This window comes from Nonomuraea sp. NPDC001699 (assembly GCF_053596455.1).
On record NZ_JBSFGF010000001.1, the window covers coordinates 275,964 to 385,979 of the forward strand.

Below are 110,016 nucleotides of genomic sequence, written 5' to 3' on the forward strand. Positions count from 1 at the left end.
GTTCGACGACGTGGCCGACGTGGTCGCCACCGGCGTGCGCGAGGGCAAGGGCAAGTGGTCGGCCGACCTGACCCGCGGGATGGGCGGCGGCGCGGCCTGCGGGCTGCTCGTCGCCGGCGCGGTGGCGCTGGCGTTCGGCGGGCTCACCCCCATGGTGACCGCGATCGTGGCCGGGGCGCTCGCGCTGCTGATCATCGGCGTGGGGATGGCGATCTCGCGGGCGGTCGGCGACTCGGGCTCGGGCGCGCTGATCGGGTACGCCGCGCTGCCGTACGCGTTCCTGGCCGGGCTGCTCGCCCCCGCCGCCGGCGGCGGATTGGCCACGGTCGGCGCGCCGCAGCTCCTCGGGGCGCTGGCCTGCACCGCGCTGGTGGCCACGCTCGGCGGCACCGCGATCGCCGACGGCGTGCCGGGCTTCCTCGGCACGGCCATCGCCTCGATGGCCGGCGCGATCTGCGCGGCCGTGATCATGGTGACCGGGGCGTCGCCCGCAGGTGTGGCGGCCGTCGGCGCGGCCGTCGTGATGGCGTTCAGCCCGCTGGTGCCCGTGCTGTCGTTCCGGCTGGCCCGCGTGCCGCTGCCGTCCATGCCCACCAACGCCGAGGAACTGCGCGGCGACAACCAGCGGCTCGACAGCGCCTCGGTGCTGGAGCGCACGGGCGCGGCGCGGCGGTACGCGACCGGCATGATCGTGGGCGTCGCGCTGGTCGGGGCCGGGGCGCACGCGCTGTTCGTCGCGGACGGCCGGTGGGTCTCGGTGGCCATGTCCCTGGTGCTGGCGTTCACGCAGATCATGCGGGCCCGGGTGTTCCAGGGCGTCGGGCAGCGGTTGTGGCTGCTGCTGGTCGGGCTGACCGCGCTCGGCGCGGTGGCCGTGTCCGTCGGGATCGGCATGGGCGGCGTGGCCTCCGTGGCCGTGGTGCTCGGGCTGCTGTGGGCCGCCATGGTGGTCGTCGGCATGGGCGTGTGGCTGCCCGGCGGCGGGCCCTCGCCGTTCTGGGGGAGGGCCGCCGACATCACGGAGTGGGCGCTGATCGTCGCGCTGGTGCCGCTGGCGCTCGGGGTGCTGGAGGTCTACGCCTGGATACGCGGCCTGGCCGGTTAGCCGTACCGGCCTGGGAGGGGGGCCGGGGCTCAGTCGTCCGACAGGACGCGGCGGCGGATGGCCTCCAGGGCGTCGAAGCGGTCGTTCAGCTCCCGTGAGAGGCCGTCCTGGAGGTCCTGGAACTGCCGGGTGACCGCCTCGGCCGACAGGCCGCCGAACGACGCGGGTGGGATCACGTCCCTGAGCCTGCGTGACTGGTCGTCCTGGGCGGCTCGGACGGCCTGGACGATCTCCTCGGTCAGTTCGTCCAGCTCCAGGCGGCTCGCCCTGGGCGCCAGCCTCAGGTCCTCCAGGCGGCCGTCGGCGTCCACGCGCGCGGTGACCGCGCCGCTGCGGCTCTCGCCCTGGCCGGTGACCAGGCTGAGCTCGTCCAGCATGCCGGCCAGGTTGCGGACCGAGCGTTCGCTCTCGCTGATCACGCGGTCGAGGTCGTCGGGGTTGAAGTCGATGGGGTCCATGGCCTGCACGCCACCGCCCGTAGGTTAACGAAAGGGGAGCGGTGGTTTTCCGTCCCCTGAAGTGATCACGAAAACCGCGCTATGGGTACTGAAATAGGGGCAAACCGCCGCAACAATCGGACGTCGTGGCAACGAATCGGGAAATCCATATCACCTCGACGACCATCGGCAAGACGCGCCAACGGGTGGAGTCCGAGCTGAAGACGGGGATCGTCGGTTTCGTCAAAGGCCTGATCCCGCTCACGGCCGTGGACGGCCTTGGCTTCGGCATCCTGGGCAACATGATCATCGGCAGCACGTACGAGGCCGTCATGGACCGTGCCGACGGCCTGATGGGGGAGGCCGAGGGCGCCCTGGACGGCTGGTCCGGCGCGCTGACCGTGTGCGAGCGCAACTGGCGGGCGGCAGAGGACGCCAGCATCATCCAGTACCGCGCATGAGCGACCCCTATCTCGACGCCATCAACAAGGGCAGGGGCGCCTCGCGCGGCGGCGGCGGTTCGTCCCTGCTGAAGGCGGTCAACAAGGGCGGCTCGGTCGGCCCGCCGCGCTCGCCGTCGATCCCGCTCAACCCCGCCACCGGCAAGCTCGGCCCGGTGGGCGCCGGCTCGGCGGAGTCGCTCAGCGCGCGGGTGCTGAACCTGCTGAAGCGCGCGGGCCGGTTCTCGCCGTACCTGGTGGCCGTGACCGCCATCGTGGCGGTGGGCGCGGCCGACGAGTTCGCCATGGCCGAGGCGGCCAACGTCTGGAAGTACGGCATCAGCGCCCGCCTCGACGACGGCGTGAAGAACCTCATGCCGCAGATCCTGGCCACGTCCAGGACCGGCTGGATCGCCGCCGACCAGACGGAGTTCGGCCGCGTGCAGGCGCTGTTCCACCAGGAGATCGGCGCGCTGCGCAACTCGTTCGGCGAGATCGGCGGCGTGCTGGACGAGGTGGCCGCCGGGGTGCGCAACTACTGGATGCAGATCGGCTCGACGGTCGTGACCGGGATCACGCTGCTGCTCACGGCCGTGCGGATGAAACTGGCGCCGGTCCCGCAGGTCGCGGCGGCCGGGATGATCCTGGAGCACCTCGTCGGCTCGGCGCTGATCAGCGCCGCCGCGATCATGACCGGGATGCTGGCGCAGCTGCTCAGAGGCGGCATGCAGGTGCTCGGGACGCTGATCAGGAAGCAGCACCAGTTCGGCTTCGTGCTGCCGGGGGGCGCGGCCGCCGTCGACTTCGGCCGGGCCACGATCGACGCCAAGAACCTGCCCTCCTTCCAGGAGCCCGCCGCGCCCGGGCAGTTGCCCGCCGGGTACCAGGGCTTCGACTGGGTCGTCCCTGAGGTGAGTACCACAAAGCCGTGATTGTGGTTAGATCGCCGGGATATGCCCTAGGGGAGGGATGGAGTCGATGGCGGATTTCGGGGACCTCGGTGACATCGACATGGACCGGCTCCTGAACAACATGGACGAGCAGCTCAGCAAGTCCGAGGAGCTGCAGAAGGCCATGTCCGCCCTGGTGGGCCGGGGCGAGGACGACGGACACCTGATCCTCGTCGAGTACGGCCAGGAGGGCCTGCGCACGCTGGACATCCAGCCGAAGGCGATGCGGCTGAGCGCGGTCGAGCTGTCGGAGAGGATCAAGGTGGCCGTCGATCTGGCGACCGTCGACCTCCAGCGGCAGGCCGACGCGCTCCTGACCCAGATGTTCGGCGAGAGCGGCAACCCGATGCGGATGCTGGAGAACCCCGACCAGGCGCTGCGTCAGATCCGCAAGGCGGAGGCCAGCTACGAACGGGCCTTCGAGAGCACCATGCAAGAGTTCGACAGAATCCGCCGCGAACTGGACCTGTGATTGACCAGGGCGTTTGCTGGCATGTCGAGAAGTTGTTACATCTAGGCCACTGAGTCCGCTGTTACTCATGGGGGCTTTGGTGCTTATATGGGTAAGCGACCGAAATGATCGTTATGGAGGTGACGAGTGTCCGAATTCTTTGGGGCAAGCCCGAGCCAGATCAAGGTGGCCTCTGGCCACGTGGTGGACACCGCCCAGTACATCGAGGGTCTGAGGACGGCGGTTGAGACGACCTCCAACGGTCTTCTCAACACCGGCTGGCTCGGCCCTGCGGCGGCCAGGTTCAAGAACGCCATGACCAACTGGGACAACTCCATGCGGGCCGTACGGACCGACCTGGAGGGCATCGCCGACAAGATGGGCGTCAACGCGGTCGTCTACTCCGCGGCCGACCAGGACGTCCAGGCCGGTATGGGCCGCGTCGAGTCCCTGATCAACGTCGACATCAAGTAGGGAGGGGACCGCGATGTCAGCTGAGCTGGACTTCACCAAAGTCAACTTCGGGCACATGGAGCTCGCCCAGGGCGACTTCATCAAGATCCTCGGGTCCTTCGAGAAGGCCACCGACGACCTGATGACCCGGCTGAAGAACGACCTGGCCGGTCACTGGGAGGGCCCGGACGGCGCCGAGACGTTCTTCCGGCAGCACGAGACGAAGTGGCAGGCCGCCGCCGCCCAGATGCGCGGGCAGCTGGACGAGCTGCAGAAGGCCGTCCAGATCGCGAACGAGAACTACCGCGCGGCCGAGAACCGCAACAAGTCCATCTGGTACGACGGCTGACGTTTTCGTGTCGGCCACCCCTGCGGTGGCCGAGCCTTGTGAGGGGAGGATCATGGCCGGGCTCGAACCCGAACCGTGGCCTGGGCTCGACGACACCGACGCCGAGCTCTACTACGACGTGGGCAGGATGCGCGCCATAGCCGACGACCTGGAGATCGCTCTGGCGCTCACCCAGGGCGCCGGCGGCAACAGGAACGGCGTCACCGGCTCCGTGGAGACCCTCACCAGGTACTTCACGCTGGGCGAGGAGCACATCGGGCGGTGGCCGGCGGCCAGCGCCCTCGCACACAGCGTGGGCAGCACCGGCGCGGACCCCGGCGGCCAGGTGTCGCTGGAGGGCCGCGGCGCGTTGCTCGCCGGTCTGTACCAGGACTACGTCGAGTGCTGCCAGAAACTGGTCAAGGCGATCAGGGACAGCGCCGACAGCTACGCCAAGACCAACCCGGGCCGAGAGTGAGCAGCAGCGTTGGCTGAGCGCAAGGTCGACATCCGTGACGAGTCCCGGCGTCCGACGACCGGGCCCGTCACCGCGTCGCGGGAACAGATCGAAGGATGGCTCAAGGCCACCTCCGCCATGGAGGTGCACGACCGGGGGCTGTCCTACAAGCAGGTGGCCAAGATCATCCGCGGGGTGGCCGAGGCGCTGCCCCAGATCGGCAAGGACCTGTCCGGCGCGTGGCGGTCGGACACGTCCGCACAGGCGCAGCGGGCGCTGCAGCTGCTCAACGCCTCCGGCCAGGAGATCGCCGAGGCCATGGACAAGATGTCCGAGGCGCTGATCCTGTACGGGCGTGACTACCTGCCGACGGCCATCGAGGAGGTCGAGGCCGCCAAGAACGCGCAGACGGCCACCCCGAAGCCCTCGGCGGGCCCGCCGCCGAAGGCTCCGACCTCGACGCCGTCGCCGTCGTACACGCCGCCGGTGCTCGGGCCCCAGACGTCGCACAACTACCCGGAGCCCAAGCCCGGCCTCACCAAGTCGCCCACCGAGATGCAGGCCGACGTGGCCCGGCGGGCGCTGGAGAAGCTCAACAACCACATCGTCGACCTGTACGACTTCCGCATCCCGGCCAGCGTCGTCGTCGAGCTGCCCGAGGTGAAGCCGGCCGAGACGCCGGCCCCCGAACGGGACATGCCGCTCGACCAGCACACGCCGTACACGAAGGGCACGTACTGGAACGGCGGCGGTTCCGGCGACTCCGGCGGCGGCTCGAACGGCTCCGGGAGCGGCGGCGGCGCCCACGGCGGAACCGGCGGTTCCGGTGGGTCGGGCGGATCGGGCGGATCGGGCAGCGGCGGTAACGGCGGCCAGGACGGCGGTAACGGCGGCACCGACCCCCGCCCCGGGGACCAGACCCCCGGCGGCGACACCCCCGGCACGGACCGTCCGGACACCCCCGGGACGGACACCCCGGGCACCGACCCCTCGGGCGGTCAGGGCACCGGATCCGGCACCGGCGGCTCGTCCTCGACCGGCGACGGCACCACACCCCCCGTGCTCGACAACAACACCACCGGCGACCGCGCCACCCAGCCGCAGGACGTGGACGCCCGCGACCCGCGCGCCACCGAGACGGCCGGTTACCACCCGACCATCACGCCCACCAACCCCACGCCCCCGAACCAGTCGTTCGTGACCCAGCCGACCTACCCCTCACCGGCCTCGGGGACGCCCGCGGTGATCGGCGGCCCCGGGTCGTACACCCAGGGGAGCGCGCCCGCGGCGGCGGCGGCACGGGCGGGCGCGGCGGGCGGCGGCATGCCGTTCATGCCCTTCGCCGGCGGCGGCGGGCAGGGCGCCGAGCAGGGACAGGTCGAGACCTCGACCCTCCTGAAGGAGGACAACGACGTGTGGAGCCACCACGAGGGCTCCATCTCACCGGTGATCGGTTAGGGAGGCGGCCATGGCGCTCGAACTGGACCCCAACTGGCCCGGGCTCGACGGGGACAAGGACAACTTGACCAACCGCACGGAGATCAAGCGCATCGCCGGCGAGGTGAACGAGCTGCTCAAGAAGCTCAAGACGCCCACGCGTCCACCGGTCACGGAGTTCCTGACCGCGCCTGGGGCCAAGGCCCCCGAGCCGCAGTTGCCCGAGGGGGCCGGCGCGCTGCCCGACCTCCAGCGGTACTGCGCGCTCAGTCAGAACCAGATGGGCGAGTGGCCCGCCGCCATGCACTTCGCGCTGGCGGTCAACTCGGCCTATTCCCAGCTGATCGGCGAGCAGGGTTCCGCCAGCGGCCTGTACGCCTCCATGGTCGAGCAGGCCGGCAGCACGGTCGAGGCGCTGCTCGACATCTCCAAGGCGTCGGACAGCGCCGAGCAGGCGACCGAGGAAGCCGCCGCGCGGCGGGAGGTCTGAGACAGCCATGGCCGAGCCCAGGAAGCAGACGTTCAAGCTCGTCTACAACACCGGCCCCGTCGACACCTCCACCCCGGACGTGTCGTTCATGGGCAGCATGTTCACCGACACGCTCTCGAAGGTCAGGGACTGGATCGACGCCACCGACCCGGGTTCGGTGAAGCTGGCCGGTCTCTACTACTCGCACGCCGAGGCGTTGCTGAACGGGTTCGCCGGCGATCTGAAGACCAAGGCGGCCGAGCTGGCCAAGAACTACACGGGCCCGGCCGCCGTCGAGACGCAGAAGCAGCTCCAGACGCTGCACGCCAGCGTGCGCGAGCTGGCCAGGAAGCTCGGCGAGATGGGCCGGCCCCTCCAGGGGTACGGCGAGACGCTGCACTGGGCGCAGGCCAACGTGGTCGAGTCGATGGACCACGACTCGCGCACGGACCGCGACGTGGACTGGGCCGGACGGGTGCCGTTCTACCGGCTCTACCGGGGGGACAAGCGGGCCGTCGAGCACCTCAAGAAGGTCAACGAGCGCATCGTCGAGCACTACAAGCAGCTGCCCGCCGAGATCCAGACCGCGCTGCCCGACCCGAGCGTCCCCGAGCTGCCGGACTTCAACAACGGCGGCGGTGGCGTGCCCGGTCCGGACCTGAACGGCGACGGCCTCCCGGACAAGTACCCCACGGCCTCGTTCGGCCCGAACGCGGTGCCCGGCGGGCCCGGGTACGTCGACGGCAAGCTGCCGGGCGACGGCGGAACGGGGACCTATCCGACGGTTCAGTACCCCGACGGCACCAGCGGCTCCGGCGCGAACGTCGGCGGCGTCCCGGGCTACGACGGCGGGGACAACCCGTACGGTGGCGCCGACTCCTCGGCTCTGAACGGCTCCTCGCTGGGCTCCGCGCCCAACGGGACGTCGCCCAACCTGTCCACCTCCCTGCCCCCGGGGTCGAACGACGGGACCACCAAGCTGGCCGGGTACGACCCGTCGTTGTCCGGCATGAACAACAGCGGCTACCCCACGTCCACGTCCACGACCGGCGGCTCGCCCTACGGCTCGGGAACGGGGTCCGGCGCGGGCGGCATGGGGACGGGGCAGGGAGGCGTCGCGGTCAACGCCGCCGCCATGCGCGGTGTGAACGGCGGTTCGGGCTTCGTCGCCCCGGGCATGATGGGCGGCGCGCCCGCTCGCGGCGGCGAGGGCGGCGAGAAGCACACCGACGAGAACACGACCTGGCTCGCCGAGGACGACGACGTGTGGGGCGGCCCGGAAGGCACCACGCCGAGCACCCTCGCCTGAGGCCCACCCTGCCCCCTCACCCGGCTCCACCCCCCGGAGCCACCGCACCACACCTCCGGCCCGCACCCGGCGACCGGCTTGCTCTGCGTGCGTGCCCGGCTCCGGCCCCCGGAGCCACCGCACCACGTTTCCGGCTCAGCCCTCGTGACCGGGCCGCCCGCGCTGATCGGGGTGGCGCCCGGAGGCGCCACCCCGATCACGGACGTGCGGTCGCGTCAGCCGCAGTGCTCGAAGGGGCTGTCGTACGCGGCCGAACCGACCGCGCCGCCCCACTTGACGCAGGTGCGCGACGCCTTGGCCCGGACCGGACCGGCGTAGTACTGGTAGCTGCCCGCGTCGGTGGTCCGGGCCTTGCCCTTGACCTCCAGGTAGGCCCGCACGGCCGCCTTGCCGGAGCCGCTGTTGCGCAGCGTGGTGACGCAGTTCTGGCCAGTGGAGGCCGAGTACAGCAGCACGACGCGACCCTGGCTGCCGAGCGGCGCGGAGTCGATCTGCTTGAAGCCGGCGCCGCAGACCTGCTCGGCCGAGTACGGGTTGCCGCTGCCGCCGCCGGTGGGCTTGCCCGGGTTGCCGGGGGCGGGCGTGCCGCCGCCGCCGCAGTTCTTCGACGTCAGCGTCTGGTGGCTGTAGCCGAAGGTGGAGCCGTTGAACTTGGCCGCCACGATCGAGCCGGACGACGTGCGCTGCTCGTAGTGCAGGTGGGCGATGATGCCCTTGTACTTGGCCGAGGTGTTGCCGACCTGGCCGATCTGCTGGCCCTGGGCGACGTTCGCGCCCGCGGAGACCGCCCGCGACTTCATGTGGGCGTACAACGAGACGCTGCCGTCGGCGTGCCGGATCTTGACCACGTTGCCGAAGCCGTCGGTGGTCCGGTACTCCGACATGATCACCTTGCCGGCCGCCGAGGCCACCACGGTACGGCCGAGGTCGGCGTTCCCGTCGTTGTACCTGCCGTTGAAGTCGATCTCGTAGCCGGCGGTGTGCGCGCTGCTGTCGTTGCTGTCGCCGGTCCAGGTCTCACCGCACGGGAAAGGAAGCTGGTGGACGACGGCAGCGCTGGCGCTGGCGGCGCTCGTGCCGGCGAAGGGCAGCGCGGCGATGCCGCACACGCCCACAATCAGGGTCTTGATCCGCATATGGGAAAGGCTGCCATCCTGATCGACGGCGAGTCTAGATCATTCGCAAAGTGTTCACGCTAAAAGTCGATATTTGTCGATATTGTAGCCAGGACTGTGCAAAACGCAGTTTTCGGACAGGGAGGGTCAGATGGGCGCAGGGGAGAACTCCGCCCCTAACCTGGGGCAATCCTCGGCGAGTGCCCTCGGCGGCGGCGTCACGATCCGGTTCACCGACAAGAAGATCAGCAAGCTGGGCAGCGACATCGCCGACCAGGAACCCAACATGGGCAAGATCGAGACGAACACGAAGGGGATCACCATCGAATCCCCCGGGTTCGGCATTGTCGGTCTCGGCCTCTCGTACGCCCACGAGCAGATCAAGGATGGCGCGAGCGGCACGGTCGCCATGGCGAGGACCGTCCTGAAGGACTACAAGACCGCGCTGGAGAAGCTCGAGAAGAACTACGAGAAGGCCGACAAGGACAACGACGGCCTGATCAACGAGATCGGCGACGACGGTCCCGGCGGCCCCGGCGGTCCGGGCGGTCCCGGCCCCATCGACACCAATCTGGGTGGCGGTGGCGGTATGCCGAAGATGGAAATGCCGGACAACAAGCTTCCGGACGACAAGTTGCCGGACAACAAGCTGCCCGACCAGAAGTTCCCCGACCAGAAGCTGCCGGACGACAAGTTCCCCGACCAGAAGCTCCCTGACCAGAAGCTGCCGGACAACAAGCTGCCCGACCAGAACCTCCCGAACTCCAACCTGCCCAACTCCAACCTGCCCGACCCCAACGCGGTGAACGCGAACCTCCCCAAGACGCCGTCCATCGAGGACCAGCTCAACCACAACACCGGCGTCCCGGACCTCAAGAACACCGTCCCGGACCCCTCGGCGACCAAGCTGTCCGGGTTCGACCCCACCGGTTTGAACTCCGCCATCCCCAGCACCGGCAACATGACCGGTATCCCGACCGACTACCCCACGTCCGGCGGCTACGGAAGCGGCTCCGCGGGCGGCGGGACCACGGCGGGGGCAGGCGCCGGCGCGGGCGGCCTGCGCGGCGCCGGCGCGGGCGCGGGCGGCATGTCGGGCATGCCCTTCATGCCCATGTCGGGCGGCGCGGCCGGCAACGAGCAGAACCGCGATCGGGACAAGGCGGAGTACGTACGCGGCGACGAGAACGACTGGCTCGACGACATGGACATCGCACCGCCGGTCCTCGGCGAGTGAGAAGGGAAACGACATGGCATACGAAGCGGATCGTTATCTCATCCTCGCCGCGGCCGGTGTGACGAGCGCGAACGCGGCGGTGCTCTTCGAGTATCCGGTGGCCAGGAACGTCGCGATGTTGGTCATCTCCCTCGTCTCGCACCCCGAAACCCTGATGAAGGCGGCCAAGGACTGGGCCTCGATGGACTTCGAGGCCGTGGCCAGGGATGTCGCCAAGCTCTCCGAGGAGATCGCCACCAAGGAGTACTGGACGGGGCCGGCCTGGGAGGTGTTCAAGGACTCCGCGCACGCCTTCGCCAAGCAGGTGGAGGCGTCGTCGACCTACTTCAAGAGCGTCTCCGGCGGCATGGACACGATCGGCACCCTCTACCACTACGCCGTCTACGTCGCCTGCCTGGCGGCCACCATCACGACGGCCCTCGCCGTGGCGAAGTGGATGACCTTCATCGTCCCCGTCTTCGCCGCGGTGGTGCTGCGGGGGCAGATCAACGGCATGCTGATCGCGCTCGGCCAGATCCTCAGAGGCGTCGTCGGCAAGAACGTCAAGTCCGCCGCGATGCTCGCCGGCATCCTGGCCACCGTGAACGGCATGTGCGCCATGATGACCCAGTCCATCGACAAGGGCCGTCCCAAGGCCGACTTCGCCCCCAGCGACCTGGAGTACGTCGACAGGGGGAGCGACAGTGTCGGCACTCTTCAGCGGAAGAACGGCGGAATGCCGAGCATGAACCTGGGCGGCGGCCTCATCTAGCCCCTGCTCACCCCGCCCGGCGGCCCATGCGCGCCGCCGGGCCGGGGTGTGCTTACTGGGCCGTCTTACTGGGCCGTCACCTGTACCGGCGAGCGCGCCGCCGTCGGGTCGAGCGCCGGGCCCTCCGGGATCAGGTGGACGAGGTTGTAGGGGACCGGCGCGACGTCCTCGGCGCCGTACCCCAGCTTGTTGATCTGGTCCCCGGACTGCAGCGGGAACTTCCTGCCCTGGTCGGTGAGCAGGAAGTAGGTCTGCACGAACGCCTTCTGGCCGTCACCCGGCAGCAGGCCGCCCAGCGCGGCCCCTCCGGCGGGCAGCAGCACCTGGTCGAAGTGCTCCTGGTCGCCCCGGGCGGTGGGCACGGGGATGGCCATCGTCGCGCCGACCGTGATCTTCGCCTGCGCCGAGCCGTTCTGGGTGTCGGCGTACACCGCGCACAGCGCCGCGGCGGAGGTGATCGTCTTCGGCAGGCTCGTCGGCAGGCCGCCGACCGTGAGGTTCTGGCGGGAGGTCCTGCCGTTCGCGGTGGCCGCGTCGATCTCGATCGGGACGGCGGCGCGCCTGCCGTACGCGGTCTTGGTCCTGGGGTCGGCGAGCAGCAGCGTGGCCTGGGTGAGGTTGACGGGGGCGAGCCCGTCGGCGAGCAGCACGTACCAGCGGTCGGGGGCCCCGCCCATGCCCTTCACGGTGTAGACCTGACCGACCGCGCCCTTCCCGCCTGCGGGGGCGACGGCGCGCCGGCCCAGGCCGGTGATCCCCGGCGGCATGAGGTCGGGGCCGGGGGGAATGGCGTTGATCCAGGTCGAGGGCACTTTTCTGGGATGCGCGTTGAGCGCGCGCACGCCGGTGTCGGACACCTTCATACGGTGGTCGTTCCAGATCACCCAGCCCTGCTGGCCGTCCGTGACGACCAGCGCGTCGCCGCCCACGGGTGTGCCGCCGACGTCCTGGCCGCCCACCAGCGTGACGTACGGTCCCCGCACCCCCGCCTGGGTCGGCTCGGTCACGCAGGCCGACCACGGCCCCTTGATCAGCTTCTCGCGGGCCGGGAGGCTGTCCGGCGCCCCCGCGATGCCCACCAGCGGCCCGCGTGGCAGCGTCGCCAGCGAGGCGGCGGAGACGTTGCGCACCTTGAAGTCGGTCGCGTCGAGCAGCAGCAGCGCCGAGACGTAGTTGGCGGTCGGCAGCAGCCGCGCCTGCTCCTGGCTGTAGACGTAGGTGGCGCCTGTCTCCTCCTCGACAAGGAGCTGCCCGGCCTCGGTCAGGTTCGTCGCCCCGCCCGGCTTGAGCAGCCCCCAGATCCCGAACACCGCCGCGATGAGCACGCCGACGAGCACGCCGCAGAACATCGCCACGTTGTGCCGCCGCATGGGCGTCTCCGGCACATCGGGCTCAGCCTGCAGCAACGCCATGCCCAGGCGCTGCTGCATCAGCCGATGAGCCTGGTAGAGGTCCTTCCGGGTCTGCATCTCACCTCTCCCGTATCGCAGGGATCAGCATAGAACGCTCTTGTGTCATGAACCCCTACGGAAGCAGCAAACCCCAATAGAACGCCCACGGAACGAAGGCCACGCCCGCCGCGACGAGCAGGCCCAGGCGTACCCGCTCGCCGGTCGCGCGCTCCTGCCGCCACCTGCGCGCGGCGAGCACCGTCGCCACGACGGTGGCCACCGCCAGGGCCTGGAGCGCCAGCCAGAGGAGCGGCCTGCCGAGGATCATCGGCCCCGGCGCGGCCAGTTTCCCGCCGGTCGAGATCAGGTAGAACAGGTACGCGAACCCGCCGAGCGCCACCGCCGGCCCACCGGCACTGACCACCCGAGCCGCCCCCAGACCCCTCCCAGGTGCGCCGTACCCCACGCCGCGTCTCTGCCCAGGTGTGCCGTGCGCCGGGTCGCCGCCGCGCCTCCGGATCCTGCGGACCACGGCGACCAGCGGATACCCGGCGAACCCCACGAGGAACAGCGCCAGCGCCACCGACTGCGTGAAGGCCGACTCCCACCACGCGGGAGGCGGCACCCCGACGGAGTCGCTCGCCTGGACGGGCGCCGGCCCCGACACCTCCGCGACCGGAGCCCGCCCCGAGACCGCCTTCGCCACCCAGCTCCCCACCAGCTCGGCGTAGCCGGGAGCGAGCTCGGGCGACCGCGTGACGCCGCCGTCCGGGGTCAGGTGCGCCGCGTGATCGGCCCCCTCGAAGAACCGGAACGTGTACCGCCTGTTGCCCCCCTTCTCCAACGCCGCGCGGAACACGGGCGGCGTCTCCCGGGGCGGGGTCAGCAGGTCGTGCACCCCCCAGATCGCCAGCACCGGCTGCCGCACCCGGGCCAGGACCGCCTCGGAGTCGTAGTAGGGCTCCGGGAACATGCCGCCGTCCGCGATCGCCCGGTACAGCTTCGGCTCGGCCTGATCGACGAGCGACCCGGCGACCCCCGCCTTGCGCAACCCGGCCGCCACGGCCCACGTCTGCTGCCGCAACGGCTGCAGCGCGTTGGCCCCGACCACCACCACGAACGCGATCTCCTTGGACTTCGAGGCGGCCAGCGGCGCGACCCACCCGCCCTCGCTGAGCCCCCAGATGCCGACCTTGCCGGGATCGACCCCCGGTTCCTGCCGCAGGGTCGCGACCGCGCCGAGCGCGTCCTCGGCGAGCTGCTCGTACGACCGCTGGAACAGCGAGTACCCCTCCGAGCGCTTGTCGTAGACCAGCACCGACAGGCCCTGCCGGGCGAAGGCGACGGCCTCGCCCAGCAGTTTCTCCCGGGGCGTGCCCGTCCCCGCGCCATGCACGAGCACGACCCCGGCCCGCCCGCCCGTGCCGTTGCCGCTCCGACCCGCCTGCCCGCCCGTGCCCTGGGCCGGGGACGTCGCGCCGCTGCCGGACGGGCTGATCACGCTGCCGCGCAGCTCCAGCCCACCGCTGCCGCGAAAGCTCACGTCGTGGACCGCCAGGTCACCGGGCACCGCCGGCCCCGCACGATCGACCAGGACCGATCCGGCTCCCACGGTCCGCCCGGCGACGGTCGTCCCGGCCTTGGGGACGAGGTCAACGGCGGCGGCCCGAGCCAGTCCGGGCGTGTTCAGCCATAACAGGACACCGGCGACGGCACTGAGGAAGACCGCGACGGCGGCCGTGAGAATTCTCCGCATACCGCCGACGTTAGTCTGCAGAGAGTTCTCGGCAAAGAGATGTCTGCAGATATCCTTCTCAAGGACTAGCCTGCTCCTCATGAAGGATGACGAGCCCCTGGTGCTCCGCGACCCCGACCGGCTCAAGGCCCTGGCCCATCCCATGCGCCGCCGCATGCTGACCCACCTGAACATCCACGGCCCCGCCACCTCCACCACCCTCGGCGAACTGCTCGGCGCGAAGACCGGCACCACCAGCTACCACCTGCGCCAACTGGAGAAGTACGGCTTCATCGAGGAGATCCCCGAACGCTCCTCCGGCCGCGAACGCTGGTGGCGCCGCGCCCAGCTCCCCAGGGACATCCGCCTCCCCGATCCGGGCGAACTCGGGCCGGAGGAGCAGGCCGTCCTGATCGAGTTCCATCGGATCGGGCTGGAGGAGGACCGCGCCCTGCTGGACCGCCTCCCCGCCGCCTTCCAGGCCGACCCCGACTGGGTCAAGGGCTCCCGAGGGCTTGCCCGTATGACCAAGGACGAGCTGAGGGAGTTCCACGACGCCTACGTGGCCCTGCTCCTGAAATACAGCCACCCGGCGGACGAAGCCCCACCCGACGCCCGCCCGCTGTACGTCCGCATGTACACCCTCCCGGCGGACGAGGACTGACCCCCGGCGCGGCCCGGAAGTGGGCAGTGGTCAGGAGGTGTCGGGGAGGGCCGTCTGGACAGGGGTGACGTTGCCGGTGGTGACCAGGAGGCCGCGCCCTGGAGGACCGCCGCCGGCCCCGCGGGGCAGCCGGATGCCGAACAGGTCGCCGTCGGTCGGGCCCTGGACCGACAGGAGCACCCCCGTACGGGACTTGCGCGTCTCGGCCACGAACCCGCGGTAGACGACCGCCAGATCACCGGTGGCACCGGCGATCAGCAGGCCGTGATCGCCGTCCCGGCCGGAGCGCAGCACCTCCTCCAAGGCGGTTCCCAGCGGTGAGTCCGGGTTGACCAGCTCGGCGTCGTCCACCACCACGACGTACTGGCTCAGGTCTGCGACCAGTTCGGGCAGGTTCGTGGCGTTCCCGTCGAGCACGGCCACGGCGTCCGCCAGCTCGCGCAGCGGGCTCCGCCTGGGCGCGACGGCGATGACCGGCGTGCCCGCGGCGACGAGCGACCGCGCGGCCGTCACCAGCACGGACGACCGCCCCGAACGCGACGGCCCCGCGACCACCGCGCCCGGTCCGTGGGCCAGCAGGTCGAAACCGAGCGGGGTGAGCGCGTCCCCACCCGCGCCGACCAGCGCCCACAGCGGTGACGGCGGCGTGAACGCGGGATCGAGGTCCATCGTCTGGGAGGCGGTGATCCGCATCGGGAGCGCGTCGACGCGCAGCGGCCGCTCGCCCTCCCGGCCTCGGCCGTCGAGCCCCGCGGACTGCGGGCTCGCGGAGCGGGCCAGGGCCTGGAGGGCGGCGACCTGGGCCGGGCCCGCGGGATCGGCGGACAGGAGGGCGATGTGGTGTTCGGTGATGCCGTGCTCGCCCAGCGACAGGGCGCGTCCCGGAGGCATGGACGCGGGCAGGCCCTTGAGCGGGAAACCGGCCAAGCCGTAGTCGGACGGGTCGGCCAGACGCAGGAGAAGGCGGTCGTCGAAGACCGTCGAGACCTGGCCGAGCAGGCCCGACCGGTCGCTGGTGACCACCGCCCGCAACCCCACCGCCGGGCCCTCGCGCAGGAGCTGGAGCAGGGCTTCGATCAGGCGCCCGTAGTCGTAGCTCTCGAACGCGGCGACGAAGCCCTCCCAGCGGTCGAGCATGAGCACCAGCCAGGGCAGGCGGTGCCCGGCCTGGCGGTATTCGGCCAGCGAGGCGTGGCCCGCCTCGGCCAGGAGCTGCTGGCGGCGGCCCACCTCGGCGCGCAGGCGGCCGAGCAGGCGCTCGACCCGTTCGATCTGGTCGCGGGTGACGACGGCCCCGCAGTGAGGCATCGCCATGACGGGCAGCAGCGCGCCCGAGCCGCAGTCGATGGCATGGACGTGCACGTCGGCGGGCGACGTCCGGGCCGCGATCGCGCCCGCGATCGTGCGCAACGCCGTCGAACGGCCGCTGCGGGGGGCGCCCGCGATCAGCAGATGGCCTCCGTTGGCCAGGTCGAGCGCCAGCGGGCACCGATCCTGCCGCCACGGACGATCGGTCACCCCGAACGCCAACGCCCCCACCTCGGGGAACCCCTCGGCCGCGCCTTCCGGTGACATGGGCTCGCCGAGCGGTGGCGGGCCGGTGGGGGGCAGGTCGAGGGCCAGCTGGGTGGGCAGAGGGTCCAGCCACGGGCTCGGCTGGGCCGGGACGCCCGCCAACCGGGCGGCCTCGATGAGCGCGTCGGCCACCAGCCCGAGGTCGGTGCCCGCCGACTCCTCCTCCGGCTCCGGAGGCGGCGGCAGGGCCCTGCCGAGCGAACGCCAGTCGACCTCCAGCACGCGCACGCGCCGGGCCGGGCCATCGGCGGACGGCGTGCGGGCGGGGCTGCGCCCGCCGACCCGGGCCGTCTGGACGGCGATCGCCGCCCCCGCCCCCGACCGCACGTAACACCGCCCAGGGGTGGACTTGGAGATCGCGGCCGCGTCGGGAAGGTCGATGACGTCGGTGGACTCGGCCGGCTCGGTCACCCGCAGCGCGATCCGCAGCGACGTGTTGGCCTGGATGTCGGCCGTGACCACGCCGGCCGGCCGCTGGGTGGCCAGGATCAGGTGGATGCCCAGCGAACGGCCGCGCCGCGCGATGTCCACCAGGCCGGCCACGAAGTCGGGCAGCTCGGCCACCAGCGCGGCGAACTCGTCGATGATCAGCACCAGGCGCGGCAGGGGCGCCTCGCCGGCGTAGTCGTCGATGTCCTTCGCGCCCGCCGCCAGCAGCAGGTGCTCCCTGCGCCGGATCTCGGCCGCCAGCGAGTCGAGAGCCCGCTGGGTCAGGTGCCCGTCGAGGTCGCTGACCATGCCGACCGTGTGCGGCAGGCGTACGCACTCCTTGAAGGCGGCCCCGCCCTTGTAGTCGATCAGCACGAACGTGAGCTGGTCGGGCCGGTTGGCCACCGCCAGCGAGCAGATCAGGGTCTGCAGCAGCTCGGACTTGCCCGCGCCGGTGGTGCCGGCGATCAGCCCGTGGGGGCCGTCGAACTTGAGGTCGACCGAGAACGGGCCGTCGGGGCCGACGCCGATCAGCGCCTGGGTCGTGCCGTGGGCCCGCCACCGGCTCGCCAGCTCCTTGCCGGCGGGCTCGGGCATGCCCATCAGGTCGAGCAGGCGCACGGCTCCGGGCAGGTTGCCCGCCGGATCGTCCCTGCTCACGTCGCGGATCGGGGACAGGGCCCTGGCCAGCCGGTCGCACCAGGCGGACGAGACCAGGTCGCCCAGCACCGGCCCGATCACGTCGAGACCTCCGCCGAGCAGGCGGACGAGGCCGTCGGAGCCGCACGCCGCCACCGTCTGGCACTCCTCGGGCAGCAGCCGCTGGTCGTCGTCGATGGCCAGGGCGAACACCCCGGTACGGGGGCCCTGCCGCAGGACCTGGGGCATGTTGGGCAGGCCGCGCAGGATCTGGGCGCCGTCGAGGATCACCAGCACGTCATGGGGACGCACGTCGTAGGAGGAGAAGCTGGGCTTCTCGGGACCGCCCAGATCGTCCCAGCCTGTTGGGATCTTGCCGAACTCGGGGATGGCGGTGTTCTGGCGTTCGTCGATGAGCGCGGCCAGCTCGGCGACGCGGCGGGCGGCCGACTCCGGGTCGGTGCCGACCAGGGCCACGCAGTCGTCGCCGGAACGCGGGGCGCAGTGCGGCAGCCAGCGTGTCCAGCCCCAGCGGCGTTCGCCGTCGGCGCGCGCGGACACGACCACGATGGCCAGGTCGCGCGGGCTGTGCAGGGTGGCGGCCTGGGCGATCAGCCAGCCGGCCAGGCTGGTCGCGGCCTCACGGGGGCCGGTGACGCCCGCGACGCCGAGCCGGCGCATGGCCAGCGCGACCGGCACGGCCCGGCAGAGCGGCGGGTCGATGGGGCCGCCCTGCTCCTCCGACAGGTCGAGGTTGGCGGGCAGGTCGGCGAGGCCGACGCGCAGCCGCAACGAGTCGGCGTCGTGGATCCTGCGCTCCCACAGCCGCCTGCGCGGCCCGGTGGCGGTGAGCAGGACCTGGGCCGGGTCGGGCGCGTCGGACCGGCGCGCGGCCTCGTCGGCGACCCTGGCCTGCTCGACCTCCTCGTCGTAGGCCCGGACCCGTTCGCCGAACTCCTTGAGCGCCTGCTTGTGCTTCTTCCTGCCGTGGCGGCGGTCGCTGACCCACTGGCCGATCATGATGATCGGCGTCATCAGGGCGACGAGCAGGTAGTAGGGGGCGCGCAGGGCGAAGGCCAGCGTCACGCCGAGCACGGCGGGCAGGAGGGCGGCCAGCAACTGCAGCCGCATGCCCTCGGCCCTGGTCGGCTCCTTGGGCCTGACGAACTTGCGCGCGGGCTCGGGACGGCGCAGCCTGGGCGGCCGGTTGTAGGCGAGGCCGCCCTCGCTCCTGGGGGCGAGGTGGGCGTCCTTCGGCTCGATCGAGGTCAGCACGAACACCGACGATCCGCAGGTCAGGACCGCCTGGTCGGGCCACTCGGCGGGCTCGGTGAGCGCCCTGCCGTCGAGCTCGGGAGTCTCGCCCTGTTCGGCGGCGAGCTCGGCCGCCTCCCGCTCGGCGACCCGCGCGGTCAGCTCGGCGACCTCCTCGGCCCACCGCCCCTTGAGCTTGAGCCTGGAGGTCTGCCCGGGGCCCTGTCGGTACGCCCGCTCGACGGTGATCGCGTCGGGCGTCACGCGCACGGCGACCGCCTCGGCGGCCAGGAGGGGGTCGGCGACCGCCATCGCGCACGTCGGGTCGGACCCGATGACGTGCACGCCCAGCCCCAGGCGGTGGACAGTGCCCGCCGCCGGGCCGCCGATCACGCGGACCTCGGCCACCCCGCCGGGCTCCTCGACGACGGTGGCGCGGGCCAGGCGCGGGTCGAGCGTGACCTTGTCACCGTCGCGCAGGACGGCCGCCGCCACGGCACGCGGATCAAGGGGACGCCCGTCGCGCCAGAGCAGGGCGCCGGAGTCACCGGGCACGCCGGCGGGGGCGTCGAGCCGGTCGGGGACGCGCGGACGGGGGATGCGCGCCTCGACCCGGCCCCGCACCTCGGCCTCGGCCTCGGCCTCGGCCTCGGGCGACAGGCCGTAGGGCGCGCGTGTCCTCGGCAGGTGGACGACCTTCGCCATGGACGTGCGCCCGCTCAGCGCCTCGGTCACCCCGGCCACCGTGGCGCCCTCGTCGCCGTCGATCACCACGTCACGGTCGCCCTGCTCGCCGAGCACGGTGAGCATGATCCGCATGTGCCGTCTCCTCGCTCGACCTCGGGCGCCAAGGTAGCGCCAGAAGCGAGAGTAGGCGTCCCGGTTGACGCCAACGGCATGAGAACGCGTTCCTGTGGATAACTCGCGGGCTCACTCTGGAACAATTCTGATAAACCTGTGACCAGCGTGACCGAAGATAAAATTGTGACTACCATGCCGATAAATCGGTATTCGTCAACTTGGTAGAGACAATAGGCATCGATTGTTCCGGGTTGACATCACGCCACCTGCGAAACAAGCATGGGTCCTCGCATTCCGCCCACGCCTCACCCGGGCGCCCCACATAATGGGCGTGAATTCCGCATTTCACAATGGGAGCCCCCCACCCATGAGGACCAGTGAAAAACCTGTCGCCGACAACGCGGCGGGGTTGTCCGGCCCGGCCTCGCGCAAGCTCCCCGTGCCCCCACGCGAACGCAAGCCGGCCCTCGCCGCGCTGGCCGTCCTGCTCATTCTCGGCGGCGCGCTGGCCACCACGCTGCTCGTCCTGCGCAGCGGCGACCGCGTCTCCGCCATCAGGATCACCCAGCAGGTCGGCGCAGGCCAGAAGTTCGTGGACGGCATGCTCGAAGAGGTGAAGATCGCCTCGGACACGGGCGTCGACTACGTCCCCTGGTCCCGTCGGGGCGAGGTGACCAAGAGCTTCGCGGCGGTCACGATCCTGCCGGGCACCCTGCTGACCAACCGGATGGGCAGCAAGGCCAGCGACGAGCTCGGCCCGGGGAAGGCCACCGTCGGCCTCGCCCTCAAACCCGGCCAAATGCCCGCCGGAATTGAACAGGGCGACCGCGTCCAGGTGGTGTACGTGCCGAACCGTACGGCTCAGGGGCAAAGCCGCGTGCTCGCCGAGAGCGCGCTCGTGTTCAGCACGGGCGACAAGAGCAGAACCGGCGGTAATTCCGGGCAGATCACCGTGATCGTTGATTCGTCCGACTCGCCACAAATACTCGCCTACGCCTCCAGCGGAGAGATCGCGGTGGCCGAGCTTCCGGGAGCGCGCTGACGTGGCGCTGATCGTTCTGGCCGCCGACAAGGGCGCGCCCGGCGTGACCACCGCGGCCACGGCCCTCGCGGCGGTGTGGCCGCGGCCCGTGCTGCTGGCCGAGTGCGACCCGGCCGGAGGCGACCTCGCCTACCGGCTGCCGGCCGCCGACGGCGGCGTGCTCAACCCGGGCAAGGGCCTGCTCACACTCGGCGCGACCGCCCGCAGGGGCCTCGAACCCGCCCAGATCCACCAGCACACGCAGAAGATCATCGGCGGGCTCGACGTGCTGGCCGGGCTGACGCACGGCGAGCAGGCGGCCGGGCTCACCTGGCTCTGGGGCCCGCTGGGCAGGTCGCTGGCCGCCATCCCCGACGCCGACGTGATCGCCGACTGCGGCCGGCTGGGCTCCCACCCCCAGATCGCCGACCTCCTGGCCGAGGCCGAGCAGGTGCTCCTGCTCACCAGAGCCACCCTCGACCACGTCGCCCACCTGCGCGAACGCCTCCAGATCACCAAGGCGCACGGCGTCGTCGTGATCGCCGACCCGCGCAACTACCGGGCCTCCATCGAGGACGTGCGCCGGATCGTCGGCCCCATCGTCCAGTTCGTCCACGGGCTGGCCCACGATCCCAAGGGCGCGGAGCTGCTGCGCGGCCAGTGGGGCGGCCGGCTCGACCGGTCCCTGCTGATCCGTACGGCCCGCGACCTGGCCGCGAGGCTGGTGAGCCACCGGTGATCGACCACACGCTCGTCAAACGCTTCCGCCAGGAGGTCGGCGACCGGCTGGCCCACCAGCGCCGGATCGACCAGGCGAGCGGCGTCCCGCCGATGTCCGGCGAGGACGAGCGGCAGTTCGCCAGGGCGCTGATCTCGCAGGTGCTGGAGGAGCACGCGCGCAACGAGATCGGCCTCGGCCGCACGCCGCCCACCATCGAGGAGGAGGAGGGCCTGGCGGCCGGCATCCACGCCGCGCTGTTCGGCGTCGGCCGCCTCCAGCCGCTGCTCGACGACCCCGAGGTCGAGAACATCGACATCAACGGCTGCGACCGCGTGTTCGTCAGCTACGCCGACGGCCAGGAGATCATGCACGACCCGGTCGCCGAGTCCGACGACGAGCTGGTCGAGCTGATCCAGATCCTGGCGGCGTACTCGGGGCTGTCCAGCAGGCCGTTCGACACCGCCAATCCCCAGCTCGACCTGCGGCTGCCCGACGGCTCCCGGCTGAGCGCGGTGATGGACGTCACCGTGCGCCCGGCCGTGTCGATCCGCCGGTCCCGCCTCGGCAAGGTCTTCCTGTCCGACCTGACCGGCAACGGCACGATCAGCCCGGAGGTCGGGAGGTTCCTGACGGCGGCCGTCGCCGCCCGCAAGAACCTCATGATCGCCGGGTCCACCAACGCCGGCAAGACCACCCTGCTGCGGGCGCTGGCCAACGAGATCCCGGCCACCGAGCGCCTGATCACCGTCGAACGCGCCCTGGAGCTTGGCCTCGACCAGTTCTCCGAGCTCCACCCCAACGTGGTCGCCTTCGAGCAGCGCCTGCCCAACTCCGAGGGCCAGGGCGAGATCTCCATGGCCGAGCTGGTCAGGCGCTCGCTGCGGATGAACCCCAGCCGCGTCATCGTCGGCGAGGTGCTGGGCGACGAGATCGTCACCATGCTCAACGCGATGACCCAGGGCAACGACGGCTCGCTGTCGACGATCCACGCCAACTCCAGCATGGAGGTCTTCAACCGCATCGCCACCTACGCCCTCCAGGCCGGCGAGCGCCTCCCCATCGACGCCACCCACATGCTCATCGCGGGCGCGATCGACTTCGTCGTCTTCATCGAGAAGCGCAACGACTACCACGTCGGCGGCACCCTGCGCCGCTACGTCTCCAGCATCCGCGAGGTCAACGGCTGCGACGGCCGCGTGCTGTCGAGCGAGGTGTTCGCGCCGGGCCCCGACGGCACGGCCGTGCCGCACGCGCCGGTCTCGTGCCTGGAGGAGCTCATCGCCCACGGCTACAACCCGGGAGGCTGGTGAGGATGGCCTTCGACCTCGACCCGTTCGCGATGCTGGCCGGAGCGGCCGCCGGCGGCGGCCTCTTCCTGTTCTTCCTGGCCCTGTACGGCCTGCGCCGCCGCCCGTCCCAGCCGAAACGTCCGCTCGTCAAGATGCTCACCACCCGCACCGCCGTCGCCGTGGTGGCCGCCGGCCTGGTCCTGGTGATCACAGGCTGGCCGGTCCTGGCGGTGGGCGCGGTGCTGCTCGTGTTCGCCTGGCGCGGGCTGTCCGGCGGCGCGGCCGAGGAACGCGCCGCCATGCGCCGCCTGGAGGGGCTGGCCGCCTGGACCGAGTCGCTGCGTGACACCATCGCCGGGGCGGCCGGGCTGGAGCAGGCGATCCCGTCCTCCATCAGGGCCGCCGCGCCCTCGCTCCGGCCCCACCTGCGGGCCATGGTCGACCGCCTGCACACCAGGATGGCGCTGCCGGAGGCGCTGTCCCGCTTCGCCGACGAGCTCGACGACCCCTCGGCCGACCTGGTGATCGCCGCGCTCATCCTCAACTCCCGGCTGCGCGGCCCCGGTCTGCGCGACGTGCTCGGCGCGCTCGCCGTCTCGGCCCGCGAAGAGCTCGACATGCGCCGCCGCGTCGAGGCCGAACGCCGCTCGACCAGGCGCAGCGTGCAGATCGTGGTGATCACCGCGCTGGTCTTCGCCGGGCTGCTCATCCTGTTCAACCCCGCCTACGTCAGCGAGTACGGCTCCACCCTCGGCCAGGCCGTGCTCGTGGTCGTCGGCGGCCTGTTCGGCGCCGGGTTCGCGTGGATGCGGCGGCTGGCCAGGTTCGACAAGCCGACCCGGCTGCTCATGGGAGGAGGCGGCCATGGTTGAGGGCGTGCTGGCCGGAGCGGTGCTCGGCCTCGGCCTGTTCGTCCTGCTGCGCGCGCTGTTCCCGGCCCGTCCAGGGCTGGTGGCGCGGCTGCTGGCGCTCGACGCCGTGCGCGAGGACGCCGACGCCCCGCGCATCCAGCTCCTGCTGCCCGAGGAGGAGGTCAGCGCCTTCCGCCGCGGTCTCGGCGCCCGCCTGGCCCGCCTCTACGGCGCCCGCGGCTGGGAGGCCCGCTCGGTCAAGTCCGACCTGGCCCTGCTCGGACGCTCGTTCGAGGCGTTCCTGGCCACCAAGGTGCTGCTCGCCGCGAGCGGCCTGCTGGCCTTCCCGATCCTGCTCGGCTGGCTGGCGCTCATGGGGTGGGGCGTGTCGTTCACGGTCCCGTTCTGGTCGGCCGTGCTCGTGGCGCTGCTCTTCTTCTTCCTGCCCGACCTGCAGATCCGCAAGGAGGCCGCGGCCATGCGACGCGACTTCCGGCACGTCGTGGGCGCCTTCCTCGACCTGGTCTCGATGAACCTGGCGGGCGGGCGCGGCGTGCCCGAGGCGCTGATGATGGCCGTCTCGGTCAGCGGCGAGCAGCCCAACTGGGCGATGGGCCGCATCCGCGACGCGCTGGGCGGCGCCCGGATCGTCGGCATCACCCCGTGGCAGGCGCTCGGCCAGCTCGGCGAGGAGATCAACGTCGACGAGCTGCGCGACCTGTCGGCCGCGCTCGGCCTGGTGGCCGACGACGGCGCCAAGGTACGCGCCTCGCTCACCGCCAGGGCCGCCACCCTGCGCCGGCGCGAACTGGCCGAGATCGAGGGACGGGCGGGCGAACGTTCGCAGTCGATGCTCGTGGCCCAGCTCCTCCTGTGCGCCGGTTTCGTGATCTTCCTCAGTTTTCCCGCCGCAATGAAGATGTTGGGGGCCTGATGAACCATCCCTGGATCGTCTATCTCACCGCCTACCTCGGGGTGCGGATCCAGCGTGCCCGCACCGCGCCCAGCAGGGGCGCCTCCGCCGTCGAGTGGGTGATCATCACGGCCATCATCGCGGGCGTCGCGCTCGGGCTGGCCACGCTGATCAAGACCCTGGTCGAGCAGAAGTCCAGCGAGATCGAGGGCACGTTCGGCGGCGGCGGCGGTGGTGGCGGAAACTCGTGAGCGGGGCGCGACCGTGATCGAGCTGGCGCTGCTGATGCCGGTCGTCCTCGCGGTCGCGCTCCTCGTCGTGCAGGTCGCGCTCTGGTTCCACGGTCGTGAGATCGCCGAGGCGGCGGCCAGGGAAGGCGCGCGGGTGGCCCGGGCGGCGCCGTTCGACTCGGGCGACTGGCAGGGCGCGGCCACGGCGAAGGCCACCGACATCGTCAAGGCCGTCGGCCCGCGTCTGCTGGAGAACGCCGCGGCCACCACCTCCGAGCAGGACCCCGACCAGCGCTTCGTCACGGTGACGGGCAGCGCCGTGCAGGTCGTGCCGCTGCTGCCGCCGCTCACGTTCACGATCACGGCGACCGCGGGCGGGCCGATCGAGTGCTTCCGCCCCGACAACGGCGGTGATGACTGCCGATGAAGCCGGGCGAGCGCGGTTCGATGGCCGTGGAGACGGTGATGCTCGCCCCCGTCTTCCTGCTGTTCCTCATGTTCCTGGTCGGGGCGGGGGTGCTGGTGGAGACGCAGGGGCGGGTCAACGGGGCGGCCAGGGACGCCGCGCGGGCCGCGTCCGTGCAGCGCGGCTTCGACGACGCGGGCGCCGCGGCGGAGAGCACCGCGAAGAGCGCGCTGGAGGGCAAGTGCGGCGGCACCACCGTGAACCTGGACGGGTCCACCTGGGAGGCGGGCGGTCAGGTGCAGGCGCAAGTGGCCTGCGAACTCGACCTCGGGTTCCTGGGGTTCGGCGGCACCAAGCGGTTGACGGGCACCGCCGTGGTGCCCCTTGAGCAGCTCGTCAGGCGGGAGCCGTGAAGGAGGGGGAGCGGGGGTCCATGTCGGTGTTCACCGTGCTCTTCTCCGTCGTGGTGTTCCTCCTGGCCGGGCTGCTGGTCGACGGCGGCGCGGCGATCAACGCCCGCCTGCGCGCCGCCGACGTCGCCGAGCAGGCCGCGCGGGCGGGCGCGGACCAGATCGACGTCGACCGGCTGCGCACCGACGGGCAGGTCACCCTGCTGGGCGAGGGCCAGGTCTGCGCCAGGGCCGACGAGATCGTCGCGGCCCAGGGCGGCGACGGCGTGGCGCGCGGCTCCTGCTCGGTCGAGCAGGAGCGGGTGACGGTCAGCGTCTCGGTGCGGTGGGAGGCGTTCTTCCTCGGAGCCCTCGGGTTCCCGGGGGCGGAGATGAACGGCGAGGCCACGGCCGCCCCTGAAGCCAGGTAGACCGATTCCCGCCACTCGGTGGCCGGGGCAACGCACGAGGCAGGACGCTGGACGGAAGAAGGGAGCGGCGATGCCGACGCGAGAGCCGACGCGAGAGCCGACGCGTCCCCCGGGGCGGCACCAGCCCAGGCGGCCGCCTGCGCGTGTCCCGGCCAGGCGGACGTTCGGCGACGTGGTCGCCGGGCTCGCGGCGCTGGTGGCGCTGGTGGCGCTGGTGGGCGGGGTGCCGTACGCGCTGCTCATGTTCGCCGGGCCGCCGGTCACGGCCGAGATGCTCGACCTGCGCTTCTTCACCGCCGAGGTCGGGCCGAGCACGATCCAGGCCGTGCTGGTGCTGCTGGTCTGGCTGGCCTGGTTCCAGCTTTTCGTGTGCGTGCTGGTCGAGGTGTACGCCGGTGTGCGGAGAGTCGGGATACCCGCCCGCGTACCGCTGTCGGGCGGCACGCAGGCGCTGGCCAATAAGCTCGTCGGCGCGGTGCTGCTGCTGTTCACCGCCGGGGCGATGATCGCGCCCATCGCGCGGATGGCCGCCCCGCCCGCCGCGCCGCCGGTGACCGCGGTCGCCTACTCCGCGCCGATCGTCGAGCGGACGCTGGACACCCACAAGACCAAGAAGGTGTACGTGGTGCAGCCCCCGCACGGGCGTCACCACGAGAGCCTGTGGGAGATCGCGGAGAAGTGCCTGGGAGACGGCCGCCGATATCCCGAAATTTACCGACTCAACCAGGCCAAGGAGCAACCGGACGGCACCCGCCTGCGCATGGCCGACCTGATCCGGCCCGGCTGGGTGCTCGACATGCCGGACGACGCCAGGAACGCCCACATCGTCCCCGCCGGCCAGTCCCGCGAGCAGACGCTGCGCGAGCACCCCGGCGTGGCCCACACGCGCGCCCAGCCCGACGCCCGGCACGACGTCGGGAAGAAGACCGCCGACAAGGCCGACAAGACCGAGAAGGACCAGGCCAGGCACCGCAAGCCCGACGTCCGGCAGGACCAGCCCGAGATCACCATCAGGGAGGCCCAGAGCCTCGACCTGATCGACTACCTGGCCGGGGCGTCGCTGGCCGCCGCCGGGCTGCTGGCCCTGCTGGCCAGGAGGCGGCGGGAGCAGTTGTGGCGCAGGGTGTTCGGGCGCAGGATCGTCCGGCCGCGCGACGACGCCGCCCAGGCCGAGGTCGCGCTCAGGCTGGGCGGCGACGCGCCCGGCGCGCGCATCCTCGACATCGGGCTGCGGCTGCTCGGCGCCGAGCTGGCCGCCCAGCACCGCACCCCGCCCACCGTCTACGGCGCCCACCTGTCCCCGCGCACGCTCGACCTGTGGATCCACCCGCCGGACGACGACCCGCCCGAGCCGTGGACGGCCCAGGACGGCGGCCAGGTGTGGCGCCTGCCCGCCCACGAAGGCCGCCTGCTGGAGGAGCAGGCGGGCGGCGCGCCGTACCCGGGGCTGGTCTCGATCGGCACGGACACGGGCGGCCGGGTGCTGATCGACCTGGAGGCCGCGCAGGGCCTGATCAACGTACGCGGCCCGCAGACCACCGCGGCGCTGGCCGCGCTCGCCGTCGAGCTGGCCACCAACCGCTGGTCCGACCGTATGCGCATCACGCTCGTCGGGTTCGGCGAGGAGCTGACCGCGATCGCCCCCGACCGGATCAGGGCCGTCGGCAGCCTGGCCGAGGTGCTGCCCGAGCTGGAGGCGACCGCCGCGCCGCGCAGGGAGGTGCTCACCGGACGGGTCTCCGGCAGCCCGCGCGACGCCCACTACCTGCTGTCGGCCGTGGCCCCCACGCACGAGGAGGCCCGCCGCCTGGCGCTGCTGGCCCGCCGGGACACCGCCGGGTACGTCCTGGCCGGCGACGTCCCACACGCCACCTGGACGCTGGAGATCGGCGACGACGGCAAGGCGCGCATCGCCGAGCTGGGCTTCGAGGTCGAGGCCCAGCTCCTGCCGCGCCGCCACTACAAGGCGCTGGTCGACCTCTTCCACACCGCCGGACGGCTCGACGGCGAGGCGTATCCCGAGGCGGAGCCGCTGGAGGGCCTGCACCCGCCCGCCGTCGAGATCAAGATGCTCGGGCCCGTCCAGATCGTGGGGCTCGCGCCGCTCGAAGAGGGCCGCATGGCGCTGGCCACCGAGCTGCTGGTCTACCTGGCCACGCATCCCGGCGGCGTGCATCCCGTCGTCCTCGGCGGCGTGCTGTGGCCGCGCGGCGTGCAGACCATGGTCAGGGACGCCACGATCGCCCGCGTCGCCGACTGGCTCGGCCCCGAGCACCTGCACGTCGACGAGGCCGGACGGCTCAGGCTCGGCCCGGAAGTCCGTACGGACTGGGCCCTGTTCCGCGAGCTGGTCCGCCGTTCCCAGCACGACGCGACGGCCCGGACCGTCCTGCTGGAGAAGGCGCTCGGCCTGGTACGCGGCCCGCTCCTGGCCAATCGCCCGTCCGGCCGGTACGCCTGGCTGGCGGCCGACGACCTGGAGTACGACGTGGCGGCCGGCGTGGCCGACGCGGCCCACCGGCTGTGCGAGCTGCGGCTGGCCCAGGACGAGCCGGACGCGGCGGTGGCGGCCGTACGCGCGGCGTTGCTGCTGGCGACCGACGACGAGGGGCTCTGGCGCGACCTGCTGCGGGCCACGCACGCCACCGGCGACGCCGTCCGCATGCGGGCCGTGGTCGAGGTCCTGACCCGCCGGGCCGCCTCCCACCCGTACGGCGGCGGGATGGCCCCGGAGACCGAGGCGTTGATCGAGGAACTGCTGCCCTCGTGGCGCATCCACGTGGTGAGGGAGTCGTCCGCATGAGACGTATGTCGGTGATCGCGCTCGTCCTGGTCGTGGCGGGCTGCGGGCAGGCGGCGCGGCCGTACACGCCGCAGCCGGGTCCGTCGGGGAGCGTCCCGGCGCCCGCGACCGCGACGGAGGGCTCGGCGCGACCCTCCGCGGGCGCGCCCGGGGTCGAGACGATCGAGGTCGGCGGCGGGAAGTTGCGGGTGGACATCGACTGGCCGGACCGGCGCGATCCGCTCATGACCGTCATCACCGACTGGTACCTCGCCTCCCGCAAGGTGATGGTCTCGGGAAGCGATCGATACCTGAAGGATCTGGATCTCGAACTCCAGGCGGTGCGCCAGGCGTATGACGGAGTACGTCGGTACACCGAGGAGGACAGAAGAGTGAAGGGCGTCGCCCGGCTGTACGACCTGCGCGTCACGAAGGTCCTGGACAAGGGCGCGCAGGTCGACACCTGCGTGGATGAGTCGAAGGTACGCGTGGTCAGCGCGAGCAGCGGCGAGGCCGTCTCACCCCAGCCCTCCATCATGCGCGCCCCCTACCTGCAGAGGGCCCTCGCGCACCGCGGCGACGACGGCGTGTGGCGGATCCGGGAACTCTTCTACGACCAGGAAGGATGCGCGCGATGAACCGCGTGATCTCGCTGGCCACCGCGGCCCTGATGCTGCTGGGGCACCTCGACGCCCCGGGCGACCCGGGTGACACGGCCGGCAGCCCCATCGAGCACGGCAGGACCAGAGGGATCGAGCTGCGCAACTCCCGGATCGTCGTCTCCGGCAACGGCGCCAAGGGCGGCAACACCGACGGATACGTTCTCAAACGCCCCTGCTGGTACGAGCCCGGCATGACCGGGGCCGAGATGCTGAAGTCGCAGGAGTCCGTGCGCGACTACTGGTTCCGGTACACCAAGGACGCGTCCGAGGAGAAGTTCCAGGAGTTCCTCAAACAGTTCAAGGACAAGGTCGGCAAGGACGGTCGCTGGTGGGGCCCGGCCTACGACGCCTCCGACCCGAAGGGCCAGGTCTGCTTCGCGGCGCTCGACCCGTTCGTGTTCGTGCCGCCGGGCACGACGCCGCCCGCCGGGATCACGATCCGGGAGCTGGCCGAGATCGCCAGGGCGTCCCTGACCGTGCCCGAGCCCACGATCAAGCTGAGCCCCGACGCCAAGAGCTTCGTCAACCTGCCCACCTGGGTCTGGGTGGAGGGCCTCGGCGAGCGGCGCAGGTCGGTGACCGCGGAGATCCCGGGCGTCATGAGCGTCACCGTCGTGGCCACGCTGAAGAGCATCAAGATCGACCCGGGCACCACGAAGGACCGGGCCGAGGTGCACGAGGAGGGCTGCGGGGCCGCCGGACGCGCGTACGCCAAGGGGGCCTCCTTCACCTGCGGCGTACGTTACCTGCGGGCCTCGATCGACCAGCCGCGCGAGGCGTACCGGCTCACCGTGACCACGTCGTGGCCGGTGGAGACGACCGGTGACGCCGTGCCGTTCCAGTTCGCGCCCGTCGAGGTGGGCGCGACCCGGGACGTGCCGGTCGGCGAGATCCAGAGCAACGTGAAGCCCTAGGCGATCACCGCGGCCAACGGGGCCAGCTCGGGCTGCTCGGCCGCCTCGGCGAGCACCTCCTTCAGCACCGTGTCGTGCGTCGGGCCGGCCCGGGTCAGCAGGTCGCGGCCGTCGGGGGTGACCTCGGAGTAGATGCCGCGCCGGTCGTCCTCGCACAGGTAGCGCTTGAGCAGGCCGCGCTTCTCCAGGCGGGTGACCAGCCGCGTCGTGGCGCTCTGGCTGAGGACGACGGCACGGGCGAGCTGCTGCATGCGCATGTGCCAGCCGTCCTGGCGGGCGAGCACGTCGAGCACGGTGTACTCGCTCACGCTCAGGCCGTGCTCCTTCTCCAGCGCCTTCTCCAGCCTGTCCTCGATCTTCGCGTGCAGCGCGGCGAGGGTACGCCACCCCTGGGCGCGCGCCTCCACGGCGTCGTCGGCTAGAGGCATGTGACACCCTCCTCCTCATACGAGCGTCCGACAGATAGTCGGCGTGCACAAATAATGCCTACGCCTACTAACGTCGTATGAGATGTATTCTATGCCTCCAGCCCTACGGCATCGGGGCCACCGAGCGACGCGCTCAGCTCGGGTCGAACAGCTCCTCGGCGGCCTCGACGGTGAGAGCCCTGTCGATCCAGGATTCGAGAACGTCGAGGTCGGTGCACCTGAAGACCCGCTCGGCCTCCTCCTCCCGCACTGCGATGCCGCGAGCCGCCAGAATGCGCAGGATCGCCTTGGCCTCCCCCTTGGCTTCTCCTCTTGCCTGGCCCATGGCCTCACCTCGGGCCTCGCCTTCGGCTATGCCCTCAGCCATGCCCTCGGCCCGGCTCTCGGCGACCCACTGGCGGACCCACTTGCTCTTAGGCTCGCGTGTTCCCATAGCCATAGTGAACTCCCGCGTCGGCTCGGAACTCGGGGCGTTGCCGGACGAGTTCGAGGAGGAACTCATGTTCCAGGGTCGGCGACATGCGAACACATTACCGAACGCTGTCGAGCGATTACTCTCAGTTGGGCTTTTGTCCGCTTTCGTGGGCGAGGAGCCACTCCTTCACCGGGACGCCGTAGTAGTACCCGCCGTAGCCGCCCGTGCTGGGCAGGACGCGATGGCAGGGGACGAACGGGGCGATCAGGTTCTGGGCGCAGGCGGAGCCGGCGGCGCGGGCGGCGGTGCGCGGAAGGCCGGCGGCCTGGGCCAGTTCGGCGTACGAGACCGTCGTCCCCGCGCGGACCTCGCGCAACGCCTCGTGCAGGCGCTTGCGGGTGGGGGAGCCGGGCTGGGAGACCGGGACGGCGTCCAGGGCGTCGAGGTCGCCGTCGAAGTAGGCCCGGACGGCTTCGGCGGGGGCGCCGAGGTCGTCCACCACGTCCAGGCCCTCCGCCTGTAGGGCGGGGGTGAGGCGGACGAACATCTCCGCCGGGTCGGCCGTGAAGCCGCCTGCGACGAGGACGCCCTCGCGGGTGAGCAGCGACAGCGAGCCGATCGGCGTCGGCAGGACCTGAGCGGTGATCATGAGGAGCTCCAGAGGTGCAGGGCGGCGTAGGCCCGCCAGGGCCGCCACCGTTCGATGTGGTCGTGCGGGATGCCCAGGGCGGCCATGCGCTTGTTCAGCACGAGGTCGCCCGTGGGCCAGGCGTCGGGGTCGCGCAGGGCGCGCAGGGCGATGTAGCTGGCGGTCCACGGGCCGATGCCGGGAACCTTCAGCAGCTCGGCCACGGCCTCGGCCGGGTCCTGGCCGCCGTCGAGGTCGATGTCGCCGTCGGCTACCCGGCCCGCCAGGTCGGAAAGGGTCGCGATCCTGCGGTTGGTCAGGCCGAGGCCTGTCAGGTCGGCCTCGCGCAGTTCGGCCGCGGTGGGGAAGAGGGGGCCGCCGGTCCTGGCGACGATGCGGCCGAGCAGCGTACGCGCTCCGGCCACCGAGATCTGCTGGCCGACCACCGCGCGTACGGCCAGCTCGAACCCGTCGAACGTGCCCGGGACCCGCAGCCCCGGCCGCGCCCGGACGAGCGGGGCCAGCGAGGTCTGGCCGAGCGCCTCGGCGATGGCGTCGGGGTCGGCGTCCAGGTCGAGCAGGCGGCGGCAGCGGGCGACGACGCGGGCGAGCTGCCGGGTGTCGGCCACGGCCACGTCGAGGGCGATGTGGTCGGGACGGGGGGTGAGGCTGATCGTCCCGCCCGGCACGACCCTGGAGTACGACGCCGGGCCCGCGACCTCAAGGCCGGGGATGGCCCGCGAGGTCAGGAACCCGAACACGCCCGCCACGTCGTACGGCTCGCGCCGGTGCAGCCGCAACCTCAGCGTCACCGGCCCGGCGACCTCGGGCTCGGGCGGCGCGGCCGGACGTCCGGCGGTGGCGCGCAGCTCGCTGGGCGTGAAGCCGTACGTCTCCCGCATCGTGGCGTTGAACTGCCGCACGCTTCCGAACCCGGCCGCGAACGCCACCTCGGTGACCGGCAGCCCGGTCTCCGTCAGAAGCTGCTTGGCCAGCAGGAGCCGCTTCGTCCGGGCCACGGCCAGCGGTCCGACGCCCAGCTCGGCCACGAACAGCCGGTGCAGGTGGCGTTCGGTGATGTGCAGCCGCCGGGCCAGCCCTGCCACGCCCCGCTCGTCGGCGGCGCCGTCGTCGATCAGCCGCAGGGCCCGGCCGACGAGGTCGCCGCGCAGGTCCCAGCCGGGGTCGCCGGGCGACAGCTCGGGCCGGCAGCGCTTGCACGGCCGGAACCCGGCCGCCTCCGCCGAGGCCGCGTGCCGGTAGAAGCGCACGTTCCTGGAGGAGGGGGTACGCGCCGGGCAGATCGGCCGGCAGTAGATGCGCGTCGTCGTCACCGCGGTGTAGAAGCGCCCGTCGAACCGGGAGTCCCTGGCGGAGACCGCCCGGTAACAGGAGTCGAAGTCGAGCTCTAGGGGTGACATGCCTCCGAGACTATGCGCGCGCCGCGGGTGCCGACCGGCGGAAATCGGACCTGACCATGAAAACGCAGGTCACCAGCTCAGAGCGCCTGACCAGCGGTATTCGGACCTGACCGGCGGAGGGCTGAGAAGTGGATCGGCAGCCAGCTCACGGCCATGATCACCGCGCCCGTCCAGAGCGACGCGCGCACCCCCCACAGCTCGCCGATCAACCCGGCCAGCAGCCCGCCGAGGCCGACCGCCCCCGTCAGCAGCAGCCGCATCGTGGCCGTCATCCGCCCGAGCAGGTGGTCCGGCGTGACCCGCTGCCGCAGGCTCACCAGCAGCACGTTGTTCACCCCGGTACGGAACGTCACCACGAACCACGCCGCAGCCGCGGCCCACAGCCACGCCCCGGGCCCCAGGAACGGGATCACCAGCGCGGGCGGGGCGGTGACCAGGCTGACCAGCCACACCGCGCGGCCGGTGCCGAAGCGCCGGCCGAGCAGATGGGCCGACGACGACCCGGCGAGCACGCCGAGCCCGCTCACCGCCAGATACGCTCCAAGCACCCACTCCGGATAGCCGAGCTGCCCCACGATGAGCACCGGCAGCAGGACCGAGCAGAGCGGGAACGCCAGGTTCGCCATCGCGCCCTGGACCAGCGCCGCGACCAGCACCCGGTTGCCGAGGATGAACCGTACGCCCTCCGCGATCCGGGCCCGCAGGGACTCCGCGTCGCCCGCCGGGCCGTCCTGTGCGAGGGCCGGTTCGGGGACGCCGCGCAGCCAGGCCGCCGACCACAGGTAGCTCAGCGCGTCCAGCAGCACGGCCACCGGCGCGCCGGCGACCTGGACGAGCACCCCGGCGACGCTGCGCCCGGCGACGTCCATGCCCGCCGCCGTGCCCACGAGCAGCGAGTTGGCCGACGTCAGCCGCTCGCGTCCGATCAGCCCCGGCACGATGCTCATGGACGCCACGTCGAACAGCAGCGTCCCCGCCCCGACGAGCGTCGTCACCACGTAGAGCTGCGCCATGGACAGCACGCCGGCCCACCACGCCACCGGCACCGACAGCAGCGCCGCGGCCCGCGCGGCGTCCATCGCGATCATCAGGCGGCGCCGCCGGACGCGGTCCACCCATGCCCCGGCGGGCAGCCCGAGCACGAGGGCCGTGAGCGTGGCGAGGGCCGAGAGCAGCCCGACCTCGCCCGCGCCCGCCCCGAGGGCGGTCACGGCGAGCAGCGGGAGTGCGACGTAGCCGATCTGGGTGCCGAGCTGGCTGACCGTGCCGGCGACGTACAGGTTGCGGAACGCGTGAAGCCGCAGAAGTGGAGCTTCCACCAAGGTTGCTGACATGTCGGCAGAATGCTGAAATGTCGCTCAAGGCCGCTATCGATTAAGTGACAAGCAAATCCAATGACCCTGGACCTGACGTTCACCGCCCACGACATCGCCAACACGCGCTTCGCCGTCTCGCCGCTCGGCGAGGTCGTGACCAGCGTGCGCGTGGTGAAGAACCCCGCGGCGCACCCGCTCCTGCGCCCCTGGGCCGACCAGGTGCGCCGCCGCCTCCAGGACGTGGACTGGGGGCTGCTGTCCGACCTGGTCCCGATTCCCACGGTCTCGATCGCGGGCTTCACCTGCACGCCGCCCTCGACGTCCATGCCGGACCTGGAGCTGGAACTCGCCACGATGCGGGGCGCGGTCGCACGGGTCCGCACGGACCTGGACAAGATCGGCGGCCCCTGGACGAAACGCGTGCAGGCCCTCTACGACGACCCGGAACAGGGCCTCGAACGCCTGGCCGTGGAGGTGGCCGACTACTGGGAGGCGGCGATGGCGCCGTACTGGCCGCGGATCCGATCGCTGCTGGAGGGCGAGATCCTGTACCGCGCTCGGTTGCTGGCCGAGGGCGGCGCCCAGCGCATGCTGGCCGACCTCGACGACGCCGTCACCTGGGACGGTGGCACCCTGCGGCTGGAACACCTGTACGTCACCGGCCGGCGGTCACTGAGGGGGCTCGGGCTGCTGCTGGTGCCGTGCGTGTTCGCCTGGCCGCGGGTCCTGTCGGTCACGACGCCGCCGTACCAGCCGACCGTGCGCTACGCGCCGCGCGGCATCGCGACGCTCTGGGAGCGCCGCGAGGTGGACCCGCCCGAGGCGCTCGCCGCCGTGCTCGGCAGGACGCGCGCCCGGCTGCTGGCCGAGCTCGACCAGCCGGCCTCCACGCGCGACCTGGCCCAGCGCGCCGGGCTCTCCGAGCCCGGCGTCAACCAGCACCTGACGGCGCTGCGCAAGGCCGGCCTGTGCACCGCGCACCGCACCGGCCGGTACGTGCTCTACGCCCGTTCGGCCGTCGCCGAGACGCTGCTCTACTTGGAGGAGACCCCCACTCCCAGGTCGAACTCCCGGTAGACGCGCGCCCAGAACCCGTCGCGCAGCCAGACCCGGGCCTCCGGGTAGGGCCGCAGCGAGTGGCCGAGCTCCTTCTCCGCCTCGATCAGCAGCTCGGTGTCGATCACGGTCGGCAGGATCGGGCCGGGCAGCAGGTCGCGGATGTTGTCGCGGCCGCGGGTGAGTATCCACTTCTGGGCGACGTGCTCGCCGACGTCCTCCACGCGCGGACGGCTGGGCCCCAGCTTGGCGACCTGGCCGGGCTTGGCGTGCGGCTTGACCGGCGCGCGCCCGGCGAACACCTGGGCGGGCGAGGGAGCCGCGGCGGGCGGGGTGACCGCAACCGGCTGCGGAGCGCGACTGAAAAAGGGTCTCAGGAAATCGGCGGAGATCACTTCCACCGTGTCGGACTCCCACACCAGGCGCTCGGCCTGGTTGGTGCCGTAAGGGGGCTCGACGCCCCACAGGTGGATGCGCACGCCGTACGCCTGCGCCGCCTCGACCGCCGGGACCATGTCCTCATCGCCGGCCAGCAGGATCGTGTCGGTCACCGCGTGATGCCGGGCGAGTGCCTCCAGGTCGCTCCTGATCTGCGCGTCGACGCCCTTCTGCTGGCCGCGGGCGTTGAGGTTGCCAAGGCGGACCTTGACCCACGGGAGCTGGGCGATGACCCGCTGATCGACGGTCGGCACACGGTCGCGGGCTGCGTCATACCAATAGATCCGCAGAAGTTCGCCGGAAATACGTTCCTCTGCATGTTTCTGTAGACTCTGGATGAGCTCATCGGCGGCCACCCGATATTCCTTGCGTTCCTTCGCGCCGAGCAGCACCTCACCTGCCGCAGCGTACAGATAACCGACATCCACTAGGACGGCGTACTTGGCTGCCACAGGATGCGGCATGAGGTCTGGGATGGCCATGTCGTCCTCCAGGCCGCGGTGTTAGTTGATCGGCTGACTATATACGCCTACTTTCTCTAGATAGTCCCAACTCCCGGGGAACTTGACACCCGATTCCCGGGATCTATCTAGGGTAGTGCGCTCATCCGCCAAGCCGCCTTCCCCGGCAGGCCAGGGTTACGCATACCTCTGGCGGGGTTTCGCCATGTTTGTCTACGAGGTCTCTCAGGTTCCGCGTACGCGCTCCTGCGCGTGGCGAGCACGGCCACCACGGCCGCGATCTCCTCAGGCGTGGCCTCGCCTCGGACTATACGCAGGTGGTCGCTCATAGAGGAATGTTCCCATGCTTCTTCGGCGGCAGCGAGGCCCTCTTGTTACGCAGGGCGCGAAGTGCCCGGACAACTTGGGGTCGAGTTTCGGACGGCCGAATCACCGAGTCCACATAGCCGCGTTCGGCCGCGATGTACGGATTGGCCAATGTGTCCTCGTACTCGGTGACGAGCCGGGCGCGCTCGGCGTCGGGGTCGTCGGAGGCGGCCAGTTCGCGCCGGTAGAGGATGTTGACCGCGCCCTGCGCGCCCATGACCGCGATCTGGGCCGTGGGCCAGGCGAGGTTGACGTCCGCGCCGAGGTGCTTGGAGCCCATGACGTCGTAGGCGCCGCCGTACGCCTTGCGGGTGATGACCGTGACCAGCGGGACCGTGGCCTCGGCGTAGGCGTACAGGAGCTTGGCGCCGCGGCGGATGATTCCGTTCCATTCCTGATCGGTCCCGGGAAGGAATCCCGGTACATCAACAAAAGTCAGGATCGGAATATTAAAGGCATCACAAGTTCGAATAAATCTGGCGGCCTTCTCGGAGGCGTCGATATCCAGACATCCGGCGAAATGCATGGGTTGGTTGGCGACGACGCCCACCGGCTGGCCGTCCACGCGGCCGTAACCGACCACGATGTTCGGCGCGAACAGCGCGTGGACCTCCAGGAACTCCCCGTCGTCGAGCACGTGTTCGATCACCTGGTGCATGTCGTACGGCTGATTGGGGGAGTCGGGGATGATCAGGTCGAGCTCGGGCTCGGGCTCCAGGTCGTCGGCCGCGGCGAAGGCGGGGGCCTCGTCCAGGTTGTTGGAGGGCAGGTAGGACAGCAGCGCCTTGACGTAGTCGAGGGCGTCGTCCTCGTCGGCGGCCTGGTAGTGGGCCACGCCCGACTTGGTGTTGTGCGCGCGGGCCCCGCCCAGCTCCTCGAACGTGACCTCCTCGCCGGTCACCGTCTTGATCACGTCGGGACCCGTGATGAACATGTGGGACGTCTGGTCCACCATCACGACGAAGTCGGTCAGGGCGGGCGAGTAGACGTGGCCGCCCGCGGCGGCGCCCATGATGAGCGAGATCTGCGGGATCACGCCGGAGGCGTGCACGTTCCGCTTGAAGATCTCCGCGTAGAGGCCGAGCGCGACCACGCCCTCCTGGATGCGCGCGCCGCCGCCCTCGTTGATGCCGATGATCGGGCAGCCGGTCTTCAGCGCCAGGTCGAGGACCTTGACGATCTTCTCGCCGTACACCTCGCCGAGTGAACCGCCGAAGACCGTGACGTCCTGGGAGAACACGCAGACCTGCCGGCCGTCGATCGTGCCGTGGCCGGTGATGACGCCGTCGCCGTACGGCCGCCGCTTCTCCAGCCCGAACATCGTGGACCGGTGGCGGGCGAACTCGTCGAACTCCACGAACGAGCCCTCGTCGAGCAGCGCGAGCACCCGCTCGCGCGCGGTCATCTTGCCCTTGGCGTGCTGTTTGTCCACCGCCGACGACGAGCCGGCGTGCACGGCCTCGTCGAGCCTTCGCTCCAGGTCGGCGATCTTGCCTGCGGTGGTGTGGATGTCCGGCATCTCCGGCATGGGATCGGCGGCAGCGCTCATGCGCGTTAGGCTAGCCCGTCCTCCTAGAGTGGATCCATGACGGATGCGGTTCGCTCCCACGGCCTCTACAAGCGCTACGGCGCCCAGGTCGCGGTGGCCGGGGTCGACCTCGTGGTGCCGGCGGGCAGCTTCGCGGGCCTGGTCGGTCCCAACGGGGCAGGCAAGACGACCACGCTGAGCATGATCACCGGGCTGCTGCGGCCCGACGGCGGCCAGGCGGCGATCGACGGGCTCGACGTCTGGCGCGACCCCGTCGCCGTCAAGGCGCGCATCGGCGTGCTGCCCGAGGGGCTGCGGCTGTTCGAGCGGCTGTCGGGCCGCGAGCTGCTGCTCTACAACGGCCGGCTGCGCGGCATCCCCAAGGCCGACGTCGAGCAGCGCGCGGGCGAGCTGCTCGACGTGATGGACCTGACCGGGGCCGCCGACAAGCTCGTCGTCGACTACTCCACCGGCATGCGCAAGAAGATCGGGCTGGCCGCGGCGCTGCTGCACAACCCGTCCGTGCTGTTCCTCGACGAGCCGTTCGAGGGGGTCGACCCGGTCAGCTCCAACACCCTCACCGAGGTGCTGCGGCGCTTCACGGCCTCCGGCTCGACCGTCATCTTCTCCAGCCACGTCATGGACCTGGTCGAGCGGCTGTGCGACTGGGTGTCGGTGATGAGCGGCGGCCACATCGTCGCGCAGGGTCCGCTCGACCAGGTGCGCGGCGGCTCCAGCCTCAACGAGGCGTTCATGCGGCTGGTCGGCGGCTCCCGCGCCCACGGCGAGGCGGGCCTGAGCTGGCTCGGCGCCAAGCCCGGCGAGCAGCGCCCGGCCGCGCCCGCCCCCCAGGACACCCCGTGAGCGCCCCCGGGCCGTCCGCGGCGACCTCCGGCGGGCAGTCCGCCGCCGTCACCGGCTCGCCGATGGCCACGGCCGCGCTCTTCGCCCGGCTCAAGCTGCGCCTGCTCGCCGGCAACCTGCGCGGCGACGTCCAGCGCAAGCTCGGCTTCGTCTTCACCCTGCTCGCCGCGGCCGGCCTGGCCGTGGTCGGGTTCCTGCTGATGAGCCTGCTCAGGCTGGCGCCCTCCGACGTCGCCGCCGAGCTGGTGATCGTCGCGTTCGCGGTCTTCCTGGTGAGCTGGATGATCGTGCCGCTGCTGGCGTTCGGGCTGGACGACACGCTCGACCCGGCGCGGTTGTCGCTGTTCCCGCTGCGTACGCGCGAGCTGGCCGTCGGGCTGTTCACCGCGTCCGCGACGGGCGCGTGGCCGCTGGCCATGCTGGTCATCACAGCCGGCGCGCTGGTCGCGCTGCCCACGGGCGTCGGGGGCGTGCTGCTGGGCGTGCCCGCGGTGCTGTTGCAGTTCGCGTTCTGCGTGGTGACGTCGCGGCTGATCACCACCTCGCTGTCCGGCGCCCTGCGCAGCCGGCGCGGTCGTGACGTGCTGGCCGTGGCCGCCCTGTTCGTGGTGCTGCTGGCGCAGCTGCCCAACCTGCTGATGAACCGCGGCATCGGCGACCCCGCCGCGATGCTCCACCGGCTGGCCGGCGTCCTGCGGTGGACGCCGCCGGGCATGGCCGCGCACGCCATGGCCGACGGCGGCCTGGTCGGCGTGGCGGAGCTGGCCGCCGTCGCGGTGCTCGTGGTCGTGCTGGCCTGGTTGTGGATCAAGGCGCTGGGCCGGGCCCTGGTGTCGCCGGACGCCTCCACGCAGGCGGCCTCCGTACGCCGGCGGCGGGGGCTCGCCGACCGGTTCCTGCCCGACGGGCCGCTGGCGGCCGTGGTGACCAAGGAGCTGAAGTACATCAGGCGGGAGCCCAGGTTCCGCGTGGGCTGGTTCTCCTCGGTCGTGGTGACCGTCATCCTGGCGTTCTCGCTGAACAACGGCACGCAAGGGCAGGCGGGGCCGGTGCTGCCGGTGCTGATCACCGGCATGGGCGCGCTGATGATCTCGCTGCAGTCGGGCAACGCGTTCGGCATCGACGGGCGTTCCCTGTGGATGAACGCCGTGGCCTTCGGCTCCGAGGAGGACCTGCGCCGCGACCTGGCGGGCCGCCATCTGGCCAACTGCCTGGTCGCCGCGCCGCTGCTGCTGCTCGTGGCGGTCGCCGCGGCGCTGTTCACCGGCAGTCCGCAGGCCGTCGTGCCGGCGTTCCTGACGGGGCTGGGCGCGCTCGGCGTCGGGCTCGGGGTCGGCTCGGTGACCAGCGTGACGATCCCGTACACGCTGCCCGAGCGGATGAACGCCTTCAGCGGCGCCGCGCCCGGCCAGGGCGGTCAGGCGTTCGCGTCGTCGATCGGGGCGATGCTCGGGATCGTGCTGATGTCGCTGCCGATCGTGGTGCCGCTGCTGTTCGGGTTGTTGTGGGTGTCGGCGCTCGCGCCCTTCTACGGCCTGCTGATCGAGGTGCTGGGCCGGCGGCTCGCCGGCAAGATCGGATTCCCCCGGCTCCCCGAGTTGCTGGCGGCGGTGTCCAAGCCCAGCTAGTGAGTGGTCTAGTCCAATGGGCGAGACCGCCATGCGGTCGCCGAAAGCGACTCGCTACCCTTCGAAGCATGATTGACCAGGGGCTCGAGCGTCGTAGTGCCGCCGTGACCGAGATGCCTGACGAGCTGCGCCATGACGTGCGCATGCTCGGCAAGCTGCTCGGTGAGGTGATCGCCGAACAGGGTGGCGAAGACCTGCTGGCAGACGTCGAACGGTTGCGCAAAGCCGTCATCGCGGCGCGCAGAGGCGAGATATCCGCTGACGAGATCACCGACATGGTCGCCGGATGGGAGATCGAGCGGGCGGTGGCCGTCGCCCGCGCGTTCACCTGCTACTTCCACCTGGCGAACCTGGCCGAGGAGCACTACCGCATCCGTACGCTGCGCGAACGCGACGCCGAGGGGAGGGTGCAGCGGGAGTCGCTGGCGCAGGCCGTCCACGAGCTCGGCAACGAGCGCGTGCGCGAGCTGCTTCAGGGCCTGGAGTTGCACCCGGTGCTGACCGCGCACCCCACCGAGGCGCGCAGGCGCGCGGTCGTCACCGCCATCCAGCGGGTCAGCGGCCAGCTCACCGAGTACAACACGCCCGGGCGCGGCGCTTCGGAGCGCGCCGAGAGCAGGCGCCGCCTGCTGGAGGAGATCGACCTGCTGTGGCGTACGGCCCAGCTCCGCTCCACCAAGCTCGACCCGCGCGACGAGGTCCGCACGGCCATGGCCGCCTTCGACGAGACGCTGTTCCGGATGGTGCCCCAGGTCTACCGCTCGCTCGACGCGGCGCTCGACGCGGGCACCGGCACCCGTCCGCCACTGGCCAGGCCCTTCATCCGGTACGGAAGCTGGATCGGCGGCGACCGCGACGGCAATCCCAACGTCACCGCCAAGGTCACCCGCGACACCATCCAGATCCAGTCCGAGCACGTGCTGACCGCCCTGGAGACGGCCTGCACCCGCATCGCCCGTACGCTGACCGCCTCCGTCCAGTTCTCGCCCTGCTCGGCCGAGCTGAAGGGCGCGCTGGCCGCGGCCGTCGACGCGCATCCCGAGCTGGTCTCCGAGCTGGCCACCCGGTCGCCGCGCGAGCCGCACCGCCAGTGGCTGCTGTTCGTGGCCGCCCGCATCGCCGCCACCCGCCACCGTGACCTCGACCTCGCCTACCGCTCGCCCGCCGAGCTGCTGACCGACCTGCGGCTGGCGCAGGAGTCGCTGGCGCTCAGCACGCCGCGGCAGGCGTACGGGGAGTTGCAGCACCTGGTCTGGCAGGTCGAGACGTTCGGCTTCCACCTGGCCGAGCTGGAGGTGCGCCAGCACTCGCAGGTGCACGCGGCGGCCCTGGAGGAGATCAGGGCGGGCGGCGAGCTGTCGGAGCGCACCGAGGAGGTGCTGGCCACGATCCGGGTGATCGCCTGGATCCAGGAGCGGTTCGGCGTCACGGCCTGCTCCCGCTACGTGGTCTCCTTCACCCGCTCGGCCGACGACATCGCGGCCGTCTACGAGCTGGCCGGGCACGCCCTGGGCGACCGGGCGCCGGTGCTCGACGTGGTGCCGCTGTTCGAGTCCGGCCAGGACCTGGCCAACTCGCCGGGCGTGCTGAGCGGCATGCTGGAGATCCCGCAGATCCAGGACCGCCTGGCCACGACCGGCCGCCGTATGGAGATCATGCTCGGCTACTCCGACTCGGCCAAGGAGCTGGGCCCGGCGGCCGCCACCCTGCGCCTGTACGAGGCGCAGGAGGAGCTGACCGTGTGGGCGCACGAGCACGACGTTCAGCTGCGCATGTTCCACGGCCGCGGCGGCGCGCTCGGCCGCGGCGGCGGCCCGGCCAACCGGGCGGTGCTGGCGCAGGCGCCGGGTTCGGTCGCGGGCCGCTTCAAGGTCACCGAACAGGGCGAGGTCATCTTCGCTCGTTACGGGCACATCGCCATCGCCCGCCGCCATCTTGAGCAGGTCACCAACGCCGTGCTGCTGGCCTCCTCGCCCACGGTCGGCGCGCGTACGGCGGCCGCCGCCGAGCGGTTCCGCGGCCTGGCCGAGCAGGTCGCGACGGCTTCGGAGGAGGCCTACCGGGCACTCACCGAGGCTCCCGGGTTCCCCGAGTGGTTCGCGCTGGTCAGCCCGCTGGAGGAGATCGGCTCGCTGCGGCTCGGGTCCCGCCCGGCCCGCCGCGGCCTGGGCGCGCCGCGTTCGCTGGACGACCTGCGGGCCATCCCATGGGTGTTCGCCTGGGCGCAGACCCGCGTCAACCTGCCCGGCTGGTACGGCCTCGGCACCGGCCTGGCCGCCGTCGGCTCCCTCGACGAGCTGCGCGCGGCCTACGCCGAGTGGCCCCTGTTCAACGCGATGCTGGACAACGCCGAGATGTCGCTGGCCAAGACCGACCGCTCGATCGCCAAGCGCTACCTCGCGCTCGGCGGCCGGGACGACTTCGCCCGCCAGGTGCTGGAGGAGTACGACCGCACCCGCGAGCTGGTGCTGCGGGTGACCGGGCACACGCGGCTGCTGGAGAACCGCAAGGTGCTCTCGCGGGCCGTGCAGCTGCGCGACCCGTACGTGGACGCGCTGTCGCACCTTCAGCTCCGGGCGTTGCGCGCGATGCGTACCGAGGATCTGTCGGAGCAGGAGCGCGAGCGGCTGTCCACGCTGCTGCTGCTGTCGGTCAACGGCGTGGCCGCCGGCCTGCAGAACACGGGCTGAGCACGCGCGGACGGCCCGGCGGGGGGCCGGGCCGTCCGAAGCGCGGGAGTTCAGCGCAGGCTGTCGAAGAAGGCCGTGATGTCGGAGGTGAGCGCCTCCGTGGCGGTGTGGGCCGTGTAGTGGCCATGGGCGGGGGCGGGCAGCGTCTTCCACGAGACGATCGCGCTGTGGTCGCGCTCGGCGAAGCGGCGGATCGACTTGAAGTCGCCCTCGGCCATGGCCAGCGCGGTCGGGGTGGTCGTCGGCTCCTGCGGCTGCTCCATGCGGGCGTTCTCCCAGTAGAGCCGCAGGGCCGAGCCGGCGGTGCCGGTGAACCAGTGGATCGAGGCGTTGGTCAGCACGAAGTCGTCGTCCAGGTCCTCGTCGAAGAGCTGGGCCAGCCAGCCCACGAGCCCGGCGGGGGAGTCGGCGACGGCGTGTGCGAGCGTCTGCGGCTGCTGCGACTGCAGGACGTTGAACGCGCCCTTCTCCTTCCAGAACCAGTCGAGCACGGCCAGCCCGGCCTGGTCCTCCTCGCTCAGGTCCGCGAACTCGGCCGGGTCGCCGGAGGGGAAGGAGAAGACCTGGGTGACGTGCACGCCCACGACGTGCTCGGCGTCGATCCTGCCCAGCTCGGGGGAGATCATCGAGCCGCCGTCGTTGCCGACGGCGCCGTAGCGCTCGTAGCCGAGACGGGCCATCAGCTCGGCCCAGGCCCCGGCGATGCGCCGGTTGTTCCAGCCGAGCTCCTTGGTCGGGCCGGAGAAGCCGAAGCCGGGCAGCGACGGGACGACCACGTGGAAGTGGCGCGACAGCGGCTCGATCGCTTCGAGGTATTCGGCGACGGTGCCCGGCCAGCCGTGGGTGAGGATCAGGGGCAGAGCGTCGGGGTTGTCGGAGCGTACGTGGATGAAGTGGATGTTCTGCCCGTCGATCTCCGTCGTGAACTGCGGGTACGCGTTGAGCCTGGCCTCCTGGGCCCGCCAGTCGAAGCCGGACTGCCAGTGGGCCACCAGGCGCTTGACCCGCTCGACGCCCACGCCCTGGTCGGCGCCGGGGATCTCGTCGGTGAAGCGGGTCCGCGCGAGCCGGGACAGCAGGTCGTCGAGGTCGGCCTGGGAGATCTCGATGCGGAACGGGCGGATGCTCATGAAGGGTCCTCTCGACCGAAGAAGCGGAACGGCTTGTTCTGTTCCAACTATAGCAGAACGGAACGCTTCATTCCACAAGCTGTCACAAGAGGGATCCAAGTGACTTCCAAGGCTCACTGAGCAGCATGGGGGCTTTGACAAGTGCAGAAAGGGACCCCCTCATGAAAAGGACAGCCTTGCTGCTGGGCACGGTGCTGCTCGGCAGCCTGCTGGCCGCTCCTCCAGCCCTGGCCGCCGCCGCGCCGGCGACCTCCGTCACCCGGGTCAAGGCCACCCCCGCCGACCGCACGGGCGAGTGCCCCACGACGGTGGCCTTCGCCGCCACGGTGGCCGCCAAGGGCAAGGGCACCGTGCGTTACCGCTGGGTGCGCGGTGACGGCAGCAAGAGCGCCATCAGGAGCTTCCGCGTCAACGGCGCGCGCAAGGTCGTCGTGAGGGACCGCCAGACGTTCGACCGCGACACGTCCGGCTGGCAGGCCGTGGAGGTGCTCGGCCGGCGCGGCCTGTCGGCCAAGGCGCGCTTCCGCGTCTCCTGCACCGGATCCCCGCAGCGATACGACGTGGTCAACCCGCTGCCCGCCCAGCCGGACCGGCCGCTGGTGGCGGCCGCGAGCGTGCAGGCGAGCCCGTCCCGCCACGACGGCGCCTGCCCGGCCACCGTGACGTTCACCGCGACCATCCAGGTCTCGCGCACCCCGGCCAAGGTCGGCTACCAGTGGATCGACAGCGCCACGGGCGAGGGCGCGGTCGAGTCGATGTACTTCGCCGGCGGCGGTCCGCGCAGCAGGCAGGTCACGCTGCCGCTGGCCGTGGGCACCTCGACGGCCGGCTGGCGGGCCGTACGGATCCTCAACGCCGGCGGCCACGACTCCGGGCGGGCCTCGTACGACGTGACCTGCCGCGTCACGCCCGGCCCCGAGCCCACCAGGACGCCGACGCCGAAGCCCACGCTGACGCCCACCCCGACGCCCACGACGTCCTCGACCCCCAGGCCGACGACGACCTCCGAGCCCCCGGCGCAGCAGCCGCAGGCCGCGATCACCGCCCTGACGCCCGGCGACTACCAGGGCTACTGCGACGAGCCCGTCGCCTACCAGGCCACCGGCCGCCTCACCCTGCCGGCGGGCCCGGCGGCCAGCGTCGGCTACTGGTGGAGCCTGGACGGCACCGAGTGGCAGCACCAGACCGTGAGCTTCCCGGCCGCCGGCCAGACCAGGACGCAGGACGTCACCGCCGCCTGGAGCCTCGACCAGTCGAAGACCGGCACGCACAAGCTGGCCCTGACCACCCAGCCCGCCTCGGCCCAGGCCGCCGAGCGCACCTTCGCCCTCTCCTGCACGACCGACCCCGACCCGGCCAAGCTGGCCATCCCCTACATGCTGACGCCCGTCTACCGGGGCGACTGCGGCACCGGCTCCATCGGCCTGCGCGCGGACGCCCGGATCACCACCGACCGCGACGCCGAGGTCCGCTACCGCATCGTCGTGGACGGCAAGCCCGGCCCGGTCAGGACGCAGGACGCCAAGCCCGGCAGGGCCCAGTCGATCGGCGACCTGTTCTACATCAGCCCCAAGGAGTCCGGCGGCGGCGTCATCCGCATCGAGGTGCTGAACCACAACAAGCTGGTCAAGGAGAAGCCGTACACGGTGACCTGCGTGCCGCAGGACCCGTCGCCGGGGGCCGTGCGGATCAGCGAGTTCTGGCCGGTCCACTACTTCGGCGACTGCGCCGAGGCGCCGTACGTGACCGCCCACGGCGCCTTCCGCGCCGCACCGGACACCGAGATCACCTGGCGCTGGGTCATGGACGGCAAGCCGACGGAGGCGGTCACGTACAAGACCAACAGCGGCGGGCTCCTCCAGGTGCAGGCCGCCTACTGGCACCGGGACACGAAGACCTCCGGCGTGGTCCGGCTCGAAGTGCTGAACCACAACAAGCCCTCCATCGAGGGCACCTATCCGGTGACCTGCGAATAGTCCTCGCAACACATGGTCTGCCGCTGATCAGGACGTGACGATCCGCTCCTGACCGGCGTAGACGTTGCAGCGCTCGCCACGCAGGAACCCCACCAGCGTCATCCCGAACTCCCTGGCCAGATCGACGGCCAGGGACGAGGGCGCCGACACCGCGCACACCGCCGGGATGCCGGCCGCCAGCGCCTTCTGCATGATCTCGTAGCTGGCCCGGCCGCTGACCATGAGCACGTGCCCGGCCAGCGGCAGCCGGTCGGCCAGCGCTGCCCAGCCGACCAGCTTGTCCAGCGCGTTGTGCCGGCCGACGTCCTCGCGCAACGCCAGCAGCGTGCCGGTCGCCGTGAACAGGCCCGCCGCGTGCAGCCCGCCGGTCTTGCCGAACACGCCCTGGGCCTCGCGCAGCGCGCCCGGCAGGCCGTAGAGGACCTCGGGGGTGAGTTCGAGCGAGCCCCGGGGGATCGGCTTGCACCGGCCGTGCAGCGCGTCGAGACCGGCCGAGCCGCAGACGCCGCACGCGCTGGAGGTGAGGAAGTGCCGGTCGAGCGCGGGCAGGTCGGGCACCGGGCCGTGCAGGCGGACGGTGACGGTGTTGTAGCGGGCCTCGGGCGGCAGGTCCTCGTCCGTGCAGTACGCGATGGCCGCGATCTCGCCCGGCCCGGCCAGCCCCTCGCCGCTCAGGAACCCGGCGGCCAGCTCGAAGTCGTGCCCCGGCGTGCGCATGGTGATGGCGATCGTCTTGCGCGTGCCGTCGTCGCCGGTGAGGCGGATCTCCAGCGGCTCCTCCGTGGCCAGGTCGTCGCGCCGGTCGCGGGCGCCGGAGCCGGCCAGCTCGGTGATGCGGACGCGGGTGGTCGGCCCGGGACGCGCCGTCACAGCGGCCGCACGGTGACGAGGGCGTTGTAGTCGGGGATGCGCGCCTGTGGCGAGCGGCGGGCCTCGTCGAGCAGGACGTTCCCCTCCGGCCAGTGGATCTGCAGGTTGCCCGGCATCACCGGGGCACGCAGCACCTTGCCCTGGTAGGAGCGCTCGCCGGCGCGCAGCTCGACCGGGGCGCCGTCGGCCAGCCCGAGCCGGTCGGCGTCGTACGCGCTCATCAGCACGGCCTCGCGGGCCGCGCCGTTGAAGCCGTCGAGCCGTTCGTGGACCATGCTGTTGAACTGCTTGCCACGTCTGGTCGCGACCTTGAACGTGCCGTCGGGGCGCTCCAGGGCGGGCGGCTCGACCACGGAGAAGACGGCCAGCCCGTCGGGCGTCTGGAAGCGGCCGTCGGCGAAGAGGTGGCGGCCGCCGTACTGGACGTTGTCCCCGAACTTCCGCAACCCGGAGATGCCCTGGTAGAACGGCACGACCTGCTCGATCTCCGCACGGATCTGCGGAGTGCCGGTGAACCGTACATGGTCGGCTATCTCCGGACGGGTGCGCGCGGCCAGCTCGGAGAAGATCTTCCACTCCGGCCACGCCTCGCCGACGCGCGGCCCCTCGACCTCGGGCGAGAAGATGATCCGCCGCTCGGTGGAGGTCTCGGTCACGCCGCCGACCATCTCGTAACGCGTCTGGGCGGGCAGCAGCAGCACGTCGCCCTCGCCCGGCACGAGCATCTGCGAGGACAGCACGATGTCGATGTGCACCCGCAGCCCCAGCCTGGACAGCGCCTCGCGGCAGTAGGCCGGGTCGGGCAGGACCTCCAGGAAGTTGCCGCCGGAGGAGACGAGCGCGTCGAGCTCGCCCCGGTGGGCCGCGTCGATCATGTCGGTCGCGGTCAGGCCGGGCGTGTCGGGCACCTGGAAGCCCCACAGGTCGGTGAACTTGGCGGCGTTGGCGGACGTGATCGGCAGGCCGCCGGGGTAGCCGGTCGCGTACGCCCCCATCTCGGCCCCGCCCTGCACCCCGCTGTGCCCCCGGATCGGCATCAGCCCGCACTTGTCGCGCCCGACGAAACCCCGGGCCAGCGCCAGGTTGACGATCGCCCGGACGTTGTCCTCGCCGTAGGCGTGCTGCGTGATGCCCATCGACCAGACCAGGACGGCCGAGCGCGCCTTGCCGAGCAGCTCGGCCAGCCGGAACATCTGCTCCTTGGTGGCCCCCGAGAGCGCTTCGAGCTCGGCCCACGACTGGGACTCGACGGCCTTGCGCGCCTCCTCGAACCCGGACGTCCGCCCGGTCACGAACGCCTTGTCCACCCAGTCGTTCTCGATCAGGTGCTTGAGCACGCCGTTGAGGAAGCCGATGTCGCCGCCGACGTTCACGCCGAAGAACTCGTCGGTGATCTTCGTGCCGAACAGCGCGGACTCGGCGTTGGAGGGCACCCAGTACTTGTCCATGCCCGGCTCGCGGTAGGCGTTGACCATGGCGATGCGGGTGCCGGCCTTCTTGGCGTGGTAGAGGTACTTCATCGCGACCGGCTGGTTGTTCGACGGGTTCGAGCCGATGAAGACGATCAGGTCGGAGCCGATCCAGTCGGTGTAGGAGCAGGTCGTGGCCGCCGCGCCGATGGTCTGCTTGAGCGCGACCGTCGAGGGCGAGTGGCAGATGCGGGCGGCGTTGTCGACGTTGTTCGTGCCGAGCGCCCGCACCGCCTTCTGCGCCGCGTAGTAGTTCTCGTTGGGCACCCCGCGGCTGGTCAGGTACGTGCCGAACCGCGCGCCGCGCAGCCCGTCGGCCGCCACCCGCAGCGCCTCGTCCCAGCCGATCCGGGTGAAACCGGGCTCACCGGCCCGCCGCAGCATCGGGTACGGCAGCCGCCCCAGCTCCCGCAGCTCCGCGCTCTTGCGCCCGGCCAGCCCCGAGACGTCGCGCAGCAGCGACACGTCGAGCGCGGGCATGGTGTTGAGCGGCAGCAGGCGCAACCTGATGTTGCACAGGTGGATCTCGTCCATCGTCCAGTCGCGCATGCCGTGCGTGCCGAGCGCGCAGCCGTCGCAGGTGCCCTGGTTGAGAATGCGCCAGGCGTAACGCCTGTTCCCCTTGACCGACCTGAACGCCTTCCACAGCTCCAGGTAGTTGTTCGGCTTGCGCAACCCGAGGCCGAAGGGCCGCCACGATGCCCAGTTGCGAGGGTCAGGACGTCTGCTCATCCCCCCATCTTTACCCCTCAGGCGCACTTCGAGACAGCCGGTGCGGTGCCACGACCTCGGCACGGGGTCGGCCAAGATAGGGGGATGGCCACCTCGCGCTACTCCGACCTCGACCGCCCGCCGCTCTCGGAGGCCGCGCTCAACCGCGCCCTCGTGCGCCCGGGAACCCTGTGGACCGGCGTCACCGTCGTCGAGACCACCGGCTCGACCAACGCCGACCTCGCCATGGCCGCCCAGGCCGGGGCCGAGCAGGGCCGGGTGCTGGTGGCCGAGTCGCAGGTCGCCGGCCGGGGCCGGCTCGACCGCGCCTGGTCGGCGCCGCCGCGCTCGGGGCTGACGTTCTCCGTCCTGCTCAGGCCCACGGCGCCGGTCGCCGCCCAGGGGTGGCTGCCGCTGCTGTACGGCGTGGCCGCCGCCTCGGCCGTACGCCGGCTGGCCGAGGTCGACGTGCGCCTCAAGTGGCCCAACGACCTGCTGGTGGGCGAGCGCAAGCTGGCCGGGGTGCTGGCCGAGCGGGTCGACGACGCCGTCGTCATCGGCATGGGGCTCAACGTCTCCCTCCGCGCCGAGGAGGCGCCGGTCGAGACGGCCACGTCCCTGGCCATCGAGGAGGCGGCCTGCGTCGACCGCGACCCGCTGCTGCGGGCCGTGCTGCGCGAGGTCGAGAGCCACTACCGCGAGTGGGAGGCGGCGGGCGGCGACGCCGAGGCCGCCGGGCTGCGCGCCGCCTACCTGGCCGTCAGCGCCACGGTCGGCCGTGACGTGCGCGTGGAGCTGCCGGGCGACCAGGTGCTGACCGGGCAGGCGACCGGCATCGACGGGTCCGGCCATCTGCAGGTGACGTCCGGCGGCGAGCGCTACACGCTGGGCGCGGGCGACGTCGTGCACGTGCGGGCCGCCCGATAGGCCACCGGCGTAGCCGCTCGGCCGGGTTGGTGGCAGCATGTGCGGCATGACCCTTCCCGACCACCATCTGACGCAGGGTGAGCGGCGCGTCCGATCCTTCCATCCCCACTGGAAGCGCCTCGTCGGCCCGTTCTTCGCGCTGATCCTCATCGCCGCGGCAGCGGGTGCGGCCCTGTACTTCTTCCCCACCACGTGGGGGGAGAGCGTCACCTCCTACGGCAGGATCGCCGTCGTCGCCATCGCCCTGATCCTGCTGACGATCTTCTCGTTCGTGCCCTACCTGCAGTGGAAGAACACCGGTTACAACCTGACGACCCACCGCTTCACGATCAGCATGGGCGTGCTCAACAAGTCGACCGACGAGATCCCCATGGCCAAGGTCAACACCGTCAGCTCCGACCAGACGTTCCTGGAGCGCATGCTCGGCTGCGGCACGCTGACCGTCGAGTCCGCGGGCGAGAGGGGCCAGATCGTGCTGCGCGACATCCCGCACATCCAGGACGTCCGCATGGACCTGTTCAAGCTGGTGGAGGACGCGTCCGACGGAGAGATCGACGGCCGCTGAGTTGGCGTAGCCTGCTGATCGTGAACGCCACCCAACCGCCCGGCAGGCCGACCGCCGAACAGATCGAGCGCACGCTCGTCGGCATGCCGGCCCGCCACACGCGCGCGCAGGTCGCGGCCGGGGCCGGGGTGTCGCAGGAGCTCGCCCAGCGCATCTGGCGGGCGCTCGGCTTCGCCCAGTTTCCCGACGACGCCGTGGCGTTCAGCGACGCCGACGTGGCCGCGCTGCGCCGGGTGCGCAGCCTGCTCGACGGCGGCCTGCTCGACGAGCAGGCCGTCATCCGCATGGCCCGCGCGCTCGGCCAGACCACCGCCAGGCTGGCGCAGTGGCAGGCCGAGATCGTGATCGGCACGATGCTCCCGGACGCGCCCGCCGACGCCGACCTGAGCGGCGTCCTCGACACCGCCAAGGCCCTGCTGCCCGACTTCGAGCACCTGCTGGTGCACGTCTGGCGCGCCCAGCTCGCCGCCGCGGGCACCCGGCTGCTGGCCGTCGCCGACGACCAGGCCGAGCGGGCGCAGGGCCGCGTGTCGATCGCCGTCGGCTTCGCCGACCTGGTCTCCTTCACCCGGCGGTCGCGCGAGCTGGACGAACGGGCGCTGGCCTCGCTGGTCGAGGGCTTCGAGTCGCGCGCCGCCGACGTGGTGGCCGCGCACGGCGCGCGGCTGGTCAAGACGCTCGGCGACGAGGTGCTGTTCGCCGCGCCCGCCCCGGCCCAGGCCGCGGCGATCGCGCTCGACCTCGCCGACAGCCTGGAGTTGCGCATCGGCATGGCGTACGGGCCCGTCGTGCCCATGATGGGCGACGTGTTCGGCACCACCGTCAACCTGGCCGCCCGGCTCACGGCCATCGCCAGGCCGGGCACGATCCTGGTCGACTCCGAGCTGGCCGAGGGCCTGGCCGGAGCGCCGGACGGGATCGAGGTCCACAAGATCAGAAGGCGTCCGGCAAGAGGTCTCGGCGTGGTCCAGCCCTATGTCTTGCGGAGATCATCCTCCTGACACAAGATGGCTGCCATGCCGTACGAAGTGCAGGGCGTGATCGCCCGCGGTAAGGGCCAGGAAGTTTCGCTGGAGACGGTGGTCGTCCCCGACCCCGGGCCGGGCGAGGCGGTGGTGAACGTGCAGGCCTGCGGGGTCTGCCACACCGACCTGCACTATCGCGAAGGCGGGATCAACGACGACTTCCCGTTCCTGCTGGGCCACGAGGCGGCGGGCACAGTCGAGGCCGTCGGCGAGGGCGTGACCGGGCTGGAGCCCGGCGACTTCGTGATCCTCAACTGGCGCGCGGTGTGCGGCCAGTGCCGCGCCTGCCTGCGCGGCCGGCCCTGGTACTGCTTCGCCACCCACAACGCCACCCAGAAGATGACCCTCAAGGACGGCACCGAGCTGTCGCCCGCGCTCGGCATCGGCGCGTTCCTGGAGAAGACCCTGGTGGCGGCCGGGCAGTGCACGAAGGTGTCGGCCGAGGCGCCGGCCCAGGTCGCGGGCCTGCTGGGCTGCGGCGTGATGGCCGGCATCGGCGCGGCGATCAACACCGGCGGCGTGACGCGCGGCGACACCGTGGCCGTGATCGGCTGCGGCGGGGTCGGCGACGCGGCGGTCCTGGGGGCGTCGCTGGCCGGGGCGTCCCGGGTCATCGCCGTCGACGTCGACGACCGCAAGCTGGAGTGGGCCCGCGGGTTCGGCGCGACGCACACGGTCAACTCGCGCGAGAACGACCCCGTCGAGGCGATCCGCGACCTGACCGGCGGGTTCGGCGCGGACGTGGTGATCGACGCGGTCGGCCGGCCGGAGACGTACGAGCAGGCGTTCTACGCCCGCGACCTGGCCGGCACGGTGGTCCTGGTCGGCGTGCCGACGCCGGAGATGCGGCTGGAACTGCCGCTGCTCGACGTGTTCGGCCGCGGCGGCGCGCTGAAGTCGTCCTGGTACGGCGACTGCCTGCCCTCGCGGGACTTCCCGATGCTGATCGACCTGTTCCTGCAGAACCGGCTGCCGCTCGACCGGTTCGTCACCGAGACGATCGGGCTCGACCAGGTCGAGGAGGCGTTCGCCAAGATGCACCGCGGCGAGGTGCTGCGCTCGGTGGTGATCCTCTAGATGATCGACCGCGTCATCACCTCCGGCACGTTCTCGCTCGACGGCGGCACCTGGGAGGTCGACAACAACATCTGGCTGGTCGGCGACGCGCGCGAGGTCGTGATCATCGACGCCGCGCACGACGCCGAGGCCATCGCCGCGCGGGCGGGCGGGCGCCGGGTCAAGGCCATCGTGTGCACCCACGCCCACAACGACCACGTCAACGCCGCCGCCCGGCTGGCCGAGCTGACCGGGGCGCCGATCCGGCTGCACCCCGCCGACCAGGTGCTCTGGGAGCAGGTGTACGGGCCGGAGGTGACGTACACGCCGTTGGCCGACGGCGAGAAGATCTCGGTGGGCGGGGTGGCGCTGGAGGTGCTGCACACGCCGGGCCACTCGCCGGGCGCGGTCTGCCTGCACGCCTCCGACGCGGGCGTGCTGTTCAGCGGTGACACGCTGTTCAAGGGCGGCCCGGGGGCGACCGGGCGGTCGTACTCGTCGTTCGACACGATCATCGAGTCGATCGCCGGGCGGCTGCTGTCCCTGCCGCCCGAGACGGTCGTGCACACCGGTCACGGCGACTCCACGTCCATCGGGGCCGAGGCCCCGCACCTGGAGGAGTGGCGGGCGAGAGGCCACTGACCTGGGGGTGAGCCCACTGTGACGCCTCTAACATAGGCAAGCCTTACCGAAGTGAGCTATCTTAGGTGTGCCTAACCTAAAGGCATCCCCTTCTGCTCGCTTTGAGAGGCTTGTCGCCGGATGTACGTGTGCATATGTCGTGCTGTGACCGAGAACGAGGTCCACGACTGCATCGCCTCCGGGGCGAAGAGTGCGAAGCAGATTCGCGACACCACTGGTGCTGGTGGGGACTGTGCCCGTTGTGTACGGAAGATCTGTGCGATCCTGAAGCAGTCTGAAGAACTGACGACCGCATAGCCGTACCGCGACGAGGGGCCCGTTCATGCAGGGCGACAAGCAGATCATCGAACTCCTCAACGAACAGCTGACCGCCGAGCTCACGGCGATCAACCAGTACTTCCTGCACGCGAAGATGCAGGAGAACTGGGGATACACCAGGCTGGCCAAGCACACGCGCGACGAGTCCTTCGAGGAGATGCGCCACGCCGAACGGCTGACCGACCGCATCCTGTTCCTCGAGGGGCTGCCCAACTACCAGCGCCTCGGCACGCTGCACATCGGCCAGACCGTCGAGGAGCAGCTCAAGGCCGACCTTGAGGTGGAGTTGGCGGTGGTCGAGCGGCTCCGGCCGGCGATTCAGCTGATGAGGGAGAAGGGCGACATCACCTCCGCCCGCATCTTCGAGGACATCCTTGAGGACGAAGAGGAGCACATCGACTACCTGGAGACCGAGCTGGGCCTGATGCGCAGCCTGGGCGAGCAGCTCTACCTCGCCCGCTACGCCGAACCCCCCTCGGTCGACGACTAGCGCCACGCTCTCTCCGGCCCCGCCGCCCTACGGGCAGCGGGGCCGTCGTCTTTTCCACCGCCCACCGGCCGGCCGCGGCGGCCTGACGGATACTGGGGAAGGCGAGCCCCGGACACCTGTGAGGGAGTGGTCTCCATGCTCTATCTCTTCGGCTTCGAGCGCATCGGCGTGGCCGTCAGCGACCTGTACTTCGTCGACCCCGACCCCGGGGAGCACCAGGAGGGCGCCGAGCACGGTGTGCGCCTGGAGATCCGCAGGCTCGCGCCGGGCGAGCTCAAGGGGTCGATCTACTCGGCCCGTCCCATCGTCGTCGACCAGCTCGTCTGGCGGGTCGACCTGCTGGAGTCCGTCGACGGCACGCCGGGCAGCTTCGACCGTACGCACCACCACCCCGGCTCCAGCGGCTGGGAGCCCGACCGGCGGGTGTTCGACGAGGAGCTGTCGGCCGAGCCGCTGAAGTGGCTGGGGGAGCGGCTGGCCGACCTCGACGGCGTGCTGCGCCAGTCGGGCGTCGATCCCGCCGAGGTCGGCCCGGACGACGCGGCGAGCCTGCGCGAGACCGCCCCCGAGATCGTCGACACGGTCCGTCGCCTGCTCGACCGGGTACACGCCGGCGAGCTGGGCACCGCACCGGCCGGTGGCCCGGCCACGTCCGTCCGGGCGAGCTGGCTCTGAGCAGCCCCTGACCGGGGTGTCACGCCCCGGATGCCGGTCACGTGCGACGGTGTCCGGGGTGCCGGGGTTCGTCCGGCGGTAGCCCGGTACGCGTGGCGCACGGCGCGCCGGACGGCGGGTCTCGCCCGCAGAAACGGGCTTACGTGATGTGATCGGAAAGCCTGGAGCGCTTTGTGATTTCCCCTCGACAATCGCGGTAATTTAATCACGACTAACCCTTATTTAGCTTCGTTTGCCCAGGTCAATGGATAGGTCAACGACAAGTCAAACCGCGCGCTGTGCCCGGGAAACGATCGCCTAAGGACCTACGATCGCTCCATGACCTGCGTACTTCTCGCCGAGGATGACACCTCGATCTCCGAGCCACTCGCGCGTGCGCTACGCCGCGAGGGCTATCAGGTAGAGGTGAGCCCCGACGGCCCGCAGGCCCTGGAGAGGGCTCTGTCGGGCGGCATCGACCTCATTGTTCTCGACCTCGGGCTGCCAGAGATGGACGGCCTGGAGGTCGCCCGCCGGATCCGCGCCGAAGGGCACGGCACCCCGGTGCTCATACTCACGGCCCGCGTGGACGAGGTCGACACCGTCGTCGGCCTCGACGCCGGCGCCGACGACTACGTGACCAAGCCGTTCCGGCTGGCCGAGCTGCTGGCCCGGGTGCGCGCGCTGTTGCGGCGCGGCACGTCGGAGACCCCGGTCGTGCAGGGGGTGCGCATCGACGCCGACTCCCGCCGCGCCTGGATGGGGGAGAAGGAGCTGCACCTGACGACCAAGGAGTTCGACCTGCTGCGGGTCCTGGTCCGCGACGCGGGCAAGGTCGTCACCCGCGAGCAGATCATGCGCGAGGTGTGGGACACCAACTGGTGGGGTTCGACCAAGACCCTCGACATGCACATCTCCTGGCTGCGCCGCAAACTCGGCGACGATGCCGCCAAGCCCCGCTACATCACGACAGTCCGGGGAGTCGGCTTCCGGTTCGAACGCGAGTAGGCGCATGCGCCGTCGACTGCTCTCCTCCACACTGGTCGTCGCGGTCATCGCGGTCCTGTTGCTGGGGGTCCCCCTGGGCGTCGTGGTCAGCCGCCTGATCGTCGACGAGGCGGCTCAGGAGCTCGGGGCGGAAGCCAAACGTCTCGTGGGCGAGGTCGAGTACGCCCGCGTCCAGGAGACCCCGCTCGATCCGCAGCAACTGGAGCAGAAGTACCCGGGCAGGTACATCCAGATCTGGGAACGCGGAACCCCTCTCAGGGTGACCGTCGTCGGCACCGCGCCGGCGTCGGGCCACCTGATGACCGAGGACGCACAGACCAACACCGGCGTCTATGTCCGCATAAGTCGTGACAGAGACCAGGTCGAGCGGGACGTGCGGGCCAGGCTGCTGCTGATCGTGGCCCTGGCCGTCGCGGCACTCGCGGTGGCCGTGAGCCTGGCCGTCGTACAGTCGCGCAGGCTGACGTTGCCCCTGCAGGACCTGGCGAAGATCGCCGAACGGCTGGGGTCGGGCGACGCGCGGCCGAGCAAGCACCGCTACGGCATCCCCGAGCTCGACCGCGTGGCCCAGGTGCTCGACCGCAGCGCCACCCGCATCTCCGACCTGCTCACCCGCGAACGTGAGTTCGCCACCGACGCCTCCCATCAGCTCCGCACGCCCCTGACCGGCCTGACCATGCGTCTGGAGGAGATCGTCGCCGCCTCGAACGAGCCGGAGGTCGTCCGCGAGGAGGGCGAGGCGGCCATCGTGCAGGCCGAGCGGCTGACCGCGGTGATCGACGAGCTGCTGGCGGCGGCCCGTCGCCAGCGCCACGCCCAGGCCGAGCCGGTCGCCATCGACGAGGTGCTCGTGCAGCAGGTCACCGAGTGGGAGCCGGTCTTCCGCGAGGCGGGCCGCACGCTGCACCTCGACGGCACCCGCGGCCTGAAGGCGATGGCCACCACCGGCGGCTTCGGCCAGGTCATCGCCTCGCTGCTGGAGAACTCCCTGCGCCACGGCGGCGGCACGGTCACCGTCACCACCACCAGCGGCGACAACTACATCGTGATCGAGGTCTCCGACGAGGGCCCCGGCATCGCCGACGAGATCGCACCCAAGATCTTCGAACGGAACGTCAGCGGCGGCGGAGGCACCGGCCTCGGGCTCACCCTCGCCCGGGCGCTGGCCGCGGCCGACGGCGGACGGCTGGAACTGGTACGGCGCCGCCCGGCGACGTTCGCCATCTTCCTGCGCCCGGCGGAGGAGGACAGCAGGAACCGCGTGGTCAGCGGTCCTGCCTGACCTCGGGCAGCTCGACCGGGATCGGCTCGGTGGCCTCCAGGAACACCCACTTCTTGTACGACCAGTAGCGGAACAGCGTGCCGAGCCCGACGCCGGCGAAGTTGGCGATGTTCAGGCTGAGGCCGTCGTGCAGCTGGAGGGTGTACTTGGTGAAGCCGATCACCAGCAGGCCGAACAGCAGGGCGACGCCGTTGAGCAGGAAGAACAGGAAGTATTCGCGGCCGAGGCCGCTCTGCTCGCGGTGGCGGAAGGTCCAGAAGCGGTTGCCCAGGTAGGCGAAGGTGGCCGAGAGCGTGGTGGCCACGACCTTGGAGGTGAGCGGACCCCACTCGAAGCCGAGCAGGAAGAGGTTGTAAACACCGGTGTCGAGCAGGAAGGCGACGGCCCCGATGCTCCCGAACTTGGCCAGCTCGTGGACCAGGGACTCGAACCGCTGGTAGAGGCGCTTGGCAATCTCCACGTCCGCGCTCGGTCCTTTCCCTAGTCGAGACTGACCAACTCAGCGTACCGGCGATGTCGTACGGCCGGTGTCAGGGGGCGGAACATACCCCGCAAAGACGACTTCTAGAAATATCGTCTTATTAGCGGCATTTCTGAAAGATCGGCATTACGCTGCCGTTCAGATCGCGGGCCCGCCCGCGATGTCGGACCTGCCGCTCCAGACGGCCGCCCTCCCGGGAGCCACCTGTGCCGCTTCGACTGCTCGCGTTGGTGCTGGCCCTGCTCACAGCGGGCTGTGGCACGACCGGCGGCGCCCCGGTGCTCCAGGAGGACCGCACGACTGCCCCGGCAGCCGCACCACGGGTCGACCCGGCGACCGCCGAGCAGGCGTTCTCGCTGCTCCGGCAGGTCGACGAAGCCTGGCGGCGGCGGGACTGCGCCGCCGTACGGGAGCTGACCACGTGGGCGGAGCGGACGCTGGACGGCCGTGCCTGCGAGGCGACCCGGAACGGCCGTCCAGCCCTCCCCGCCGACCCCGTCCACCTGCTGCCCGACGAAGGCGACTGGTTCGCCGCGCTGGCCCGCGAGCCCACGCCCGCGTACTACCTGTTCTTCCTGGAGGACGGACGCTGGCGGCTGGGCGCCGGACCGGTCCCCGTGCCCGGCGAGCCGGCGCGGGAGGCCGCCGAGGCGCCGTCGTCGCTGGTCAGGCAGGCCCGCCTGGTGCCGCAGCGGCACCTCACGTACCTCACCGACCCGGCCGGGGTGGCGGGGGTGCGCTTCCCGTCCGGCGATCCGCTGCGCGGCCTGCTCAAGGACGTCACCGCGCGGCGCGCCGACGTGGAGCTGTACGGCACCCGTACCCTCGCGATCCCGGTGGCCGCCGGTTCCGTCCTGGTCTTCGACGCCCTGCGCCTGACGTACGAGGGCGGGCGTACGGACCTGGTGGTGATGGCCAGCCTCGTCGGCGCGGGCAACCGGATCAGGACGCTCGGGCTGCGCCGGGCCCGCGCGAGTTGACAACGGCGAGGTAGTCGTTCCGTCCCGGTAAGCTCACCTCACGTGAGTTCCTACAGTCCCATCGGGCCGGTCGTCGGCGTGGTCGGCGCCGGCCAGCTCGCCCGGATGACGCAGCAGCCCGCCATCGCGCTCGGGGTCGAGCTGAGGGTGCTGGCCGCCGCCGCCGGCGAGAGCGCCGCACGGGTGATCGTCGACACCCGGGTCGGCGACTACCGCGACCTGGCCGATCTGCGCGCGTTCGCCCAGGGTTGCGACGCGATCACGTTCGACCACGAGCACGTGCCGACCGAGCACATCAGGGCCCTGATCGCCGACGGCCACGCCGTGCACCCGGGCGCCGACGCGCTCGTGCACGCCCAGGACAAGGCGGTCATGCGCGAGCGGCTGACCGCGATCGGCGTGCCCTGCCCCGCCTGGGCCCGGGTCGCCTCCGCCGAGGACGTCTCGGCGTTCGCCGGCGAGCACGGCTGGCCGGTGGTGCTGAAGTCGGTGCGCGGCGGCTACGACGGGCGCGGCGTGTGGGTCTGCCGTACGCCCGAAGAGGTGGCCGAGGCGTTCGCGACCGGCGTCGAGCTGATGGCCGAGGCGTTCGTGCCGTTCGAACGGGAGCTCGCGGTGCTGGTGGCCCGCTCGCCCCACGGGCAGGGCGTCAGCTATCCGGTCGTGGAGACCGTGCAGCAGGACGGCATCTGCGTCGAGGTGCTCGCCCCCGCCCCCGGCATGGACCCCGAGGACGCCGCCGTCGCCCAGCGCATCGGCCTGAAGATCGCCCATGAGCTGGGCGTGACCGGGCTGCTGGCGGTGGAGCTGTTCCAGACGGCCGACGGCCTCGTGGTGAACGAGCTGGCCATGCGCCCCCACAACAGCGGCCACTGGACGATCGAGGGCTCGACCACGTCCCAGTTCGAGCAGCACCTGCGGGCCGTGCTCGACCTGCCGCTCGGCTCGCCGTCGATGACCGCCCCCGTCGTGGTCATGGCCAACCTGCTGGGCGGCGACGACCCCGACCTGTTCAAGCGCTACGAGCACGTGCTGGCCCACGACCCCGGCATCAAGCTGCACTTCTACGGCAAGGAAGTGCGTCCGGGCCGCAAGATCGGCCACGTCACGGCTCTGGGCTCCGACCTCGACAAGGTCCGCGCCCGCGCCCGCCACGCCGCCGTCTACCTCATGACCGGGGAGTACACGTGACAGAGCGCATCGGGATCGTCATGGGGTCGGATTCCGACTGGCCCGTGATGAAGGCCGCGGCCGAGGCCGTGGCGGAGTTCGGGGTGCCGTTCGAGGCGGACGTCGTCTCGGCCCACCGCATGCCGGTCGAGATGATCGAGTACGGGCGGCAGGCGGCCTCCCGCGGCATCCGGGTGATCATCGCGGGCGCCGGCGGCGCGGCACACCTGCCGGGCATGCTGGCCTCGGTGACGCCGCTGCCGGTGATCGGGGTGCCGGTGCCGCTGAAGTACCTCGACGGGATGGACTCGCTGCTGTCGATCGTCCAGATGCCGGCCGGGGTGCCGGTGGCCACGGTCGCGGTCGGGGGCGCGCGTAACGCGGGGCTGCTGGCCGTACGCATCCTCGGGGCCTCCGACGCCGGGCTGCGTGAGCGCATGGAGGAGTTCCAGGGGCGTCTCAAGGAGCAGGCGTACGCCAAGGGTGAGAAGCTGCGCGCGGAGGCCGCTGAGCTCTGAGCATGCAGCTCAGAGCCGTACAGGCCCTTTCAGGACGGGCGCCCAGGAGGTCTTGTCTTCGGGCGCCCGGGGGTGTTTCCGCGGGTGTCGGGAGGTCTTGTCTCCGGGCACCCGGGTGTCTTTTGCGGGTGCCGGGAGGTCCTTCTCCGGGCACCCGGTGAGCTGCGGCGGGCGGGCGGGCGCAGGGGCTACGGGCGGCCGAGTGCCCGGTAGTGCCAGCCGGCCGAGCGCCACACCTCGGCGTTGAGCGCGTTGCGGCCGTCGACGATGCGCCGGGTCGCGACCACCGCGCCCAGTTCCTCCGGATCGAGCTCCAGGAACTCTTTCCACTCCGTCAGCAGCAGCACCACGTGCGCTCCACGGACCGCGTCGACGGCCGACTCGCCGTAGTTCAGCTCCGGATGAGCCTTACGAGCGTTGTCGAGCGCGATCGGGTCGTAGACGGTGACCTGTCCGCCCTGGTGGCCGATCGTCACGGCGACGTCAAGGGCGGGGGAGTCGCGAATGTCGTCCGAGTTCGGCTTGAAGGCCGCGCCCAGCACGCCGACCGTGCACCCGTGGAACGAGCCGCCCGCCAGCTCCCTGGCCAGGTCGACCATGCGGGCACGCCGGCGCATGTTGATCGCGTCGACCTCGCGCAGGAACGTCAGCGCCTGGTCGGCCCCCAGCTCGCCGGCCCGGGCCATGAAGGCCCTGATGTCCTTGGGCAGGCAGCCGCCGCCGAAGCCGAGCCCGGCGTTGAGGAAGCGCCCGCCGATGCGGTCGTCGTAGGAGAGCGCCTCGGAGAGCTGCTTGACGTCGGCGTGCGCGGCCTCGCAGACCTCGGCCATGGCGTTGATGAAGGAGATCTTGGTGGCGAGGAAGGCGTTGGCCGCCGTCTTGACCAGCTCGGACGTCGCGAAGTCGGTCACCACGAACGGGACCTCCCCGAGCGGCGCGTACACGTCGCGCAGCACCTTCTCGGCCCGTTCCGAGCGCACGCCGAGCACGATGCGGTCGGGGTGGAGGGTGTCCTCGACCGCGAAGCCCTCGCGCAGGAACTCCGGGTTCCACGCCAGCTCGACGCCGACACCCGCGGGGGCCAGGCGGGCGAGCTTGTCGGCCATGCGCTCGGCGGTGCCGACCGGCACGGTGGACTTGCCCACGACCAGGCACTCGCGGTCGAGGAGCGGCGCGAGCGATTCGATGGCGTTTTCCATGTACGACACGTCCGCGGCGTACTCGCCCTTCTTCTGGGGCGTGCCGACGCAGACGAAGTGCACGTCACCGAAGGCGGCGACCTCTTCGTAGGAGCTGGTGAAGCGAAGACGTCCGGAGTCGAGCCCACGGCGGAGCACGGGTTCCAGCCCGGGCTCGTGAATGGGGAGCTCACCGTTGTTCAGCCGGCGGATCTTGTCCGCGTCAATGTCGAGGCCAAGGACTTCGAATCCGAGATCAGCCATGCAGGACGCATGCGTGATGCCCAGGTATCCGGTCCCGATCACCGTGAGGCGATATGGCACGAGCGAGCTCCTTTCGATCGCCAGGCATGCTACCGGCCTTCGCTACCTCCTTCGTGCCACCTGCACCTGTTCGCAAACCGTACTAGCTGGTAACAAAGTGCTCGGACGTCCTAGTATCTATGCATGAGCTTCCCTCTCTATGCGCCCGCCGAAGAGCACGACATGCTCAGGGAGACGGTCCGCGCCCTGGCCGACGAGAAGATCGCGCCGCAGGCGGCGGCGGCCGACGAGTCCGAAGAGTTCCCCTGGGACGTCTACAAGGCCCTCGTCGCCGCCGACCTGCACGCCGTACACGTTCCCGAGGAGTACGGGGGCGCAGGGGCTGACGCGCTGGCCGCGGTGATCGTCATCGAGGAGGTCGCGCGGGCCTGCGCGTCGTCCTCGCTCATCCCGGCGGTCAACAAGCTGGGCACCGTGCCGCTCCTGCTCTCGGCGTCCGAGGAGCTCAAGCAGCGTTACCTGAAGCCGGTGGCGAGGGGCGAGGCCATGTTCTCGTACGCGCTGTCCGAGCCGGAGGCGGGCTCCGACGCCGCCGCCATGAAGACCCGCGCCGTTCTCGACGGCGACCACTACGTGCTCAACGGCACCAAGATGTGGATCACCAACGCCGGCGTCTCCGAGTACTACACGCTGATGGCCGTGACGGACCCGTCCGCGGGCGCCCGGGGCATCTCCGCCTTCGTGGTGGAGAAGTCCGACGAAGGGGTCTCCTTCGGGCCGAAGGAGAAGAAGCTCGGCATCAAGGCCTCGCCGACCCGCCAGGTGATCCTGGAGAACGTCCGCATCCCGGCGTCCCGCATGATCGGCGAGCCCGGCACCGGCTTCAAGACGGCCCTCGCCACCCTCGACCACACCCGCGTCACCATCGCCGCCCAGGCACTGGGCATCGCCCAGGGCGCCCTGGACTACGCGATCGGCTACGTGAAGGAACGCAAGCAGTTCGGCCGCCCGATCGGCGACTTCCAGGGTTTGCAGTTCATGATCGCCGACATGGCGATGAAGCTGGAGGCCGCCAGGCAGCTGACCTACCGCGCCGCCGCCAAGAGCGAACTGGCCATGCACGGCCGGCCGCAGAAGGACCTGACCTTCCTGTCGAGCGCCGCCAAGTGCGCCGCCTCGGACGCCGCCATGGAGATCACCACGGACGCGGTGCAACTCCTGGGCGGATACGGGTACACGAAGGACTTCCCGGTGGAACGCATGATGCGCGACGCCAAGATCACCCAAATCTACGAGGGCACGAATCAGATCCAGCGCATGGTGATGGCCCGCCAGCTCCTCAAGTAGGCGTTGACCTGCGAGAACCCTGCTCCCATCCTCTGGGAAGCAGGGTTCCTTATGTGAGGCTCGACATTCCTAAGAGGGCCACGTTCCGTGGCCGTTCCGTGGGAGCTCGCGTGCAAGAGATCCGACTAAGAGTGAAGTGTCGGTAGGTCTCTGTAGTCTCTGCTGCGACATGGTTGTGACCGCGAGCTGACGAGGGGGTCGGCAATGAGCGCGAATCAGTACCGAAGCCAACTGGAGCGCAAACGCAAACAGCGCATCGAGGCGGAGAAGAAGGCTGGGGAGTACCGAAGTAAGGAGACCGCGAAACGCACGGCGGCGGCCAAGGCACGTACGGCAGCAGCCAAGGCCGGGAGTAGCAGCATGATGACCAGTAAGCTCCGCGAGGCTGAACGCTTCGACAAGGACGCGGCCACAGCTGGTAAGGAGGCGGGCCGTTGGGGGGGCAAGGCGGTTGGTTACGCCAAAGAGGAGGCCAGCTTGCAAGGCAAGCTCGCCACGGCTGAGCAAGCCGAGCGCGACGCGGCTGAGCGCAAGCGTCAGCGCGAGCAGCAGCAAGCGCAGCGTCAGCGTGCAGCTGAGAGCGCATCCCTCCAACATCGGATCAGCCACACGGAGTCGATCATGCAAAGAGCCATCCGAGAACTACGGGCGCCCAAGCCTGAGAAGCTTCGCGTTTTGATCTTGGGGGCCGCATCTCGGGGGGACCTGCGCGTCGGCCGGGAGCAGAAGCGCATCCGTAGTGCTGTCAACTCTGCACTGCACCGGGACCTCATCGAGCTTGATGTGCGGCCGGCCGCGACGACCGCTGATCTTCTCGACGGAATCACCGGCTTCCGCCCCCATGTTGTCCACTTCTCTGGTCACAGTGACGATGACCTCATTGAGTTCGAGGATGAACGCGATGAGCGCCATGATGGAGTCGTAGTCAGCGCGCGCGCCTTCGCTGCCGCGGTAAAGGCTACGGACGATCCTCCGCTGCTGGTGCTCTTGAACTCGTGCAACTCTGCTGCCCAGATCGATCGCCTCGTAGAGGAAGTCACCCCCTTCGCGATCGGGATGGCGGACGAGGTTGATGACGGCGACGCCATTACATACGCCGCCCAGTTCTATGCCGCCGTCGCGAACGGGCAATCCATCAACTCTTCCCACCTATCGGCCCAAGCGGCACTCCAACTCGCGGGACTGTCCGGCGCCGATCTGCCCACATTGGCTTGGGCCGATGATGTGGATCCTGCGACGACGATTCTTGTTAAGCCAGCTGAATGATCGGCCTTCCTCGGCTATGTTCTGAGGCGGCATGGTCGGGCTGGAAAGCCTCAATGCCCCCAAGCCGTACCTCGCGGCATAAGCGTTAAAGGCAACTGGTGATGTCCTTCGGGCTTCCTTCGGTTTCCTGATTGCCGGAGACAACGCGGACGTGGGAAAACCGATCATCGATGGCCTTTCGTGCGCGGTCGTGGGAGCCGGGCATCATGTGGGCGTACACGCGGAGAGTGAAGCCAGGGTCGGCGTGCCCGAGGTACTCAGCGAGTTCCTTGACCGAGACACCGCCAGCCAGCATGACGCTGGCGTAGTAGTGCCGGAGCTGGTGAACCCCCTCCTTCCGGGAGGTGGCGTAGCGGCTACGCTGGCGAGGGTCTCTGGCTGGCGGCGGGATCACGCGCGCCGTCACGAGGGCGGGCTTCCAGACGGTTTCGCTGTAGCTCCTGGCCTTAATGAAGCGGTCGTCGGTCCAGCGGAACAGCAGGTTGTGCGTGCGAAGCTTGCCGTCCACCCTCTCCCAGGGCAGGAAGCAGGTTAGCGGGGGATATGCCGAGATGTGCCGCTTGATGGCTTCCGCGGCCCACTCCGGCAGCGGCACGACCCTCTCACGATTGTTCTTCGGCAGGGCGAAGACGTGGTCGGCTCCCAGCTTCTTGATCTGCCTTCGTATGCGAACAAGACCCTCCTCGAAGTCGATGTCTTCGAGGGCCAGGCCGAACAGTTCACCCTGCCGCAACCCGCACGCGGCCCCGAGCATCGGAAGCAGACGGAAGAGGGCGGGGTGAGCGTCGATCAGGGCGTGGACCCGTTCGTCCGACCACGCTGTGATCTCTTCGGTGGCGCGCTTCGGCACCTGGACGATGGGAGACTTGGCGGGACTGCGCTTGAGTGCCTCGTCTGCCACAGCGAGATCGAGGATGCCCCGGAGGACCAGGAAGGCCGTCTGCACGGTCGAGGCTTCAAAACGGCTGATCAGGTCACTGATCCACGTCTGGATCTGTGATGGCTTGATGCTTTTCACCTGCCGCTTGGCGAACGTCGGCGCTACGTGCAGGCGGTGGACGTACTCATAGCGGATCTTGGTTGAGGGGTCCACGATGCGGGAGGCGAGCCAGCGTTCGGCGAGGTCGCCGAAGAGCACCTTGCCGGCGTTCGGGTCGATGTAGTCGCCGCGGGCGATGTCGGCGCCCATGGTCGCGATCTTGCGCTCGGCGTCGGCCTTGCGGTCATAGGCGGCCGAGCACTCCTTGCCTTCGGGGTCCACCCAGACGGCGAGCCAGCGCTTGCCCTTGCCGTACCGGGTGGTCCTGACCTTTCGGGGTTTGCCGTCCTGGTCGCGCACCGTCTTGGTCCACAGGTCCTTGACGAAGGCCATGGCTTACTCCTGGTCCTGGACCCAGGACATGACGTCCTCGGGCACGTAGCGCAGATGGCGGCCGATCCTGTGGCCTTTGGGGCCTGTGCGGTGGTGTCGCCATTGGTAGAGCGTGGCGATCGGAACGCCGAGGAAGGTGGCTACGTCCTGCACAGTCCAGAGCTTGGTGAGAGTGCTCATATGCACCCTCCGGTGATGGCGGCGACGAGGAGTTGATCGCCTAGCGAGTGGCCCTTGCCTGCGTACTCCCATTCGCTGATCACGAGGACTGCGTCTTCGGCGAAGAGCGGGAGGCAGCTGGTGGTGATCTCGTTTTCTCGGGCGTGGTGTTCGCGGTCGGCTCGGATGTCGCCGAGCGTGGTGGAGTAGCGGCGGGAGCGGGTGGAGAAGTGGCCGCGGAAGCCGAGCATGTGGGCCCAGTCGGCGAGGCGGAGGTCGGCGAGGTCGGGTTCGGTCCCGAGTGCCATGCAGGTGGTGATGAGGCGGCGGGCGTGATCACGGAGGTTGTACAGGGTCAGGTCGTCGAGGGGGTTGATGCGGCGGTCCAGGGTGCCGACGCATTCGGCGGCTTTGGTGGCGTACTTGGCGATGTAGCCGGCGACGGCTTGGTCAGTGAGGTCGCCGTTCAGGGTGATGGGGCGGATGTCGAGTTGGGTGCCCCAGCGCAGGACTCGTTCGGGCTGGTCGGCGTAGGCGGAAGCTTTGGCGGTGACGGCTTTGGCGGCGTGTTGGATGGCTTGGGTGAGGGTGTCGGTGGTGGCCCAGGCGGGCGGTGGTGCGTCAGGGCCACCGGGGCCGTCGAGGCGGATGACGGCGTGGAGGTGGACGACGCCGCGGCGCTGGTATTCGGCGACCTTGGCGAAGGAGAGGGTGAGGTGGTGGCGGAGGTCTTTGAGGAGGAGGCCGCCGAGTTTGGCGAGGTGGCGGCGTACGGAGTCGGCGAAGCGCTTCCACAGCAGCGGGGCCAGGGCGTTGAACAGGACGGACCCGGCGTAGTCGTAGCAGTCAGGGCACAGCGGTTCGCCCAGGCGCGGGTCGTCCTTGCTGTGGCGTTGGGTGCAGGACATGACTTGGCCGTGTGGGCAAGTGGTGGCGTTGCGGCGGGCGTGGCAGGGCTGGATCTTGCCGTGGTGTTCGCGGCGGGTGTGGACCGGGCCGAAGGACGGGGCGGTCAGGGTGATGAACAGAGTGGGGTGGGTGGTGACGGTCTCGGGGACGCCCTTGCCGCCGACGAGGCCGGCGCGGATGAGGTGGTAGGTGTCGGCGCGGTAGGTCTCGGCGCAGGACGGGCAGCGGGAGGCGCGGCGGGTCTTGCACGGGACGCGCAGGATGCCGTCGGGCTCGGTGCGGGTGGTGTAGCGGTGCAGGAGCTGGCCGGTGGCGCGGTCGTAGTGGTCGACCTTGCCGCGTAGATGGATGGGCTGGCGGCAGCCGCCGGTGCGCTTGATCTGGTTGGCCCAGCGGTCGTAGTCGGGGTGGTTGAGTCGGGCGATCATGCCCGCTTTGGCGTGCGCGGTGGCGTGGGTTGTGGGCAAGATAAAGACCTCCTTTCGCTCGTTCGGGTGAAGGGATGGCCCTCGACCTGGCAGTCGTCTTGGCGGATGTGCGGCCAGGCCGAGGGCGCTGCGCGTTATGCGCCGTGGTTGTCGATGCCGTTGCCGTCGCAGTCGAGGCAGCGGGCGTCGTCAGAGTCGATTCCGGTGCCGTTGCAGGTGCAGCAGCGGTAGTGGATCACCTCGTCCATCTGGTCACTTCCTGTCGCGGGCGGTGGTGAGGTAGATGCGCCAGTGATGCGGGTGAGTGCGGTTGGGGTAGGCGCGTGAGACGCCGATGACGGTGAAGTGCAGGCGTAGGCGAAACAGAGCGTCGACGATCTCGGCTCGGGTGCCGTCGATGCGGATGCGCATGGTCGGGTCCTCTTCTGATCAGGTGGCAGGCGTGGGGTCAGGTTGGATGCAGCCGCGGTAGCTGGCTTCGGCGGCGTGGCGGGCGCGGGCGGCGGCCAGGATCGCGACGGCGCGGTATTCCACCGGGCCGAACAGGCGCGAGGTGGCGTAGTGGCCGTACGGCGAGTCCTCGTAGTCGATGTCCGAGCCGACGAGGGCGGCGATCTGGTCGATCTCGGCGCGCTGGTCGGCGTCGCTGGCCTGGTCGGTGAAGTGGTGGACGGTGACGCTGGAGGAGACAGGTACGTCGGGCTGGGCTTCGAGGAAGGCGGCCAGGTCGACCAGGCCGTTGATGAGGGCGATGCGGCGGTCGTTGGTCATGGGTCGGTTCTCCCTTCAGGCGGTGCGCAGGGTGCGCAGCAAGTCGGAGGCGAGTTGGTTGGACACGCCCAGGTGGGCGCGTAGGGCGTCTCGGGTGATGGGCTTGCCGTGCCGGGTGTGGTGTTCGTCGGCCACACGGCGGGCGTAGTCGATCAGGGCGGGCGCGAGGTCGCTGTCCCGCTCGTCGTCCTCGTCCTGCGCATGGGACGGGACGAGTTGCGGAGCCGAGGACGAAGCCGGGACGGGCGAGGACGCCACGGCAGTGGACGGTTCCGGGCGGGTGGCGCGGCGTTCCAGCATCGAGACGGCGATGAGGAAGGCGGCGGCCGGGGTGGCGGCGGTGATCCAGCCCCAGGCGGTCGGGTCGGCTTGGGCGAGGTTCGCGGCCAGAGACAGGACGATGCCGCCGGTCAGGACGAGGACGGGCCACGAGAGCCGCCCCCGCCGGCGGTTGCCGGTCCTCTTGTCGCGTTGGCGTTCGCGGGCGGCCATGACGCAGGTCAGGTCGATGCAGACGGCGATCGCCCAGGACATCCAGCCGGTCTGGCCGTGCTCGGTGGCGGTGTCGCGGATGTGGGTGAACGATCCGGCACCCGCGATGGCGGCCAGGACGAGGACCGGGCCGGTGTCGAGCAGCCAGCAGGCGAAGCGTCGCATCGTTCCTCCCTTCGTGGTTCAGGCGTTGATAGGTTCGGGCAGGTGAGCGGTGATCTCGTCCCAGGCCGGGGCGAGGTGGGCGTGAGTACGGGCGGCGTGTTCGGCGGCTTGCTCGGTGACGTAGTAGGAGCGGGCGCGGTACCACTGGCCGTCCTGACCGGCGACGATGGCGACGCCAGGCGTATTGGCGGGGATGGCACGAGCTGAGGCAAGGGCCGCCGGGTCGAGGTCTCCGAGCGTCATGGTGGCGGTCTCGGGATCGTTGACGCGGTGGCAAATCCGCCCGGAGCATTGGGCGCGGAGAGCGGTGACGCCGGGGCCGAGATCGGAGCCGATGCGCTGGCCGCAGCAGAACAGGTAGATGCCGAACGCTCGTCCGAGCTGAGCGACCCGCAGCAGGGCCGTCGAGGTCTTGGCGATCTCGTCCTTCTCCGACTTGTCGGCCATCAGGTACAGCTCGGCCAGCTCGTCGACCAGGGCCACGACTGGGACCGGTCGCACGCCGGGCGGGAGCTGCCAGATGTTGCGGGCGCCGGCCTGACGGCACAGCCCCATGCGATCGACCATCAGGCCGACCAGGTCATCCAGCAGCCCACCGGACTCGGCGCGCGAGGTGGCCAGCGCGGACAGGCGTGGCCTGTAGGGCGTGAACTCCACCCCGCCTTTGAGGTCGAAGCCGACCAGGGCCACGGGTTGTGGAGCCAGCCCGACGATCAGGGCATTGGCGAGGTTCGACTTGCCGGACTGAGTCGCGCCCGCGTTCAGCCAGTGCGGCACGGTTCGGAAGTCGATGGTCCAGGGCTTGCCGGTCTCCAGCCGCCCCACGGTGACCTTGAGCAGTTCAGGCGAAGGCGGAAGCTCGTCGACCTTGACCAGCGGGTCGCGCATGGTGGCCATGAGGACGACGCGGCCCGGACCCGGTGATGAGACGCGGATGGCGTGGACGCCCCAGGAGTGCGCGAGCCGTTCTGCGACGTCGGTGTAGTCACCGGGCGTCTGACCTTCCAGGGTGTGCAGGGTGACGCGCCAGCCGTGCCGAGTCGGCAGCGGCAGCCACATGAACGGCTTGGTGTCCACGGCGATGCGCTGCCACCTGCGCCGGACACGGACGATGCCCGTCGAGGCGACCAAGCCGGGGACGGTGGTGAACCAGAAGCGCTGCCGCTTCTTGGTCAGCCCGCAGCCGAGGGCGACCCGCCGCCACGAAGCCCGTACCAACAGGCCGACGAGCGGGAAGCCGAGCACGAGCCAGAAGGACGGGTAGTGGTAGCGGCGCCAGGCCCACAGCCCGGCCGCGACGGCGGCCAGGGCTGCGAGCAGGTACGGCGCGTCAGGCATTGGTGGCCTCCCTGGCGGGGAGCAGCGCCGAGGCGCGGTAGGCGATCCCCCATCGGCCGGCGATCTCCCAGACGTAGCCGAGCAGGCCGACGGCGTTGACCTGGTCGCCGACGCTGATGGGCGGTTCGCCGGTAATGCCGATCTTGACAAGTTCGATCCGGCCGAACTCGTCCTCGACGGAGACGGTGACCTCGTAGACGGTGTTGCCGTTCTTGTCGGTCTTGATCTCGCCGGTGTCCCTGTTGAGCACCCGCGGGCGCGGTGCCTTGACGCAGGTGATGGCGAGCTTGCCGACATCCACAGGAATCGGGATGGAACGCATGGGCTGTGACCTCCTCTTTCGTCGTTCACCAACATAGTTAACCTAGTTGGCTTGGTTGTCAACGTCCTCTCGGTTGGCTTGGTCGATGTTTCGTGGTGTGATGGACGGCGATGGTCAAGAACACCGGGCGTCCCGGCTACCTCCAGATCGCCGACGATCTCCGCGCGCAGATCAACGGCGGCTCTCTCGCGCCCGGTGCCCCGCTGCCGTCCACCGCGCAACTCGCCGAGCGGTACGACGCCTCGCTGAGCGTGGTGAAGATGGCCGTCGGCATCCTGCGCAACGAGGGGCTGGTGATCGGCCAGCAGGGCAAGGGCGTGTTCGTCCGGGATGCGGAGGAGCGCCCCGCCGACGACGAGCAGGCCGACGTGGCCGAGCTGCGCGCCGCCGTGCGGGACTTGTCGGTACGCCTCGCGAAGGTCGAGGAGCAGTTGGCTACGTCCACGTCACGCCGTCCCGGACGTAGCAGCCGGTGACTTTCCGAGCCAGCGAGGCCGAGGCCCCACCGGGGTGCCGGCGCAGGCTCAGGGCCTTGTCCTGGCGGCGGATGCCGACCAGGACCATGACGTAGCCGACGAGCAGGGTCGTGCTCAACAGAGCGGCGATGATCAGCGGAAGCCAGCTCACGTCCAGCTCACCCCCATCGCGAACGCGCTGCGGGGGCCGCGCGGGGGACGCCTGGTCTCCGTCCGTCGCCGGTTGCGCCGGTTCCGGGCTCGCTCCTTACGCGCCCACCGGCTTCGCGCCAGGCACTTGGAGCACTGGGTCTGCCCCTCGGTCAGGGCGTTGCCGCAGTCGCACGAGGGCGTCTCGGCGGGGATGGTGATCTCGTTGTTCATGGGTGCATCTCCTCCTTCGGTCGCTGCCGTTGTGGCGTTGTGCAACCGAGGATGCGACGCAGTGTTAGGACGAGATCACTACACGACGGGACATGTTCAAGACGTCCGGCCTACGATGTCCAGGTCCCCGGACGTCCTTCGGAGCAGGTGAGATGGCGAACGAACGGCTACGCGCTGCGCTGTTGCAGAAGGGTGTGAGCGTCGCGGACCTGGCTGAGGCGATCGAGGTCGATCCCAAGACCGTCGAGCGGTGGATCACCAAGGGGCGCGAGCCGTACCGTAAGCACCGGTTTGCCACAGCTTCGTACCTCGGTGTGGACGAGACGTACTTGTGGCCGCAGGCTCTGTCGCGCGAGCAGGTGGTCGCCGCGTCCGAGAGCGAGGTCCTGGCGATCTATCCGCACCGCTGGGCCGTACCGCGGGACGCGTGGGGACGTCTGTTCACCGCCGCGTCCCAGGACATCGGCGTCCTGGTCTACAGCGGGTTGTTCCTCGCCGACGACGCCGCGATGGTCCGCTTGTTGGGGGAGAAGGCGCAGGCGGGCGTGCGGGTCCGTGTCCTGCTGGGTGACCCAGGCTGCGCCGAAGTCGCTCAGCGGGGAGAGGACGAGGGCGTCGGCGACAGCATGGCCGCGCAGATCCGTAGCGCGCTGATCTTCTACCGGCCGCTCCTGCCTCTGGAGAACTTCGAGCTCCGCCTTCATCAGACGATCCTGTACAACTCGATCTATCAGGCTGACGGCGACTATCTGGTCAACATGCATGTGTACGGCACCCGCGCAGGGAACGCGCCCGTACTGCATCTGCGGAGGGTGGCCGGCGGCGAGATGGTGACCACCTACGCCGACAGCTTCGAGAAGGTATGGGCCCAAGCGACCCCGGTGGAGTCCTGACCATGGCCAAGCGGATCGACTTCTACGACGACCCCGACGCGCCCGAGCCGAACAGTCTGGTTCCGTCCGTGAACGTCATCGTCACCAACACGGCCGGGGACGTCTTGATGATTCGCCGCAGCGACAACGACAACTGGGCAGTGCCCGGCGGCGCGATCGACCTCGGCGAGTCCATCCCCGCGGCGGCCATCCGCGAGACGTATGAGGAGACCGGCATCACCTGCGAGATCACCGGCCTGGTCGGCACCTACAGCGACCCCCGGCACGTGATCCTCTACACCTCCAACGGCGAGGCCCGACAGGAGTTCTCCATCGTCCTGACCGGCCGCGCGGTCGAGGGCGAGCCGACTCCGAGCGAGGAGTCCCGAGAGGTCCGCTGGGTGCCCCGGAACGAGATCACGTCACTGCCGATGGACCGGTCGATGCGCATGCGGATCGAGCACTACCTAACCGGCGTCGGCCTGCCGCACATCGGATAGCGCCGCCTCCACCGACCGCACCGAGGACACGATGCAGGGGGTGGCGTCCGTGATCGACCGGCTGACTACATGCTCAGGGCCGTACCGCGAGTGGATCTCTGCCAGCCGGTCGGTGACGTCCACATGCCGGCCGTCCGGACCGGTGGTCATGTCGCAGTAGGTGAGCGCCCTCGCCAAGTCCGGCGCTTCCTGGTCGAATTCCTTGGCCAACACATCGAACAGGTCACGCTGCCGGGCCTCGTTGTCCGCACACGAGTGGTAGGCCACCAGGCGGCACAGCCGTCCATCCGCCCCGGCGACGTCGCGCAGGTAGCGAGCACCGTCGAGCTGATGCATGCCTGTGTCGACCAGGTCCGGGGCGTAGCCGATGTCATGCAACAGCGCAGCGGCGATCAGAATATCGGCCTCTTCCCTGAGGAGTGGCGTCAGGGACGCAGCTCGCTCAGCGACTCCCTGGGTATGAGCCCAGCGGCGAGGCAAAGTCGTCTCCAGCAGCTCTTTGGCCAGGTCATAGGCCCAATCGACATGCTCCACGCTGTTCACCTTAGACAGACCGCATATGGGCTGATCTAGGGGCAGATGCGGACGTCCCAGGACGTCTCATCCTCGAACGAATCGGCCCCGCCCATGCTCGACCACGACCAACCCTTCACGCTCCAGAAGGTCGAGCGCCCGCCGCACCGTATCCCGCGAAGCCACGTACCGCTGCCGCAGCTCCTTCTCGCTCGGCAACACAGCCCTCGCCGCGAGGGCGCCGCTCTCGATCTGAGCGCGAAGCTCAGAGGCGATCACCTCATAGCGGTACGAGGTGTCCGCCCGCGGCCCCGGCACTACGCGGCCTTTCGAGGGAACCGTGACGATGACCCCCTCCTGTTCAAGGATGGCCAGGCCACGCCTGAGCGTGTTCCTGGCCACCCGGAACTCCGCGCACAACTCAGCCTCGGACGGCAGCGAACCGCCCGCCGGATACTGGCCGGCAACGACCCGTGCCCGAAGCCGCTCCGCGATCTGGGTGTAGACAGCACCGCCCGTCAGCCACGGAGATTCGTCCACAGCCATGCCCTCAGGCACGCCGATACGCATCGGAGATCAGGCCCAGATCGATGCGCAGCTCGGCCTGCTCACCCGAGCGCCAGCCGTTCCGGGCGACTTGCTCAACCCGGTCGATGGCGGCCTCCAGATTGAGGCAACTGGTCCGCTCATCAGGCTGATCCCCCCAATAGAACCAGTAGAACGGGACGTTGACGTAGACCTTGCGGATCCGAGAGCGCCGATCCTGGACGCTCAACTCAGGACGCCCATCCTCAGCCGCCATCAAGACGGCCGCGATCCCCCGAGGTCGTAGCCCGTTCCCCAATTCCGTCAGCAGACGCTGCTGATAAGCGAGGCTCTGTGCTCGGCCGCTCTGCATGTGTTCCGTCCCTTCGGTGGCTCTTCCGGCCCCACGAGCATTGGCCAGGCACCAGGAACCTCTACACCGCAACTAGGGGACGTCTAGGGACGTCTCATGTTAACGTCGCAGGCAACGACGGTTCCCTCACAGGAGCGGCGGTCCCCATGAACGACCACTTGCGCAACGCGATGCTCGCAGCCCGCATCACCCCGACCGACGTCGCGGCAGCCCTCACCGTGGATCCCAAGACCGTCCACCGCTGGCTCCAGGGCCGCATCCCCTACCCCCGTCACCGCTGGGCCATCGCCGACCTCCTCCAGGTCCACGAAGCCGACCTCTGGCCGCAGGTAGCCCAACAACACCTCGCCCTCGCCGGCGACGTCCGGGCCATCTACCCCCACCGCTGGGCCGTCCCCAAGAGCATCTGGCATGCCCTCTTCCAAGGTGCAACCGAGGAGATCGACATCCTCACCTACAGCGGCCTGTTCCTCCCGGAAGACGGCAAGATCCTCGACATCCTCACCGCCCGCGCCCGAGCAGGCGTCAAGACCCGTATCCTCCTCGGTGACCCCGACAGCCCCCAGGTCGCCAGACGCGGCACCGACGAGGGCATTGGCCCAGAAGTCATGGCCGCCCGCATCAAGAACGCCCTGACCCTCTACCGTCGGCTACAAGACGTCCCCAACATAGAGATCCGACTCCACCGAACCGTCCTCTACAACTCCATCTACCGAGCAGACAACGAACTCCTGGTCAACCTCCACGCCTACGCCACCCCAGCCGCCGAAGCTCCTGTCATGCACCTCCACCACAAGGAGGAGCAGGGCACGGCCACGGTCTACCTCACCAGCTTCGTACGCATCTGGACTACCGCTGCGCCTCACGACAACGAGAGCTGACGATCCCGGACAGCCTCGAAAGCAACTTCTCTACACGTCATCAAGCCGCCGCCCGATGGGCGGCGGGCGGCCGGGCGGTCCGGGCGGGCGTGCGGCCTCTCCGGGCCGGTCCCGCCCGGCCACCCCGCCGCACCAACGGACGCAGGCAGAAGCGCATACAGAGCGTTCACCGGCACCACGAGGGACGTCGACTCCCGGACTGAGCCGATGAGGTCAAAGCATGCCTCCGGCGGGAGCACTCCGGCCCCGAGGTGATCGCCACACGGCTCTGAACGTGGATATATGTGGCCGGGGGCTGCTCACCTCGCACACCATCGACTCAGGCAAGCCCACCAGGCCGGCTCCTCTATATCAAGCTCGGCTGTGACGGCAGGGCAACGAATGATCGAAGAACGGCGACCGGCGAACGTACACGCGAAGCCGAGCTTGACATTTCGTCCCCAGCCAGTTGCAGCTACGCGGTGAGTTGACGGCGTACGAGGTGATCAGTGGGGAGTAACACTGGCGGCGGCGCGACGGGGCCATGTAGGGCAGATGAAGTCGCCAGGCGTTTGCGAAATTGTTATATATGTGGACCGGTCTGTACGCTGTGTTCCGTAAGGTGAATTGCGCGGCAGATTACGAGGCGCGTGACCTGCATATTGTTTGGTCGGGAGCCTGGAAGAGGCCCGCATGCAGACGACCTGCGGAATACTACAGGCTATTTACCGGTCGGTGATCTCTCGCGCTGGCATTTTTCGTAATGCTTGATGCAGCATCTGACGCCTGTATGCGGCGGTAGCATCATGCAAAATAGGCCCGCCACAGGTGCCTGCAAGCTTCCCTGTGGCGGGTTTGAGCATCCGTCAAGGAGTACTCAGTGCAAACACTACAGCTCGGAAGCGGGCCACTCGTCATAGCTGCCGTAGTTGCAGCCCTCGTAACGGTGCTTATAGTGACTGGACATGGTGGGGAGGCGCCGATTGTCGTTGGTGCCGTGTCCATGGTGCTAGGTCCGTACGGGAACAGGACCAAGCCTGGAGAGAAATAAGGAGCGACGTCAAGTGAGTCACCAAGTGGGGTGACGATCACGGCGGGCGATCTCTTCCGGAGGCAGTTGAAGGTTCACTCGCTCATCTGGAGGTCACTTGTCCCGTGTTGAAGGCACAGGACAAGTGGCTTACATCGAAGTGATAAGGCCGTGACGATCGCTGACTTCGGTTCCCGCCTCTCGGGCTAGGGCGATCGCTGCCGCAGATCGACTTCGTCGATCTTTGCCACCGATCCGCGGGGTGCTGTCCGTCGGGACTTGCTCTTATCGAGCGTCACCGACGATGAGCAGGGACCACCAGCGACGAGCCTCCGCGTGGGGCCAAGGGCCGGCGAAGGCGTGCACGGGTGTGTCGAGTTGCGTGACCTTGTGGATCAGGTAGGCGCCGCTGTGTGCGATCAGCTCGTAGTAGACAGCGGGGCAGGCGCAGGTGAACTCCTAGACGCGGCACCGCTTAGGCGCAAGCGCTGTCCAAGCAAGGCTTGTGTGGGTGGCGCGAGCACGTGCCGGATGCGGGGACACGGCCGGGCACTCCCATTCGGGTGAGTCGCCGAGGTCGTCGGGCTGTGCGCACTGCTCGTCGGGCACCATCGAATACAGACCTCTCTATACTCTTGTAGAGGCATCTAGGTGTTTTTTGCAGGTCAGAGGGCATCCATGTTGTGCAGCGCAGCGGAGGAGCGCGACCATCCAGAGATCGACAGCGACGGGCCCGAACTCGTCTACATGGTCGTGGCCAACCACATCGCCGGAAAGATCGAACGAGGCGAGCTCAAGCCCGGGCAGCGGCTACCTTCGGAACTGGACCTCGCGGAGCAGTACGGCGTAGCCAGGATGACCGTTCGGCGTGCGATGAAGGAGCTACGCGAGCGCGGCCTCATCCGGAGCGTTCACGGCAAGGGAACCTACGTGCAGTAGTCCAACCTGCCTGCTGGCGACGCCGAGGGATGAGCTGTGCTGTACAGCAACCCGTACAGCAACGCCGCCTCACGCGGGCACACGGCGATCACCTGAGCCTGCTGCTCGCGAGACCCTGGAACTGATCGACAAGGCGTCTGCCCCGTACTCGTAATGAAGGGGTCTGGGGTTCGAATCCCAAGGCGGCTCCCAGCTCAAAGGCCCTTCGCAATGATCGCGGGGGGCCTTTTGCTAACGCTCTTGCTAACAGGATGATTCTGAGGCGTGCGGTCCTCGTCGGCCTCCGACCTTCCGCCTCCCTCCTGATCACGGTGTGAGCACAGTGGAGGACATTGCGGCATAGACCGCCAAGCGGCGCGCCACCATCGGTATGTGGAGTGGCAACAGTTCGCGTTGGCGATCATTGGACACCTGCTGTCATGGCCAGCTCTCGTCCTCGTGGTGATCCTTGTCTTCCGCAAGCCGCTCGCTGAGCTGCTCGGACGAGTGATCTCGTATGAAGGGCTGGGGCAGAAGGTCACGTTCGGCGAGGATCTCGCCAAAGTGGAGGCGGAGGTAGAAGCTCTCGTTCAAGCCGATGCGACCGTTGAGAGCCAATCCGATCCACTGGACCACGAGCGGGCTGGGGCACCGGTCGCCTCATCTGTGGAGAACCTGCGTGCCTTCGGTGGTGCTGGGGCGGTGATCCAAGCTTGGGGGACGGTTGAGAAGGCCATCGGACGACTCGTTACCGTTGAATACGTATCAAGCGCACTGCTTGGTCGCTATCGGAATCCGAACATGGTCCTTGGCTGGGGAGCTGGCCGGTTGATCTCACCGTTGATCGAGGTTGGGATCCTCCCACCCACTCTGGGCCCTGTTCTGAAAGACCTGGAGAGGTTAAGAAACGACGTCGCGCATGGGGCTCATACACCCACGGACGGTGAGGCCATCACCTTCGCCCTCACAGCAGCTGGACTTGTAGCTGTTCTCGATGGTCTCAGGCTGTCGATTGAGCGCCGTTTCCCTGACCTGGATGAGGAGTAGCGAGCGTTTGCAAGAGGGAGGTCGCGAAGCCCTCAGCATGACTGCCGAGGGCTGTTGTGGGGTTGCTCCTAACACTCGTCCCCGAGCGTTGCAGCGAAGATGTCAGCGGCCGCTGTCTCCGCTGACCGGACCACGTGGGCGTAGACACGCAAAGTGATGGCTGGGTCTGCGTGGCCGAGGCGGGCGGCGACAACATGGACGGGGACACCGGCCAGGAGCAGCAAGGTCGCGTGGACATGGCGTAGGTCGTGGAGGCGGATCACCGGCAGTGGGTCGGTGGCGGTCTTGTTGTAGGCCTCGATGAGCTTGCGGGGCAGACTCGTGACGGTGGTGGGGGAGATGAGGCCGCCCCAGGCCGTCGTGAACACGCTGTTGTCGGCGCCCTTCCACGAGGTGCCCACGCGAGCCTTCTCGGCTTCCTAGACCTTCTGATGCTCGCGGAGGACCGCCACCGTCGTGTAGTCGATGTTGACACTCCGTCCCGGGCCCGCTGCCACTACGCGGTGAGTCAACGGCGTACGAGGTGATCAGGGTAAGGAGCGTTTGCGCCCTATCTTCAGCTAAGTAGCAATCGACGTCAGTGCGACGGTTGTCCGGTGGCAGCCACAGCCCTGATGCACGTCTCCGATCACGCATTGACGCGTTCCAATACTCGGCACACAATGTGCGAGCGAGGGTATCGCGCACGGGAGAGAGGTGTCCCTTTGGATCCGCTGAGTTTTCCAGTGCTGGCCGGCGCCGCGCTAGGACAAGCGTTCGGCTTCTTGTTTGGGCGACTCGCCCACCTTCTGGATAATAGAGGGAAAAAATCCACACCCGAGATTGTCGAAGGTGTCAGCGTGCTTGAGGGTGAGCTGAAGCCGCTGCAGGCCGACTCTGAGCTAATCGAGCAGCACATCGAGGAGCTCGAAACTTTGTCCGGTGCACTGGGGGTCTACGAACGCAATCCCGATCGACTCCGACCAGAAGATCAGCAGCTGCTGCAGCGGCTGGGAAAACTCCGTGCTCTTTTGGAGCAGATCTACGGGCAGTCCATCACGTTTCACGGCGAGCGGCGATCGCCCAGCGGGGCCGATGTTAAGCAGCGTATGAAGAGAGCCGCGGGCGATGTCGTCGGTGTGGATGGCAGCCGTATACGCAGCGCCCGTGTCTCGCAAGATATCGACCTTAGCGAGCCGGGGTCGCGAATCGTCGGCATACAGGGTGAAGAGATCGGCTGAGTGGCCTTGCATTTCTTCAGCAGTGCATTGCTCCCACTACCTCAGAAGGCATAATCGCGGCGAGAGAAACGAGCGGCCGACGTGAGCGAGAGTCAAGTAAGCGGACAGCATCCGGATGATCAAATCGATGAAGTAGTCGGGGCGAGCACGAGCCCAACGTCCTGGGGCGGTGTCGATCAGGCAGAGTCGGACAGCGTGACTAGACCGGTAGCGTCAGCGAGTCCCAACGGATCTGATGATCCGCACAGAGACGCAGTTGCTGATGAGCAGCCTATAACTGGCGATCACCAGGCATTGCCCGGTGACAACTGGGTATCCACCGAGACTTCGGAGACGCCGAGCGAAGCGCTGCGAGTGGACCAGCGCGTGAGGAAAAACAAAGGCACTGTAATCGGTGTGGTCAAACAATACTTGGACCGTATGCTCGCCTACCATGACCTTCGCGCGAGCTATATTGAGACTTGTAAGAAGCATTTTGTCGCACCGAATGGCCTTTACGAATGGATCGGGGGTGCGCGTGACCGTGAAACCGCATCCGCACTCCTGCAGCGTGCCCATATCGTAGTTCTCGTAGCCGATGCCAATCTAGGTCGTCATTATGCGGGCCTTCATTTGCTTGTGACTGCCGGCGAATTGACGATCCGCGAAGTCCGTCGTGAGCCGAATGATCACATTGATATTTCTAGTCTAGCGCCCAAGGAAAATTCAGGTTGGCTCCTCGATCTGCGTAACGAGAAGCAGATTGACCACGCGTTCGGCCGCTCGCTGGTGGCTTTCGCTGGCAAGCTAGAGAGTCGCCGCTCCTATCTAGTGGTAATCATGCCGCCAACGCTCTGGGAGAAGGGAGGCCGCGGAGGAGAGGAACTTGCATTTTTCCTGGAATCACCGAAAGCCGAAGAGATAATCCGCGCCCGGCTAGCAAAGGCCACTCCTGCGGTAGATCCCAACCCTTGGCTGGCAGATGCCGCCGCAGAGCAAATCCGGCAACGAATACAAAGCGCCACGCCGGAAGACGCCGTTTCGTGGGCGTCTACAATCGAAAACGTGCATCGCTCTCCTCTGCCTCACGATATAGATGAGAAACAAGAAAGCGATGAAACTCGGGAAGCATATGAACATCGAGTAAAGATCAAGCTAGTGCTCAAAGCGCGTGATAATTGGCGGGGGCACCTCCTCGACTGGCATCTTAAGCATCAGAATAGCCGGGAGCGAAACTTCCTTGTGGCTGCAGCGCTCCTTGAAGGAACGCCAGCTGGAGAGATCTTTCTAGCAGCGACTTCACTCGCGACGGCTCTTGGGGAAGATGAACCTGAAGTAACAGGGCAAAAGGGTGCGGGCATCATAGAGTTGGCACATCATGCTGGCGCAGAGTTGAGCGATGGCGAGAACCTCAGATTCCTGCGCCCAGACTTCGCGGATGCAGCTCTTGACTACTTCTGGATCGATCGGCAACATCTGCAAGAAAAATTCCTTACATGGATGTGCGAGCTACCAAAGGGGTTGAAGGATTCTTCGGCTCAAGTCGCGGTCGAGCGTATAACCGCCTATACAATTAAATGGACAGTACGCAGGAGAAACCTCTCGCTTCTGATCGACCTTACTAAAAATGGGCTCCGCTAGAAGACCTGCGTGAGCCATCTGCCGAGCTAATCACCGCGGTATGCCTCGACCCGGACGTGGGCAGCGCAGCGCGGGCGTTGCTACTGGAATGGGCTAAAGGGCAACGTGGAGCAACCAGTGACATTCAGGTTCTTGTTGCCAAAGTTTGCGGAGGCCCTCTTGCGGGCTTTTATCCTCAGCAAATGCTTAGGCGTCTCGTTTATCTTGCCCAAGCGCCAGCCCCGTCAATCGCAACTCAAGTCGCCGAAGCTATGCGCTCCCTATGGGAGCAGCACCAAATTCGCGAGCGGCTGTTCGATCAACTGATCCGATGGTGTATGGCATTAGATCCGACGCGTAAGGCAGCCGGCGCTCAGGCGTTTCTCGCTCTGGCGCAAATTCGCGATGATGGAAATCTACTCCCCTCTGTGCTGCAGTATGAAATCGATGCCCCCCAAAAACTTCCCGCAACGCCAGGCTCTATGTTGGCTCGGGGGTGGCAAGCTGTTCTCGAAACTCCGGAGCTCGATCCTACTGGCGTGCTGAGTAGTTGGCTAAATGCAGCGCTCGTGCGGCCGGATCTGCAGTCACTGGTCGAGCAGATACTTGTTGGAGCGGCAAAAGGATATGATCCGGCGCATCCTGATAAGCGGAGAGCAGTACAACTCACGACCCTCTTGTACAGGTGGCAACCTGCTGACCAGAGCGCTGCCCCGGCAGATCGAGTGGGTTTCCGAGACAAGATCACCGAGCGTCTCTTTGTAGGCGGTACAGCGCGAAGCACCCTACTTGATCCCGACAAGTCGGATAACATTGAGGCCACATTCCTGAATGCATCATCGGATGTATAGGCGATCCCATGAGGCTGCGTCATTTCAGATCGATCTTCCCAGTAGAACAGCTAGCCTCTACTTTCGAGCCCAATTTTCATTGACGTGGGCACGTCGCTGGTTGTCGCGACACAGGAATGTGCGTGCGCTGGCACAGAATGTTGTTTGCGTTACTGCTAAGCGAACATGTCAGCGTCATTCAGTCGTTGCTGTCGATGAGGCGATGCTAGACGCAAACTCGGCGTTGGGGCAGCTGCATAAGAGCTCCTGTGGTGAGATCAAATTCGTCTCCGCGCACGTCGCGCTAGTCGTCGATTCCGATACGATGCGGCGGGGAGTGGAATATGAGCGACAAGCTCTTGATGATGCGCGTATGGAGCAGGAGCTTGCGCGCATTGAGCGCTTTCGTGCGACAGTGTTGAGTGACCCTGCGAATGCGGTAGCTTATTGGATGCTTAAGCATCCAACATCGCTTGATGTGGCAGCAATGGACAAGTTAGAGGTGCTAGTTAAAGGGCTAGGTAAGTATGCGCCGAAGGCCACCTGGGTTGAGATTGCCGAAATAGTTCGGAGATTTCTCGACGAAACACAACCGGAGGCTGTCCAAGATCTTGCTCAGGTCCTCCGGTGGAGCCTCCATAACTACGGTCATCATCAGAGTGCCACACGTCTAGCCGAGATCTTCCAGTTGGATGCAAAAGTGCCCGATATGTAAAGATGTCCACATCAAGTGCAGATGTGAATGAATGACAACTCGCGCTGGCGCGGCCGCGTCCGCGGAGTCTCGGCCTCCGCAGAAGGTCGCCCGCCAGTACGTGCCGGGGTACCGGGGTGCTTTCGAGGCGCTGGGGTGGCGTCAACCCGTTCACCTACCGTGGGGCCTTGAGGAGATAAGCGATGGCCATGGGTGACCTTGACGGGATATCCCGCTGTACGGCAATTCGTACAGCAACGCCGTCTTAACGGTCACTCGCCTCCTCTCCACCGTCAGCGCCTGGGCAGGACGGTCCTGTGTCAATGAGGCGTCTGCCTTCTCCTAGGGTAAGAAGGTAATTCGAGTTTCTCGGCTGGGTACAGGAAATTTGCGATCCTGGAGCGCATGACGTGTCGCTATGTTGTGACGATTCAGGTGACTTGCCGGCCTGCTACCTACTCAACGGCTCACGAAAATCTTGGAAAGATGCTGTTCAATTGGAGGTTGTTGCCAGAGGTGTGGAACCTCAGGCCGCGCGTTTCGCTGTGTGCTGGAGTTCCGGCTTGCCATGGCCCGCGACGGGAACGGGGTCTGGGACTTGGATAGTCTTATCAAGTCCACGCTCGATGTAATGGAGGGTGTCTCCGGCACACGGGCATCGCGGGGGACACCGCAGCCCGCCGATGACAGAGTCGATCGCATCGAGGCTGTCAATCGCCTTCCAGGGGCGAATGAGGTCCCAGGAGCAACGATCGATGTATGGGTCATCGATCCGGACTAGCGAGCCCAGGAAAGGTTCGCGGCTTCATACGTGGCTCATGGAACGACCGAGTGACAGCAATGCTGACAGCAACGTCCCCGCACACGAACGTGCCTCGGCTGCCGTCCATGGGTTCCTGATTACGGCCTCGATCAGCCCAGCAGGGCGGTTTCTCCGCCTGAAAAGCGGACGATCGTGTTGGCCGCCCGAGGAAGCTATCTCCGCATGAAGGGGACGTCGTAACCAGGCGGCTGGCCGTTCATCAGCTCGGTCAGGTCCTCATCAGTGAGGGCAAGCTCGTAGGCGTTGCCTGCTTGTTGCGGATCCCAGCCGTGATTGAGCGCCGTGCGTATGGTCGCCATCACGAGCGCCGGCCGTAGGGCCATCGTCCGTTCTCCCCACCAGGCGTCCGGGCGTGAGCAGGGAAGCGACACCAGAAGAACGCGACCTGACGCGCCGGCCAGTTCCACTGCGAACGTCATTGGGCCCCAGCTGTTCCCCTGGCAGTACGTGGGCTTATGGCGGACGCGCCAGCGGAACGCGGTGCCGTCGACGGTGATGAGCCGTGAGCCCTTCTTCGGGATCGCCATGAGAGACCTCCTGCTCTGTTCCGTCGCTGTTCCGTGGGAGGGTCGAGAACAGTGAGAGACGACGAGCGCCAGTCGCAACAGTAACCCCTGGTCAGGCTTCTGATCGACAGATTTTCGCTGGTGGCTGCGCAGAGCATCGGAGATCACCCAGATCTACGAGGGCACCAACCAGATCCAGCGCATGGTGATGGCCCGTCAGCTCCTCAAGTAACCCCTGACGTGTGGAAACCCCGCCTGCCTGTCCGGGCATGGCGGGGCTGGGCTGTCGGTCAGACGAAGCCTTCGGCGATGAGTTGGGTGCCGTGTTCGTTGATGACGTGGCGCCGGCCTGATCCGCCGGCGACGCGGCACCAGCTTTCCACGGTCAGGCGGGACTGTTCCAGTCGGTAGCCGAAGCCGCCGTACATGCCGGGGACGGGGAACCAGCAGGCCGGGTTGCGCTGTTCGGTGAGGGGTTCCAGTTCGGGGAGGCGCAACTGGTGTTCGGTGATCAGGTCGTCGGCGCGTTCGTGGATCAGTGCGTGGAAGTGGAGTTGGATCGAGGCCAGGGTCTCGGCCGGCACGTGGTGGTGGACGACCGGCGTGAGCGGCTCCAGCAGGTGATGGTGTCCCAGGCGGGCGGCGATGGCTGCCGCCTGCTCTCCTTGGGCCGTGCGCAGCGTGCGCCAGGCGCCGCGGGCGATCAGTCGGTGAGCGATGTCGGCGTCGGCGCCGTGCCAGGCGGCCTGGTGAAGCGGGGTGTATCCGCTGGTGCCGCCGACTCTGGCGCCGTTGATCCAGTCGGGGTGCTCTTCGAGCAGCTCGAGGACCGCAGGCCAGTTACCGTCACGGGCGGTGTCGGCCAGTTCGTCGCGTGCCTCGATCACCCGATCGTGGTAGCTCGACCGCAGGGTGACGCCGTCCCAGGTGGAAGCGTTGACCATCTGGCACTCCTCTGATCGGCCCGTCGGAGACACACCGAGCAGTGTGTCAGGGCCGGAGCTGCGGGCAGCCCGTGGGCGGTGGCCGTCGTAGGGTGGAGCTGCGTCTGAGGGAAGGGAGGCTGAGGTGGCCGGGGTGACGCTGACCGAGGTGATGGCCGAGCTGGCCGCGTTGGAGGACCCCAAGGCGCGCGAGGTGAACGAGAGACACGGCGACGATCACGGCGTGAACCTCGGCAAGCTGCGCGCGCTCGCCAAGCGGTTGAAGACGCAGCAGGAGCTCGCGTGCGAGCTCTGGGCGACGGGGGACACCGCGGCGAGACTGCTGGCGATGCTGATCTGCCGTCCGAAGGCGTTCGGGCGTGACGAGCTGGACGCCATGGTGCGCCAGGCGCGTAGGCCCAAGGTGCACGACTGGCTCGTGAACTACGTGGTGAAGAAGAGCCCGTACGCCGAAGAGCTGCGTGTGGCCTGGTCGGGCGATGCGGATCCGGTGGTCGCGAGTGCCGGGTGGGCGTTGACCGTCGAGCGCGTGGCGAAGAAGCCCGAGGGGCTCGACCTGGTGGGGCTGCTCGACGTCATCGAGGCGCAGATGAAGGACGCCCCCGATCGCCTGCAGTGGGAGATGAACAACTGCCTGGCTCACATCGGGATCGAGCACGCCGAGCATCGTGCCCGTGCGGTCGACATCGGTGAGCGGTTGGAAGTGCTCAAGGACTACCCGACGTCCCCGGGGTGCACGTCGCCGTTCGCGCCCGTCTGGATCGCCGAGATGGTGCGCCGGGGGCAGGGCGGGACGGCGGCTTCTCAGGGGAAGTGAGTCGCCATGACGTCGAATGGCAGGGTTCGAGGGACGGGCCTGGTTCACCTTTCTCGTTGTGGTGGGAGATCGAGCTCTTGGCCAATGTCGCGCGGGCTCAATTCGGAGGGTCCGTTTGGCGCCCTTTCCAATGGATTTCCATTGGATTCGATGATCGGCCGCGTCCCTGGCGAGAAGGGCCTTCGTCGTCACTCGGCATTCGCGTGGGTATTTCGGAGTCCTGGTAACCGTGACGGGTGTAAAGCGCAATGGCGGAAGCGTTGCCTGGTTTGACGGAAAGCTGCGGGGTGGCCGTCGAGGAAGGTGACGACGTTGTGCGAGCCGCGCATCGTCAGGCGTGCCCGCCGGCGTTCCTCGCGCTCGCCTTCGCCCTGCCAGTCGGCCAGTGTGGCCCCGAAGGCGCGGCCCGCTTCGGTGAGCGCGGTCAGTCGTCGGGGGACAGGATGCGTAGTCGGATCACGTTTCCGGCCTTGCCCGTCGACCAGTGGGACGGGCAACGGAATTGTCGCCGGAGGAAGTCGAATTACGGAGTCCGGTCGGGCCCGGCGTTCTCGCGGCTCCAGATCTGCCTGGCCCGGGGGAGATCCCTGATCGTGCCGCCTTCCGGGATCATGCCCCAGAGGAAAGGGATCAGATAGGCGGGCGGTCCGTCCAGGAGTTCGGTCAGTTCGTCCTCGGTGACGGGGAGGGTGAATGCGGGGCCGGGGCGCGCGGGGAGCCAGCCTTGTCCGAGGGCACGGCGGACGCATCCGGCGACGAGCGGCGGACGGATCGCGATTGTCCGCGCTCCCTCCCAGTTGTCCGGCCGGGCGCAGGGGAGTGACACGCGGAGAACGCGGCCGGGATTCTCGTCGCGTTCGACGACGAAGGTGAGCGGGCTCGGGGAATCGCCGCGAGAGGCGGGTCTGTGGCTGACGCGCCAGCGGAAAGCGGTGCCGTCGACCGTGATGAGCCGGGAGCCCTTCTTGGGCATCGTCATGGGCGCCTCCGGGGGTTGTCGAATCACAGGACGGCCGTCAGCGTAACTCGCCGGACTACCCGGGCGGATGTGGACCGGTGCGGGGTCTCCGACCGGTCCTTGGGCGTTCGCCGTCCCGTGTGGTTGCGGGAGCGTGTGGTTGCGGGGGCGGGCGGTTGCGGGGGCGGGCGGGGCCGGGCGCGGGGTCAGTCGCCGGTGTTCTGCGAGGGGGTTTCGGGCTTCTGGGAGTTCAGCCAGGTGTGCGCGGCCGAGGTACCGGTGATCCAGAGTGCCGCGAAGCCGCCGGAGGCCGTCGCGCCCGCCATGATGGCGCCGGCGACCGTGCTGCCGTTCCCGGTGGCGAGCAGGCCGGCGACGACACCGACGAGCACCGCGAGCAGGGCGCCGCTGACCGCCGACCAGATGAGGGTTGCCTTGCTCATTCGTATCCCCTTGCCGTACGGGCTTTTTTCATGACGTAGGAGTACAGCGGGGCTCGGGGACGCGTCCTGGCAATTGATCATTCCGGCCATGACCGCGCTTGCCTCGGACGTATTCGGACGATCTCGGATGGATTCGGCTGAGAGGTGCTGAAGGGGCAGATGTGTGTGTTGTGCTTGGCACCCCGACAAGACCGACTTATGGCACTATGGCTACTTATCTCAGCGCGATGAGATGTGGCGCCGTCTGTCTTCTCGTGCGCCACTTCCACTCTTAAACCGGACAACGGTGTCCGAACCGGAGCGGCTCATGAAAGATGTCGATCAAGACGAAGATCACCTTGCTGTGCTTGTGGCGCGTCTGAACAGGTTGCGTAAAGTTGAATGCGGAAACCCCTCGCTGAAACGGATTGAAAAAGTCGCCCTCGCTCTTTTGGCAGAAGACCCCGAACGAAACAGATGGCGCCGGCCGTTGCCGACCTCGACCGTGTCCGACCTGCTGAACGGCAGGTCGCAGAAGGTACCGGACTTCATGCTGATGCGGACCATCGTCGAGGTGTGCCAGGTGATCGCGGTGAAGTCCGGCATGCCCATCGAGTCCCCGGAGGAGCTGACCAGGGAGTTCAGTGCCCTGTGGCAGATGGCCAAGGAAGGGGAGGGCGAGTCCGCGCGGGGCGGGGACAGGCCGCCGGCCGCCGATCGGACCGGCGGGGACGTCCTGGAGCCTGTTCCCGGTGAGCAGTCGTCGTGGCGGCCGTCGCCCACGGAGCTGCGCGTTCCCCTGCATTGGGGGCGTTTGGGCATGTTCCGGTTGAGGTCGGCGGAGAGAGGTGACGCCAGGGCCGCGCACGAACTGGCCGTCCTGCTGGCGTGCGAGGCGTGCGGCGCGGGTGGGAAGGAGGCCGAGCACTGGCGGCGGCTCGCCACGTACTGGAACCACCGGGCGCTCGGTGCGGTGCCGGAGGCGGCGGGCTTCCAATTGCGCGGGCGCCGGTTGGCGGCGATGGCCAGGACCCTGGCCGAGGAGTGCGCCGAGGCGGGAAAGCCCAGCTCGACGTACTTCTGGAAGGCCGTCCGGCAGGCGGAGGCGTCCGTACCGGCTGTGGAGGTGCGGGCGGTGGAGGTGCTGCGGGAGGCCGAGGTGCCCGTGGGCGCGGTGGAGGCGGAGGTCGGCTGATCGCGGTGTGGCGGTCCGCCGCGATTCGCGGGTACGGACCCGCGCGCCGCACGGCGGGCCTCGCCGGACGGCCCGCCCCAGAGCTAGGCACTCGCCCCCGGCGGCCTCCAGGACGAGGCCACCGGCGGTTCGACGGCGACGGCTACCGGGCCAGGACGCGGACGTTCCCGTACGTGCTGCGCGCGAGGATGATCCTCGGGCTGGACTTCGTGCTCTTGAAGTCGGAGTGCTCGGAGCCGTCCTCGCTCTTGACCGTGACCTGGTAGGAGTCCTTCGGCACGCGGACGGTCACGCCGCCCTCGCGGGACTTCAGGTCCAGGTTCGTGGGCGGCGTGGCGAAGGCCAGGGAGATCGAGCCGTCCAGGGTGCGCCCGCGCACGCTGGGCGACCGCAGGCCCTCGCCCTCGATCATGCCGGAGTCGCTGAGCAGGCGCAGCTTGCCCGAGGCGTCCTTGACCTCGATGCGGTCGCCGCTGGAGACGTCGACGTCCTGGGTGAGTCCGTTCAGGATGACGCCGTCGGGGGAGTCGATCGTCAGCCGCACCCCGGCCGGGACCTTCACGTGGTAGCGGGCGCCGCAGTCGCCGACGATGAGCGTGCAGTCGGCGCTGAGCCTCAGCACGCCGTCCCGCAGCGACCAGGAGGAGTTGGTGGCGGCCTTGCCGCGCGCCCAGCGCTGCACCTCGATGGCCGGGCTGGTGCCGGGCAGCACCCGCAGCCCGCCCAGCGAGGACGCGATCTTCAGTTCGGCTCCCGTGAACGGGAACGTCTGGACGGCCGGCACCTCTTCGCTGTCGAAGCGCACGCTACAGCCGGTGACCGCCAGGATTGCCACGATTACCACCAAAAGCCTCATGGAATCGATCGTGGCGAAGCGGCGGCGAAGGCCCATCGGCCGTTCGACCGATGGCCCTCCGCCATTCGGCCATTGGAACCACACCCCCGACGCCAGGGAACGCCGGTGGGACCCAGCCCCGACGCCGGCGGGGCTACAGCGCCGACAGCAGGGCGCGCACGTGCGGCAGCGGATCCCGGCCCAGCGGGCGGACGACCACCGTGCGCGCCCCCGCCGCCCACATGCTCCTGACCTGCTCCGCCGCCTGTGCAGGGGAGCCGGCCGCCATGACGACGTTCTGCGGCGGCACGCCCAGGAAGGCCGCCTGGTCCCGGACCACCGGGTGGGCGAGCCGGTCCGCCTCGTCACCGATGTGCAGGAAGGTGAAGACGGCCAGCTCGTGCTCGTCGCCGCCGGCGATTTGAGCGACGATGCCGGGAAGCTGCTCGGGCCCGACGCCCTCCGGCACGATCGTGCCCTGCGCGACGCGGCCCGACAGCGCCAGCGACCGCGGCCCCTTCACGCCCGCCAGAACAGGCGGCGGCACGTCCGGCGGATGCACCAGCGACACGCCGTCGAGGTGCACCGCCTTGCCGTGCAGGGTGACCGCCTCGCCGTGCAGCAGGGCGCGTACGGCCGTGATCGTCTCCTCCAGCAGGGCGAGCGGCGACGGCACGGCGGCGCCGACCTGGCGCATCCATTCCTGCACGCCGTGCCCGATGCCCGCGGCCAGCCGGCCGGGATGCATCCGGGCCAGGTTGCCGATCTCCATCGCCAGCAGCATCGGGTTGCGCAGCGGCGCGGGGGTGATGCCGATGCCGACGCGCAGCCGCGACGTGACGGCCAGCGCGGTGGCCGCCGCGGAGACGCCGCCGGTCCAGCCCAGGTCCTCCACCACCCACAGGTCGTCGACGGCGGTCTCGTCGAGCGCCCGGGCGAACGGGATCAGCTCCTCGGGCGGCAGGTCCCGGTCGAACATCACGCCAAGCCTCACGAAGCCCTCCAGTAATAGCGGAACAACCGGCCGACCTCCGAGTATCCGGCACGCAGGAAGGCGTTCGCGGTAGGCGTGTTGCCCACGTCGGTCCCGGCGACGATCCGCTGGAGCCCGGCCTCGGCCAGCGTGCGCGTGCCGTGGGCGAGCAGGTCGTCGACGTAGCCCTGCCCGCGGTACTCGGGCACCACGCCGATGTAGGCGATGGAGTGGTCGTCGGGCGCGACCAGGCCGACGGGGGAGTCGCCCAGGTGGCCGACGACGAACCAGCCGGGCTTGGCCCTGCGGTTGAGCAGGTCGTCGTACATCCAGCGGGCCTCGTGCGCGGCGCCGGCGGTGGCCACCTCGACCTGCGTGTCGTGGTCGAGCGAGCCCTCGGAGATGCGCATGAGGAGGGCGAGCACGTCGTCGGGGCGCATCTCGCGGGCCGGTCGGTACGTCAGCCTGCCCGGGTCCTCCGGCAGGTCGGTGCCGGCCGCCCATTCGAGCGTCAGCCGTTCGACCTCCATGACGAACCCGGCCGCGGTCAGCGCCTCGTGCTCCACCGCCCGGTCCACGACGGGGGTCAGGCCGGGCGCGAGCGAGATGTCGTACATGATCTTGTCGAGCCCCGTCGTGCGCAGGCCGCGGCGCAGCAGCTCGGCGGCGGCCGCGGGGTCGGGGCCGGGGTCGAACTGCCAGACGATCACCGGGTCCGCGCCCGCGAAGGGGGCCCAGAACGCCAGGCGCGCCCGCCCTTCCGCGAAACACCACTCCGGCCGGGTCCTGCCCTCGTCGAAGGCCGCTGCGAGCTGGGAGCGGGCAGGCTCGGGGAACTCATCGAACAACGTGGAAGCCTCCGGACGTGAGGGGGGCTCTCCCCGTGAGCCTACGAGCCTGCGGCTCAGGGAAGGTGTGCCCTGGATGACATCACGTCCAATGATCCCGGCGGCCGGCGCGGTCAGGCGGCCGGGTCGAGGGCGGCGCGGGCCTCGCCGAGCGTGGCGCTGGTCTCGAAGTGCCGGTCGAGATTGGTGATCGTCAGAAGGTGCCGGATCATGCCCGGCCCGAGGACGAGGATCATCCGTCCGCGCAGGTCCTGGACGTGGTTGAGCGTCGCCACCAGGACGCCGAGCCCGACCGAGTCGCAGAAGGGCACCTCGGTCAGGTCCATCACCAGATTGAGCGGATCAGCCGCCGCCAGCGCCTGATCGAGCTCGGCGCGAAGCCGAGGAGCGCCCGCCACGTCGAGATCGCCGACGACGTGCAGGACGGTACAGGGGTCCTCCCGCCAAGACTTGACCACCATGGCAATTCACGTGCCCTGGCTTTACCTAGTTATGCCTATTTCTGGCAGATGTTCTCCATGGCGGTCTTGGTCGTCGGGGTGGCGCTCGGCTTGCTGGACGGTGTGTCCGGCTGCTTGAGCTTCTTGATCTTCGGCTGGTCGCTGCCGGCGATCACCTCGACGCCCTCGACGTCGGCCTGCCGCAACTGCGCGCCCGGGATGACGGACGCCACCAGGCGGGCGGCGGCCTCCTGGCCGGCGGCGTAACGCACGAGAGTCTGCTTGTGGTCCTTCTTGTCGGTGTTGCCGGGCTCGCCGGGCACCTTGAACCCGGAGGCCGCCAGCGCCGACTTGGTACGCGCCCCCAGCCCCGTGATGAGCGTGCCGTTCATGACCTTGACCGTGACGCTCTCCGGCGGGACCACCGTCTTGACCGGCGCGGGCGTGGCCGTCTTGGTCGGCGCGGGCTTGGCGAGGTCCTGGTCGGCGTCGATGCGGCGGAACATGTCGCGGGCCGCCGGACGGTCCCACAGCACCGCGGACTCGCCGGTCGGGGCCTTGAAGTCGACGTTCGCGAGCGGCACGTCGGCGAACCGGACGTCCTCCAGCGAGACGTCGCGGAGCTGGGAGGCCAGCCCGATCAGCCCGTCGTCGGGATCGACCTTGACCGTGCTCAGCGTGGAGTTGACGAACGCGGCGAGCTTGGCCGGATTGGCCAGCGTGTCGGCGCTGAGCGCGCGGTTGAGCAGCGCGGAGATGACCTGCTGCTGCCGGTCGATGCGGTCGAGGTCGGAGCGGGCGGTGGCGCGGGTGCGGGCGTAGCCGAGCGCCTGGGCGCCCTGGAGCTGGTGGGTGCCGGCCGGCAGGTTGAGGCCCGTCTTCGGGTCGTTGATCGGGATGGGCGTGCAGACGGTGACCCCGCCGAGCGAGTCGACCACGTCGATGAACCCGAGGATGTTCACCTCGATGTAGCGGTTGATCTCCAGCCCGGTCGCGGCCTTGACGGTCTGCATGGTGAGCTTCGGCCCGCCGTACTGGTAGGCCGAGTTGATCTTGTGGTCGCCCTTGCCGGGGACCGTCGTCCAGGTGTCGCGCGGCAGGCTCACCACGGTGACGCGCTGGTGGTCCTCCGACAGGTGGATGACCATCATCGTGTCGGTGCGCTGGCCGGACTCGCGGCCCAGCTTGAGCTGGTTCTGCTGCTGCCGGGTCAGGTCGTCGCGCTTGTCGATGCCGACCAGCAGGATGTTCTCGGCCCCCTGCGACTTGGGGGCGGTGACGCCCGCGTCGACCGTGCCGATCTGGCGCGGGGTCGCCCAGACCACGCCGGTGGTGACCAGGATGCCCGTGGACAGCACGCCCGCGACGATCACGTTGCGGCGGCGCGCCTTGGCACTCCTGACGGGCCTGCGGGGACGGGTGGCAGGGGTCAGCCTGACGCCGCCGTAGGCGTCGCCGCCCACCAGCACGCCGCCGTCCTCCTCGCCCGGTTCGCGCATGCCCTCCTCCTCGTATCCGCCGGGGACGTAGGGCTTTCGATTGCCCTTCTCCCCTGGTCGTACAGTAGCGTGAGCCCCGCCATGAAGCAGTTCCCCGACTCGCCGCACGCGCCCGCGGAGACGCGCGGCTGGCCCCCCATCTCCGTCGTCATGCCGGTCCTCAACGAGGAGCGGCACCTTCGCGAGGCCGTCGACCAGGTCCTCGCCCAGAGCTACCCCGGTGAGATCGAGGTCGTCCTCGCCGTGGGTCCGTCCCAAGACCGCACCCAGGAGGTCGCCGACGCCATCGCGGCGGCCGACCGCCGGGTGACCGTGGTGCCCAACCCGACCGGTCGCACGCCCAACGCGCTCAACGCCGCCATCGCAGCCTCACGCAACGGCATCATCGCCAGGGTCGACGGGCACGCCATGCTGCCCTCCGACTACCTGCGCGTCGCCGTCGAGACGCTGGCCGAGACCGGCGCCGACAACGTGGGCGGCGTCATGGCGGCCGAAGGCGTCACACCGTTCGAGCAGGCCGTGGCCTGCGCCATGACCTCCAAGATCGGCGTCGGCGCCGCCGCCTTCCACGTGGGCGGCACCGCGGGCCCGGCCGACACCGTCTACCTCGGCGTCTTCCGCCGGTCGGCGCTCGACCGGGTCGGCGGCTACGACGAGCACTTCCAGCGGGCCCAGGACTGGGAGATGAACCACCGCATCCGCCAGACCGGCGGGCTGGTGTGGTTCCAGCCGCGCATGCGGGTCTCCTACCGTCCGCGGCCCAACGTGAAGGCCCTGGCCAAGCAGTACTTCCACTACGGCCGCTGGCGGCGCGTGGTCGCGCGCACCCACGAGGGCACGATCAACCTGCGTTACCTGGCGCCGCCCGCCGCGGTGCTGGCCATGGCGCTGGGGCTGGTCCTGTCGCCGTTCTTCCCGCTCACGCTCGTCGTCCCCGGGGGCTACGCGCTGGCCCTCGTGGCCGGCTCGGCGGTCACCGGCAGCGGGCTCCCGGGCGCCGCCAAGCTGCGGCTGCCCCTCGTCTACGCGGCGATGCACGTCTCGTGGGGCTGGGGCTTCCTCACCAGCCCACGGAAACTGGCCAGGCCGCCACACTGATCACGAACCCGCGAAGACCCGCTCGACGGCCGCGTCGAAGCGGGTCAGCGCGTCCGGGTACTCCGGCCCGAGCAGGTAGCTCCTGAGCTTGATCCTGGCTCGGGCCAGGGTGTCCTCACCGTCCAGGAAACCGGCGAGGGCCGCGAGGTCCTCGCCGAGGAGCACCCCCGCCTCGGTGCTCGGGTAGCGCTCGTGGAAGGCGCGTTCGGGCAATCCCGCGACGTTCGTCACCGCGTACGGCTTCTCGCTGGCCAGGAAGTCGGCCACGACGCTGGAGATGTCGCTGATCAGCAGGTCGCACTCGTTGAAGCACTCATACAGGTGCGGGCGTTCGGCGGTGACGATCAGGTGCCTGACCTCCGGCGCCCCGCCGGGGCTCGACGGATGCCTGGCCTTCGACTTCGCCAGCTCGGCCGCCTCGATCATGGACACGATCCTGCGGTGCGCCCGCGCGGCGCTCTTGTCCCGGTGGCCGGTCAGCGGGTGCGGCTTGTAGATGATCCGCAGCGGCGGGTCGTGGTCCAGCAGGGCGCGCACGATGCGCGGGCCCATGGTGATCAGCGACGTGTGGAACAGGTCGTCGTTCCAGCCCTCCCAGGTGGGGGCGTACAGGACGGTCCGGTACGGCAGCCGCGGGCCCTCGGTCGAGATGCCTTCGAGCTGCGGACGGCCGACCTCGTGGATGCTCTCGTCCCGGACGCCCACCCGGGCCCGGCGGTAGCGGTCGCGCCCGGCCGGCCCGGCCACCCACACCTCGTCGTAGACCCGCGAGAACGGGTTGAACGACGCCTCCTTGTCGCTGTCGCCGTGGTTGAGGAACACGCTGCGCAGGGTCGGGATGCGCAGCATGTGGACATTGCGGCCGACGTTGGAGACGTACAGGCAGAGCTTGGCGCCGAACAGGGCGCGGAAGCTCATCAGGTCGGCCGAGGACGGGATGCACACCATCGGTAGCGTGGTCGACTCCAGGTGCCTGGCCATGCCGCGCTCGCGCAGCACGACGATGGCGCGCCTGCCGATGCGTTCGAGCGTGGGCAGCCACATCCTGGCCTGGTAGGCGGCGGCCGTCGCGCCGGAGAAGTACAGGATGACCTCGGGGTCGTAGGCCCTGACCTGCTCGCCCACGACCTCCAGCACCCGCGCCCGGTCACCGAGCGGACGGGCGCGGCGCACGTACGGGAGGAGCGCCAGCACGCCCGCCGCGCCGAGCACCAAGGCCACGCCCGCGCCGAGCGCGCCGGCCGCCGCGCCGAACGTCGCGCCGAGCACCGGCAGGGCGTCCAGACCGAGGAAGCGCAGGCCGCGATGGGCGCCCAGGAACGGGGGCGGCATCTTGGGGATGCGCAGCGCGGACACGTCGAGGTTGCGGGTGGTCACCGGCATGCTGCTCAAGGTCTGCCGCAGGCGGATGGCCAGGCCCGAGTGCGCGGCCCGCGCGCCGTGCAGCGCGAACAGCCCGGCGGCCAGCGCCACGAACCACGGCGAGTCGGCCCCCGACACCCGCGCCACCAACAGCAGCGCGGCCGTCTCCCTGGCCGCGAACCGCAGGGTGGTCCCCAGGTGCATCCGGCTGAGCAGGTCGGTCAGCCCGTCGGCCAGACGTCCGGCGGCGAGCTCCATGGCGTAGGAGACCACGGCGACCAGCCCGAACAGCAGCGGCGCCGGCCACAGCGCCGACGCCAGCAGGATGGGGTAGCAGCCGAGCAGCGCGCCGATCGCCAGCAGTCTTCTCATGCGACCGCACGGTAACAACCCGCAGGTCAAGGGCCTTCCACGCGAACGTCTACGACATGCCCGGACACGTCAGGAGATGGACCCCTTGATCGCGAAGAGCTGTTCGGCGATCCGCAGGTCGTCCGGATGGGTGACCTTGATGTTGCGCTCGCTGCCCTGGACCAGGTGGATCGGCACCTCGGGCAGGTAGCGCAGCACCACGCCGCAGTCGTCGGTGGCCGGGCGGGCGGCGAAGCCCGGGTCGGCCATGGCCCGCTCGTACGCCTCGCGGATCACCGAGAGCCGGAAACACTGCGGCGTCTGGCTGCGGCGCAGCCGCGACCGGTCGAGGACCTCGCCGATGACCTCGCCGTCCGGGGCCGGCACGGCCACCAGGACCGTGTCGGAGCTCGGGATCGCCACGTTGACGGCCCGGTGGGTACGCAGCGCCGCCACGCACTCGGTGATGATCCGCGGCTCCAGAAGGGGTCGTACGGCGTCGTGCAGCAGCACGTCGCACTCCTGCGTGCCCAGTGCGCGCAACGCCCGCCACGTGCTCTCCGTACGGCTCCGGCCGCCCCCCACGATCTGGGTGACCTTGCGGTGGCCGCCGTTCGCCACGATCTCCTTCACCCGGTCGGTGTAGCCCGGCGTCATCAGCACCACGATCTCGTCGATCTCCGGCGCCTGCTCGAACACCGCGATCGAGTGCTCCAGAATCGTCCGCCCGGCTACTTCGATGAGCTGTTTGGGTATCTCATGTCCGACCCGCTGCCCCACGCCTCCCGCGAGGAGCACTCCGACCGACCGCCGCGCTGCATCCATGTCGGCAGCGTAACGGTCCTGTTCCGTGATATCGCGCCCCCCTGTCGCTACGCTGAGTCCACGCACTCCCTACCGGGAGGAGACCTGCGCTTTGCCCGACTCACTCATCCGCGAGGGCACGACCACCTCGGTGGTGCTGCTCGCCACGACCCCGGCGTGCCGGCTCTCCTGCGCTGACGGCACGCTGCTCGACCGGCTGAGCGACCAGTTCGCCGTGCTTCCCGTCCGTGACGTCCAGGTGGTGACCCCCGGTGGCGGGCTCGGCGCCGACCTGCGGGGTGTGGCCAAGATCGCCCGGGTCGCCTCGGGCACGGTCGTAGTGCTCCCCGCCGACCTCGTCGCCCACACCGAGGCGCTCGCGCTCCTGCTCGAACATCCCGCGCACGACACCGGGGCGCTCGTCTCGCACGACGACGCCGCCGCCCCGATGCGGCCGCCCGTGCGCGTCGAGTCCGGCCGGATCGTCGCGGCCGGCAGCTCGTTCCACACCGTCCCGGAGGCCAACGCGACCTTCAGGGGCGTGCTCCAGACCGGCGAGGCCGACCTGGCGTCCCTGGCCGACCTCGCCGAGGAGCTGGCCGAGCTGGCCGACCTCGGCAAGCTCGGCCCGGTGACCGCCGTCGAGGCGGTCGACCTGCTGCTGGTGGGCCTGGTCAGAGCGGGCGTACGGGTGCGCGCCGCCTCGATCGGCCCGCTGCACGCCGACCGCGTGACCGGCCAGAACGCCGCCGACAGCGCCCTGACCAGGCTCGCCGAGGTCGACGAGGCCAGGGTCAGGCTCGACACCTCGGTCAAGGAGGACGACGGCTTCTTCGCCACGTTCTTCGTCTCGACCTGGTCGCGCCACCTGATCAAGCCGGCCGTCCGCCTCAAGCTCACCCCCAACGCCGTCACCGGCGTCTCGATCGGCCTGGCCGCGCTGGCCGCCGTCTGGTTCTCGGCCGGCACCCAGCCCGGACGGGTGGCCGGGGGCGTGCTGTTCCTGATGTCGTTCGCGCTCGACTGCCTCGACGGGCAGCTCGCCCGCTACACCCGCGCGTTCTCCCCGCTCGGCGCCTGGGCCGACGGCATGGCCGACCGGCTGAAGGAGTACCTGGTCTACGTCGGGCTCGCCTTCGGCTACGGCGGGACCGCCATCTGGTACCTGGCGGCCGCCGCGATGATCGCGCAGGTCGTCCGGCACTCCGTCGACTACTCCTACGCCGGGGCGGTCGCCGACGCGGGCCGCGTCGGGGCGCTGTGGGCCAGGCCGGCCCGGTCGCTGCTGGAACCGGGCGACGCGCGGCAGGCCCACGGGGTGCTCGGGCTCGCCCGGCGGATCGAGGGCGACTCGGTCGCCCGCTGGTTCAGGAAGATCGTCGTGCTGCCCATCGGCGAGCGGACCGCGCTGATCGCCGTCACCGCCGCCGTGTGGAACGCCAGGGTGACGTTCGTGTCCCTGCTGTGCTGGGGCGGGGTCGCCGCCCTCTACCAGCTCGCCGGGCGCGTCGCGAGGTCGGCCCGGTGAGCGGCGTCCGGCACGGCGGGGCGGCCGTCCGACGGATTGCGAGGTGGGCAGCGTGATCTCCGTGCACATGACCCCCGTGCCAGAGAGCAAGGTCGTCGCCTACCGCGACGACGGGCCGCTCTCGCGCGCGATGGGCCTGCTCGTGGCCGGGCAGCTCCCGCCGCTGCCGCCGGTGATCGCCGGCACGTTCGTCACAGGCGTGCTGCTGCTGATCGGCGTGGCCGGCTCCGACGGGCTCGCGGTGTTCGCGCCCGCCGTGACGCTCCTGCTGGCCGGGCCGGGCAGCACCCACCCGCACGACGGCCGCTTCGACTGGCTCGTGCCGCCGATCCTGCGGCTCATCGAGTACAGCTTCATCGCCGCCTGCGGCTTCGCCCACGGCCTGCCGCCCGTGCTGACGTTCCTGCTGCTCGGCGCGCTCGCCTTCCACCACTACGACCTGGTCTACCGGCTGCGCCAGCGCGTCTACCCGCCGCCCTGGCTCTCGACGCTCGGCCTCGGCTGGGACGGCCGGATGATGGCGGTCTCGCTGGCCGCCCTGGCCGGCTGGATGACCGCCGGGTACGTGCTGCTGACCCTCTACCTGTGGGCGCTGTTCGGCTGGGAGAGCATCACGTGCTGGGTGGCCGCGCCCCGCTCGGGCGTCGAGGCGAGCGAGATGGGAACGCAAGACTAACGCCGGATTACCCGCGAAGGGGCCAAAGGCAACTAACCTTTGGGCACACGTAGTCATGCTCGACCGAGGAGTGCACGTTGCTGGGAATGGTTCTGGCCGCCGGGGCCGGACGACGCCTGCGGCCGTACACCGACACGCTGCCCAAGGCGCTCGTGCCGGTTGACGGCGAAACCACGATCATGGACATCTCGCTGCGCAACCTGGCAGAGGTGGACCTGCGGGAGGTCGTGGTCGTCGTCGGTTACGCGGCGCAGGCCGTGCACGAGCGCAAGGAGGAGCTGGAGCGGCGCCACGGCGTCAAGCTCACCCTCGTGCACAACGACAAGGCCGAGGAGTGGAACAACGCCTATTCCCTCTGGTGCGCCCGCGACTACTTCGCCCAGGGCGTGCTGCTGGTCAACGGCGACACCGTCCACCCCGTCTCGGTGGAGAAGACGCTGCTGGCCGCCCCCGAGACCAGCGACCTGCTGCTCGCGGTCGACAACGTCAAGAAGCTGGCCGACGAAGAGATGAAGGTGACCCTCTCCCCGGAGGGCTCGCTGCGCCGCATCACCAAGCTGATGGACCCGGCCGAGGCGTACGGCGAGTACATCGGCGCCACGCTCATCAGGCCCGGCGCGGCCGAGCGGCTGGCCGACGCGCTCAAGGCGACGTTCGAGCGCGACCCCCAGCTCTACTACGAGGACGGTTACCAGGAGATGGTCGAGCGCGGCGAGGCCGTCCACGTCGCGCCCATCGGCGAGGTCGACTGGGTCGAGGTGGACAACCACGACGACCTGGCCAAGGCTCGCACCATAGCCGTTCGCTACTAGAGGGAGCGCGCATGCCGCTTCTAGCGAGGATGCTGCCGGCGCCCCTGACCATGGAGGTCAGGCGCGGCGCCGTCGCAGAGCTCGGCGCCCTGCTGGCCGACAGCCGTGTGGCGACCTCCGGCCGCGTGGCCGTGGCGGTCGGGCCCGGCCAGGGCGATCACATCGAGAGCCTGATCGCGCCCACGCTCGGCGAGGCCGAGGTGTTCAGGGTGAGCGACGGGTCGGTCGAGGCGGCCGTCTCGCTCGGCGCCGACCTGCGCAAGGGCGCCTACGAGGTCGTCGTCGGGGTCGGCGGCGGCAAGACGATCGACGCCACGAAGTACGCCGCCTCCCTCGCGGGCATCCCCATGGTGGCCGTGGCCACCAACCTCTCCCACGACGGCATCTGCTCGCCCACCGCCTCCCTCACCTACGAAGGGGGCAAGGGCACCTTCGGCGTGCCGATGCCGCTGGCCATCCTGGTCGACCTCGACTTCGTGCACAACGCGCCGAAGTCGCTGGTCAGGGCCGGCATCGGCGACGTCGTCAGCAACCTGTCGGCGATCGAGGACTGGCAGCTCGGCAGCGTCGAGCGCGGCGAGCCCATCGACGGCCTGGCCTGCTCGATGTCCCGCACCGCCGCCGAGGCGCTGGTCGGCCGGAGCGACGGCATCGAGTCCGACGCGTTCCTGACCGTCCTGGCCGAGTCGCTCATCCTTTCCGGCATGTCGATGGTCGTCGCGGGGTCGTCGCGGCCCGCGAGCGGTGGAGATCATGAGATCCTTCATGCCGTGGATCAGCTTTTCCCCGGCACCTCCAACCACGGCGAGCTCGCCGGCATCGGTGCCGCCTTCTGCTTCTTCCTGCGGGAGGACGCCGCCAGGGTGACCCAGGTGGTCGACTGCCTGCGCCGGCACGAGCTCCCGGTCGTGCCCGCCGACATCGGGCTGACCGGCGAGCAGTTCGCCGAGGTCATCGCGCTGGCGCCGTCGACCCGTCCCGGCCGTTACACGATCCTGGAGCACCTGCGCATGCAGGACTCCGAGATCCGCGATCGGGTGGGGGACTATGTCCGGGCCTTCGGTAGCTGAGCTGCGGCGGGTCGCCCAGCCCGAGGGCCATCTCGACCGCAGGAACGGCGAACACTGGGCGGGCGTGCTCTACATGCGCCGCCTGTCCATCTACGTCACCTGGCTGACGAGCAAGACGTCGGTCACGCCCAACCAGCTCACCTGGGTGATGACGGTCGCCGGGGTCGCGGCGGGCTTCGTGCTGGCCCTGCCGGGGCTGTGGGCGGCCGTGCTGGCCGCCCTGCTGGTCCAGGTCTACCTGCTGCTCGACTGCTCCGACGGCGAGCTGGCCCGCTGGACGGGCAAGACGTCGCTGGCCGGGGTCTACCTCGACCGCGTCGGGGCCTACTTCACCGAGGCCGCCGTGCTGGCCGGGCTCGGCTGGCGGGCCTCGGCCGTCCTGCCCGACTGGTACACCGTGCTCGGCTTCGCCGCCGCGCTCGGCGCGATCCTCATCAAGGCCGAGACCGACCTGGTGGAGGTGGCGAGGGCCAAGGGCGGGCTGGGCGCCTCCTCCGAGGCGTCGGCGGTGCAGTTCCGTTCAGGGCTGCTCGGTCTGGGCAGGAGAATCCTGGCGGCGACGAAGTTCCATCGGATCATGCAGCCGATCGAGCTGTCCCTGCTCGCGGTGGCGGCCGCGGTGATCGACCTGGCGACCGGCACGCTCGGGGCCTCCCGCGTGCTCATCGTGGCCTGCGTGATCGCCGCTGCGCTGCAGACCGTGCTCCATCTGATCAGCATTATGGCGTCGAGGCGGCTTGGGTGATCTCATGTCGGAACCGGAGGAGCTTCCCGTCCGTCGTATTGATCGGACGTTCGCTGTTCGGTGGGGGTTCACCATCGGTTCCGATACGCTTAGCTCCACCATTGTCAACAAGATGCAGACCAGCAGACTCGGTGATCATGAAAGTATGCTCCGCTCGTGTCCTCAACGCGTCAGGACGATGACCCGTTGAAGATTTCGTGCGTCATCCTCACCATGGGCAACCGGGTCGCGGAGCTGAACCGGGCCGTCGAGTCCGCGCTCAACCAGATCGACGGCGACGTCGAAGTGGTGATCGTGGGCAACGGCGCCGACGTGCCCCAGGTGCCGGCGACGCCACCCGAGGGCTCGGCCGCGGTCGTGAAGACGATCCGGCTCGACCACAACACAGGCATTCCCGCCGGCCGTAACCGCGGCGTCGAGGAGTGCTCCGGCGACGTCGTGCTGTTCCTCGACGACGACGGCTGGTACGCCAACCAGAAGGTCGTCGCCCACGTGCGCGACCGGTTCGCCACCGAGCCCGACCTCGCGGTGATCTCCTTCCGGGTGATGGACCCCGAGGGCGGCGTCGGCCAGCGGCGGCACGTGCCCCGGCTGCGTGCGGGCGACCCGCAGCGCTCCTCGCCGGTCACCACGTTCCTGGGCGGCGCCTCGGCCGTGCGGCGTTCGGCCTTCCTCCAGGTCGGCGGCCTGCCGGAGAAGTTCTTCTACGCGCACGAGGAGACCGACCTGGCCTGGCGCCTGCTGGGCGAGGGCTACCGGATCGAGTACGACGCCGAGACCGTCATGTACCACCCGCAGGTCCCGCCGACCCGCCATGCGCAGTTCTACCGGCTCAACGCCCGTAACCGCGTCTGGCTGGCCCGTCGTAACCTGCCGTGGCCGCTGGCGTTCCTCTACCTGACCAACTGGGTGGTGCTCACCCTGATCCGCGAGCGCCGTTCGGGGGTCGCGATCAAGGCGTGGTTCTCCGGCTTCTTCGAGGGGTTGCGCACGCCCGCGGGCGAGCGGCGTGCCATGGCCTGGCGCACCGCCTGGCGCATGGTCAAGCTCGGCCGTCCGCCGATCGTCTAGACCGCCTCCGCCTCGCCGAAGGTCATCGAGGCCCGGGAGACGGTCGAGGCGAACAGCGCCCGCTTGGGCAGCCCCAGCTCGCTGAGTTCCTTGGCGATCGGGTGGTTGCCCAGGCGGATCAGCGCGCCGCCCGGCCGCACGCGGGCGCCCTCGGCGCGTACGGACCACGGGATGCGCCGGGTGACGCCCTCCAGATGGGTGAAGGCGTCGAGCGGCGCCATGGCGGCCGGCGCCGGCACCCCGGGCCTGATCAGCAGGTCGAGCACGAGCCTGCCGTCCTTGCGCAGCACACACCGCTTGTACGGAGACCCGAGCCGCAGCTCGATGTCGGCCAGCTCCTTGGGGAAGCCCCAGATCGTCCGCCCCGCCTCCAGCGTGAACCGCTGGTCGACGGGCAGCCAGTGGACGAAGACGCCCGCGCCGCGCAGGTCGCCGAGCCCGATCTTGCCCGCCGTCCCCGGCCGCCGGATCAGGAAGGCCATCCCGAACTCGTGGTAGGCGTCGAGGTCGCCCCTGCGGTAGTCGACGAACAGCAGCACGCACACGGCCTTGCCGGGCAACACCTCGGCCACGTCGAGGCCGGAGTAGGCGATCACCGCCCGCGCCGCGTCGGCCCGCACCGCGTAGAAGGCGCTGCAGACCTCCGCGTCCTCCACTCGCACAGGCATGCCCACCGTCCGGCCCTGGATCAGATGCGATGCCATGGGTCCAGTACATCAACCCCGGCGCCCGCTGGCCATTCCTACACCGCCAGCGCGTGTTCGGGCAGGGCCGCCCACGACTCGGCCAGCTTGACGAAGTCCCCGGCCCGGTCGGGCCAGTGGTGGCGCAGCCGGGCCTCGGCGTGCCCGAGCGCCCCCAGGTCGGCCCGCCGCACGGGGTCCTCCTTGAGGTCCAGTACGGCGTCCAGCAGCGCGTCCACGTCCAGGGGTACGACCAGGCCGCAGCCGGTGCCCCTGACCAGCGGGGCGGCCTGCGGGGTGGCGATCACCGGCAGGCCGCGGCCCATGTAGTCGAGGATCTTCGTCGGCGGCTCGGTCACGGCGTCGCCGGCCAGGGACAGCCCGGCCAGAGCGCCCTCGGACATGCGCAGGGCGTGCCGGTTGGGCACGTACCCGAACCAGTCGAGCAGGCCGACGCGCTGGGCGTCGCGCAGCAGCGGGCGCACGTCGCGGTCGGCGCCGCCGATGAGGTCCATCCGGACGCCGTGCGGCGCCAGGCGCTCGGCCAGGGCGATCAGCTCGGCCACGCCGCGGTCGGCCGCCAGGCGGCCGATGTGCACGACCCTGGTGTCGCCGGGAGGAGGCGGGCTGGGCGACACCAGGGTCGCTTCGGGCACCACGGCGGAGGTGATCACGTGGTGCCGTCTCTCCGCGCGTGCCCGCCGCCTGGGGGAGACGTCCTCGCGGACGTCCCAGACGACCGGAGGGCGCCGGTGGGGCAGCACGCGCAGCAGCCGTTGATCATGCACGATCAGCAGGTCGGCGTCCCGCACGCCGCGTCTCAGCGCCGCGCGGGCCTTCCCGTACGGCGCCTGCCGGGCGACGTCGACGGCCGTGAGCCCGACGGCCGGGGTCACGTTGTAATAGGTGAACGGCGCGACGTAGGTCACCTCGTGGCCCGCGTCGAGCAGCGCCCTGATCTGCCGGTGCATGATCCGGGCGTCCTCGGGATGATGGACGGTGGTGGCGACACATGCGCGCATGTGTCGATGCTCCGCGTCTACCAGGTCAAAGGCGTTAACTCAGGTAGAAGTGCCGCTTAACTTCCAGAGGGGCGGCGATAGAGCCAGGTCAGGCGAGGTTCGAGCACCCATTTGAAGACCGTGCGCGTCTCCGGCAGGCACAACACGATCGCCAGCGCGAACGAGCTGCACGCGATGGCGAGCACCCCGAGCGGCCCGTGCAGCCACGGCAGGGCCAGCCAGCCCTGGTCCTTGGCGATCAGCACCGGGATGCCGTGGAGCAGGTAGCAGTAGAGCGTGCGGGTGCCGAGGTCGGAGTACCAGGTCTCGCCGCGCGGCACCAGCGCCAGCACGGCGAAGCTCATCGCCAGGGCGCAGACCAGCAGCCCGGCCTTGAGCAGCAGGCCCATCCACCAGGACAGGTCCATGTCCTGGAAGCTGTTCTTGAAGTAGAACGGGGCGAGCGGCGCCTTGGGCGCGATGACGATGGCCACGGCCGCCGCGCACAGCAGCGTGACGCCCGACGCGATCTTGATCCAGAACTTGTTGAGCATCTCGAAGTGCTCGGGCTGCATCACCAGGCCGATCACGAAGAACGGCAGCAGGCCGAAGAAGCGGTCCATGCTGAAGTCGCCGGTGATCTGCGAGAACCCGGCGAACATGTAGATCACGATGGCGACCGGGACCGGGTGCTTCATCCGCTTCCACACCGGTGTGGACAACCGCCAGAACAGCAGCGCCAGCAGGTACCAGTTGAGCCACGCCGGATCGATGATCGTGAGGCTCCACTTCTGGCCGAGCCCGGCGCGGACGGCGGCGTAGCCGATCTCCACGATCACGTACGGCACGACGAACGTGTCGACGAGCTTGTTCGTCTTCGCGTTCGAGTTCCAGAAGTTCCTGGACAGGTAGCCACTGATCAACACGAACAGCGGCATGTGGAACATGTAGATGTAGATGTAGAGCGCTCTGGAGGAATGGGCCGCGAGCGTGGGCACCAGCGAGTGGCCCAGCGGCACGAGCGCGATCAGGATGAACTTGACGTTGTCGAGGTAGGGGTCGCGCCGGCGCTTGGGCGGCTCGGGCTCCTCGGCGGGCTCCTGCTGCTCGGCGGGACGCTCGGCCGTCGCGATGCCGTGGGGGTCGGTCTGGTTGCCCCAGACGGGCTCCTGGGGCAGGGGCCAGCGAGCTCCAGTGTTCGCCGGCCCACCTTCCTCGCCGGGGCCGTCAGGGCTCCGCGGGGTCGTGACCGGTGGGGAGAACTTTGTGTCAGACACTGGGGAGCTCAGCTTCGCTAGGGGCCGGGGTGCACGACGCAATTCTGACATTTCATACTTACAACCGCCTTAACTGCGGCTGTGTCGCGCTGCGTCGCCGACCCGCAAACATTATCTCGATCTAGTGGTCCCTGTCTCACCAGACGTCCGGTTCCACAGGGAACTTGGAGCCTCAGGTGCACACGTTCTTCTGGTCGGAGGCGGTGATCGTGCTGTTGTTCACGCTGTCAGGAAGCTTGGTCACCTTGACCGACTTGAAGTCCGAGCCCACGACGAGCTGGAGCACCGGAGCGCCCTTTCCGCCGGTTCCGGCGGAAAGGCCGGAGGTGTAGGGCTGCGGGTTGGTCGCGGTGACCTTGCCCGCGGTGGGGGCCGGCTTGGGCAGCACCGCGCCGGACAGCACGGCCGCGTAGTCGGCGCCGGTGGCGGCGCCCTTGGCGTAGTGGATCTCGCTGGCCGGCAGGCTCGCGCCGTCGGCGGCCTGGTAGTTGCCCACGCCGACGACGTTGAAGCCCTGCTTGGCCAGCTCGTCGGCCACCAGGCGGGCCTTGCCCGGCGTGGTGGTGCCGTTGAGCACCTGGACCTTGACCTGCTCGGGCTTCGGGGTGACCTTGGGCTTGGTGGTCGCGCCGGCGCTCGGGGACGGGCTGGGCAGATCGGTGTCGCTGATGACCGAGGCCCACAGCGCGGAGGCGTCGGGCTCCTTCCAGACCACCCGGTTGGGGTCCTGCGGGTCGGGCAGCCACGGGATCGTGGTGAGCTGCACGCCGCCCGCGGTCAGCTCCTTGGCGCTGGTGGCGATGTCGATGAGCTGCTGGGTGTCGTTGGCCAGCTCGGGGTCCATGGTGACCGAGCCCGCCGCCGCCTTGATGAAGCCGGTCAGCTTGCCGATGTCGGTGAGCAGCTCGCTGCTCGTGGCCTTGGCGATGACCTTGCTCAGGAAGATCTGCTGGCGCTTGATGCGCTGGATGTCGCTGCCGTCGCCGTAGTGGCGCAGGCGTACGTAACCGAGCGCCTTCTCGCCGTTGAGCAGGCTCTTGCCCGGAGGCAGGACGAGATGGGACGCCTTGTCGTTGACGCCGGACTTGAGGCAGATCTCGATGCCGCCGAGGGCGTCGACGATGTTCTTGAAGCCGCTGAAGTCGACCTCGACGAAGTGGTTGATGCGGATCTGGGTGAGCGTCTCGATCGTGGAGATCGTGCACGCGATGCCGCCGGAGTTGTACGCCGAGTTGATCATGTCCCGGCGGGGCGGCATCTCGGCCTTGGTGGTCTCGTTCTTGCACTTCGGGATCTGCACCATCGAGTCGCGCGGGAAGCTGATCAGGCGCGCCTTGTCCCGGTTGGGGGAGATGTGCATGACGATGATCGTGTCGGTGCGCTTGCCGCCGGCGTCGGCCGTCCTGGCGATCTGCTGGCCGTATCGGGCGTTGCCCTTGCCCGCGCGGGTGTCGGAGCCGACGAGCAGCACGTTGAGCGCGCCCGTGTCACGCGGACGCGGGTTGATGATGTCCTCTTTGACGCTCTTCTGGGTGATGTTGCCGAAGGCGTCGCGGTAGACGGTGTAGCCGGTCAGCGCGCCGGCGACCATGACCGTGGTGACGGCGATGCTGACCCAGGCCAGCACCCGCATCTTGCCCTGCCCGCCGCCGTCGCCGTCGCCGCGGTGGCCGCGGGCGGGCCGGTCGTCGGGCGGGGAAGGCGGGGAGCCCGCCGCCCGTCGCGCCATCCGGCTGCCCGGAGCGCTGGAGGCGACTCTGGCGTCCTGAACGGACGCGCTCCTGTAGTCACTCATACGCCCCCCAGCCTCGTTCCTTGCGCCAACGCGCCGGCTTGGTCGCTCCGCGCCACGAGATTAGGTCACGTACGGCGTGCCCGGTGCCATGACCGCCGGAAACGACCGTGACCCGGGCGTGATGTTTCCGCGGCACAGCATACTCAGAGCCGGACATTTCGTGGAATATCATTGCCAAAGTCTTTCCCGCTTTCTGACCGTCTCCGCAGGTCAGGCCGGACGCTCAGGGCCCCCGCCAGGCAGGCGAGAGGCGCGGCCGGAAGCACGTACCGGTAGTCGAACTCGGCCACGGCGGGCGGTGTGACGAGTAGCACAACGGCTGCCGACCAGGGCACCAGCCACGCCGGCGGACCGGCGTGACGCAGGCCCCGCGCCCTGCGCACGGCGGCCGCGACGGGCGGCGCGAGCAGGAGCACCAGCAGCACCGGGCCGGGCAGGCGCACCACGCTCTGGTAGCCCCGCAGCCACCCTGCGTAGGGCTCGACGATCTCCGTACCGATCGCACCCTGCTCGTAGAGCTTGGCATAGTCGGCGCCGACCTGCGCGGGATAGCGGCCAGGTGGTCCGGGTGGGGTCACCGGGAACTCGTAGTAGGCGTAGATCTCCGCGTCGGGATAGACCGGACGCCCCCACGCGAACGTGCGGCCCAGCTCGGACAGCACCGAGCCGGCGTAGTCGAGCGGCTGGCTGGTGACGGCCAGGGTCGCGAACCTGGAGGCCAGGTCGTCGTTCGCCTTCGAGAACGTGATCCCCGGCAGTTTCACCAGCGGCGAGTCCTTGCTCCAGATGTACTCCTGCGACGGCGGGCGCAGCTCCGGCGGACGCGGGTCGCACAGGACCCGCAGGTCGGCCGGCGGGTCCATCTTGGCGCAGTCGGCGAAGGACATCGTGCGGGCGTAGAGGAAGACGCCGTTCGCGCCCACCAGGCCGACGCGGTGGTTGGCGGCGTAGAACCAGGCGCCGTAGGCGACCACCGGGACCAGCGCGGCGGCGAGCAGCGCCCCGGCCAGGCCCACGCGCCTGCGCAGCACGAACCACGCGGCCAGGACGACGATGAGCGGCTGGCCGACGGTCCTGGTCAGGGTGGCGGCGGCCAGCAGCAGGCCGATGGCGGCGACGGTGGAGGGCCTCTCGGTCAGGCTCAGCGCCACGGCGGCCACGATCAGGAACAGGAACAGCGTGTCGGAGACCAGCAGGTGCTCCAGCTCGACCTGGTACGCGTCCAGCAGCACGGGGACGGCCGCGAGCGTGCGCGCCCAGCGGGGGGCCCGGCGCGCGGCCACGTAGACGATGACGCCGGTGGCCAGGCCGAGCAGGTGTTGCGCGGCGGTGACCGCCCAGAAGCCGTGGAACGGTTGCAGGAGCTTCAGGAACATCGAGTAGCCCGCCGGGCGCACCAGGTCGGGGCGTGGGTGGAAGACGGTGACGATGTAGGTGTAGGAGTCGGGGAACCACAGGGCCGGGCGGTAGCCGAGCATGGCGAGCGCGCGCAGCGCCGCGCCGACCGCCAGCACACCCGCGAACCAGCCGTGCCGCCGCCACCAGCCGGGCTCCCTGACGCGGAAGACGATCCGCCACCAACCGGGCTCCTGGACCCGGGAGGCGATCTGCCGCCAGGTGTGGGGTGCGCCGTCCCGGGCTGGGGCTCCCGCACCCGGCCCCGGCTTCACCTGCGCGTCATCCCGCTCCTCCTGCACCTCGCGTACGCTACCCGCGTTTCCGTGGACGCCGTGACTCCGGCGTTGGATACGCTCGCTCACCGATGGAACGTGATCGATCGGGCCGTGTACTGGCCGCGCTGTCGGTGTCGCCCGCCCTCGCCGTGGCGGGCTGGCTGCTCGTGGGCCTGCCGCTGCTGCTGGCCGGCCGGTTCGCGCCGCTGCCCGCGCTGCTGCTCGGGGTGACCGCGGCGGCGCTGTTGTGCTGGGCGGGCACGCGCGGCGTCCGGCGCGGGGCGCGTGGCGCGGGCCAGGGCGTCCAGGCCACGCCGTGGCAGGTGGCCGGGGTCCTGGCGGTGGCCGCCGGGTCGGGCGTGTTCAACGTCGTCATGCACTCCGAGCAGCTCCTCGTCCGGCGCGACCCGGCGACCTACGCCCAGTACGCGGCCTGGATCGCCGGGCACGGCTCGCTGCCGATCCCCGACCAGGCCGCGGCGTTCGGCGGCCACGACCCTTCCCTGTACTTCGACAGCGTCGGCACCTACCCGGTGGACGGCGGCGTGGTGCCGCAGTTCATGCCGGGGCCGCCGATGTTGTTCGCGATCGGCGACTGGCTGGGGGCGCCGTTCGCGGTGCCGGCCGTGCTGGGGGCGCTGGCCGTGCTGACGGTGGCCGGGGTGGCGGCGCGGCTGGCCGGCGGGCGGTGGGCGGTGCTCGCGGCGGCGGCGTTCGCGGTGAGCCTGCCGATCCTCTACACCTCGCGCACGACGTTCAGCGAGATCCCGTCGCTGATCCTGCTGTTCGGCGGCCTGGCGCTGGCGCAGGACGCGATCGAGGCCGAGCGGCCCGGCTGGCGGCAGGGGCTGCCGGCCGGGCTGGTGCTGGGGCTGGCCGTGCTGGTCAGGGTCGACGGGCTGCGCGACGTGCTGCCGGTGCTGGCGTACGCGGGGCTGCTGATCGCGATGCGGCGGTCGGGCAGGCCGCAGGGGGCGGTGGGGGTGCCGCTGCTGGCCGGGCTGGTGGCGGGGGCGGGGCTGGGGCTGGTGGCGGCGTACGCGCTGGCCCGGCCGTACCTGGAGTATCTGTCGGGTTCCGTCCGGCCGCTGCTGGTCATCTGCGCGGTCGTGCTCGTGCTCGCTCCGATCGGCGTGGCGGCCGCACCCGTCCTGGCCAGGATCCGGCCGCCGCGGTGGCTGCCGACGGCGGGGGCCGCGCTGGTCGTGCTGGTCATGGCCGCCCTGTACGCCCGTCCCTGGTTCCAGACCGTGACCAGGAAGGCCACGAACGTCGACGACGCCCGCACGGCCGAGTTCATCGCCCAGACCCAGCAGGCCAACGGCCTGCCCATCCAGCCGGAGCGGCTGTACTTCGAGTACTCACTCCACTGGGTCACCTGGTACATCGGCATCCCGGCCGTCGTCCTGGCCACGGTGGCGGCGGCCGTGCT

General features: G+C 69.8%; 113 protein-coding genes and 1 pseudogene (2 of these 114 running past the window's edge). 66 read left to right on the plus strand and 48 right to left on the minus strand.

The genetic code is table 11. From position 1 onward, the window contains the following. Positions 1 to 1,105 carry the 3' portion of a type VII secretion integral membrane protein EccD gene (gene eccD / locus ACWCSU_RS01380; protein ID WP_449932793.1) on the plus strand. The gene continues 332 nt to the left of window position 1, outside the view, so only the last 1,105 of its 1,437 coding nucleotides appear in the window; its start codon lies off the left edge, out of view; it ends in the stop codon at positions 1,103 to 1,105. Positions 1,106 to 1,134: 29 nt separating this feature from the next. Here eccD and ACWCSU_RS01385 read toward each other — a convergent pair whose 3' ends face one another. Beyond that, positions 1,135 to 1,563 (minus strand): YbaB/EbfC family nucleoid-associated protein, encoded by a 429-nt coding sequence (locus ACWCSU_RS01385; protein WP_364086237.1) that lies wholly within the window; start codon positions 1,561 to 1,563, stop codon positions 1,135 to 1,137. A gap of 125 nt (positions 1,564 to 1,688) precedes the next feature. On the opposite strand from ACWCSU_RS01385, the gene ACWCSU_RS01390 reads away from it, so the two are divergent. The 9 genes from ACWCSU_RS01390 to ACWCSU_RS01430 all read left to right on the plus strand — a co-directional run bounded on the left by ACWCSU_RS01390 (position 1,689) and on the right by ACWCSU_RS01430 (position 7,836). After that, positions 1,689 to 2,003 (plus strand): hypothetical protein, encoded by a 315-nt coding sequence (locus tag ACWCSU_RS01390; protein WP_357702509.1) that lies wholly within the window; start codon positions 1,689 to 1,691, stop codon positions 2,001 to 2,003. Next, positions 2,000 to 2,914 carry a hypothetical protein gene (locus ACWCSU_RS01395; protein ID WP_449932796.1) on the plus strand — a complete coding sequence of 305 codons (915 nt, stop codon included), beginning with the start codon at positions 2,000 to 2,002 and terminating at the stop codon, positions 2,912 to 2,914. The genes ACWCSU_RS01390 and ACWCSU_RS01395 overlap by 4 nt, the downstream gene beginning before the upstream one ends. Before the next feature lie 46 nt (positions 2,915 to 2,960). Next, complete coding sequence (locus ACWCSU_RS01400) at positions 2,961 to 3,404, plus strand: YbaB/EbfC family DNA-binding protein (RefSeq protein ID WP_364086240.1); 444 nt, start codon at positions 2,961 to 2,963, stop codon at positions 3,402 to 3,404. 126 nt (positions 3,405 to 3,530) lie between these two features. Next, positions 3,531 to 3,857, plus strand: a complete 327-nt coding sequence (locus ACWCSU_RS01405; protein ID WP_357702515.1) for a WXG100 family type VII secretion target — start codon at positions 3,531 to 3,533, stop codon at positions 3,855 to 3,857. Between the two features lie 13 nt (positions 3,858 to 3,870). Then, positions 3,871 to 4,185, plus strand: coding sequence for a WXG100 family type VII secretion target (locus tag ACWCSU_RS01410; RefSeq protein WP_357702517.1), 315 nt, complete (start codon positions 3,871 to 3,873; stop codon positions 4,183 to 4,185). Positions 4,186 to 4,237: 52 nt separating this feature from the next. Next, positions 4,238 to 4,642, plus strand: a complete 405-nt coding sequence (locus ACWCSU_RS01415; RefSeq protein WP_357702519.1) for a hypothetical protein — start codon at positions 4,238 to 4,240, stop codon at positions 4,640 to 4,642. Positions 4,643 to 4,651: 9 nt separating this feature from the next. After that, positions 4,652 to 6,079, plus strand: a complete 1,428-nt coding sequence (locus ACWCSU_RS01420; RefSeq protein ID WP_449932799.1) for a hypothetical protein — start codon at positions 4,652 to 4,654, stop codon at positions 6,077 to 6,079. A gap of 10 nt (positions 6,080 to 6,089) precedes the next feature. After that, positions 6,090 to 6,548: a hypothetical protein gene (locus ACWCSU_RS01425; protein WP_449932801.1), complete on the plus strand. Its 459-nt coding sequence runs from the start codon at positions 6,090 to 6,092 to the stop codon at positions 6,546 to 6,548. A gap of 7 nt (positions 6,549 to 6,555) precedes the next feature. Next, positions 6,556 to 7,836, plus strand: coding sequence for a hypothetical protein (locus ACWCSU_RS01430; RefSeq protein ID WP_357702525.1), 1,281 nt, complete (start codon positions 6,556 to 6,558; stop codon positions 7,834 to 7,836). Between the two features lie 215 nt (positions 7,837 to 8,051). On the opposite strand, the gene ACWCSU_RS01435 is transcribed toward ACWCSU_RS01430, so the two are convergent. Beyond that, positions 8,052 to 8,972, minus strand: coding sequence for a M23 family metallopeptidase (locus tag ACWCSU_RS01435; protein ID WP_364086252.1), 921 nt, complete (start codon positions 8,970 to 8,972; stop codon positions 8,052 to 8,054). Between the two features lie 130 nt (positions 8,973 to 9,102). Between ACWCSU_RS01435 and ACWCSU_RS01440 the strand changes: the two genes are divergently transcribed. Then, positions 9,103 to 10,188: a hypothetical protein gene (locus ACWCSU_RS01440; protein WP_449932804.1), complete on the plus strand. Its 1,086-nt coding sequence runs from the start codon at positions 9,103 to 9,105 to the stop codon at positions 10,186 to 10,188. A 13-nt stretch (positions 10,189 to 10,201) separates the two neighbouring features. Continuing rightward, on the plus strand, positions 10,202 to 10,939 hold the full coding sequence (locus ACWCSU_RS01445) for a hypothetical protein (RefSeq protein WP_357702531.1): 738 nt from the start codon (positions 10,202 to 10,204) through the stop codon (positions 10,937 to 10,939). A gap of 65 nt (positions 10,940 to 11,004) precedes the next feature. Here ACWCSU_RS01445 and eccB read toward each other — a convergent pair whose 3' ends face one another. Beyond that, entirely contained in the window at positions 11,005 to 12,408 is a 1,404-nt protein-coding gene (gene eccB, locus ACWCSU_RS01450) for a type VII secretion protein EccB (protein ID WP_357702533.1), read from the minus strand. A gap of 55 nt (positions 12,409 to 12,463) precedes the next feature. Beyond that, entirely contained in the window at positions 12,464 to 14,086 is a 1,623-nt protein-coding gene (locus ACWCSU_RS01455) for an alpha/beta hydrolase (protein WP_449932807.1), read from the minus strand. A gap of 79 nt (positions 14,087 to 14,165) precedes the next feature. Here ACWCSU_RS01455 and ACWCSU_RS01460 point away from each other — a divergent pair, with 79 nt between their 5' ends. After that, a complete protein-coding gene (locus ACWCSU_RS01460) occupies positions 14,166 to 14,729 on the plus strand; it encodes an ArsR/SmtB family transcription factor (RefSeq protein WP_449932809.1) in 564 nt (187 codons plus the stop codon). 30 nt (positions 14,730 to 14,759) lie between these two features. Here ACWCSU_RS01460 and ACWCSU_RS01465 read toward each other — a convergent pair whose 3' ends face one another. Continuing rightward, positions 14,760 to 19,445: an FtsK/SpoIIIE domain-containing protein gene (locus ACWCSU_RS01465; RefSeq protein WP_449932811.1), complete on the minus strand. Its 4,686-nt coding sequence runs from the start codon at positions 19,443 to 19,445 to the stop codon at positions 14,760 to 14,762. A 349-nt stretch (positions 19,446 to 19,794) separates the two neighbouring features. On the opposite strand from ACWCSU_RS01465, the gene ACWCSU_RS01470 reads away from it, so the two are divergent. The 12 genes from ACWCSU_RS01470 to ACWCSU_RS01525 all read left to right on the plus strand — a co-directional run bounded on the left by ACWCSU_RS01470 (position 19,795) and on the right by ACWCSU_RS01525 (position 30,036). Further along, the gene (locus ACWCSU_RS01470) at positions 19,795 to 20,469 is read left to right on the plus strand and encodes a hypothetical protein (RefSeq protein ID WP_449932813.1); all 675 of its coding nucleotides are present in this window, start codon (positions 19,795 to 19,797) and stop codon (positions 20,467 to 20,469) included. A 1-nt stretch (position 20,470) separates the two neighbouring features. Continuing rightward, positions 20,471 to 21,187 (plus strand): hypothetical protein, encoded by a 717-nt coding sequence (locus ACWCSU_RS01475; RefSeq protein WP_352361875.1) that lies wholly within the window; start codon positions 20,471 to 20,473, stop codon positions 21,185 to 21,187. Then, a complete protein-coding gene (locus tag ACWCSU_RS01480) occupies positions 21,184 to 22,479 on the plus strand; it encodes a CpaF family protein (RefSeq protein ID WP_357702545.1) in 1,296 nt (431 codons plus the stop codon). Before ACWCSU_RS01475 ends, ACWCSU_RS01480 begins: the two co-directional genes overlap by 4 nt. Positions 22,480 to 22,481: 2 nt before the next feature. After that, positions 22,482 to 23,330, plus strand: a complete 849-nt coding sequence (locus ACWCSU_RS01485; protein ID WP_357702547.1) for a type II secretion system F family protein — start codon at positions 22,482 to 22,484, stop codon at positions 23,328 to 23,330. Next, a complete protein-coding gene (locus tag ACWCSU_RS01490) occupies positions 23,323 to 24,243 on the plus strand; it encodes a type II secretion system F family protein (RefSeq protein WP_357702549.1) in 921 nt (306 codons plus the stop codon). Before ACWCSU_RS01485 ends, ACWCSU_RS01490 begins: the two co-directional genes overlap by 8 nt. Further along, a complete protein-coding gene (locus ACWCSU_RS01495; protein ID WP_357702551.1) occupies positions 24,243 to 24,473 on the plus strand; it encodes a hypothetical protein in 231 nt (76 codons plus the stop codon). The genes ACWCSU_RS01490 and ACWCSU_RS01495 overlap by 1 nt, the downstream gene beginning before the upstream one ends. Continuing rightward, positions 24,457 to 24,879, plus strand: coding sequence for a TadE/TadG family type IV pilus assembly protein (locus ACWCSU_RS01500; RefSeq protein ID WP_449932817.1), 423 nt, complete (start codon positions 24,457 to 24,459; stop codon positions 24,877 to 24,879). Before ACWCSU_RS01495 ends, ACWCSU_RS01500 begins: the two co-directional genes overlap by 17 nt. Next, a complete protein-coding gene (locus ACWCSU_RS01505) occupies positions 24,876 to 25,271 on the plus strand; it encodes a TadE family protein (RefSeq protein WP_449932819.1) in 396 nt (131 codons plus the stop codon). The genes ACWCSU_RS01500 and ACWCSU_RS01505 overlap by 4 nt, the downstream gene beginning before the upstream one ends. A gap of 20 nt (positions 25,272 to 25,291) precedes the next feature. Next, the gene (locus ACWCSU_RS01510; protein ID WP_449932821.1) at positions 25,292 to 25,678 is read left to right on the plus strand and encodes a pilus assembly protein TadG-related protein; all 387 of its coding nucleotides are present in this window, start codon (positions 25,292 to 25,294) and stop codon (positions 25,676 to 25,678) included. A 70-nt stretch (positions 25,679 to 25,748) separates the two neighbouring features. Next, on the plus strand, positions 25,749 to 28,481 hold the full coding sequence (locus ACWCSU_RS01515) for a BTAD domain-containing putative transcriptional regulator (RefSeq protein ID WP_449932823.1): 2,733 nt from the start codon (positions 25,749 to 25,751) through the stop codon (positions 28,479 to 28,481). Next, entirely contained in the window at positions 28,478 to 29,098 is a 621-nt protein-coding gene (locus ACWCSU_RS01520) for a hypothetical protein (protein WP_449932825.1), read from the plus strand. Before ACWCSU_RS01515 ends, ACWCSU_RS01520 begins: the two co-directional genes overlap by 4 nt. Beyond that, on the plus strand, positions 29,095 to 30,036 hold the full coding sequence (locus tag ACWCSU_RS01525) for a hypothetical protein (RefSeq protein ID WP_357702563.1): 942 nt from the start codon (positions 29,095 to 29,097) through the stop codon (positions 30,034 to 30,036). The genes ACWCSU_RS01520 and ACWCSU_RS01525 overlap by 4 nt, the downstream gene beginning before the upstream one ends. On the opposite strand, the gene ACWCSU_RS01530 is transcribed toward ACWCSU_RS01525, so the two are convergent. From ACWCSU_RS01530 to ACWCSU_RS01550, 5 genes are all read right to left on the minus strand, one after another. Further along, on the minus strand, positions 30,033 to 30,464 hold the full coding sequence (locus tag ACWCSU_RS01530) for a MarR family winged helix-turn-helix transcriptional regulator (RefSeq protein WP_357702565.1): 432 nt from the start codon (positions 30,462 to 30,464) through the stop codon (positions 30,033 to 30,035). The two genes, ACWCSU_RS01525 and ACWCSU_RS01530, sit on opposite strands and share 4 nt — an antisense overlap. Before the next feature lie 133 nt (positions 30,465 to 30,597). Further along, complete coding sequence (locus tag ACWCSU_RS01535; protein ID WP_357702567.1) at positions 30,598 to 30,897, minus strand: hypothetical protein; 300 nt, start codon at positions 30,895 to 30,897, stop codon at positions 30,598 to 30,600. Positions 30,898 to 31,021: 124 nt separating this feature from the next. Further along, positions 31,022 to 31,528, minus strand: a complete 507-nt coding sequence (locus tag ACWCSU_RS01540; protein WP_357702569.1) for a methylated-DNA--[protein]-cysteine S-methyltransferase — start codon at positions 31,526 to 31,528, stop codon at positions 31,022 to 31,024. Next, positions 31,525 to 32,928 carry a DNA-3-methyladenine glycosylase 2 family protein gene (locus ACWCSU_RS01545; protein WP_364086292.1) on the minus strand — a complete coding sequence of 468 codons (1,404 nt, stop codon included), beginning with the start codon at positions 32,926 to 32,928 and terminating at the stop codon, positions 31,525 to 31,527. The genes ACWCSU_RS01540 and ACWCSU_RS01545 overlap by 4 nt, the downstream gene beginning before the upstream one ends. 77 nt (positions 32,929 to 33,005) lie before the next feature. Then, positions 33,006 to 34,262 carry an MFS transporter gene (locus ACWCSU_RS01550; protein ID WP_449932830.1) on the minus strand — a complete coding sequence of 419 codons (1,257 nt, stop codon included), beginning with the start codon at positions 34,260 to 34,262 and terminating at the stop codon, positions 33,006 to 33,008. A 60-nt stretch (positions 34,263 to 34,322) separates the two neighbouring features. Between ACWCSU_RS01550 and ACWCSU_RS01555 the strand changes: the two genes are divergently transcribed. Further along, on the plus strand, positions 34,323 to 35,321 hold the full coding sequence (locus ACWCSU_RS01555; RefSeq protein WP_449932832.1) for a DUF5937 family protein: 999 nt from the start codon (positions 34,323 to 34,325) through the stop codon (positions 35,319 to 35,321). On the opposite strand, the gene ACWCSU_RS01560 is transcribed toward ACWCSU_RS01555, so the two are convergent. The 3 genes from ACWCSU_RS01560 to ACWCSU_RS01570 all read right to left on the minus strand — a co-directional run bounded on the left by ACWCSU_RS01560 (position 35,279) and on the right by ACWCSU_RS01570 (position 38,114). Beyond that, positions 35,279 to 36,220 carry an NYN domain-containing protein gene (locus tag ACWCSU_RS01560; protein WP_352321648.1) on the minus strand — a complete coding sequence of 314 codons (942 nt, stop codon included), beginning with the start codon at positions 36,218 to 36,220 and terminating at the stop codon, positions 35,279 to 35,281. The genes ACWCSU_RS01555 and ACWCSU_RS01560 overlap by 43 nt on opposite strands. A gap of 107 nt (positions 36,221 to 36,327) precedes the next feature. Beyond that, positions 36,328 to 36,528: an acyl-CoA carboxylase subunit epsilon gene (locus tag ACWCSU_RS01565; protein WP_357702576.1), complete on the minus strand. Its 201-nt coding sequence runs from the start codon at positions 36,526 to 36,528 to the stop codon at positions 36,328 to 36,330. Then, positions 36,525 to 38,114, minus strand: a complete 1,590-nt coding sequence (locus ACWCSU_RS01570; protein ID WP_364086300.1) for an acyl-CoA carboxylase subunit beta — start codon at positions 38,112 to 38,114, stop codon at positions 36,525 to 36,527. The genes ACWCSU_RS01565 and ACWCSU_RS01570 overlap by 4 nt, the downstream gene beginning before the upstream one ends. Positions 38,115 to 38,150: 36 nt before the next feature. Between ACWCSU_RS01570 and ACWCSU_RS01575 the strand changes: the two genes are divergently transcribed. The 3 genes from ACWCSU_RS01575 (at position 38,151) to ACWCSU_RS01585 (ending at position 43,275) form a co-directional block, all read left to right on the plus strand. Next, positions 38,151 to 38,957: an ABC transporter ATP-binding protein gene (locus tag ACWCSU_RS01575; RefSeq protein WP_357702580.1), complete on the plus strand. Its 807-nt coding sequence runs from the start codon at positions 38,151 to 38,153 to the stop codon at positions 38,955 to 38,957. Next, entirely contained in the window at positions 38,954 to 40,585 is a 1,632-nt protein-coding gene (locus tag ACWCSU_RS01580) for a hypothetical protein (RefSeq protein WP_449932836.1), read from the plus strand. Before ACWCSU_RS01575 ends, ACWCSU_RS01580 begins: the two co-directional genes overlap by 4 nt. Before the next feature lie 113 nt (positions 40,586 to 40,698). Then, positions 40,699 to 43,275, plus strand: coding sequence for a phosphoenolpyruvate carboxylase (locus ACWCSU_RS01585; protein WP_364086662.1), 2,577 nt, complete (start codon positions 40,699 to 40,701; stop codon positions 43,273 to 43,275). A gap of 50 nt (positions 43,276 to 43,325) precedes the next feature. Here the strand turns inward: ACWCSU_RS01585 and ACWCSU_RS01590 are convergent, their stop codons facing one another. Next, positions 43,326 to 44,405, minus strand: coding sequence for an epoxide hydrolase family protein (locus tag ACWCSU_RS01590; protein WP_357702584.1), 1,080 nt, complete (start codon positions 44,403 to 44,405; stop codon positions 43,326 to 43,328). Positions 44,406 to 44,566: 161 nt separating this feature from the next. Between ACWCSU_RS01590 and ACWCSU_RS01595 the strand changes: the two genes are divergently transcribed. After that, on the plus strand, positions 44,567 to 46,381 hold the full coding sequence (locus ACWCSU_RS01595; protein WP_449932838.1) for a hypothetical protein: 1,815 nt from the start codon (positions 44,567 to 44,569) through the stop codon (positions 46,379 to 46,381). A 27-nt stretch (positions 46,382 to 46,408) separates the two neighbouring features. On the opposite strand, the gene fdhD is transcribed toward ACWCSU_RS01595, so the two are convergent. Then, on the minus strand, positions 46,409 to 47,251 hold the full coding sequence (gene fdhD / locus ACWCSU_RS01600) for a formate dehydrogenase accessory sulfurtransferase FdhD (RefSeq protein ID WP_449932840.1): 843 nt from the start codon (positions 47,249 to 47,251) through the stop codon (positions 46,409 to 46,411). Continuing rightward, positions 47,248 to 49,452, minus strand: coding sequence for an FdhF/YdeP family oxidoreductase (locus ACWCSU_RS01605; RefSeq protein WP_364086312.1), 2,205 nt, complete (start codon positions 49,450 to 49,452; stop codon positions 47,248 to 47,250). The genes fdhD and ACWCSU_RS01605 overlap by 4 nt, the downstream gene beginning before the upstream one ends. Positions 49,453 to 49,536: 84 nt before the next feature. Between ACWCSU_RS01605 and ACWCSU_RS01610 the strand changes: the two genes are divergently transcribed. The 10 genes from ACWCSU_RS01610 to ACWCSU_RS01655 all read left to right on the plus strand — a co-directional run bounded on the left by ACWCSU_RS01610 (position 49,537) and on the right by ACWCSU_RS01655 (position 57,398). Then, entirely contained in the window at positions 49,537 to 50,358 is an 822-nt protein-coding gene (locus ACWCSU_RS01610) for a biotin--[acetyl-CoA-carboxylase] ligase (RefSeq protein WP_449932843.1), read from the plus strand. A 46-nt stretch (positions 50,359 to 50,404) separates the two neighbouring features. After that, positions 50,405 to 50,923 (plus strand): PH domain-containing protein, encoded by a 519-nt coding sequence (locus ACWCSU_RS01615; protein WP_357702594.1) that lies wholly within the window; start codon positions 50,405 to 50,407, stop codon positions 50,921 to 50,923. A gap of 83 nt (positions 50,924 to 51,006) precedes the next feature. After that, positions 51,007 to 51,924 (plus strand): adenylate/guanylate cyclase domain-containing protein, encoded by a 918-nt coding sequence (locus tag ACWCSU_RS01620; protein WP_364086664.1) that lies wholly within the window; start codon positions 51,007 to 51,009, stop codon positions 51,922 to 51,924. A 15-nt stretch (positions 51,925 to 51,939) separates the two neighbouring features. Further along, a complete protein-coding gene (locus ACWCSU_RS01625) occupies positions 51,940 to 53,025 on the plus strand; it encodes an S-(hydroxymethyl)mycothiol dehydrogenase (protein ID WP_364086317.1) in 1,086 nt (361 codons plus the stop codon). After that, positions 53,026 to 53,646 (plus strand): MBL fold metallo-hydrolase, encoded by a 621-nt coding sequence (locus tag ACWCSU_RS01630; RefSeq protein WP_357702598.1) that lies wholly within the window; start codon positions 53,026 to 53,028, stop codon positions 53,644 to 53,646. It begins immediately after the preceding gene. Positions 53,647 to 53,766: 120 nt separating this feature from the next. Continuing rightward, positions 53,767 to 53,943 (plus strand): (2Fe-2S)-binding protein, encoded by a 177-nt coding sequence (locus tag ACWCSU_RS01635; protein WP_125632481.1) that lies wholly within the window; start codon positions 53,767 to 53,769, stop codon positions 53,941 to 53,943. Positions 53,944 to 53,968: 25 nt separating this feature from the next. After that, positions 53,969 to 54,454, plus strand: a complete 486-nt coding sequence (bfr, locus tag ACWCSU_RS01640; protein WP_357702600.1) for a bacterioferritin — start codon at positions 53,969 to 53,971, stop codon at positions 54,452 to 54,454. A gap of 135 nt (positions 54,455 to 54,589) precedes the next feature. Next, positions 54,590 to 55,129 (plus strand): hypothetical protein, encoded by a 540-nt coding sequence (locus ACWCSU_RS01645; RefSeq protein ID WP_357702602.1) that lies wholly within the window; start codon positions 54,590 to 54,592, stop codon positions 55,127 to 55,129. Positions 55,130 to 55,447: 318 nt separating this feature from the next. Beyond that, on the plus strand, positions 55,448 to 56,116 hold the full coding sequence (locus ACWCSU_RS01650; RefSeq protein WP_043620820.1) for a response regulator transcription factor: 669 nt from the start codon (positions 55,448 to 55,450) through the stop codon (positions 56,114 to 56,116). A gap of 4 nt (positions 56,117 to 56,120) precedes the next feature. Continuing rightward, complete coding sequence (locus ACWCSU_RS01655; RefSeq protein WP_357702604.1) at positions 56,121 to 57,398, plus strand: ATP-binding protein; 1,278 nt, start codon at positions 56,121 to 56,123, stop codon at positions 57,396 to 57,398. Here ACWCSU_RS01655 and ACWCSU_RS01660 read toward each other — a convergent pair. Then, positions 57,382 to 57,858, minus strand: coding sequence for a GtrA family protein (locus tag ACWCSU_RS01660; protein WP_364086323.1), 477 nt, complete (start codon positions 57,856 to 57,858; stop codon positions 57,382 to 57,384). The two genes, ACWCSU_RS01655 and ACWCSU_RS01660, sit on opposite strands and share 17 nt — an antisense overlap. A gap of 227 nt (positions 57,859 to 58,085) precedes the next feature. On the opposite strand from ACWCSU_RS01660, the gene ACWCSU_RS01665 reads away from it, so the two are divergent. Genes ACWCSU_RS01665 through purE form a run of 3 tightly spaced genes read left to right on the plus strand, consistent with a single transcriptional unit; the run spans position 58,086 to position 60,547 of the window. After that, positions 58,086 to 58,859, plus strand: coding sequence for a hypothetical protein (locus tag ACWCSU_RS01665; RefSeq protein ID WP_357702608.1), 774 nt, complete (start codon positions 58,086 to 58,088; stop codon positions 58,857 to 58,859). Between the two features lie 42 nt (positions 58,860 to 58,901). After that, on the plus strand, positions 58,902 to 60,050 hold the full coding sequence (locus ACWCSU_RS01670) for a 5-(carboxyamino)imidazole ribonucleotide synthase (RefSeq protein ID WP_357702610.1): 1,149 nt from the start codon (positions 58,902 to 58,904) through the stop codon (positions 60,048 to 60,050). A 20-nt stretch (positions 60,051 to 60,070) separates the two neighbouring features. Then, positions 60,071 to 60,547 (plus strand): 5-(carboxyamino)imidazole ribonucleotide mutase, encoded by a 477-nt coding sequence (gene purE / locus ACWCSU_RS01675; RefSeq protein ID WP_357702729.1) that lies wholly within the window; start codon positions 60,071 to 60,073, stop codon positions 60,545 to 60,547. Positions 60,548 to 60,735: 188 nt separating this feature from the next. On the opposite strand, the gene ACWCSU_RS01680 is transcribed toward purE, so the two are convergent. Next, positions 60,736 to 62,049, minus strand: coding sequence for a UDP-glucose dehydrogenase family protein (locus ACWCSU_RS01680; RefSeq protein WP_357702612.1), 1,314 nt, complete (start codon positions 62,047 to 62,049; stop codon positions 60,736 to 60,738). Positions 62,050 to 62,172: 123 nt separating this feature from the next. Between ACWCSU_RS01680 and ACWCSU_RS01685 the strand changes: the two genes are divergently transcribed. Both ACWCSU_RS01685 and ACWCSU_RS01690 read left to right on the plus strand, forming a co-directional pair. Next, positions 62,173 to 63,336: an acyl-CoA dehydrogenase family protein gene (locus ACWCSU_RS01685; protein ID WP_357702614.1), complete on the plus strand. Its 1,164-nt coding sequence runs from the start codon at positions 62,173 to 62,175 to the stop codon at positions 63,334 to 63,336. 204 nt (positions 63,337 to 63,540) lie between these two features. Further along, positions 63,541 to 64,602: a hypothetical protein gene (locus ACWCSU_RS01690; RefSeq protein WP_449932849.1), complete on the plus strand. Its 1,062-nt coding sequence runs from the start codon at positions 63,541 to 63,543 to the stop codon at positions 64,600 to 64,602. A gap of 85 nt (positions 64,603 to 64,687) precedes the next feature. Here ACWCSU_RS01690 and ACWCSU_RS01695 read toward each other — a convergent pair whose 3' ends face one another. From ACWCSU_RS01695 to ACWCSU_RS01730, 8 genes are all read right to left on the minus strand, one after another. Beyond that, the gene (locus tag ACWCSU_RS01695; protein WP_449932851.1) at positions 64,688 to 65,974 is read right to left on the minus strand and encodes a tyrosine-type recombinase/integrase; all 1,287 of its coding nucleotides are present in this window, start codon (positions 65,972 to 65,974) and stop codon (positions 64,688 to 64,690) included. Positions 65,975 to 65,977: 3 nt separating this feature from the next. Then, positions 65,978 to 66,154 (minus strand): helix-turn-helix transcriptional regulator, encoded by a 177-nt coding sequence (locus ACWCSU_RS01700; protein ID WP_449932853.1) that lies wholly within the window; start codon positions 66,152 to 66,154, stop codon positions 65,978 to 65,980. Beyond that, on the minus strand, positions 66,151 to 67,470 hold the full coding sequence (locus ACWCSU_RS01705) for a replication initiator (protein ID WP_449933712.1): 1,320 nt from the start codon (positions 67,468 to 67,470) through the stop codon (positions 66,151 to 66,153). Before ACWCSU_RS01705 ends, ACWCSU_RS01700 begins: the two co-directional genes overlap by 4 nt. 252 nt (positions 67,471 to 67,722) lie before the next feature. Beyond that, a complete protein-coding gene (locus ACWCSU_RS01710) occupies positions 67,723 to 67,881 on the minus strand; it encodes a hypothetical protein (protein ID WP_449932855.1) in 159 nt (52 codons plus the stop codon). Positions 67,882 to 67,899: 18 nt separating this feature from the next. Then, entirely contained in the window at positions 67,900 to 68,241 is a 342-nt protein-coding gene (locus tag ACWCSU_RS01715) for a hypothetical protein (RefSeq protein WP_449932857.1), read from the minus strand. A 15-nt stretch (positions 68,242 to 68,256) separates the two neighbouring features. After that, positions 68,257 to 68,898, minus strand: a complete 642-nt coding sequence (locus ACWCSU_RS01720; RefSeq protein WP_449932859.1) for a DUF2637 domain-containing protein — start codon at positions 68,896 to 68,898, stop codon at positions 68,257 to 68,259. A gap of 18 nt (positions 68,899 to 68,916) precedes the next feature. Beyond that, positions 68,917 to 70,236: an FtsK/SpoIIIE domain-containing protein gene (locus ACWCSU_RS01725; RefSeq protein ID WP_449932861.1), complete on the minus strand. Its 1,320-nt coding sequence runs from the start codon at positions 70,234 to 70,236 to the stop codon at positions 68,917 to 68,919. Beyond that, positions 70,229 to 70,558: an SCO3933 family regulatory protein gene (locus ACWCSU_RS01730; protein WP_449932863.1), complete on the minus strand. Its 330-nt coding sequence runs from the start codon at positions 70,556 to 70,558 to the stop codon at positions 70,229 to 70,231. Before ACWCSU_RS01730 ends, ACWCSU_RS01725 begins: the two co-directional genes overlap by 8 nt. 110 nt (positions 70,559 to 70,668) lie before the next feature. Here ACWCSU_RS01730 and ACWCSU_RS01735 point away from each other — a divergent pair, with 110 nt between their 5' ends. Continuing rightward, a complete protein-coding gene (locus tag ACWCSU_RS01735; RefSeq protein WP_449932865.1) occupies positions 70,669 to 71,034 on the plus strand; it encodes a GntR family transcriptional regulator in 366 nt (121 codons plus the stop codon). On the opposite strand, the gene ACWCSU_RS01740 is transcribed toward ACWCSU_RS01735, so the two are convergent. Continuing rightward, the gene (locus tag ACWCSU_RS01740; protein ID WP_357970093.1) at positions 70,994 to 71,185 is read right to left on the minus strand and encodes a hypothetical protein; all 192 of its coding nucleotides are present in this window, start codon (positions 71,183 to 71,185) and stop codon (positions 70,994 to 70,996) included. The genes ACWCSU_RS01735 and ACWCSU_RS01740 overlap by 41 nt on opposite strands. Continuing rightward, entirely contained in the window at positions 71,182 to 71,397 is a 216-nt protein-coding gene (locus tag ACWCSU_RS01745) for a hypothetical protein (RefSeq protein WP_449932868.1), read from the minus strand. The genes ACWCSU_RS01740 and ACWCSU_RS01745 overlap by 4 nt, the downstream gene beginning before the upstream one ends. 152 nt (positions 71,398 to 71,549) lie before the next feature. Between ACWCSU_RS01745 and ACWCSU_RS01750 the strand changes: the two genes are divergently transcribed. Both ACWCSU_RS01750 and ACWCSU_RS01755 read left to right on the plus strand, forming a co-directional pair. Next, complete coding sequence (locus ACWCSU_RS01750; RefSeq protein ID WP_397036179.1) at positions 71,550 to 72,290, plus strand: helix-turn-helix domain-containing protein; 741 nt, start codon at positions 71,550 to 71,552, stop codon at positions 72,288 to 72,290. Positions 72,291 to 72,292: 2 nt separating this feature from the next. Beyond that, a complete protein-coding gene (locus ACWCSU_RS01755) occupies positions 72,293 to 72,769 on the plus strand; it encodes an NUDIX hydrolase (protein ID WP_357970100.1) in 477 nt (158 codons plus the stop codon). Here ACWCSU_RS01755 and ACWCSU_RS01760 read toward each other — a convergent pair. From ACWCSU_RS01760 to ACWCSU_RS01770, 3 genes are all read right to left on the minus strand, one after another. Further along, positions 72,737 to 73,303 carry an HD domain-containing protein gene (locus tag ACWCSU_RS01760; protein ID WP_449932871.1) on the minus strand — a complete coding sequence of 189 codons (567 nt, stop codon included), beginning with the start codon at positions 73,301 to 73,303 and terminating at the stop codon, positions 72,737 to 72,739. The genes ACWCSU_RS01755 and ACWCSU_RS01760 overlap by 33 nt on opposite strands. A 66-nt stretch (positions 73,304 to 73,369) precedes the next feature. Beyond that, a complete protein-coding gene (locus ACWCSU_RS01765; RefSeq protein WP_449932873.1) occupies positions 73,370 to 73,852 on the minus strand; it encodes a GntR family transcriptional regulator in 483 nt (160 codons plus the stop codon). Then, on the minus strand, positions 73,833 to 74,180 hold the full coding sequence (locus ACWCSU_RS01770; RefSeq protein WP_449932875.1) for a hypothetical protein: 348 nt from the start codon (positions 74,178 to 74,180) through the stop codon (positions 73,833 to 73,835). The genes ACWCSU_RS01765 and ACWCSU_RS01770 overlap by 20 nt, the downstream gene beginning before the upstream one ends. Positions 74,181 to 74,326: 146 nt before the next feature. Between ACWCSU_RS01770 and ACWCSU_RS01775 the strand changes: the two genes are divergently transcribed. From ACWCSU_RS01775 to ACWCSU_RS01785, 3 genes are all read left to right on the plus strand, one after another. Beyond that, the gene (locus ACWCSU_RS01775) at positions 74,327 to 75,061 is read left to right on the plus strand and encodes an XRE family transcriptional regulator (protein ID WP_449932877.1); all 735 of its coding nucleotides are present in this window, start codon (positions 74,327 to 74,329) and stop codon (positions 75,059 to 75,061) included. 1,687 nt (positions 75,062 to 76,748) lie between these two features. Continuing rightward, entirely contained in the window at positions 76,749 to 77,009 is a 261-nt protein-coding gene (locus tag ACWCSU_RS01780; RefSeq protein ID WP_449932879.1) for a GntR family transcriptional regulator, read from the plus strand. 372 nt (positions 77,010 to 77,381) lie between these two features. Further along, positions 77,382 to 78,035 carry a hypothetical protein gene (locus tag ACWCSU_RS01785; RefSeq protein ID WP_449932881.1) on the plus strand — a complete coding sequence of 218 codons (654 nt, stop codon included), beginning with the start codon at positions 77,382 to 77,384 and terminating at the stop codon, positions 78,033 to 78,035. Positions 78,036 to 78,103: 68 nt separating this feature from the next. Here ACWCSU_RS01785 and ACWCSU_RS01790 read toward each other — a convergent pair whose 3' ends face one another. After that, a complete protein-coding gene (locus ACWCSU_RS01790; RefSeq protein ID WP_449932883.1) occupies positions 78,104 to 78,436 on the minus strand; it encodes a tyrosine-type recombinase/integrase in 333 nt (110 codons plus the stop codon). Positions 78,437 to 78,739: 303 nt separating this feature from the next. Between ACWCSU_RS01790 and ACWCSU_RS01795 the strand changes: the two genes are divergently transcribed. The 4 genes from ACWCSU_RS01795 to ACWCSU_RS01810 all read left to right on the plus strand — a co-directional run bounded on the left by ACWCSU_RS01795 (position 78,740) and on the right by ACWCSU_RS01810 (position 82,399). Continuing rightward, positions 78,740 to 79,255 carry a hypothetical protein gene (locus ACWCSU_RS01795; RefSeq protein ID WP_449932885.1) on the plus strand — a complete coding sequence of 172 codons (516 nt, stop codon included), beginning with the start codon at positions 78,740 to 78,742 and terminating at the stop codon, positions 79,253 to 79,255. Between the two features lie 366 nt (positions 79,256 to 79,621). Next, positions 79,622 to 80,875: a hypothetical protein gene (locus tag ACWCSU_RS01800; protein WP_449932887.1), complete on the plus strand. Its 1,254-nt coding sequence runs from the start codon at positions 79,622 to 79,624 to the stop codon at positions 80,873 to 80,875. A gap of 182 nt (positions 80,876 to 81,057) precedes the next feature. Continuing rightward, on the plus strand, positions 81,058 to 81,705 hold the full coding sequence (locus ACWCSU_RS01805; RefSeq protein ID WP_449932889.1) for a hypothetical protein: 648 nt from the start codon (positions 81,058 to 81,060) through the stop codon (positions 81,703 to 81,705). A gap of 316 nt (positions 81,706 to 82,021) precedes the next feature. Beyond that, entirely contained in the window at positions 82,022 to 82,399 is a 378-nt protein-coding gene (locus tag ACWCSU_RS01810) for a hypothetical protein (protein ID WP_449932891.1), read from the plus strand. A gap of 954 nt (positions 82,400 to 83,353) precedes the next feature. On the opposite strand, the gene ACWCSU_RS01815 is transcribed toward ACWCSU_RS01810, so the two are convergent. Then, a complete protein-coding gene (locus ACWCSU_RS01815; protein WP_449932893.1) occupies positions 83,354 to 83,728 on the minus strand; it encodes a hypothetical protein in 375 nt (124 codons plus the stop codon). 136 nt (positions 83,729 to 83,864) lie between these two features. Between ACWCSU_RS01815 and ACWCSU_RS01820 the strand changes: the two are divergent. Further along, a pseudogene (locus ACWCSU_RS01820) lies at positions 83,865 to 83,939 on the plus strand (hypothetical protein); the annotation flags it as partial. A gap of 58 nt (positions 83,940 to 83,997) precedes the next feature. Here ACWCSU_RS01820 and ACWCSU_RS01825 read toward each other — a convergent pair. Then, positions 83,998 to 84,594 carry a hypothetical protein gene (locus ACWCSU_RS01825; protein ID WP_449932895.1) on the minus strand — a complete coding sequence of 199 codons (597 nt, stop codon included), beginning with the start codon at positions 84,592 to 84,594 and terminating at the stop codon, positions 83,998 to 84,000. 208 nt (positions 84,595 to 84,802) lie between these two features. Between ACWCSU_RS01825 and ACWCSU_RS01830 the strand changes: the two genes are divergently transcribed. Beyond that, entirely contained in the window at positions 84,803 to 85,468 is a 666-nt protein-coding gene (locus ACWCSU_RS01830; RefSeq protein ID WP_449933714.1) for a DNA alkylation repair protein, read from the plus strand. 523 nt (positions 85,469 to 85,991) lie between these two features. On the opposite strand, the gene ACWCSU_RS01835 is transcribed toward ACWCSU_RS01830, so the two are convergent. Further along, the gene (locus tag ACWCSU_RS01835) at positions 85,992 to 86,447 is read right to left on the minus strand and encodes a hypothetical protein (RefSeq protein ID WP_449932897.1); all 456 of its coding nucleotides are present in this window, start codon (positions 86,445 to 86,447) and stop codon (positions 85,992 to 85,994) included. A 185-nt stretch (positions 86,448 to 86,632) separates the two neighbouring features. Next, positions 86,633 to 86,869, minus strand: coding sequence for a hypothetical protein (locus tag ACWCSU_RS01840; protein WP_364086337.1), 237 nt, complete (start codon positions 86,867 to 86,869; stop codon positions 86,633 to 86,635). A 469-nt stretch (positions 86,870 to 87,338) separates the two neighbouring features. Here ACWCSU_RS01840 and ACWCSU_RS01845 point away from each other — a divergent pair, with 469 nt between their 5' ends. Beyond that, positions 87,339 to 88,043 (plus strand): hypothetical protein, encoded by a 705-nt coding sequence (locus ACWCSU_RS01845; RefSeq protein WP_449932900.1) that lies wholly within the window; start codon positions 87,339 to 87,341, stop codon positions 88,041 to 88,043. Positions 88,044 to 88,185: 142 nt separating this feature from the next. Here ACWCSU_RS01845 and ACWCSU_RS01850 read toward each other — a convergent pair whose 3' ends face one another. The 5 genes from ACWCSU_RS01850 to ACWCSU_RS01870 form a co-directional block, all read right to left on the minus strand. Further along, on the minus strand, positions 88,186 to 88,878 hold the full coding sequence (locus tag ACWCSU_RS01850; RefSeq protein ID WP_449932902.1) for a DUF4097 family beta strand repeat-containing protein: 693 nt from the start codon (positions 88,876 to 88,878) through the stop codon (positions 88,186 to 88,188). Positions 88,879 to 89,032: 154 nt separating this feature from the next. After that, entirely contained in the window at positions 89,033 to 89,872 is an 840-nt protein-coding gene (locus tag ACWCSU_RS01855) for an LLM class flavin-dependent oxidoreductase (RefSeq protein WP_449932904.1), read from the minus strand. Beyond that, entirely contained in the window at positions 89,869 to 90,699 is an 831-nt protein-coding gene (locus ACWCSU_RS01860; RefSeq protein WP_449932906.1) for a GNAT family N-acetyltransferase, read from the minus strand. The genes ACWCSU_RS01855 and ACWCSU_RS01860 overlap by 4 nt, the downstream gene beginning before the upstream one ends. Positions 90,700 to 90,812: 113 nt before the next feature. After that, complete coding sequence (locus ACWCSU_RS01865; RefSeq protein WP_357702635.1) at positions 90,813 to 91,160, minus strand: STAS domain-containing protein; 348 nt, start codon at positions 91,158 to 91,160, stop codon at positions 90,813 to 90,815. 35 nt (positions 91,161 to 91,195) lie between these two features. Continuing rightward, a complete protein-coding gene (locus ACWCSU_RS01870) occupies positions 91,196 to 92,638 on the minus strand; it encodes an LCP family protein (protein ID WP_449932908.1) in 1,443 nt (480 codons plus the stop codon). A gap of 81 nt (positions 92,639 to 92,719) precedes the next feature. Between ACWCSU_RS01870 and ACWCSU_RS01875 the strand changes: the two genes are divergently transcribed. Next, positions 92,720 to 93,736, plus strand: a complete 1,017-nt coding sequence (locus tag ACWCSU_RS01875) for a glycosyltransferase family 2 protein (RefSeq protein WP_357702639.1) — start codon at positions 92,720 to 92,722, stop codon at positions 93,734 to 93,736. On the opposite strand, the gene ACWCSU_RS01880 is transcribed toward ACWCSU_RS01875, so the two are convergent. Continuing rightward, on the minus strand, positions 93,737 to 95,470 hold the full coding sequence (locus tag ACWCSU_RS01880; RefSeq protein WP_357702641.1) for a CDP-glycerol glycerophosphotransferase family protein: 1,734 nt from the start codon (positions 95,468 to 95,470) through the stop codon (positions 93,737 to 93,739). Between the two features lie 69 nt (positions 95,471 to 95,539). Next, a complete protein-coding gene (locus ACWCSU_RS01885) occupies positions 95,540 to 96,274 on the minus strand; it encodes an IspD/TarI family cytidylyltransferase (protein WP_449932911.1) in 735 nt (244 codons plus the stop codon). 91 nt (positions 96,275 to 96,365) lie between these two features. Here ACWCSU_RS01885 and ACWCSU_RS01890 point away from each other — a divergent pair, with 91 nt between their 5' ends. The 6 genes from ACWCSU_RS01890 (at position 96,366) to ACWCSU_RS01915 (ending at position 102,155) form a co-directional block, all read left to right on the plus strand. Next, on the plus strand, positions 96,366 to 97,781 hold the full coding sequence (locus ACWCSU_RS01890) for a CDP-alcohol phosphatidyltransferase family protein (RefSeq protein WP_357702645.1): 1,416 nt from the start codon (positions 96,366 to 96,368) through the stop codon (positions 97,779 to 97,781). A 52-nt stretch (positions 97,782 to 97,833) separates the two neighbouring features. Continuing rightward, positions 97,834 to 98,457 (plus strand): DUF5941 domain-containing protein, encoded by a 624-nt coding sequence (locus ACWCSU_RS01895; protein ID WP_357702646.1) that lies wholly within the window; start codon positions 97,834 to 97,836, stop codon positions 98,455 to 98,457. A 77-nt stretch (positions 98,458 to 98,534) separates the two neighbouring features. Beyond that, positions 98,535 to 99,269: a phosphocholine cytidylyltransferase family protein gene (locus ACWCSU_RS01900; RefSeq protein WP_357702648.1), complete on the plus strand. Its 735-nt coding sequence runs from the start codon at positions 98,535 to 98,537 to the stop codon at positions 99,267 to 99,269. Positions 99,270 to 99,298: 29 nt separating this feature from the next. Then, complete coding sequence (locus tag ACWCSU_RS01905; RefSeq protein WP_449933716.1) at positions 99,299 to 100,339, plus strand: iron-containing alcohol dehydrogenase family protein; 1,041 nt, start codon at positions 99,299 to 99,301, stop codon at positions 100,337 to 100,339. Beyond that, entirely contained in the window at positions 100,317 to 101,084 is a 768-nt protein-coding gene (locus tag ACWCSU_RS01910; RefSeq protein ID WP_357702650.1) for a CDP-alcohol phosphatidyltransferase family protein, read from the plus strand. The genes ACWCSU_RS01905 and ACWCSU_RS01910 overlap by 23 nt, the downstream gene beginning before the upstream one ends. Before the next feature lie 186 nt (positions 101,085 to 101,270). Further along, positions 101,271 to 102,155 (plus strand): glycosyltransferase family 2 protein, encoded by an 885-nt coding sequence (locus ACWCSU_RS01915; RefSeq protein ID WP_357702652.1) that lies wholly within the window; start codon positions 101,271 to 101,273, stop codon positions 102,153 to 102,155. On the opposite strand, the gene ACWCSU_RS01920 is transcribed toward ACWCSU_RS01915, so the two are convergent. From ACWCSU_RS01920 to ACWCSU_RS01940, 5 genes are all read right to left on the minus strand, one after another. Then, a complete protein-coding gene (locus tag ACWCSU_RS01920) occupies positions 102,152 to 102,859 on the minus strand; it encodes an acetoacetate decarboxylase family protein (protein WP_357702654.1) in 708 nt (235 codons plus the stop codon). The two genes, ACWCSU_RS01915 and ACWCSU_RS01920, sit on opposite strands and share 4 nt — an antisense overlap. 38 nt (positions 102,860 to 102,897) lie before the next feature. After that, positions 102,898 to 103,860: a glycosyltransferase gene (locus ACWCSU_RS01925; protein ID WP_449932916.1), complete on the minus strand. Its 963-nt coding sequence runs from the start codon at positions 103,858 to 103,860 to the stop codon at positions 102,898 to 102,900. A gap of 56 nt (positions 103,861 to 103,916) precedes the next feature. After that, positions 103,917 to 105,116, minus strand: coding sequence for an acyltransferase family protein (locus tag ACWCSU_RS01930; RefSeq protein ID WP_357702658.1), 1,200 nt, complete (start codon positions 105,114 to 105,116; stop codon positions 103,917 to 103,919). Positions 105,117 to 105,288: 172 nt separating this feature from the next. Next, complete coding sequence (locus tag ACWCSU_RS01935; RefSeq protein ID WP_357702660.1) at positions 105,289 to 106,911, minus strand: LCP family protein; 1,623 nt, start codon at positions 106,909 to 106,911, stop codon at positions 105,289 to 105,291. Between the two features lie 143 nt (positions 106,912 to 107,054). Beyond that, positions 107,055 to 108,608, minus strand: a complete 1,554-nt coding sequence (locus ACWCSU_RS01940) for a hypothetical protein (RefSeq protein WP_449932919.1) — start codon at positions 108,606 to 108,608, stop codon at positions 107,055 to 107,057. Between the two features lie 65 nt (positions 108,609 to 108,673). Here ACWCSU_RS01940 and ACWCSU_RS01945 point away from each other — a divergent pair, with 65 nt between their 5' ends. Beyond that, positions 108,674 to 110,016, plus strand: the 5' portion of a protein-coding gene (locus tag ACWCSU_RS01945) for a glycosyltransferase family 39 protein (RefSeq protein ID WP_449932921.1). 682 nt of this gene lie beyond the right edge of the window; 1,343 of the gene's 2,025 nt are visible here — the first part of the coding sequence; it begins with the start codon at positions 108,674 to 108,676; the stop codon falls past the right edge of the window.

Excerpts from the sequence above, each read along its gene's own strand:
- ACWCSU_RS01705 (WP_449933712.1), bottom strand. The coding sequence starts at position 67,470 with ATGATCGCCCGACTCAACCACCCCGACTACGACCGCTGGGCCAACCAG.
- ACWCSU_RS01525 (WP_357702563.1), top strand. The coding sequence starts at position 29,095 with ATGAACCGCGTGATCTCGCTGGCCACCGCGGCCCTGATGCTGCTGGGG.
- ACWCSU_RS01765 (WP_449932873.1), bottom strand. The coding sequence starts at position 73,852 with ATGCGTATCGGCGTGCCTGAGGGCATGGCTGTGGACGAATCTCCGTGG.
- ACWCSU_RS01515 (WP_449932823.1), top strand. The coding sequence starts at position 25,749 with ATGCCGACGCGAGAGCCGACGCGAGAGCCGACGCGTCCCCCGGGGCGG.
- ACWCSU_RS01865 (WP_357702635.1), bottom strand. The coding sequence starts at position 91,160 with ATGGTGGTCAAGTCTTGGCGGGAGGACCCCTGTACCGTCCTGCACGTC.
- ACWCSU_RS01715 (WP_449932857.1), bottom strand. The coding sequence starts at position 68,241 with ATGACCAACGACCGCCGCATCGCCCTCATCAACGGCCTGGTCGACCTG.
- ACWCSU_RS01485 (WP_357702547.1), top strand. The coding sequence starts at position 22,482 with ATGGCCTTCGACCTCGACCCGTTCGCGATGCTGGCCGGAGCGGCCGCC.
- ACWCSU_RS01725 (WP_449932861.1), bottom strand. The coding sequence starts at position 70,236 with ATGCCTGACGCGCCGTACCTGCTCGCAGCCCTGGCCGCCGTCGCGGCC.
- ACWCSU_RS01440 (WP_449932804.1), top strand. The coding sequence starts at position 9,103 with ATGGGCGCAGGGGAGAACTCCGCCCCTAACCTGGGGCAATCCTCGGCG.
- ACWCSU_RS01920 (WP_357702654.1), bottom strand. The coding sequence starts at position 102,859 with ATGGCATCGCATCTGATCCAGGGCCGGACGGTGGGCATGCCTGTGCGA.
- ACWCSU_RS01610 (WP_449932843.1), top strand. The coding sequence starts at position 49,537 with ATGGCCACCTCGCGCTACTCCGACCTCGACCGCCCGCCGCTCTCGGAG.
- ACWCSU_RS01605 (WP_364086312.1), bottom strand. The coding sequence starts at position 49,452 with ATGAGCAGACGTCCTGACCCTCGCAACTGGGCATCGTGGCGGCCCTTC.
- eccB (WP_357702533.1), bottom strand. The coding sequence starts at position 12,408 with ATGCAGACCCGGAAGGACCTCTACCAGGCTCATCGGCTGATGCAGCAG.
- ACWCSU_RS01750 (WP_397036179.1), top strand. The coding sequence starts at position 71,550 with ATGGCGAACGAACGGCTACGCGCTGCGCTGTTGCAGAAGGGTGTGAGC.
- ACWCSU_RS01720 (WP_449932859.1), bottom strand. The coding sequence starts at position 68,898 with ATGCGACGCTTCGCCTGCTGGCTGCTCGACACCGGCCCGGTCCTCGTC.
- ACWCSU_RS01730 (WP_449932863.1), bottom strand. The coding sequence starts at position 70,558 with ATGCGTTCCATCCCGATTCCTGTGGATGTCGGCAAGCTCGCCATCACC.
- ACWCSU_RS01435 (WP_364086252.1), bottom strand. The coding sequence starts at position 8,972 with ATGCGGATCAAGACCCTGATTGTGGGCGTGTGCGGCATCGCCGCGCTG.
- ACWCSU_RS01395 (WP_449932796.1), top strand. The coding sequence starts at position 2,000 with ATGAGCGACCCCTATCTCGACGCCATCAACAAGGGCAGGGGCGCCTCG.
- ACWCSU_RS01510 (WP_449932821.1), top strand. The coding sequence starts at position 25,292 with ATGTCGGTGTTCACCGTGCTCTTCTCCGTCGTGGTGTTCCTCCTGGCC.
- ACWCSU_RS01775 (WP_449932877.1), top strand. The coding sequence starts at position 74,327 with ATGAACGACCACTTGCGCAACGCGATGCTCGCAGCCCGCATCACCCCG.
- ACWCSU_RS01685 (WP_357702614.1), top strand. The coding sequence starts at position 62,173 with ATGAGCTTCCCTCTCTATGCGCCCGCCGAAGAGCACGACATGCTCAGG.
- ACWCSU_RS01695 (WP_449932851.1), bottom strand. The coding sequence starts at position 65,974 with ATGGCCTTCGTCAAGGACCTGTGGACCAAGACGGTGCGCGACCAGGAC.
- ACWCSU_RS01910 (WP_357702650.1), top strand. The coding sequence starts at position 100,317 with ATGTCCGGGCCTTCGGTAGCTGAGCTGCGGCGGGTCGCCCAGCCCGAG.
- ACWCSU_RS01840 (WP_364086337.1), bottom strand. The coding sequence starts at position 86,869 with ATGAGCAAGGCAACCCTCATCTGGTCGGCGGTCAGCGGCGCCCTGCTC.
- ACWCSU_RS01590 (WP_357702584.1), bottom strand. The coding sequence starts at position 44,405 with ATGAGCATCCGCCCGTTCCGCATCGAGATCTCCCAGGCCGACCTCGAC.
- ACWCSU_RS01635 (WP_125632481.1), top strand. The coding sequence starts at position 53,767 with ATGTACGTGTGCATATGTCGTGCTGTGACCGAGAACGAGGTCCACGAC.
- ACWCSU_RS01815 (WP_449932893.1), bottom strand. The coding sequence starts at position 83,728 with ATGGCGATCCCGAAGAAGGGCTCACGGCTCATCACCGTCGACGGCACC.
- ACWCSU_RS01700 (WP_449932853.1), bottom strand. The coding sequence starts at position 66,154 with ATGAGCACTCTCACCAAGCTCTGGACTGTGCAGGACGTAGCCACCTTC.
- ACWCSU_RS01935 (WP_357702660.1), bottom strand. The coding sequence starts at position 106,911 with ATGAGTGACTACAGGAGCGCGTCCGTTCAGGACGCCAGAGTCGCCTCC.
- bfr (WP_357702600.1), top strand. The coding sequence starts at position 53,969 with ATGCAGGGCGACAAGCAGATCATCGAACTCCTCAACGAACAGCTGACC.
- ACWCSU_RS01755 (WP_357970100.1), top strand. The coding sequence starts at position 72,293 with ATGGCCAAGCGGATCGACTTCTACGACGACCCCGACGCGCCCGAGCCG.
- ACWCSU_RS01745 (WP_449932868.1), bottom strand. The coding sequence starts at position 71,397 with ATGAACAACGAGATCACCATCCCCGCCGAGACGCCCTCGTGCGACTGC.
- ACWCSU_RS01415 (WP_357702519.1), top strand. The coding sequence starts at position 4,238 with ATGGCCGGGCTCGAACCCGAACCGTGGCCTGGGCTCGACGACACCGAC.
- ACWCSU_RS01880 (WP_357702641.1), bottom strand. The coding sequence starts at position 95,470 with ATGAGAAGACTGCTGGCGATCGGCGCGCTGCTCGGCTGCTACCCCATC.
- ACWCSU_RS01645 (WP_357702602.1), top strand. The coding sequence starts at position 54,590 with ATGCTCTATCTCTTCGGCTTCGAGCGCATCGGCGTGGCCGTCAGCGAC.
- ACWCSU_RS01690 (WP_449932849.1), top strand. The coding sequence starts at position 63,541 with ATGAGCGCGAATCAGTACCGAAGCCAACTGGAGCGCAAACGCAAACAG.
- ACWCSU_RS01585 (WP_364086662.1), top strand. The coding sequence starts at position 40,699 with ATGCCTGACGAGCTGCGCCATGACGTGCGCATGCTCGGCAAGCTGCTC.
- ACWCSU_RS01575 (WP_357702580.1), top strand. The coding sequence starts at position 38,151 with ATGACGGATGCGGTTCGCTCCCACGGCCTCTACAAGCGCTACGGCGCC.
- ACWCSU_RS01805 (WP_449932889.1), top strand. The coding sequence starts at position 81,058 with ATGCTTAGGCGTCTCGTTTATCTTGCCCAAGCGCCAGCCCCGTCAATC.
- ACWCSU_RS01650 (WP_043620820.1), top strand. The coding sequence starts at position 55,448 with ATGACCTGCGTACTTCTCGCCGAGGATGACACCTCGATCTCCGAGCCA.
- ACWCSU_RS01430 (WP_357702525.1), top strand. The coding sequence starts at position 6,556 with ATGGCCGAGCCCAGGAAGCAGACGTTCAAGCTCGTCTACAACACCGGC.
- ACWCSU_RS01400 (WP_364086240.1), top strand. The coding sequence starts at position 2,961 with ATGGCGGATTTCGGGGACCTCGGTGACATCGACATGGACCGGCTCCTG.
- ACWCSU_RS01540 (WP_357702569.1), bottom strand. The coding sequence starts at position 31,528 with ATGATCACCGCTCAGGTCCTGCCGACGCCGATCGGCTCGCTGTCGCTG.
- ACWCSU_RS01495 (WP_357702551.1), top strand. The coding sequence starts at position 24,243 with ATGAACCATCCCTGGATCGTCTATCTCACCGCCTACCTCGGGGTGCGG.
- ACWCSU_RS01455 (WP_449932807.1), bottom strand. The coding sequence starts at position 14,086 with ATGCGGAGAATTCTCACGGCCGCCGTCGCGGTCTTCCTCAGTGCCGTC.
- ACWCSU_RS01445 (WP_357702531.1), top strand. The coding sequence starts at position 10,202 with ATGGCATACGAAGCGGATCGTTATCTCATCCTCGCCGCGGCCGGTGTG.
- ACWCSU_RS01520 (WP_449932825.1), top strand. The coding sequence starts at position 28,478 with ATGAGACGTATGTCGGTGATCGCGCTCGTCCTGGTCGTGGCGGGCTGC.
- ACWCSU_RS01595 (WP_449932838.1), top strand. The coding sequence starts at position 44,567 with ATGAAAAGGACAGCCTTGCTGCTGGGCACGGTGCTGCTCGGCAGCCTG.
- ACWCSU_RS01885 (WP_449932911.1), bottom strand. The coding sequence starts at position 96,274 with ATGGATGCAGCGCGGCGGTCGGTCGGAGTGCTCCTCGCGGGAGGCGTG.
- ACWCSU_RS01465 (WP_449932811.1), bottom strand. The coding sequence starts at position 19,445 with ATGCGGATCATGCTCACCGTGCTCGGCGAGCAGGGCGACCGTGACGTG.
- ACWCSU_RS01625 (WP_364086317.1), top strand. The coding sequence starts at position 51,940 with ATGCCGTACGAAGTGCAGGGCGTGATCGCCCGCGGTAAGGGCCAGGAA.
- ACWCSU_RS01530 (WP_357702565.1), bottom strand. The coding sequence starts at position 30,464 with ATGCCTCTAGCCGACGACGCCGTGGAGGCGCGCGCCCAGGGGTGGCGT.
- ACWCSU_RS01505 (WP_449932819.1), top strand. The coding sequence starts at position 24,876 with ATGAAGCCGGGCGAGCGCGGTTCGATGGCCGTGGAGACGGTGATGCTC.
- ACWCSU_RS01570 (WP_364086300.1), bottom strand. The coding sequence starts at position 38,114 with ATGAGCGCTGCCGCCGATCCCATGCCGGAGATGCCGGACATCCACACC.
- ACWCSU_RS01925 (WP_449932916.1), bottom strand. The coding sequence starts at position 103,860 with ATGCGCGCATGTGTCGCCACCACCGTCCATCATCCCGAGGACGCCCGG.
- ACWCSU_RS01905 (WP_449933716.1), top strand. The coding sequence starts at position 99,299 with ATGCTGCCGGCGCCCCTGACCATGGAGGTCAGGCGCGGCGCCGTCGCA.
- ACWCSU_RS01410 (WP_357702517.1), top strand. The coding sequence starts at position 3,871 with ATGTCAGCTGAGCTGGACTTCACCAAAGTCAACTTCGGGCACATGGAG.
- ACWCSU_RS01385 (WP_364086237.1), bottom strand. The coding sequence starts at position 1,563 with ATGGACCCCATCGACTTCAACCCCGACGACCTCGACCGCGTGATCAGC.
- ACWCSU_RS01780 (WP_449932879.1), top strand. The coding sequence starts at position 76,749 with ATGTTGTGCAGCGCAGCGGAGGAGCGCGACCATCCAGAGATCGACAGC.
- ACWCSU_RS01545 (WP_364086292.1), bottom strand. The coding sequence starts at position 32,928 with ATGTCACCCCTAGAGCTCGACTTCGACTCCTGTTACCGGGCGGTCTCC.
- ACWCSU_RS01615 (WP_357702594.1), top strand. The coding sequence starts at position 50,405 with ATGACCCTTCCCGACCACCATCTGACGCAGGGTGAGCGGCGCGTCCGA.
- ACWCSU_RS01620 (WP_364086664.1), top strand. The coding sequence starts at position 51,007 with ATGCCGGCCCGCCACACGCGCGCGCAGGTCGCGGCCGGGGCCGGGGTG.
- ACWCSU_RS01535 (WP_357702567.1), bottom strand. The coding sequence starts at position 30,897 with ATGGGAACACGCGAGCCTAAGAGCAAGTGGGTCCGCCAGTGGGTCGCC.
- purE (WP_357702729.1), top strand. The coding sequence starts at position 60,071 with ATGGGGTCGGATTCCGACTGGCCCGTGATGAAGGCCGCGGCCGAGGCC.
- ACWCSU_RS01630 (WP_357702598.1), top strand. The coding sequence starts at position 53,026 with ATGATCGACCGCGTCATCACCTCCGGCACGTTCTCGCTCGACGGCGGC.
- ACWCSU_RS01490 (WP_357702549.1), top strand. The coding sequence starts at position 23,323 with ATGGTTGAGGGCGTGCTGGCCGGAGCGGTGCTCGGCCTCGGCCTGTTC.
- ACWCSU_RS01470 (WP_449932813.1), top strand. The coding sequence starts at position 19,795 with ATGAGGACCAGTGAAAAACCTGTCGCCGACAACGCGGCGGGGTTGTCC.
- ACWCSU_RS01770 (WP_449932875.1), bottom strand. The coding sequence starts at position 74,180 with ATGCAGAGCGGCCGAGCACAGAGCCTCGCTTATCAGCAGCGTCTGCTG.
- ACWCSU_RS01710 (WP_449932855.1), bottom strand. The coding sequence starts at position 67,881 with ATGCGCATCCGCATCGACGGCACCCGAGCCGAGATCGTCGACGCTCTG.
- ACWCSU_RS01555 (WP_449932832.1), top strand. The coding sequence starts at position 34,323 with ATGACCCTGGACCTGACGTTCACCGCCCACGACATCGCCAACACGCGC.
- ACWCSU_RS01560 (WP_352321648.1), bottom strand. The coding sequence starts at position 36,220 with ATGGCCATCCCAGACCTCATGCCGCATCCTGTGGCAGCCAAGTACGCC.
- ACWCSU_RS01870 (WP_449932908.1), bottom strand. The coding sequence starts at position 92,638 with ATGCGCGAACCGGGCGAGGAGGACGGCGGCGTGCTGGTGGGCGGCGAC.
- ACWCSU_RS01875 (WP_357702639.1), top strand. The coding sequence starts at position 92,720 with ATGAAGCAGTTCCCCGACTCGCCGCACGCGCCCGCGGAGACGCGCGGC.
- ACWCSU_RS01425 (WP_449932801.1), top strand. The coding sequence starts at position 6,090 with ATGGCGCTCGAACTGGACCCCAACTGGCCCGGGCTCGACGGGGACAAG.
- ACWCSU_RS01550 (WP_449932830.1), bottom strand. The coding sequence starts at position 34,262 with ATGTCAGCAACCTTGGTGGAAGCTCCACTTCTGCGGCTTCACGCGTTC.
- ACWCSU_RS01460 (WP_449932809.1), top strand. The coding sequence starts at position 14,166 with ATGAAGGATGACGAGCCCCTGGTGCTCCGCGACCCCGACCGGCTCAAG.
- ACWCSU_RS01565 (WP_357702576.1), bottom strand. The coding sequence starts at position 36,528 with ATGAGCGACCACCTGCGTATAGTCCGAGGCGAGGCCACGCCTGAGGAG.
- ACWCSU_RS01835 (WP_449932897.1), bottom strand. The coding sequence starts at position 86,447 with ATGACGATGCCCAAGAAGGGCTCCCGGCTCATCACGGTCGACGGCACC.
- ACWCSU_RS01830 (WP_449933714.1), top strand. The coding sequence starts at position 84,803 with ATGGCCGAGCTGGCCGCGTTGGAGGACCCCAAGGCGCGCGAGGTGAAC.
- ACWCSU_RS01655 (WP_357702604.1), top strand. The coding sequence starts at position 56,121 with ATGCGCCGTCGACTGCTCTCCTCCACACTGGTCGTCGCGGTCATCGCG.
- ACWCSU_RS01735 (WP_449932865.1), top strand. The coding sequence starts at position 70,669 with ATGGTCAAGAACACCGGGCGTCCCGGCTACCTCCAGATCGCCGACGAT.